The organism is Sphingobacterium sp. ML3W (assembly GCF_029542085.1).
Taxonomy (GTDB): Bacteria; Bacteroidota; Bacteroidia; order Sphingobacteriales; family Sphingobacteriaceae; genus Sphingobacterium.
The window spans coordinates 2,651,812-2,767,154 of record NZ_CP107036.1; the positions used below are offsets into that span (position 1 = coordinate 2,651,812).

General features: G+C 40.1%; 79 protein-coding genes (2 of these 79 only partly in view). 16 read left to right on the forward strand and 63 right to left on the reverse strand.

Annotated elements, in window-relative coordinates; genetic code table 11:
- The 4 genes in view from OGI71_RS11510 to OGI71_RS11525 are tightly spaced (at most 40 nt apart) and all read right to left on the reverse strand, a layout consistent with a single transcriptional unit that may run on beyond the window.
- Positions 1-11 carry the beginning of an FAD:protein FMN transferase gene (locus OGI71_RS11510; RefSeq protein ID WP_282255595.1) on the reverse strand. It extends 970 nt beyond the left edge of the window, so 11 of the gene's 981 nt are visible here — the first part of the coding sequence; its start codon is at positions 9-11; its stop codon lies beyond the left edge, outside the window.
- 40 nt (positions 12-51) lie between these two features.
- Positions 52-2,250 (reverse strand): PepSY domain-containing protein, encoded by a 2,199-nt coding sequence (locus tag OGI71_RS11515; RefSeq protein ID WP_282255596.1) that lies wholly within the window; start codon positions 2,248-2,250, stop codon positions 52-54.
- 6 nt (positions 2,251-2,256) lie between these two features.
- Positions 2,257-2,742: a DUF2271 domain-containing protein gene (locus OGI71_RS11520; RefSeq protein ID WP_104382750.1), complete on the reverse strand. Its 486-nt coding sequence runs from the start codon at positions 2,740-2,742 to the stop codon at positions 2,257-2,259.
- Positions 2,743-2,746: 4 nt separating this feature from the next.
- Positions 2,747-4,258, reverse strand: coding sequence for an ankyrin repeat domain-containing protein (locus tag OGI71_RS11525; protein ID WP_282255597.1), 1,512 nt, complete (start codon positions 4,256-4,258; stop codon positions 2,747-2,749).
- A gap of 312 nt (positions 4,259-4,570) precedes the next feature.
- Here OGI71_RS11525 and OGI71_RS11530 point away from each other — a divergent pair, with 312 nt between their 5' ends.
- Positions 4,571-5,518, forward strand: a complete 948-nt coding sequence (locus OGI71_RS11530; protein ID WP_282255598.1) for an alpha/beta fold hydrolase — start codon at positions 4,571-4,573, stop codon at positions 5,516-5,518.
- 113 nt (positions 5,519-5,631) lie between these two features.
- On the opposite strand, the gene OGI71_RS11535 is transcribed toward OGI71_RS11530, so the two are convergent.
- The 4 genes from OGI71_RS11535 to OGI71_RS11550 all read right to left on the reverse strand — a co-directional run bounded on the left by OGI71_RS11535 (position 5,632) and on the right by OGI71_RS11550 (position 12,072).
- A complete protein-coding gene (locus tag OGI71_RS11535; RefSeq protein ID WP_282255599.1) occupies positions 5,632-6,714 on the reverse strand; it encodes a family 43 glycosylhydrolase in 1,083 nt (360 codons plus the stop codon).
- Between the two features lie 116 nt (positions 6,715-6,830).
- The gene (locus OGI71_RS11540; RefSeq protein WP_282255600.1) at positions 6,831-8,675 is read right to left on the reverse strand and encodes a sugar-binding domain-containing protein; all 1,845 of its coding nucleotides are present in this window, start codon (positions 8,673-8,675) and stop codon (positions 6,831-6,833) included.
- A 29-nt stretch (positions 8,676-8,704) separates the two neighbouring features.
- A complete protein-coding gene (locus OGI71_RS11545; RefSeq protein WP_282255601.1) occupies positions 8,705-10,750 on the reverse strand; it encodes a beta-L-arabinofuranosidase domain-containing protein in 2,046 nt (681 codons plus the stop codon).
- A gap of 158 nt (positions 10,751-10,908) precedes the next feature.
- A complete protein-coding gene (locus OGI71_RS11550; RefSeq protein ID WP_282255602.1) occupies positions 10,909-12,072 on the reverse strand; it encodes an aldose epimerase family protein in 1,164 nt (387 codons plus the stop codon).
- Between the two features lie 172 nt (positions 12,073-12,244).
- On the opposite strand from OGI71_RS11550, the gene OGI71_RS11555 reads away from it, so the two are divergent.
- Together OGI71_RS11555 and OGI71_RS11560 are read left to right on the forward strand one after the other, a co-directional pair.
- Positions 12,245-15,400, forward strand: a complete 3,156-nt coding sequence (locus OGI71_RS11555; protein WP_282255603.1) for a sensor histidine kinase — start codon at positions 12,245-12,247, stop codon at positions 15,398-15,400.
- A 2-nt stretch (positions 15,401-15,402) separates the two neighbouring features.
- Positions 15,403-16,170, forward strand: coding sequence for a response regulator (locus tag OGI71_RS11560; RefSeq protein WP_282255604.1), 768 nt, complete (start codon positions 15,403-15,405; stop codon positions 16,168-16,170).
- Positions 16,171-16,492: 322 nt separating this feature from the next.
- Here OGI71_RS11560 and OGI71_RS11565 read toward each other — a convergent pair whose 3' ends face one another.
- The 5 genes from OGI71_RS11565 to OGI71_RS11585 form a co-directional block, all read right to left on the reverse strand.
- Positions 16,493-18,670: a hypothetical protein gene (locus tag OGI71_RS11565; RefSeq protein ID WP_282255605.1), complete on the reverse strand. Its 2,178-nt coding sequence runs from the start codon at positions 18,668-18,670 to the stop codon at positions 16,493-16,495.
- 170 nt (positions 18,671-18,840) lie between these two features.
- Positions 18,841-19,653 (reverse strand): DUF3823 domain-containing protein, encoded by an 813-nt coding sequence (locus OGI71_RS11570; RefSeq protein WP_282255606.1) that lies wholly within the window; start codon positions 19,651-19,653, stop codon positions 18,841-18,843.
- 127 nt (positions 19,654-19,780) lie between these two features.
- Entirely contained in the window at positions 19,781-21,841 is a 2,061-nt protein-coding gene (locus OGI71_RS11575; RefSeq protein ID WP_282255607.1) for a RagB/SusD family nutrient uptake outer membrane protein, read from the reverse strand.
- 20 nt (positions 21,842-21,861) lie between these two features.
- Positions 21,862-25,041 (reverse strand): TonB-dependent receptor, encoded by a 3,180-nt coding sequence (locus OGI71_RS11580; RefSeq protein WP_282255608.1) that lies wholly within the window; start codon positions 25,039-25,041, stop codon positions 21,862-21,864.
- Between the two features lie 127 nt (positions 25,042-25,168).
- The gene (locus OGI71_RS11585) at positions 25,169-26,626 is read right to left on the reverse strand and encodes a glycoside hydrolase family 76 protein (protein WP_282255609.1); all 1,458 of its coding nucleotides are present in this window, start codon (positions 26,624-26,626) and stop codon (positions 25,169-25,171) included.
- Between the two features lie 391 nt (positions 26,627-27,017).
- Between OGI71_RS11585 and OGI71_RS11590 the strand changes: the two genes are divergently transcribed.
- Positions 27,018-29,504 carry a kelch repeat-containing protein gene (locus tag OGI71_RS11590; protein WP_282255610.1) on the forward strand — a complete coding sequence of 829 codons (2,487 nt, stop codon included), beginning with the start codon at positions 27,018-27,020 and terminating at the stop codon, positions 29,502-29,504.
- A gap of 59 nt (positions 29,505-29,563) precedes the next feature.
- Here OGI71_RS11590 and OGI71_RS11595 read toward each other — a convergent pair whose 3' ends face one another.
- From OGI71_RS11595 to OGI71_RS11625, 7 genes are all read right to left on the reverse strand, one after another.
- On the reverse strand, positions 29,564-30,313 hold the full coding sequence (locus OGI71_RS11595; protein ID WP_282255611.1) for a YoaK family protein: 750 nt from the start codon (positions 30,311-30,313) through the stop codon (positions 29,564-29,566).
- A complete protein-coding gene (locus OGI71_RS11600; RefSeq protein ID WP_282255612.1) occupies positions 30,297-30,797 on the reverse strand; it encodes a hypothetical protein in 501 nt (166 codons plus the stop codon). Before OGI71_RS11600 ends, OGI71_RS11595 begins: the two co-directional genes overlap by 17 nt.
- Positions 30,784-31,302 carry a hypothetical protein gene (locus OGI71_RS11605; protein ID WP_282255613.1) on the reverse strand — a complete coding sequence of 173 codons (519 nt, stop codon included), beginning with the start codon at positions 31,300-31,302 and terminating at the stop codon, positions 30,784-30,786. The genes OGI71_RS11600 and OGI71_RS11605 overlap by 14 nt, the downstream gene beginning before the upstream one ends.
- A 130-nt stretch (positions 31,303-31,432) precedes the next feature.
- A complete protein-coding gene (locus OGI71_RS11610; RefSeq protein WP_120258530.1) occupies positions 31,433-32,791 on the reverse strand; it encodes a HAMP domain-containing sensor histidine kinase in 1,359 nt (452 codons plus the stop codon).
- Between the two features lie 28 nt (positions 32,792-32,819).
- Positions 32,820-33,536 carry a response regulator transcription factor gene (locus OGI71_RS11615; protein ID WP_282255615.1) on the reverse strand — a complete coding sequence of 239 codons (717 nt, stop codon included), beginning with the start codon at positions 33,534-33,536 and terminating at the stop codon, positions 32,820-32,822.
- Between the two features lie 228 nt (positions 33,537-33,764).
- Positions 33,765-34,589: a siderophore-interacting protein gene (locus OGI71_RS11620; protein ID WP_282255616.1), complete on the reverse strand. Its 825-nt coding sequence runs from the start codon at positions 34,587-34,589 to the stop codon at positions 33,765-33,767.
- A 78-nt stretch (positions 34,590-34,667) separates the two neighbouring features.
- Positions 34,668-35,657: an AraC family transcriptional regulator gene (locus OGI71_RS11625; protein WP_282255617.1), complete on the reverse strand. Its 990-nt coding sequence runs from the start codon at positions 35,655-35,657 to the stop codon at positions 34,668-34,670.
- A gap of 145 nt (positions 35,658-35,802) precedes the next feature.
- Between OGI71_RS11625 and OGI71_RS11630 the strand changes: the two genes are divergently transcribed.
- On the forward strand, positions 35,803-36,120 hold the full coding sequence (locus OGI71_RS11630) for a hypothetical protein (RefSeq protein WP_282255618.1): 318 nt from the start codon (positions 35,803-35,805) through the stop codon (positions 36,118-36,120).
- A gap of 96 nt (positions 36,121-36,216) precedes the next feature.
- Here OGI71_RS11630 and OGI71_RS11635 read toward each other — a convergent pair whose 3' ends face one another.
- From OGI71_RS11635 to OGI71_RS11680, 10 genes are all read right to left on the reverse strand, one after another.
- Positions 36,217-37,053 (reverse strand): glycine betaine ABC transporter substrate-binding protein, encoded by an 837-nt coding sequence (locus OGI71_RS11635; protein WP_282255619.1) that lies wholly within the window; start codon positions 37,051-37,053, stop codon positions 36,217-36,219.
- A gap of 3 nt (positions 37,054-37,056) precedes the next feature.
- Positions 37,057-37,881, reverse strand: a complete 825-nt coding sequence (locus OGI71_RS11640) for a proline/glycine betaine ABC transporter permease (RefSeq protein WP_282255620.1) — start codon at positions 37,879-37,881, stop codon at positions 37,057-37,059.
- 2 nt (positions 37,882-37,883) lie between these two features.
- Positions 37,884-39,125: a glycine betaine/L-proline ABC transporter ATP-binding protein gene (locus tag OGI71_RS11645; protein WP_282255621.1), complete on the reverse strand. Its 1,242-nt coding sequence runs from the start codon at positions 39,123-39,125 to the stop codon at positions 37,884-37,886.
- 441 nt (positions 39,126-39,566) lie between these two features.
- The gene (locus OGI71_RS11650; RefSeq protein WP_282255622.1) at positions 39,567-40,697 is read right to left on the reverse strand and encodes a cytochrome c peroxidase; all 1,131 of its coding nucleotides are present in this window, start codon (positions 40,695-40,697) and stop codon (positions 39,567-39,569) included.
- Between the two features lie 35 nt (positions 40,698-40,732).
- The gene (locus tag OGI71_RS11655; RefSeq protein WP_282255623.1) at positions 40,733-42,283 is read right to left on the reverse strand and encodes a DUF6850 family outer membrane beta-barrel protein; all 1,551 of its coding nucleotides are present in this window, start codon (positions 42,281-42,283) and stop codon (positions 40,733-40,735) included.
- Positions 42,284-42,290: 7 nt separating this feature from the next.
- Positions 42,291-43,655, reverse strand: coding sequence for a DUF4876 domain-containing protein (locus OGI71_RS11660; RefSeq protein ID WP_282255625.1), 1,365 nt, complete (start codon positions 43,653-43,655; stop codon positions 42,291-42,293).
- Between the two features lie 15 nt (positions 43,656-43,670).
- Positions 43,671-46,382, reverse strand: coding sequence for a carboxypeptidase-like regulatory domain-containing protein (locus OGI71_RS11665; protein ID WP_282255626.1), 2,712 nt, complete (start codon positions 46,380-46,382; stop codon positions 43,671-43,673).
- Between the two features lie 376 nt (positions 46,383-46,758).
- Complete coding sequence (locus OGI71_RS11670) at positions 46,759-47,937, reverse strand: FN3 domain-containing metallophosphoesterase family protein (RefSeq protein ID WP_282255627.1); 1,179 nt, start codon at positions 47,935-47,937, stop codon at positions 46,759-46,761.
- 68 nt (positions 47,938-48,005) lie between these two features.
- Positions 48,006-49,748, reverse strand: a complete 1,743-nt coding sequence (locus OGI71_RS11675; RefSeq protein WP_282255628.1) for a RagB/SusD family nutrient uptake outer membrane protein — start codon at positions 49,746-49,748, stop codon at positions 48,006-48,008.
- 4 nt (positions 49,749-49,752) lie between these two features.
- On the reverse strand, positions 49,753-53,019 hold the full coding sequence (locus OGI71_RS11680; protein WP_282255629.1) for a TonB-dependent receptor: 3,267 nt from the start codon (positions 53,017-53,019) through the stop codon (positions 49,753-49,755).
- Between the two features lie 392 nt (positions 53,020-53,411).
- Between OGI71_RS11680 and OGI71_RS11685 the strand changes: the two genes are divergently transcribed.
- On the forward strand, positions 53,412-54,554 hold the full coding sequence (locus OGI71_RS11685) for a TlpA disulfide reductase family protein (RefSeq protein WP_282255630.1): 1,143 nt from the start codon (positions 53,412-53,414) through the stop codon (positions 54,552-54,554).
- A gap of 49 nt (positions 54,555-54,603) precedes the next feature.
- Here OGI71_RS11685 and OGI71_RS11690 read toward each other — a convergent pair whose 3' ends face one another.
- Both OGI71_RS11690 and OGI71_RS11695 read right to left on the reverse strand, forming a co-directional pair.
- Complete coding sequence (locus OGI71_RS11690) at positions 54,604-55,491, reverse strand: radical SAM protein (RefSeq protein ID WP_282255631.1); 888 nt, start codon at positions 55,489-55,491, stop codon at positions 54,604-54,606.
- Between the two features lie 15 nt (positions 55,492-55,506).
- Positions 55,507-55,920, reverse strand: coding sequence for a GNAT family N-acetyltransferase (locus OGI71_RS11695; protein ID WP_282255632.1), 414 nt, complete (start codon positions 55,918-55,920; stop codon positions 55,507-55,509).
- 300 nt (positions 55,921-56,220) lie between these two features.
- On the opposite strand from OGI71_RS11695, the gene OGI71_RS11700 reads away from it, so the two are divergent.
- Together OGI71_RS11700 and OGI71_RS11705 are read left to right on the forward strand one after the other, a co-directional pair.
- The gene (locus OGI71_RS11700) at positions 56,221-57,057 is read left to right on the forward strand and encodes a cold shock domain-containing protein (protein ID WP_282255633.1); all 837 of its coding nucleotides are present in this window, start codon (positions 56,221-56,223) and stop codon (positions 57,055-57,057) included.
- 170 nt (positions 57,058-57,227) lie between these two features.
- Complete coding sequence (locus OGI71_RS11705; RefSeq protein WP_282255634.1) at positions 57,228-57,698, forward strand: hypothetical protein; 471 nt, start codon at positions 57,228-57,230, stop codon at positions 57,696-57,698.
- Between the two features lie 27 nt (positions 57,699-57,725).
- Here the strand turns inward: OGI71_RS11705 and OGI71_RS11710 are convergent, their stop codons facing one another.
- The 3 genes from OGI71_RS11710 to OGI71_RS11720 all read right to left on the reverse strand — a co-directional run bounded on the left by OGI71_RS11710 (position 57,726) and on the right by OGI71_RS11720 (position 62,666).
- Positions 57,726-59,492, reverse strand: a complete 1,767-nt coding sequence (locus tag OGI71_RS11710) for an alpha-L-fucosidase (RefSeq protein WP_282255635.1) — start codon at positions 59,490-59,492, stop codon at positions 57,726-57,728.
- 33 nt (positions 59,493-59,525) lie between these two features.
- Positions 59,526-60,809, reverse strand: coding sequence for a Gfo/Idh/MocA family oxidoreductase (locus tag OGI71_RS11715; protein WP_282255637.1), 1,284 nt, complete (start codon positions 60,807-60,809; stop codon positions 59,526-59,528).
- A gap of 180 nt (positions 60,810-60,989) precedes the next feature.
- A complete protein-coding gene (locus tag OGI71_RS11720; RefSeq protein ID WP_282255638.1) occupies positions 60,990-62,666 on the reverse strand; it encodes an FAD-binding dehydrogenase in 1,677 nt (558 codons plus the stop codon).
- 300 nt (positions 62,667-62,966) lie between these two features.
- On the opposite strand from OGI71_RS11720, the gene OGI71_RS11725 reads away from it, so the two are divergent.
- Positions 62,967-63,950, forward strand: a complete 984-nt coding sequence (locus OGI71_RS11725; protein ID WP_282255639.1) for an aldo/keto reductase — start codon at positions 62,967-62,969, stop codon at positions 63,948-63,950.
- Positions 63,951-64,047: 97 nt separating this feature from the next.
- Here the strand turns inward: OGI71_RS11725 and OGI71_RS11730 are convergent, their stop codons facing one another.
- From OGI71_RS11730 to OGI71_RS11740, 3 genes are read right to left on the reverse strand one after another with little or no spacing between them, the layout of a single operon-like run.
- Positions 64,048-65,031 (reverse strand): Gfo/Idh/MocA family oxidoreductase, encoded by a 984-nt coding sequence (locus tag OGI71_RS11730; RefSeq protein ID WP_282255640.1) that lies wholly within the window; start codon positions 65,029-65,031, stop codon positions 64,048-64,050.
- 40 nt (positions 65,032-65,071) lie between these two features.
- Positions 65,072-65,554, reverse strand: coding sequence for a YdeI/OmpD-associated family protein (locus OGI71_RS11735; RefSeq protein ID WP_282255641.1), 483 nt, complete (start codon positions 65,552-65,554; stop codon positions 65,072-65,074).
- Between the two features lie 30 nt (positions 65,555-65,584).
- The gene (locus OGI71_RS11740; protein WP_282255642.1) at positions 65,585-66,544 is read right to left on the reverse strand and encodes an aldo/keto reductase; all 960 of its coding nucleotides are present in this window, start codon (positions 66,542-66,544) and stop codon (positions 65,585-65,587) included.
- 235 nt (positions 66,545-66,779) lie between these two features.
- Here OGI71_RS11740 and OGI71_RS11745 point away from each other — a divergent pair, with 235 nt between their 5' ends.
- From OGI71_RS11745 to OGI71_RS11755, 3 genes are all read left to right on the forward strand, one after another.
- On the forward strand, positions 66,780-67,820 hold the full coding sequence (locus OGI71_RS11745; RefSeq protein WP_282255643.1) for a histidine kinase: 1,041 nt from the start codon (positions 66,780-66,782) through the stop codon (positions 67,818-67,820).
- Positions 67,810-68,535, forward strand: coding sequence for a LytTR family DNA-binding domain-containing protein (locus OGI71_RS11750; RefSeq protein ID WP_282255644.1), 726 nt, complete (start codon positions 67,810-67,812; stop codon positions 68,533-68,535). The genes OGI71_RS11745 and OGI71_RS11750 overlap by 11 nt, the downstream gene beginning before the upstream one ends.
- Before the next feature lie 125 nt (positions 68,536-68,660).
- The gene (locus tag OGI71_RS11755; RefSeq protein WP_282255645.1) at positions 68,661-71,186 is read left to right on the forward strand and encodes a TonB-dependent receptor; all 2,526 of its coding nucleotides are present in this window, start codon (positions 68,661-68,663) and stop codon (positions 71,184-71,186) included.
- A 92-nt stretch (positions 71,187-71,278) separates the two neighbouring features.
- Here OGI71_RS11755 and OGI71_RS11760 read toward each other — a convergent pair whose 3' ends face one another.
- The 3 genes from OGI71_RS11760 to OGI71_RS11770 all read right to left on the reverse strand — a co-directional run bounded on the left by OGI71_RS11760 (position 71,279) and on the right by OGI71_RS11770 (position 73,161).
- Entirely contained in the window at positions 71,279-71,989 is a 711-nt protein-coding gene (locus OGI71_RS11760) for an HAD family hydrolase (RefSeq protein ID WP_282255646.1), read from the reverse strand.
- Positions 71,990-72,090: 101 nt separating this feature from the next.
- A complete protein-coding gene (locus OGI71_RS11765) occupies positions 72,091-72,540 on the reverse strand; it encodes a hypothetical protein (RefSeq protein ID WP_282255647.1) in 450 nt (149 codons plus the stop codon).
- 54 nt (positions 72,541-72,594) lie between these two features.
- Entirely contained in the window at positions 72,595-73,161 is a 567-nt protein-coding gene (locus OGI71_RS11770; protein ID WP_282255648.1) for a cyclic nucleotide-binding domain-containing protein, read from the reverse strand.
- A gap of 131 nt (positions 73,162-73,292) precedes the next feature.
- On the opposite strand from OGI71_RS11770, the gene OGI71_RS11775 reads away from it, so the two are divergent.
- Positions 73,293-74,549: a hypothetical protein gene (locus tag OGI71_RS11775; protein ID WP_282255649.1), complete on the forward strand. Its 1,257-nt coding sequence runs from the start codon at positions 73,293-73,295 to the stop codon at positions 74,547-74,549.
- A gap of 185 nt (positions 74,550-74,734) precedes the next feature.
- Here the strand turns inward: OGI71_RS11775 and OGI71_RS11780 are convergent, their stop codons facing one another.
- From OGI71_RS11780 to OGI71_RS11820, 9 genes are all read right to left on the reverse strand, one after another.
- Positions 74,735-76,321, reverse strand: a complete 1,587-nt coding sequence (locus OGI71_RS11780; protein ID WP_282255650.1) for a family 16 glycosylhydrolase — start codon at positions 76,319-76,321, stop codon at positions 74,735-74,737.
- Positions 76,322-76,596: 275 nt separating this feature from the next.
- Positions 76,597-78,588: a hypothetical protein gene (locus OGI71_RS11785; RefSeq protein ID WP_282255651.1), complete on the reverse strand. Its 1,992-nt coding sequence runs from the start codon at positions 78,586-78,588 to the stop codon at positions 76,597-76,599.
- Positions 78,589-78,595: 7 nt separating this feature from the next.
- Positions 78,596-80,119: a hypothetical protein gene (locus OGI71_RS11790; protein WP_282255652.1), complete on the reverse strand. Its 1,524-nt coding sequence runs from the start codon at positions 80,117-80,119 to the stop codon at positions 78,596-78,598.
- A 60-nt stretch (positions 80,120-80,179) separates the two neighbouring features.
- Entirely contained in the window at positions 80,180-81,808 is a 1,629-nt protein-coding gene (locus OGI71_RS11795) for a RagB/SusD family nutrient uptake outer membrane protein (RefSeq protein ID WP_282255653.1), read from the reverse strand.
- A gap of 12 nt (positions 81,809-81,820) precedes the next feature.
- Positions 81,821-85,156 carry a TonB-dependent receptor gene (locus tag OGI71_RS11800; RefSeq protein WP_282255654.1) on the reverse strand — a complete coding sequence of 1,112 codons (3,336 nt, stop codon included), beginning with the start codon at positions 85,154-85,156 and terminating at the stop codon, positions 81,821-81,823.
- 109 nt (positions 85,157-85,265) lie between these two features.
- Entirely contained in the window at positions 85,266-86,321 is a 1,056-nt protein-coding gene (locus OGI71_RS11805; RefSeq protein WP_282255655.1) for a FecR domain-containing protein, read from the reverse strand.
- A 60-nt stretch (positions 86,322-86,381) separates the two neighbouring features.
- Positions 86,382-86,930, reverse strand: coding sequence for a sigma-70 family RNA polymerase sigma factor (locus tag OGI71_RS11810; protein ID WP_282255656.1), 549 nt, complete (start codon positions 86,928-86,930; stop codon positions 86,382-86,384).
- Positions 86,931-87,160: 230 nt separating this feature from the next.
- Positions 87,161-88,360 carry a transglutaminase-like domain-containing protein gene (locus OGI71_RS11815; RefSeq protein ID WP_282255657.1) on the reverse strand — a complete coding sequence of 400 codons (1,200 nt, stop codon included), beginning with the start codon at positions 88,358-88,360 and terminating at the stop codon, positions 87,161-87,163.
- 198 nt (positions 88,361-88,558) lie between these two features.
- A complete protein-coding gene (locus tag OGI71_RS11820) occupies positions 88,559-89,557 on the reverse strand; it encodes a hypothetical protein (protein WP_282255658.1) in 999 nt (332 codons plus the stop codon).
- Between the two features lie 592 nt (positions 89,558-90,149).
- Between OGI71_RS11820 and OGI71_RS11825 the strand changes: the two genes are divergently transcribed.
- Complete coding sequence (locus OGI71_RS11825) at positions 90,150-92,687, forward strand: TonB-dependent receptor (RefSeq protein ID WP_282255659.1); 2,538 nt, start codon at positions 90,150-90,152, stop codon at positions 92,685-92,687.
- An 88-nt stretch (positions 92,688-92,775) separates the two neighbouring features.
- On the opposite strand, the gene OGI71_RS11830 is transcribed toward OGI71_RS11825, so the two are convergent.
- Positions 92,776-92,964, reverse strand: coding sequence for a hypothetical protein (locus tag OGI71_RS11830; protein WP_282255660.1), 189 nt, complete (start codon positions 92,962-92,964; stop codon positions 92,776-92,778).
- A gap of 203 nt (positions 92,965-93,167) precedes the next feature.
- Here OGI71_RS11830 and OGI71_RS11835 point away from each other — a divergent pair, with 203 nt between their 5' ends.
- Positions 93,168-94,214, forward strand: a complete 1,047-nt coding sequence (locus OGI71_RS11835) for a hypothetical protein (RefSeq protein ID WP_282255661.1) — start codon at positions 93,168-93,170, stop codon at positions 94,212-94,214.
- 419 nt (positions 94,215-94,633) lie between these two features.
- Here OGI71_RS11835 and OGI71_RS11840 read toward each other — a convergent pair whose 3' ends face one another.
- The 4 genes from OGI71_RS11840 to OGI71_RS11855 all read right to left on the reverse strand — a co-directional run bounded on the left by OGI71_RS11840 (position 94,634) and on the right by OGI71_RS11855 (position 103,908).
- Positions 94,634-96,865 (reverse strand): glycoside hydrolase family 3 C-terminal domain-containing protein, encoded by a 2,232-nt coding sequence (locus OGI71_RS11840; protein ID WP_282255662.1) that lies wholly within the window; start codon positions 96,863-96,865, stop codon positions 94,634-94,636.
- A gap of 463 nt (positions 96,866-97,328) precedes the next feature.
- Positions 97,329-99,275 carry a right-handed parallel beta-helix repeat-containing protein gene (locus tag OGI71_RS11845; protein ID WP_282255663.1) on the reverse strand — a complete coding sequence of 649 codons (1,947 nt, stop codon included), beginning with the start codon at positions 99,273-99,275 and terminating at the stop codon, positions 97,329-97,331.
- Positions 99,276-99,337: 62 nt separating this feature from the next.
- Complete coding sequence (locus tag OGI71_RS11850; RefSeq protein ID WP_282255664.1) at positions 99,338-101,617, reverse strand: hypothetical protein; 2,280 nt, start codon at positions 101,615-101,617, stop codon at positions 99,338-99,340.
- A gap of 38 nt (positions 101,618-101,655) precedes the next feature.
- The gene (locus OGI71_RS11855; RefSeq protein WP_282255665.1) at positions 101,656-103,908 is read right to left on the reverse strand and encodes a hypothetical protein; all 2,253 of its coding nucleotides are present in this window, start codon (positions 103,906-103,908) and stop codon (positions 101,656-101,658) included.
- 562 nt (positions 103,909-104,470) lie between these two features.
- On the opposite strand from OGI71_RS11855, the gene OGI71_RS11860 reads away from it, so the two are divergent.
- A complete protein-coding gene (locus OGI71_RS11860; protein WP_282255666.1) occupies positions 104,471-105,352 on the forward strand; it encodes an AraC family transcriptional regulator in 882 nt (293 codons plus the stop codon).
- Here the strand turns inward: OGI71_RS11860 and OGI71_RS11865 are convergent.
- From OGI71_RS11865 to OGI71_RS11900, 8 genes are all read right to left on the reverse strand, one after another.
- Positions 105,339-105,770, reverse strand: coding sequence for an L-rhamnose mutarotase (locus tag OGI71_RS11865; protein ID WP_282255667.1), 432 nt, complete (start codon positions 105,768-105,770; stop codon positions 105,339-105,341). The genes OGI71_RS11860 and OGI71_RS11865 overlap by 14 nt on opposite strands.
- A gap of 79 nt (positions 105,771-105,849) precedes the next feature.
- Positions 105,850-107,409: a sodium/solute symporter gene (locus OGI71_RS11870; RefSeq protein WP_282255668.1), complete on the reverse strand. Its 1,560-nt coding sequence runs from the start codon at positions 107,407-107,409 to the stop codon at positions 105,850-105,852.
- Between the two features lie 20 nt (positions 107,410-107,429).
- The gene (locus tag OGI71_RS11875; RefSeq protein WP_282255669.1) at positions 107,430-108,602 is read right to left on the reverse strand and encodes an enolase C-terminal domain-like protein; all 1,173 of its coding nucleotides are present in this window, start codon (positions 108,600-108,602) and stop codon (positions 107,430-107,432) included.
- A complete protein-coding gene (locus OGI71_RS11880) occupies positions 108,599-109,495 on the reverse strand; it encodes an aldo/keto reductase (RefSeq protein WP_282255670.1) in 897 nt (298 codons plus the stop codon). The genes OGI71_RS11875 and OGI71_RS11880 overlap by 4 nt, the downstream gene beginning before the upstream one ends.
- A 32-nt stretch (positions 109,496-109,527) precedes the next feature.
- Positions 109,528-110,064 carry an RNA polymerase sigma-70 factor gene (locus tag OGI71_RS11885; RefSeq protein ID WP_282255672.1) on the reverse strand — a complete coding sequence of 179 codons (537 nt, stop codon included), beginning with the start codon at positions 110,062-110,064 and terminating at the stop codon, positions 109,528-109,530.
- 269 nt (positions 110,065-110,333) lie between these two features.
- Positions 110,334-111,677 (reverse strand): DNA mismatch repair protein MutS, encoded by a 1,344-nt coding sequence (locus tag OGI71_RS11890; RefSeq protein WP_282255673.1) that lies wholly within the window; start codon positions 111,675-111,677, stop codon positions 110,334-110,336.
- A gap of 207 nt (positions 111,678-111,884) precedes the next feature.
- Positions 111,885-113,498: a glycoside hydrolase 43 family protein gene (locus OGI71_RS11895; protein WP_282255674.1), complete on the reverse strand. Its 1,614-nt coding sequence runs from the start codon at positions 113,496-113,498 to the stop codon at positions 111,885-111,887.
- A 134-nt stretch (positions 113,499-113,632) separates the two neighbouring features.
- Positions 113,633-115,343: the 3' portion of a hypothetical protein gene (locus OGI71_RS11900; RefSeq protein WP_282255675.1), read on the reverse strand. 701 nt of this gene lie beyond the right edge of the window; only the last 1,711 of its 2,412 coding nucleotides appear in the window; its start codon lies off the right edge, out of view; the stop codon is at positions 113,633-113,635.

Below are 115,343 nucleotides of genomic sequence, written 5' to 3' on the forward strand. Positions count from 1 at the left end.
TAATAATTCATTACACATTGTCAAAATAAATGATGGCATAAGATTGTTTGTTTAATAACAATCTGTCAGAATCTGACCTTTTTCTTTGTAGATGTTGATCGATTTGCCTGTACTTACCAGCAGTATCTCGTTTAAAGTTACTTCGACATCCTGTTGCATACGAAGTGAACCACACAATAAGATACAGCCCTGCTGTTCCAGCAATTCAACAAAGTACGTACCGTCCTGACGGATCAGATCCATCACATACTGCCCCTGCTGTTCCCGTGAAAAAGCCAGCTGTACATCGTTCAGCTGTCCCAGTTTTTTTTGTTCATCGGTAAATTCCAGATATTGTGCTGTGATCTCATTGTTCTTGCGGAAGCCTGCATAGAGTTTGACGGGTATTTTATGCTGATTTTCCGCAATCATACCTAAAAACGGTGCAATACCGGTTCCATTTGCAATCAACGCCACAGCAGGTGCTGTCTTGGGAAAATGAAAACTTGGATTGGCCATGACACGCGCTTCCAGAACCTGATCAGCTTTTAGTTGGTATAGAAATCCCGAGCCAAAACCATCAGGAAATAGCTTGACGACCAATTGAACCATTCCATCCTTGCATCCAATGGAATAAAAACGTTCCCGTTGATCCTGTGCCGGATAGATGGCCAACAAATCTCCGGACTGTACTTTCATTTTTCCAAGTGGCTTTAATAAAAGTGTAAAGGTACTGTTGCTCTCCGAAACAGTTGATCGGGCAATCACTTTAAATTTCTTCAATCCAACAACTTTGGAGCTGTATATCGCTGGAGCAGAAGCTAAGGCAATATTGGTATGTTCACTCCAATGATGTACCCATGAAATCAGTTCATCAACACTTTTGTCATTGACGGTATGTGGGTCTATCAATCGGGAGGCCCATGCTTGCTGACTGAGCAACTTGTCTATCGCATACGCATAGGCACAAAAATCAGGGTACGCTTTCGATCCAAAACCGAGAACAGAGAAATTAATCGACTGCTGCTGTGGATAGGCCAATAGCTTTTTCTCAAACTGAGTCGCATTGGAAGGCGCTGTTCCTAGACCATAGGTGGACGTAAACAGCAAAAGATGCTTTGCTTTTGAAAAATACTGATAGTGGTTCATGCCAAGCAAAAGTGATTTTTTACCATCAGCCAACAGCTGTTTGTGAATCTGATTGGCAAAAAACAAGGTACTCCCATTTTCAGTACCTACCAGAATAACAATTTCGGCATCGGCTGCCTTATACTTATTCTTAATCTTTGTACGCGTACGTTTGAAGGTAATGACAAAACCCGTATAAATAAAAAACACAATATTCAGTGATGCAAGGCCCAAAATGATAGCCCATATCATATTGGTTTTACCGGTGTGAAGATCGAGCGAGAATTGTTCTGCAAGTGCAGTAAAGGGATACTTGACTTCTTTATGTACGGCACCATTCAATTGATTTACTGTCAACTCCCGGTCTTTCAGTTTGAGGATATAATATTCGTCAGGATCTCCTTCCATAAAAGGAAACTCCACCTTCACGACATCGTTAAGCTTCGTTTTTTTAAAGATCGAAAAATCTGCTATCGCCAGCTCCTCAGTCTCATTTTCCTGCACTGGATATTCAACCGTTTGGTTTGTCTTCTTTAACAGTTCAATCCGGACCATAAATAAATAAGTCCCCGTCAAAGCCAAAATTAAAATGGGTATCAAAAACAACCGTCCTGAAACAACATGAAAATATTGTGCGAAGAAATCCCGATTGATCTTGGCAAAGAAATGTCGAACGCCCTGTTGACGTTTGATAATCAATACTAAACCAGAGATTGTAATCAAAAATAGTAGAAAAGAAGCGATGCCGATAATGATTCGGCCTGTTATCTTTAAGAATAAGGAACGATGCAGTGCTGTAGTCCATTGAACAAACTGTGTTTTGTTCTTTTGTGCACCCAGATATTTGCCGGTTTGCGGGTCAATATACCCTTTTACAGTATTTCCCTCAGCATCTATGGCGTCAATGCTCACAAATTGATTGTGGTCGACCGAAATTTCAATAATTTCGGGATAAACCTTTCGCAAACCGGTAATGGTCTGCGAAAGATCCAAAGAATCTATATTTTCTATTCGATAGGGTGGTATTTTTTCATTGACAGCGTCAATTGCCAAAATTACTCCCGTGACCGATAATAATAGTAAAAAAACAGAAGAAACAAGAGCTAAGGCTAAATGTGCATACCTCCAAACAGATACCAACATTTTTTCCTATTGTACTTTATTTAATTTGACAAGCTTAATGTATCCCTTACCATTTGCTTTTTCAGTAATAGCTTCTTTTGTTAATGGGATTTCTACATCTGCAGTATGATATTTCTGTTCTTCTACAGCGGATTCAAAGCGAAGTTTATACCCTTTGTTGAATTTAGACTCATCAATTTCCAATGTACGCATCGCACGGTCACCACCACCAACAGAAGCACCGGTCACTGCACTCAGCTTTTCTTTGGTTTTCGCCTGAAATTTATACCATTCTTTCAATGTGTTATACCATTGTTTATCTGGTCCCAATACGGAAAGTGTTTTTTCGTATGCTCCCTTCGGGTTTATGAGTGAAATAACGACATAAGCTCCTTCTCCTTGATAGGCGTTCATTTGGATCATACATTTATACTTACCCGTTTGGGCAAATGTGCTGACAGAAACTGCAGAAAACAAAAGTGTGATTAGCGCGATTTTAATTATAGTATTCATCTTATTATTTTAAAAAGTCCAACTGTACATTTCCTTTTGACAAAAAGTCATTTTCTTTGGCCAAATCGTATGCGGTTTCATCAAATTCGGTTTTCAGTTCTTTTTTTGCTCCTAAAGCGACCAATCTCTTCAATAATGAATCGTCTTTGGCAATCAAAGCAGCTTTATGTAGTGCAGTGGTTCCTTCTTTATCCTGTGCATTGATGTCTACCCCCAATTCACTGGCTTTCTGGATCAAGTTTGCATTTTCCCGGGCAACAGCCAAATGATAGAGCGTACTACCATTTTTCTGTGGTGCGACAACATCCAATCCGCCAGCTTTAAGCACGCCGAATTTTTCTTTAAAATCATCTACCTGTGGACTATTGGCTTGCCCCCCCTGTTGTGGCCGTCCACCTTGCGGTACATCTTTAAAAGAATTGAACCAATAAACAGCTAAGTTATTACCGTCTTTATCCAATAATTTGGTATCAGCACCGTTTTTAATTAAGAGTGCTGCGACCTCAGCTGTACCATTACCCACTGCTTTGGTCAATGCAGATTCACCTTTTTCATTCACCGCATTCACGTTCTTCGCTTTGGAAAGCAGCAGTTCCACTAATTTTGCGTCCTTGCCATTCGCCGCAACCATAAGGGCTGTATTGCCCTCGTTATCTGCTTTTGCAACATCAACCCCTTTTTCTAAAAAGTAATTGATCACCGTCATATCTGGGCGACGCACCAAGGCATGCAATAAAGTCGCACCGTCTTTATTAATGGCTTTAGGATCCAATTTTAGTTTCTCTACCAAATAGGTATAGGTCTCCAGTCCATTCGATGCTTGTCTGGATCCTTGCGTAGCAAAAAACAGTGCATTGTTTGTCGGTTTTACACCACGGGCAATAAACTTTTCGACCAACGGCATGTTACCCAATTTCGCTGCATAATCCGTGACAACGCGGCCGTACTCATCTTTATCTTGTATAGAAAGCCCTTTCTTGATAAAGTAATCTGTCAATGCAAGATCTCTATCAGCAGAAGCCGCCAGCATCATTAACGTGGCTCCACCTTCATATTTTTGTTTCGGATTTACTCCTGCTTTAAACAAAGCGTCATAAACAGCGGTATTGGTGTTTCCTGTCGACGCAGCATAGGCAATGATTGGGTAGCCATGGCTATCCTGATAGTTCACATCGGAACCTTTTGCAATGAGATAGTCCACCAATTCAGCATTCCCACTTGAAGCAGCCCAATGTAAATAACTTCGACTATGGTGTGTTTTCTTAGTCACACTATTTCCTTCTTGTTCGATCATGAATTTGACAAGATCAGTCGGGGCTCCATTTAGGATTGCCATCGTTACAGGATCAAAAGATGCCGCATTTGGTTGTGAAGGACTATTTCCTTTTGTAATCTCTTCCTTAACGGTAGCCAAAGTAGGTTTACCTTTCCAAAACTCACCATTCATCAATGAATTTGTCTGTGCCTGGGCATAAGATGCCGCTAAAAGTAAAGCTGCTAAAAGTGTCTTTTTCATTAGAACGTATTTTTTATGGATAATGAAGTTATCATAAGTAATCGCTATTTCGCGCTATCTATTTGTGAATATCGTGTAGTCTTATGCTAACCTCAGTTGAATACTGATTATTAAGCCGAAGAATCAATTGCTTATTTAAATTAATTCTAAATTATTGCAAATCTAAAAAATATTCTGATACTAAAAAATTAATACGGGCTAAATTTGCTCTTTAAGCCCCTCTTTCGTTTTTTTTTATCCAAAGCAGACAAGCCCAACTTGCAAATCCAACAAAATTATCTTAGTTTACTTTAACACTAAGGAAGCAACATCATGAATATGGTATCGTCCAATCTTTTTCCGACAAGTTCTTTTGAAGGTAAACCGGGTCATAAACTCTTCTATCGTATATTTGAACCTGTGGACCAAAAGGCAATCGCGACAATATTGATTGTCCATGGCATGCAGGAACATAGTGGCCGATATCAAATGCTTACCAATCATCTGACTGACCGTGGTTTTGCTATACTCACCTATGATCAGTTGGGTCATGGGAAAACGGCCGATAATACGGGTGAATTAGGGTATTTCCAACGATCCAGTCCAGTGGAACAACTTGTCCAGGATGCGTTAACAATGAGCACTGTATTGCAACGAAGCTATCCCGATCAACCGCATTTTATCTTGGGGCATTCCATGGGATCATTTGTTACCCGTTGTGCCTTACAACAAGCTGGAGATCGTTTTAAAGGGGCAATAATCGTTGGAACGGGCGCGCGGCAAAAGGGATCCACAGCTTTTCGTATGCTATTGGCTGTTCTCAATTCCTTTGCACCTAAAAAACGAAGCCGATTGATTAACAGCATATTTGATCAGCGTAATAATGCCGGATTTAAAAATGAGCCCAATCAAAATAACAGCAACTGGCTGAGTGTCAACAAAGCGAATCGCCTTGCTTTTATCGAGGACCCACTCTGTGGTGGTTTATTTACGAACAATGGATTTTATACCGTATTGACTTTATCGCTACGCGCGACAGATAAAGAACTGACCAAACGCATCCCGAAAAATTTACCGCTATTATTTATTAGTGGACAGGATGACCCTATTGGTGACTTTGGGAAGGGAGTGGAACAAACCGCCGCACAATTACGCCTGCAAGGACAGACCGATGTTACCGTAAAACTGTACGAAGGAATGCGTCATGAAATACTCAACGAAGACTGCAGGGAAGATGTCTTTCAATTCATTGATCAATGGTTGGGCCAGCATTTAAGCTAATTGTAGCCAAGTATTTGGGCTAAACAATTGCTGTGACTCAAGCATCTCATCTAGTAGAGATAAAATAGCCCTTAGCAGTAGTAATCCAATTTCCGTCAAAATGTTAATCAAAACTATTTAAAGACAGGTGCGACCTTTTCCACAACGCTACTTGTCTCCCCATCAATCGTAGGCCAATCTTCTTTCCAGATTACCCTATCCAATAATAGCATGCGGCGATTACCCCCTGTAGAAACGCGTGGCCGTTTTGGGTCCATGGCGTGATAAAGCAACCAATCATTGCCCTGATCATCGGTTATAATCCGCGAGGTATGCCCAGTTCCGACAAATTTATCATTACCCTTCAGCAATAAGGTTCCATTACCCCTTTGGGCTAAATCACGGCCTTTCTGATCCAGATAAGGGCCTTTCAAATTTTTCGAACGCCCTACAAGTACGTGATATGTACTTTTCTCGCCTTCGCAACAGGATCCCTTTGAGCCGATAAAGTAATAATAGTCTTTTCTTTTATGGATCACCACAGCTTCAAAATCACCAGCCGCAACTTTAAATTTCTTATTCAAATCTGGTACTTGCGTTCCATCGTTATCCAAAGGTACTCCATAAGTCCCTTGCGTCGCGGCATCGCTAAAACTTCCCCAGAAGAGGTAGTTATGGTCCTTTTCCCTGAAAAAATAGGGATCTATTGAATTGGGTACATCGATTGATTTACTATCGAACAGTTTACCCCGATCTTTAAATGGCCCTTCGGGTTTGTCCGCTACTGCCACTCCAATACCGGGATTAGGATCTCCCCAGGTGGAATATGCATAGTACATCAGGTATTTTCCATTCAATAAAACCACATCAGGTGCCCAAATCCCACCTGCTGGCTTCCAGTTTGGTTTGGTTGAAAATGCTGCCCCGATCCAGGTCCAATGCACGAGATCTCTTGACTGCAAAATTGAAACTAGACGCTGCCCTTTGCCGTCGCCCCAGTTGTCCGCCGTTCCGTAAGCATAAAATAATTTATCCTGCGGATTACGTACCACCGTAGGGTCCGCAAGTATCGGTTCAAAAACAGGATTTATATAGCTTGTCTTCTTTACGGACGCCCCCGTAGTCTGTACAGTTTGTGCACCTAAACCTGAAGAACTCCCACACGAATTCAACAGGCTCAGGATTACAGCTATTCCAATCCAATATTTTAGCAACATTGACAGTAACATTTTATTATTTTTATTTTATCCCGATACTACCCACCCCATTGTATCCGGAAAACTATTTATAAGCCGCTATAATCTCCATGAATGGATTCTAAGCATTGACTGATTTACTTTGTTGGTGCTTGATATAAGGCCTGATGGGCAGTATTTAATTCCGCTTCGGGCATTTTTACTACTTTACGATCATAGGTCATTAAACCGTTGGTTTCTACCTCCACATCTGTTGTCTGTGTATAAACTGCAGCCGACAATCCCATTGGAATAAGTCGCGTCAGATCACGGATCAGTTGCTTATATCGTTCGAGAAGTTCTGTTTTATTTTTAAAGCTCTGGTATCCCCAGTTATCCTTTTGCTGCCAGGAATGACCATCTATCGGCAGTCCCAGTCCTCCAAATTCACCAAGTGCGAGTACCTGTTTCGCTCCAAATAATTTGGGATCCGGCATGGCTGCATCCGGATAATTGTGTATATCCAGTATATGACCTGTTTCCATAAAATTACCACCACTGGCACTGTTTACCAATCGGGAAGGATCATTGGCCATTGTCCATTCGGTAATCTCCTTTGTCTTAAACTGACCCCAGGCTTCGTTAAAAGGTACCCAGATCACGATGCTCGGGTAATTGTGCAGCACGTCCATTATGGTCTTCCATTCTTTTCTGTAGTATCCTTCCGACTCCTGCGAACGGACTTTATCCCGATTTCCACCTGATATTTTTCCAGGTTGCATATCCCAATGATTTCCCCCCAGGTCACCGCTTGGCATATCCTGCCACACAAGCATACCAATGCTATCACAATAGCGATACCAGCGTGCAGGTTCAACTTTAATATGCTTACGGATCATATTGAAACCCATTTCTTTTGTCTTGATCACATCAAATTTTAAAGCTTCATCCGTAGGAGCCGTATGCAAGCCATCAGGCCACCAGCCCTGATCAAGTGGTCCATATTGAAAGGTAAACTTGTTGTTCAACAGCATGCGTTGTATCCCATTTTCGTCTTTTTCCATTGAAATTTTACGCATGGCAAAATAGCTTTTTGCCTGATCAATGACCTTACCTTTGCGAAGTAACTGAATTTCCAGGTCATAAAGTTTTGGATTACTCGGTGACCAGGCTTCCAAATTTGGAACAGAAAGATCAAAGTCTGCATTTGGTTGCCCCACCTGCTCTTTAATCACTTGCGTTCCATTTAATGCGCGAACTTTAATTTCATCACCCGCTTGACTACCTGCTACTGTGGCCTGGAAGGCAAGCACACCTTCATCTAATCTTGGTGTCTGTTTTATTTTCACAATGTAAGACTTTGGTACACTCTCTAACCATACCGTTTGCCATATTCCTGTAACCGGTGTATACCAGATACCATTGGGATGGTTAACCTGCTTCCCTCTAGGTTGTGGTCCATCATCCGTAGGGTCCCATACGCGAAGGGCAATCTCTTGCTTAGCTCCTTTCTTGAGATAAGAGGTCACATCCATCGTAAAAGGGTCGAAACCACCTTCATGTCTCCCGACCAATTGATTATTTACATATACATCACATTGCCAGTCCACCGCGCCAAAATGGAGCAACACATTATTTTTGTTGACAGACTTGTCCAAAGTAACCGTATTGGTATACCACAGGGCTTTATCCTTGCCAACTTCCTTCCCTACTCCAGAAAGTGCAGATTCTATGGCATAAGGAACCAAGATACTTCCATCCCACTGCTGCGGAATTTCTTTTGTATTTACTGGGGTAATGGCATATTTCCATAAGCCGTTTAAATTTTGCCAGTTATTGGTTCTCACCAGTTGCGGTCTTGGGTATTCTGGATGAGGCTTTTGTGCTGTTACTTTTTCACCCCAAGGAGTCAGAATGTGCGAACCAACAGGTTTCCACTCCTGCGCAAAATTCAGTTGAGCAGCCATCATCAGACTGGCAAAAAACAAGGTTTTCTTCATCATAAAAATCGTTATGTCATTTATATCTTTAATTACTTTACGGTTGGAAACGCCGCGATACGTAGACGGGCGGCACCCATCGGAATCAACTCCACCTCCTGCACTTGCGCCTGACTTTCTACAGGACTCAATGGCAATACCCCTGTCAATCCATTTTCATCTATTTTCCAACCATCTACTTTTTTTGCTTTGACCATAATAGAGATCGGTACTGCATCCGCTTCAAATGGAAAAGCGTCTTTTGGCCAATCCCGCTTGACGACCTTCAATTGATCCGGTGCTGTCAACTGATTTTGAACAAGACCATAATTCCAATCACTTGCTGGAAGGATCTCATAGGAAGGCCATTTGGTTGGATCGGCGGTTTCCTGCCATTTTGAGTCACCAATAGCTGAAGCTTTGCTGTCCTTCTGCACATAATTCTCTTTGATCTTCAAGGCATAGGTCAATGGTCCCCGTTGAATACTCACAGCATTTTTATTCGCTGTCCAAGTATTCAATACAATGGACATCGGCAGCGAAAGTTCGACCTGATCACCATCTTTCCATTTTCGGTCAATCCGAATATACTTTGCCCCCGATTCTACATTTTCTGTCTTTCCATTAATTTTGATCTGTGCCTGTTTTGTCCAAGCCGGAATCCGCAGGTAAAATGGAAAATCAATTGTCTTTCCATTTGTTCCGATGACAAAGCGAATAGATTCTTCAAATGGGTAATTAGAGCTTTGTTGAATTCGAATCTTTTGATTATTTCCGACCTTAACATCCGCATTGGATGCAGCGTATAATACCGCGGCAACACCATTATCGTTAGTCGCCATATAGAGATGCTCCGCATAATACGGCCATCCCTGACTATGATTGTGCTGGCAGCAACGTGAACTAAAGGGATTCATCATCAAAAATGGGCCATTGTTGTCAATGCCCGGGGCATGATTGTGGCTATCGCTAATGCTCATATTGGGGCTTGTGATATAACGTAGTGCCTTAAAATCAGCGGTTACCGCCGCTGGATAAGTATTGAAGGCCACATCTTCGGCGTGATCCGCCCAAAAAGGATCACCTGTTATCCCCAGCAGAATCTCATTGGAAGCCATCTGTTCAACCATACCACAGGTTTCGACGCCCTGTCGAGGGTCAGTATACCCTGGACGAGCATTTTCATCTGCACCAAACATGCCGCCCGGGACCTGACCGAATACCTGCCGGACAAAGTGAAAATTAGCGTAGGTCGCCTTGAGGTCGTCGCCGGACTGGCTCTTAAGATAGTAGGTAGCCGGTTCCCTGAAACATTGTGCGATATTGACATTGTGCCAATTGGGTAAATCATTCTTTTGTCGCCAATTTGCTGTATTGCGATGGATTTTATCGGCCAAATCCATCAGCCATTCATTCCCTTGCGTCCGATTATAAAGCCAATAAACTGACAATAAATTGTCTCCACCACGACTGTTCTCCCAGTAATCTTTTAGGAAAAAACTATCAGGTAGATTCGCCTGCCACTTAAAGTAATTGGTCATCAAGGTCAGAACACGTTGATCTCCGCTATATTCGTAATAGGACTGCAGGCACCAAAGCATAATCATATTACCCCATAAGTCCGGTTTATTGTTGCGCAGGATCAGGGGGCCAAAGTAACCGTCCGGTCTTTGGCTCTTTATAGCTGCTTCCAACCATATTTTTGATTCTGCTATTATTTTGGGGTCTTTCAGAATATAGCCCAGGTTTGCATAACCTTTTAACCAATAAGGAACTTCTTCCCAACCGTATTCCCCTTTCCCATCTGTACTCAACCAGGCATTATTTTTCTTGGATAACCAAGCACTAATTTCTCCCAGGTGCCCTGTAAGACCGTCCTTCTGTAATTCCAAATACTTTCCTAACCAACCTTGAGGAACAATGCTACCTACAGGCAGTTTCAGCAGCGCATTCTGTTTTAATGGTAAACGGTTATTAATATAGTTTAAATTCTTCCCTTCAACCGGTAGCTGATCAATAGCGATTACGGTATTGTTTTGCGCTGAACTTAGAAAACAAATTCCAATTAAATAAGATAATAGGCCTATTTTTTTTGTCATTATTGGCTTGATTAGTTTTATAACTGATTACCCAAAATTAAACTTTAATCAATGAGTTGGATGATTGATTTTTCTCAAAAAACTGCCTATTTGTATCAATAGAAGAAAGCACATCTCTATCGAGATGTACTTCCAAAACCAATCATTATTAATATGTATTATTTTACCGAAAAACGGTACAGGGATTTCGTTTGATAGACTTGTCCAGGACTTACAACTGTCGTTGGAAACTTGGGTTGATTTGGTGCATCTGGAAAATGCTGTGGTTCGAGACAGAAAGCTGTTCGGAATGCATCCTTTTCCCCGTTTTTTAACTGCACTTGCTCATTCATAAAATTGCCGCTATAGAATTGGATCCCCGGTTCATTCGTCAAAATATCCATGACAATACCTGACTTATCGCCTACGACATGTGCGGCTTTATACCATTCTCCTTCCTTGTCTTTGTTCAAAACAAAGTTATGGTCATAACCTTTTCCATAACTGAGTTGCTGATCATTTGTATTAATATCTTTTCCGATCGCTTTGGGCGCAGTAAAATCGAAAGGAGTTCCTTTCACCGCTATCAATTGGCCGGTAGGTATCAATGTACTGTCAACAGGCGTATATTGATTGGCAAACAATTGAAGTTGATGATCCAGTATTGTACCACTCCCCTCACCATTCAGATTAAAGTAAGCGTGATTTGTTAAGTTAATGACTGTTTTTTTATCGGTTTCGGCACGGTAAGCAATCATCAATTCATTATTGTCATTCAGCGAATAGGTAACTTCCATCCGAATATTACCCGGAAACCCTTCCTGTCCATCCGGCAATGTATACGCGAAAGTAAGGGATGACTGATCGGCCTTCTTTAAGATCCAATGTGCAAAATGTACGCCCTTAAAACCGCCATGCAATGTATTTGGACCATTATTCACCGCCAATGTATAGCTCTTATCATCCAATTTAAATTTCCCTTTTGCGATCCGATTGCCAAAAGGCCCTACAATTGTTCCAAAAAATGGTTCTTTGGGATTATTGTAATCACTTGCCTTCGCGAATCCTAAAACCACATCACGCAATTTCCCCTTGTTATCGGGCACCCAAAGGCCTACCAGGCGTGCGCCATAATTTGTAAAATAGGCCTGTACACCATTCTTATTGGTTAATTCGTATAAATAGACTTTTTTCGTATCAATCGTTGTGCTAAATGATGAAGTGTCCATTAAGGCTGCGACAGTGTCGTTTGGGCTGGTTTTTGAACTATTCGTTTGCTGACAAGACAGGCAACAATAACTAAGTATACCAGAAATACCCAGCAACATCAATTTTCCTTTCATTTGTTATGATTTAATGGTTTATAATCTTTATTGAATGACAAATGTGTTGTTTTCTATATTTTTTATAATTTTATTGGTTACAATACAAATACTAAAATCCTAATTTTTTTTATTTTTTTTTGGATTAAATTGTTTCAATTTTGAGCTATTTTGTATCAATAACCAAATGATCATGATCAACCTAAAGCCAGTCCGTTTTCTATCTTTCTTGTTGCTGTTTCCTTTTCTGATCCAGGCACAACCCTATTACTTCAACCATTATCAGATTAATGAGGGGCTTTCAAACAATGCCGTGATCTGTAGTATGCAAGATAGCTATGGGTTTCTCTGGTTTGGCACGAAGGATGGTTTAAATCGCTTTGATGGAAATAGTTTCAAACATTTTGATGCCTCGGCTTCTGACAAGAATAGTTTAGGAGGCAATAATATCATCTCCCTGAAAGAGGACTTCAAAAAAAGAATCTGGATTGGTACCGATCAGGGGATCTATTGTTACAATCCCATCGACGAACAGTTTAAGTTATTAAGCAAACAGTTTGAGCATGCAGATGTACCCGTTATCATTACGGACCAAAGAAAAAGGATCTGGTTTATATCCAATGGGATGCTCTACTACCACAATCTGATCAGCAACGAAATCAAACAGATTACCACATCTGATCTTTATATTACCGCTGTGAGCTGCACAAAAAATGGAACCATCTTCTATGGTACTCCAGAGGGTAAAATCTTCCAGATCAATAGTTCAGATAAACCCTCACTCCTATTGGATTTTCAGGTAAAATATGGTTCAAAAGATTGGTTCAGCATAGAAAAAATCACGGAGAACCGTAAGGGGGAACTCATGATCGGCACCTCTAAATCTGGCGTTTATACTTACGATTTTAAGGAAAAAACTTTAAAATCTATGCTAGGTCCGGACCGACTCAGGCAATTTCTTTATGTCAGGGATATCCTCCAACCGAATGATACTGAATATTGGTTTGCGACCGAATCAGGGTTATTTATTTATCAAATTGCTGACCAGAGCTTTATCAATATTCAAAAAGAACAGGAAAATCCATGGGGTATTTCCGACAACGCGGTTTACAATATCCTGCAGGATAAAGATGAAGGAATCTGGATCGGTACTTACTTTGGTGGAGTCAACTACTATCACAAGAACAATAGTATTATCGAAAAGTTTTTACCTCAGGACAAACCAGGTAGCTTAAAAGGTTCTGTCGTACGTATCATTACCAAAGACCCGACAGACAAGGTCTGGATCGGAACCGAAAATGGTGGTTTATCGAAACTAGATCCCAGTTCAGGACAGATTCAAAATTTCTCTGAGAAAAAGGGAAATCTGGCGAACAATAATATTCATGGAATCCTGCCCTTTGACAATAAATTATTAGTCGGAACTTTCGTCAATGGCTTAGATATTTTCGATCCCATACAAGAAAAAGTTGTTTACCATATCGATCGAAATAGTTCGCCGAATCCCGATCTACAGAGTAATTTTCTCTTTTACCTGTATAAAACTAAGAAGGGAGAAATTTTGGCAGCCTCCACCCGAGGTTTGTATCGTTTTGATTTCGTCAATAAATCCTTTCATTTGATACGCAGCGTTCCGGAATATATGTTTTATACGACCGTGCTTGAAGATAAACAGGGAAATATCTGGTTAGGTACCTGGCGAGATGGCTTGTATTGTTATAATCCCAATAATGGAGAACTCAAGCATTATACGCATCAAAAGGACAATCCAAGCTCTCTTCCAAACAACCGCATCAATAGTCTATTTGAAGATTCTAAAAAACAGATCTGGATAGCAACAGAAGGTGGAATGGCGAAAAAAATCCCCACAGGTGAAGGCTTTGAAAAGATTGGTATAAAAGAAGGAATGCCCAGTAATGTGATCTTGGCCATTCTTGAAGACCAGCAAAACAATCTTTGGGTAAGTACTTCTAAAGGGCTTGTCCGTTATCACTTATCGAATGGGAAAAAAAGGATTTTCAACCTGGAATCTGGTCTACCTTCCATTCAGTTTAATTACAATTCTGCATTTGATGATGGCTATGGTCGTTTTTACTTTGGCACTATCAATGGTTTGATCCGTTTCGATCCAAAAAAACTCAATCAGATCAATTATAATACCCGGATCCCAATCTATGTCACCAACCTTTATATCAATAACAAAGCAATCAATCAGTATACAGATGGGCATATCCTTTCGAAATCCATTTTATTCACGGATAAGATTCAATTGAAACATGATGAATCATCGTTTAGTCTCGATGTGGCGGCGCTTCATTATCAGGCCCCCCATTCTGTCCATTACAGCTATAAGATGGAAGGTCTTGATAACAATTGGGTCGATATCACCGGCAATCAACGGGTGTATTTCACTAAACTCGCACCGGGAAGTTATGTTTTTACTGTCAAAGCTGAAGATCCCAATGGAAATGTCATCCCCACTGCTGCAAGTCTTAAAATTGTTATTCTGCCGCCTATTTGGGCAAGCATACCAGCCTACATCTGTTATGCGCTCATTCTTATTGGCCTGATTATATTTATTATTTATCATTTTAATGAAAAGATAAAACAACGTAACCGCCAACATTTGCTGACGGTGCAGAATCTTCGGGAACAGGAGCTCTATCGGGCGAAAATCAATTTTTATACGGATGTAGTCCATGAAATACGTACACCATTAACATTGATTAAGGCGCCTTTGGAAAAACTCATGGACAAAGTCGAACACAACCCAGTAACAGATAAACTGCTTTCAACCATGCAGAACAATACGGAAAAACTAATTGCACTCAGTAATGAGTTGCTGGATTTTAGACAGGTCGAAACTGAAGGTTTTAAATTACATTTTGAGCTGGCAAATATTAGTCAGACAGTGCAAAAAATCAGCAACGATTTTGGTGTCACTATCCAAGCACAAGGAAAGAGTATGCAGGTTTTAATCACTCCTGACATCATTGGCTCCGTTGCGACAGACGCTTTTGATAAGATCTGTTATAACTTGTTTAATAATGCTCTAAAATACTCATCAGAGTTCATTGAAGTGAATTTAGAGGCGGATAAACAGAAAAATATTGCTATATTGACGGTGAAAAACGACGGTGCATTAATTCCTTCGGAGGAAAGGGAAAGAATTTTCGAACCATTCAATCGCTTAAAACAAAATAAGAACATTCCAGGCAGTGGTTTAGGCTTGGCGTTAACAAGATCTTTGGTTTTAAAACATCAGGGCAGTTTAGTGTATGATGTTGAAAATTTTCAATGGAATGTATTCCGTCTAACTTTACCACTAAACCACAACTCAAACCAATAATTATGAATGCAAAAGCCAATTTATTAGTGGTAGATGACCATGCTGAATTACTTGAATTTATTGCAGATGACCTCAATGAGGATTACCATATCACCACAAGTACAAATGGAAATGAGGCCTTGGATCTACTTGCATCTGAATACTTTGATTTGATCATCAGCGACGTGATGATGCCCGAAATGGATGGCTATGAACTCTGCCAAAAAATTAAAGAAAACATCGCTTACGCACATATTCCTGTTATTCTATTAACAGCAAAAAATAGCATAGAATCAAAGATTCAAGGCCTGGAATATGGTGCTGATGCCTATATCGAAAAACCCTTTTCGCCCGCATTTTTACGGGCACAAATTGCCAGCTTGCTAAAAAACAGGATTAAAGTCAAGGAATTTTTCATCAAGAATCCGATGTCTCAAATCCAGCAAATCGGACAGAACCAAAACGATCAGGATTTCCTACTCAGGATAGAGGAAATCATTATGCAACATTTGGATGACCCGCAATTTAATGTCGATCGGATGGCGGATATACTTTGCATGAGCAGACCAACCTTGTATCGAAAAATCAATCTGGTATCGAGCCTGTCGCCAAATGAGCTAATCAATCTGACCAGGCTACGAAAAGCGGCAGAACTACTTAGTTTACGGCAATATAAAGTCTACGAAATTTCCAATTTGTTAGGCTATAGTTCGGCGACGCATTTTTCCAGAAATTTCCAAAAACAATTTGGACTCAGCCCGACGGAATTCCAGGAATCGCAGTCGAAATAATATTTTTCTCGGATGGTAGCTTCGGTTAAAATCGCGATTTGCGTTAAAGATGCACTCACCTTCAAACTGAAAATTTAACGACGGATTGTAGGTATCTGATTGAAAAGATCGCAAAGAACCTGTCTTGAAACACGTTCAGGCGGGCATTCTGAATTCAGTTATTCACAAAAAAACCAGATTCACTAGGATCTGGTTTTTTGCTATCCAATAAGGCAACTAAGACCTATTCTGTCCCAAGTTTACCTCATCTTGTTTGATATCCATTTTTTATATGGATGATACCCTTTCCTTCATTATGCTAAAATTTAAGGGATCTACCATCCTACCATTTGATATCCACGTATACACCCTCGGGACTATTTTCAAATTCCAGCAGATAGGTTTTTGTTTTCGTATCCCAATTTGCTTCTGCAAAAACTTCCTTTTTATCAACGACGAGACTCTTTGGTTTGCCAGGTAATAATATCCGCGAAATGCTGGTGGTATTGATCGGGCTTTTAGCCGTAAATGAGTATTGATGGCCAGTCGATTTTTCATCGTAAATACGACTTGCCGATGCCAATACCTGAGGCTTTTGTTTATTTGCAACATGATCTATATTGACAAACAGGCACTGTTCATTTGGCTGGATATTTTTAGAGGTAACAATTGGTAGAGCCGGATCAAAAAGATCGATTAAATTTCCCTTAACCTGATAAGGCTGATTACTCACACTCTCATCCAATACAGCGATCAGGTCATAAATACCCCTTGTCAATGTAAAATAGTTTTTAAATTGAAGTTTCCCGGATTTGCCCTTAGCTTCATAAAGACTTTTAGTCAGGTCCAACAGTTTCTGACTGTTGTTCGGCTTGACAACAAATTCTTTGGGATCTGAACGCAAAACATAAAAAGTACCTTTCCCGTAGCTATATTGTCCCTCCTTTGGCATTCCGCCACGCACGCCCATTTTTTCAAATAAATGATCTGATGGTCTTTGATATTGGTTGCCATTTGTGTTCCACCATTCCTGTACGGATTGAAAGGGATCGAGATCCGTTGCACAATAAATAAGTACGCCCCCATTTTTTACCCAGTCCGCAAGATACTGATGGGCCTCGGGAGCCAAGGGTTTCATATTGGAATAAGACATCAACAGCACCTTTGTCTCAGCTAGGGCATTCTTAACCCCTAAATTCTCCAGGTGAACTGTTTTAACGGGAACACCACGTTTTAAGAAAGGAAGAGCAAGTCCGTAAAAGTTGGCCAATTGTGGATCGTCATATCCGGCATGTGTCGGGAAACGTTGGAACATCAGTGAATTTGCCAGCAGGATGCTGATCCCTGTTGATCCGGACACTTTACTGGTCGTTTTGGGCATGCTATTCAGACTATTAATCATCACCTGCATCTGGGTCGAATAATGGCGTGGTATTTTTTCTTTTTGGTCACTCTTGGCACTTGTCTTATACAATCCTTCATAGATACGTTCAGGCCAGGGCATCACTTCATAGTCTGCAATATTGGGATACAAAAGTTGTGCAGTGAAAGTAGCCTGATAATTTTTCTTGTAATCAGCCCAGTCACGAGGCCAATCTTCGATCGGGTCCGTCAGGAAAAACATCTTTCGCCCAGTCGGTGCTGTCATAGATTCCATTGCACCGTACTCTAAAAATGCCGTTTCGAAAACACGTTCTTTCGCCACACCATTAAAATAATTAGGTTCACGTGAAGTCCCCGTCCATACCTGTGCGATATATCCATCGACACAGGGTAGCGAGGCCAAGCTTGCCTCAGGACTGACAATCATCCATTGTGAATAATTGATCAACGAGTGTGTGGGCACATAACATTTTACATCCATCCCTTTGGTTTTTCCATAAGATTTGGCATAAGTAAAGACTTCATTCAGTGCATTGAGGTACAAAGCGTACTTTAATTTATTGGATAAATAGGTATTCTCAGGCGATTCGTGCTGTGGGCGCCAATCAAAACCGTAATACTTTTTCCATTCCTTCTTAAATGATTCGCTATAACCTGCCCTTGCCCAGAATTCGGGTTCCTCCATGAAAATGGCATCAATCCCCGCATCAATAACACGTTTGACATGCATCTCCTTGATGTATTTCAAATAATTTTCAGTAGGAACAATATAAGGAACCATGTGACCATGCCAGATAGTATCACCTTTTACATCAACTTGTCCCTCATCGAGGTGCATTTTCCCATCCCATTTTCCCGTAAAATAATCCTGATATTCCCCCCAGGCAATACCCGTCATAAAATGCGTAATATATCCCCTATCACGCCAGGATTTTACCCGTTCTTCAAACGGAATTTTTCGGGATTTGTCGGAAGGATTTCCCCCGGTTCCATATATCATGACAGCATCTGCACGGTTGTCAATTGTAGGACGCCATTCTCGGGAGCTCTGAAAGGTCGTCTTTACAGGATCTCCTTTTTGAGCGGTCGCTGTGAACGTTGCCAGCAACAATAAAGCGAGTATATTCGTTTTTACCATAGTTTATCTTTTTTTTACCTACGAATAGTTATTGATTGAGCAGCCGCAATTGTTATTTTAAATAATCAGGTTGGCTCCTTTTTTATTGTCCCAATGGAACCGTCCTTTTTAAGATTCATTTTCATCCAAGAAACCTTAAAAAGGACGGTTCAACATGTGTATTGATTCTCTTATGGGATATCCACTCGTTTGGCTTCGTTGTAGTTCCACCTACGATTGCCCGTTCCACGGGGAGTATCATAGTTGATACGAGAGGCTGCACGAACAAAGACCGTACGACCCTTCGGAATTTCGCCAGTAGACACTATATCAATAACCTGCCCTAACTTTGTCTTGAAGCTGTCGCCATTGTATTCGATTTTGCTCGACCAGCGTTCATCTCGTGCACGATATCCAACCGTAGCGGAATAGCTAACAAAGAGCTGTATATCTGTAACATTTAAAAAATCTGCGTTATAATTTCCTAGTGGCTCGATCTTATCGCGAAAAAGCTGTTCAGTTACAGCACGGGTGACCTTGACTTTCGCTTTTATCTTTCCATTTTCAACAACTGGATCGCCAACCCATTCCACTTTAAGAAAGGGGTGAACTTCCATTTTTATTTCATGTGAACCATTCAGCTCCATATTTTTGCTATCGTCTGACAGTACCTTACCATCTCCGTCTGTACGTACTAAAGGAATAAATGGGCCATCAACGGTGATATTATAATTTCCCTTAAACAGTTTTGTATTTTGAAATGTTCCGTCAGCCATGCAATAGAAGTCAGGATTGTGTTCCACATTATCTCCCCAACTAAGCTCGGTCAATCGAACGCGGATACCTTCACTACCCTGATCGGTCAATACCGGTGCACCCGTTTGTGCGTCGACGACTATGCCCTTCAGTTCCACGGAGGGGGCCTCGTAGTTATCTGCCTCAAAAAGACTACACGAACTCAACATACATAGTATGCCCAGTGCGCTTAAAATGCTATTTTTCATTTGTTATACGTTTAGTGGTGGCTTGGACTTTTATAATTTAGTTCCACCAGTTATTGTTTTATTAAAAGTTCACTCCTTCCAAACAAGCAGTGTGCTGCGCATGTTAATGGCAGGACACTTTTGCTGTCTATCGATTAGGCTGTTGATCGATTTTCGGACTTTTAGCCACCTCGTCACCCGGTATTTCAAAATAATAATCTACAGGTGTGTACCGAAACGTTTTGGTGCTTACCCATTGGAAGCGTGCATCAAAGAAGTACTTCCCTGCTGCTGTGGAAAAAAACGGATACAATCCTCTGAATCTAAAATTCTCGTTGTTACTGTATAGATTCTTATCCTTTTGTGTTCCCCAGAAACCGTCCCGGCCTTCAAAATGCAGTACGCGCCAGCGACGTAAATCCCATTTCGCCTTATGTTCAAATGCAAGTTCCTTTCGACGCTCTCTTCGAATGATATTTCGGCCTGTATTATCTCCTGAAATTGTGCCGGCCAAAAGATCTGCTCCCGCACGAGTACGAATCTCATTGACGGCAGTCGTCGCTGTTTGCAGCAGGTCGCTTCCATCTGCCGGACTAGCGCCCAACATTTTGAGTTCAACGGCTGCTTCGGCGGCATTCAATAATACCTCCGCGTAACGCATCAAAATAAAAGGTTGGTCAGATTTCCCTTCTCCAACTTCTTTTGCTGGATTTGTATTGAGCCATTTACGTACATAAAAGCCTGTTAAGGTTGCTTCACCATTATCAAAGAATGGACCTTCGTTGCCAGCGGCATTCATTTTTTGCCCATTGTAATCAACTGTTTGTTGTCCACTACCATCTCTTGGACTCAGATACAAGGTTTTTGGTGATCCTGTGTAGGCACCCAACTGTTGATAGCGCGTGTCAGCTGTTGCATAGGAATAATCTGTAAACAGAGGTTTTACAGGAGTTTGACCAGTATAGACCCCTGCTCGTATATCCATTTTTCTTTGCTTGAAGATATCATCCGGAAAAATAACATAGGCACGTAATCTAGGCTCCGCATTTTTAAAGAAATCCATTGGTTTGTCGTACAACTTATATTCCCCTTCCCTGTTGCTTTGTCCAGTAGTCACTTTGACTGTTCCATCGGGATACTTGTCAAATCCATCAAACAATTCCATAAAATCTACTGTAGGACATGTTCCGGCAGAAAGTGGAGATCTAAATGTGAAGGGCGAGCTAAAGGCATCAAAACTATGTGTCAACGTTGGATAGACATATTCTTTGACGTAGATATTTTCAGGACTACTGAGGTCACTAAACATATCCACCATATTTTGATATTGTGCCTCTTTATCGTTCGCTGCCCATTTCTTTTTATAAAGTGAATAGCCACCTGCTGTCATCACCTGACGTGCAGCCGAATAAGCTTCTGCAAAATACCTTTGTGATGCTGCCTTTGCAGTGCTGGCGTCAAATCCGATGACACGGACACCCGTTTTTCGGCCTAACCCCGTCAGGCGCCCAGAAACCGTTTCGTTGTATTTGGCCACACTACCTGCATAGAGCATCGCCTCTGATTTAAAAGAAAGCGCGACATATTTATTGGAATAGCCAGATTTAGGACCTTTTGGAAGCATTAATTTGATTGCTTCATCATAATCTTTCAAGATCTGGTTCCAGGTCTCTTCTTCACTCGAGCGGGGTATCTCCAAGTTCTCCAAAGTATTCGGGTATTGTAGTTCCTTGGTCACCAAAGGAATTCCTCCAAAACGTCTTGCCATCGCATAAAACACGGTCGCCCGGACATAATATCCTTCCCCCAAGTAATGATTATAAAGTTCTTCTGAGAATTTGTCCCGGTAATTGGGCAAGGTTTCAATCAGATGGTTTGCATCGCGGAGCAATTCAAATGCTCTTCCCCAATAAGCGGTCCTTTCACCGGTAAAAGAGGTGCTGATACCATCTCGAGTCACAGCTTCACCGGTTCCTTCAATGCCTATGGCTGCTAACCAGCCATTGAATTCAATCCCCCATTGTGCCATGTATTTGAAATCTTCAAAAGGCATCAGACTGTACATCCTGGCCATATAAATATCCATACCGGCTGGTGTGTTCAATAGGTCTTGATCCGTTACAATATTTTTAGGTGTAATATCTAGATCAGCACAACCTGTAAGTCCGATTGAGCCAGCTAGTGATAGTATAATGAGTATTTTTTTCATTGTAATATTTTTTGTGGGTGCTAAAAAGTAAGCGATAAACCTAACGTATAGGTTTTATTCAATGGATACATACGACCTAGGTTATCATCAGGATGCTCGGGGTCAACAAACCGTACGCCTGTCATCGTAAATAAGTTATAGGCATTGGCGTAAACACGTAATCGCATCGATGAGGAAGGTTTTAAATTCGAAATGGTATAGCCCAATTCGATACTCTTTAAGCGTAAGTAGGCTGTGCTAACCCGATTGAATTCAGAATTTGATTTCGGGTATCTACCTGTAAAACCATAGTAGCCTTTCACCCATTCTGTCGCTGGATCATAAGGATCCGCCATGGGATTGACAGGATGCCAACGATCAAGGTACTGCTCCAACGTTCCGCCACCATTCGATCCCCAGATTGCATAAAGTGGTTCTTTGTATTCCATAGAGCCCAAAGCCGATCCCTGAAACAATATATTCATATCGAAATTCTTGTAAGCTGTTTCGAGATTCATACTATAATTAAGCCACGGAGTCTGGTCGAATGCAAAAGGATGTTCGTCCTGACCGTTAATTTCGCCATCACCATTCCAGTCCAGGTATTTATAGTCTCCGGGTAAGACATCACGTTCCTTATAAATCGGGTAACTCCAAATATCTCCCCAATTCTCAAATCTTCCAGCCGATTCATAACCAAATTGAATCCCTTGATATCTATTGTTGAAGTTGTCATTGCGCCAACGGTCATACGAGTTTTTATAGGGACCATTTTGGACAGCGGTCAGGTACTTATTTCTAGTTACAGTCGCTATAGCCCGAACATTGTATGAGAAATCATTGATTTTATTGTGATGCTTCAGTTCCAATTCCAATCCCATATGGCGATCGCTATTGGCATTTTCCATCGGGGCCGTTGCACCGATTACGGTTGGAAATTCACTCGTGCGGCGTTGAAATAGCCCCGACCGTGTGCGTTCAAAATAGTCCAATGTAAAACCAAACAGCCCATTCCATCCCTCGAAATCTAAACCAACATTGAATGTTTTGGCTTTATACCAAGTAATTGATTCGTTGGCGATAGCTTTCCGACTTACACCGGTGATATATTTATCACCAAAAATATATCCTGGAGCATATTGATTATTATAGCCATTTTCAGCATTTCCACTCGTCGCTGGATAAACATAGCCGGGTACCCAGCCAAAATCCCAGGACGAGGATAAGTCATCCCCTAGCACGCCATAGCTACCGCGGAATTTTAGTTGATTGACAAAGGAAAGCGCGTCAATAGATTTGAAAAATGGTTCCTCGGATATCCGCCATCCCAAGGAAGCCGAGGGAAAAAATCCCCATTGATGTCCTTTGGCAAAACGGGAGGATCCGTCATATCTAAATTGAAATTCGGCAATATATCTACCCGCAAAATCGTAATTAACCCGTCCGAGCAGGGCCGACTTTGCTTCATTATAATAATCACTGATACCACCATACATGGAGGTCATTTGACCATCTTCTACACCTGCAAGCAATTGGTCGGAACCAAAAGCAAGATTTTTCAGTCCATAGAAGTTATCGCCATCGTTCTTTTGTGATTCCCAGCCAACAAGTCCGGATACTTTATGTTGATCGCCAAATGTACGATCGTAATTCAATATCAACTGGCCTAAGACCTGTTGTTTATCAAAAAACTCCCGTTTCATTTGATTTGGGCTACTTAAGTTATAGAGTTTCTGATCATATTTACCCGTTGTTTTATTCAAGGCATACTGATAATACTCCTTTCTGAATAGGGAATTGTTATCTGCACGGTAATCATAGCCAATCAATGCCTTTGCCGAAAACCCCTGAAGCGCGGAGGATAAATTACTTAGGTCATAATTCAATGCCGCTGAAGTCTGGAAAGTTTTCTTTTTGAATTTTCGATAGCCTGAGATGTCCGCGTCCATCATGGCTACGGTATTTTGTTCCAAATCCAGCCCTTCATAATTTAACAAGGTATTTTCGGGATCTGCATACGCAGCAAACAACATCCCCTGTTTCCAATAGTTTCGAATAATGTCAACCGAACTTGTATAAGGATTATTTTGCTGATCAGCCATCCCACTGATGTTCAAATCCAATTTCAATCCCTTGGCCAATTCTGCCGAGATATTCGAACGCAAATTGTATTTATTGTAGTTGAGATCACCCGATTTAAAGAAGCCTTGCTGATAGGAATATCCACCACCAATATAGTACTGCACCTTATTGCTTCCGCCCGAAAAACTAATGTCGTGCTGCGTCTGTGGTGCATATTTTGAAAAGATCAATGAAGTCCAATCCGATGAGCGGCGTGTTCCATTTCTGAAATCTTCAAAATCTTTTTCGGTATACACAGGACTTCCACCATTGATGTTGTTCATGGATTTCTCATTGTAGATCGTCATTGCACTGATTGCATCGGCCAATACGGGCATACCAGAAGGTTTTTGAAAAGTATAGGAGCCATTATAACTGACTGTGGTCTTTCCTTCTTTTCCCTTTTTTGTTGTGACCAACACCACACCATTTGCTGATCGTACACCATAAATGGCTGCGGATGCATCTTTTAGAACCGAAACCTCTTCAATATCGCTCGGGTTCAGGCGCTGAAAATCTTCGCTTGTACGTGGTACCCCATCGATCACGACTAGCGGAGCTCCGAGACCACGTATATCGAAATTGGCACTATAGGCTCCCGGTTCCGCACTTTTCTGCCATACGCGAACCCCGGGAATGCGTCCTGCCAACATATTTTGTGGATTTTCATTCTTCGTCTGCCTCATTTCCGTCCCCTTCACGGACGCGATAGCACCAGTCAGTGATTGCTTCCGCTGCGTACCATAACCGACGACAACAACGGTCTCCAATTGCGTATCATCGTTTTCCAGGACAACATTAATGGTGGATTTCCCATCCGTAATCTCTTCCTTCGCGCTAAAACCCAGCGATTTAAACAAAAGCTTCTTTCCTTCCGGAACTACGATCGTATAACTACCATCTGCATTGGTAGTAGTTTCCACACGTGTACCCGCATGCTGAACAGAAACCGTTACCCCAGCGATAGGCTTATTATTACTATCAAGCACTTTTCCACTGACATTTTTCTGCTGCGCCCAACTCATGGACGGAATACCCAGCGCCATCAGCACAAGCAGTGTGCTAAGTCGCCGCCTTGATTTCCCTAAATCCTTTTTCATATTTATAATTTGGTTTTAAATAGTGATTAAGCTATCTGATGTATTTTCATAGGCTCGCAAGCCCGGTTTTATTGGTATTCGTTTTTAGTATCACAATTGTTTACCTCGATCTTTTTACTTTATCTTGCTATTTTTCGATCTGGTATTGGGACAACATGGCATACTGTGCCGCATAAGTGAACATGAACATTCCCTCCAGGTTATTTTTGTCTTTGTCTGTATGCCACCCACCAAGAAGATCTGGTGGCAATAAACCGGAACGCAAAAAATGGGCATATCCATAGTCCAAATTCTGCTGGAAGGAGTCCATATAACTTTTGGCTTTTTCGAAGACAGGAGAAATCTGAAAAAATCCTCTTAGTAATACGCCGTTAAACCAATTGTTGAACCCATCGGAAGCATAGGTATAATACGCAGGTACCTGTGATCCTAGTTTGGCAAAGTATTGAAAACTGGCATCGCTCAGCTTCTTTCCATCCTCCAAATAGACCTTAGATCGGGTCGCACGGTACAGATCAGCGGCCCCAGAAATCATGGTTCCACTGTTATAGGAAAATGAGGTTCCAACAGCTTTCCGTAATTGGGTATTTTTGCGATACTTTATGCCATTGACGATTTCGTAGACAATACTGCAATCTGGATAGCAGTCTCCCATCATATCATCGTAAACACCTTTACTATTTAATAAATGATCTTTTTGCCAAGCATAAATCCTTTTAGCAAAATCCAAATAAAAATCAGCCTTTCGCAGCATTTTAGAACGACGCGACTGCCTATCTCCGGCATCGATATAGTTGTATGTGATCTGATCGTTCTTTTTCTTATAGATTTCATGTAGCCAAACCAATGGACTGATCATAGGCGCGTTGCTACAAGCATGTTTGGTCACGTAGCCCGGTCCCCAGGGAATTCCACCATTTTCATTGCCCTTATCATCTAGGGTGCAGTCCCATCCATCCAATACATAGGTTGTTAGGTATTCTGCCTCCTTTAAATAGCGCTCTTTTCCTGTCAGGTGATAGGCTTCAATCAGTTCCCGAATCAACCACATTTGATCGTCATAGACATTTAATACCCCAGTTACATTTGCTGCCCCCTTTGCCTTTGCACGATCCACAGCATACACTGTCCAGTCTCTGCTCTGTGTAAAAGAAATAAGATTAAATGTTCCTAAATAATAAGCGGCATTTTCGTGAAGCTGGACCAATAAATCCACATAACGCTTGTAATGTTTGTCAAATAGGTTATGATTCCCTCTTTCTTTTTGAGCTTTAAGTCCATGTAAAATTGCATTGACAGCCTCTATCGAAGCGGAGTACATCCATACACTTGCCTTTTCCTCCGGACGCACCTTCGTATCGGGATTATAGAAACGATGCATAGACTGTCCATCTGCGGAGAAATAAACTTCCATTGACCGGTCCAAGAGCGCCATCGCCCGTACTAAGTTCTGATCTTGCCGAGCCTGATCACTTTTGATATTGTCAACGGAAAAAGAAATTCGGATTTCAGCTTGAACCTGCCGCACCATCACCATGGATACGGAAGCAACAAAAATAAATTGCAGCTTTTTAAAGACTTTCATAAGTAAGATTTCGATTTATAATTAGTTCGAATTTCTACCGAAAATATAGGCAGGAATTCTAACGCAAGGTAAAGCTGACTGATTAATTTTTGGGTTAAAATTGGGTTAAAAGGCAAAAATAAAACGATAACCCTCTATTTTATTTCCTTATATCCTATGATTGGGAAGACTAATACAAACAGCAATTGTAACACAGCTTTTATTTTATTCAGCGCATTTTTTTGCATACTTTTAAGTCCTGTAAGATATTGATAAGGGATATACTAACCGTTACTATATTTCATAAAAAGCCGACAGCAGACAAATTATTTTAAACAGGTCTTTGTCGATAACTATTGGTTTAAGTTTTTTTGATTGCACTATGCGACCCTGTATATTATATATTATTTTTTTGCTCTTAACTCCCCTACTTTCCCGATCGCAGGGGCTCAAATTTAGAGGTGGGCATGAGCCTATAGACAAACGTACCTCCTACGAGTTATTTGACAAAAGGGCGATTTCATTTGAACAGGAGTTTACGCTAAAGTTTCAACTTTCCATTTATTCATCCAATTCATTGGGAAATATCTTCCGTGTTAAGAATAAAGACAATAACACGGTTTACAATTTATTTTATGATGAGGAGGCCGGTAATTGTATTTTCCGTCTGAACGAAGAAGGTAAAAGCAGTCTAATCATCGCAAAAATAAATCAGCAACAATTATTCAAGGAGGAATGGATCACGATTCAGTTGACCTTCGACCTGCATAAGCAATTATTTAAGCTTCAGATACAAAATCAGATTTTTCAATCACCAAAAGTGAAATTACCCTCTCAGTATAGTCCTCAAGTGATTTTTGGAAAAAGTGACTATCTGATCGATGTTCCGGCCATGTCTATCAAAAATGTGCAGATTGGAAATACGGCCAAAAGCTATCTATTCCCATTAAAAGAAAGCACAGGTACTGTTGTACAGGATGAAAATGGGGTTGCTTATGGCTCCACTACAAACCCAACCTGGCTCATTGTGGATTCTTACAAATGGAAAAATCTCTTTGCAAGCAGTTCCTTCTCACAAGCTGGTTCCAACTACAATCAACGGACCAAAGAGATTTATTATTTCAATCAGGATTCTATCACCATATACAACATAAAGACCAATCAGACGAAAAAACGGACCTTTCAGAAACCATGTCCCGTAAAATTGGTTTTAGCAAACAATTTTATAGACGTTACGACAAATAAACTGTATGTCTATGAACTTTTCTATACCCAGCCCTATCAAGGCCCTACGGTAGCCAGCCTTGATCTGGAAACTTTCGAATGGAAGGTCGAAAGTGACGACCTGATGAGGAAAGAATTAAATCATCACGGTTCTTTTTATGATGCACAACAGCGACAATTCTATCTTTTCGGTGGTTATGGAAATATGGCTTACAGTGGCGAATTTAGGCGCTACGACTTGGACTCCAGCAAATGGCAAACTGTTGACGGATGGACAGGCGATAAAATTTTCCCACGCTATTTTCTTTCGGCTGGCCAAGGGAGTAATAATCGAATCGCTTATATCTTTGGAGGTATGGGAAATGAATCCGGGGAGCATATTGTAGGTCGAAAATATCTCTATGATTTCTATCAAATAAATTTGGACACCAAGGAAATTACAAAAAAATGGGATGTCCTTTGGAAAGATAAGCATATCGTGCCTGCCCGTGGTTTGGTGTTCCCCGATAGCAGCCATTTTTACGCCTTATGTTATCCGGAATATCTAACGAAGTCCAATATCCAATTGTATCGCTTTTCCGTCAAAGATGGAAGTTTTGATATCCTAGGGGACTCTGTTCCGATCTATTCAGATAAAATAAGTACACATGCCCAACTTTATTATGATCAACAATTAGGTAGGCTTCTGGTACTGGTCCAAGAATCAAAAGATGATATACAGTCAACCTTAAAAGTCTATTCCTTGAATATGACGCCGATAACTCCTAACGAATTAAATGGAGTTCCACTGGCTGGATCCAACCGCAAAGTATTCTTACTATTGTTGTTATCTACGATTTGCGGAGTTGGCCTCTATTTCTTTTGGCAGCGAGGTAGGCAAAAGCGAAAAATAGCAAGCGTAGCTGAAAAAAGAATCCTGCAGGTTCCACGGATTGCAGATACTGGAATCCCACAAACAATACAAAAAGACGAGTTTATACGGGCAAATGCAATTTTCCTGTTTGGTGAGTTCCGTGCTTTTGACCGCAACAAACGTGATATCTCTCATTTGTTCAGTACAAAGCTGAAACAGGCATTTTGTCTTATCCTGTCTAACAGTGCTGGTATTAGTTCACCATATTTCAGTCAGATCATGTGGCCCGACAAATCAGAAGACAAGGTAAAGAACTCAAGAGGAGTCACGATCAATCATTTACGAAAAGTGCTGAGTGAGTTTGCTGGGATTGAACTCGTATACAAGCAGGGAAGATTCCTTATTGAACATAGCGCTGAATTTTATTGTGATTACGTAGATTACATCCAGTTGCTGGCAAACCCTTCGGCTGCTTATGAAAGTAGATTAATTCAGATCATTCAAAGGGGAAAATTCTTACAGGGGTTGGATCTGCCTGTGTTTGATGCATTGAAGACCGAGGTTGAACAAAATTTATTACCCATTTTACTGACGGAACTTCATAAAGCTGACATTGCTCATCTGCATAAAAAAAGCATTGAGATTGCGCATACGATATTCTTATTGGATCCGCTAAATGAACAAGCATTATTTTCCGAAATGAAAGCGATGTTTGCTTTAAATCAGCACAATGAAGCCCGCATTAAATTTCAGCAGTTTTGTCTCAACTATAGACAGCTAATGAACGAAGACTTCCCTTACAACCTGGATAAAATGATATAAATAAGCCCCACCATATACTGCTGTATGGTGGGGCTTATTTATTATTATCACCAAGAGATTTAGGCAACCAATTCCTCGCGATGACGTTTTACAAATTGTTTTTTAAGCAGGTATAGTTTATAATAATCATATAAACCTATGATAAGCAAAACAAAACAAACCACATAAAATGTTTTATTAGACAAGTAATTAAAGGAGATTCCACTGAGTAGTCCTCCCATTACATAACTTGTGACAATGGTCAGTAACAAATGAAACTTATCCACCAAATCTTTATTGCTTCTATTGGCTTCTTTGGTGAACATGGATATTAGTATCGCTAGATCGGTCGTCAATCCGGTCAAATGTGTTGTCTTTACAACTGAATTGGATATACTCGCTGTCAATCCATTTTGCAGTCCCATCGCAAACAATAAGGCCCCAACCAATATCTCGGTTTCCTTGAGTGAATCTTCGTAGAAAACATCGAGATATATCCCTACAAACAAAATACTTAATATCTCCAGCACCAGGGGTATCGAATGTGTCAGGTATGCACTGAACTTTCCTTTACCATGGATGATAATTAAGTTGGAAAGCATGCTTCCTGTTAAAAACAAAAGGATCCAAAACAAAACGACAGCACCTTGATACCAGTTTCCTTTTGCTATCTCCTGTGCAAAAACAGCATAATATCCTGTTACATTTGATGTAAAGGAAAAAAACACAATCACTGAAGCGACGTTAACCATACCAGCAGAAAATGCCGTTAGTCCACCCAGCTTAATGTTATCTTGAATGGTCCTATGATTGCTATATTTTCTTAGCATATTTTTCCTTTCCTCCTTTTTTCAGCACGATACGCGCTATTCCCTTGGTCTGCATATCCAAATTGAGATGCAATACCAGCTGATTTTTGTTCAGTTTCTGTATAACAAAACTCTCCACAAGCTCGTTATTTTTTCGAAGTTCAAGGATATGGCCCCTTCCTTTCAAAAACCAGTTATACTGTTTGTCCTTATGATGGGCGACAAAATTCTTTTCACCCATTTTTTCAAAATGCCATAAACCGTCCTGTAAGGGCGGCAGATGGGCAATAGCAGCATCTTTGATACCTTCATGAATAACCGTCTGTTTTTTGAATATTGGCGATTTCTCCACTTTTTCAAAGTACCATCCCTGTTCTTCCCACTCGCCTTCTAAAAGCCTTTCAGGATTTTCGTAAAGCATAACCATCGATGATGCCCCCAGAAGCAACAATGCCAAAAAGACAAAATTGAATCTTGCTAGTATTTTTCTTTTAGTAGTTAACATCCCATTTTTTATTAAAAAATAAATCCCCCAAGACACTTCCTCCAGTTTTATGCATTGCTGGTTTTTCGACAATGGCTACACGTTTACGCTTACTTTCGTTGAGGTGCAACAAAGCCTGTCCAACATCAAAGAAATGTCTCGTTCTTTTTTCAAATTGATAATCTGTTGGAATCTTGACCTCGTCAATCCGGGCTCCATTCAGATAATGATGTAAATAATTGGGATTGTCCGTACCGATAATATCTGCGTAGATATTAAGTTTACGATTTTCGTATCGGTGGCAGATCATTTGACAGGCTTTCAAAAAATCCTCTGACTGAAGGTCGTTGAGTTGATCCTCTAGTTTGATTCCTAATAATTCGCTGATTGAGGTGCTACTTTTATTTCCATAAACCAAAATAACGTCAAGCTGTTCAGCCTTCGACTGCTCAATACTATGGATTACAAAAAAAAGTGAATCAATTGTAAAATCACTTGGAATCAATACGCGTGTCGCTTTTGCCATACCCAATTATTTTTTTAACAAAGTTAATGGGTGCACATGGCAACGGAATGAAGCTAGAATTAGCTTTCCATTAGAATTTTAAGAGACTTATTAAAATGAGATTAAAAATAATAAGGAAATTAAAATGGGATTAAAACCGAATGTAAGTTGGCAATTCAATCTCTACAGTCGTGCCTTCCCCAACGACGGAATTGACCTTTAATGTCCCACCGTGGAGCTTTATTATATTTCTTGCTAAGGGCAGGCCAATGCCGTATCCATCTATTCCATTGGTATTGGATGCCCTAAAATAAGGATCATAAATATATCCCAATTCTTTTGACGGGATCCCGATACCCTTATCTTTTATCAGGATAAACACTTTATTGTTTAATGCGCCCAAGGCGATATAAGCAGTCCTATTGGAGGAATACTTACAGGCATTACTAATGATATTGGATAATGCAAGCTGGAGTAAAATAGCATTTCCATTGACTTTGAGTCGCATACTGTCATCGGGCAGCAAACTAAAATCTGTCGTAATTTTAAATTTATCATTGATGGCTTTAACAGTCAACTCGGCATCCATAACAATCTGGTCTATACGAACAGGATTAAATGTTGTTGAATTGCTTACAAAACCAGTGCGGGCCAACATCAAAAGCGCCTTGGTCTTTTTTTCTAAATGCTCTGCAGATTCTATAATTTTACATAAGGTACGTTGATATTCCTCAACTGTTCTTTCTTTGGACAGTGCTAAGTCAGCCTGTCCTATAATCGAAGTCAGGGGTGTATTCAATTCGTGTGAAGCATTACTGATAAAATTTTTCTGGGTTTCAAAAGAGGTTTCCAAACGTGTCAGCATGCTGTTGAATGTAAACGCCAGATCATGGAGCTCCCCCTTATATTTTTCTTCATCCAGGCGCTTATCCAGATTCTCAGAGCCAATCTGCTGGACTTCCTTCATCATGGTCAGGATAGGTTTTAGAAATGAACGTTTCATGAAGACAGAAACCACCAAAATAAAAAGAATACCCAAAATCAGACTAATAATAAGCAGATTACGTAGATAGGCCAGGTGATGCGTGTAGAAGTAATTTTCCGCCGATGCGCCGACAATATAATGCTTATTGTTTTTTGAAAAGTACTTTGTCGAATAGAATTGGTGCCCTGCTTTAAAATTTGATGTTCCGGTCTTGTTGATTTTATCCCACAATTCAGAATAGAATCCCTGGCTTTGAACAATTTTTCCATTCTTATCAAATTCAACCAAAAATTCATGCTGATTGTTCAGACTTTCTATAAAGTCCAGACTCCATTGATCTGTTTGCGAAGCGGATTTACTATTGAGGAACTTTTCTGCTGCAATATTTCTTCGCAGATCCAGGCGTTTATAAAAATCGGTGAAAGCAAAGTTTGTGATGGAGTAAAAGATAAAGCCAACGAAACAGCTGACATATATAACTAATATTGCTATGAGATAGATGAGTTTCCTATTGTAATTATTCATTTTAACCTATTCAGTCTTCTTAATCTATTCAGTCTTCGATTTTTAACACATAGCCCATTCCGATAACGGTATGAATGGCCTTTTTGCTCGTTACCTTCTCGATCTTCTTCCGCAGGTAATTAACATATACATCAACGACATTTGATCCGATGTCAAAATTAATTCCCCATATTTTATCCAATAACTCACTGCGCTCAAATACTTTCTTTGGGCTTTGGATAAATAATAAAAGTAAACGATACTCTGTACTGGTCAGGTTAAGTTCTTGACCTTCACAATAGGCAACTTTCTTATAATCATCAATCGTTAGAAATCCATAACTGAATGTATCTTTTGGAGGCTGTGCTTCGCGTTGGGTCGCCTGAACAATGGATTGCTGTCTACGGATCAATGAACGTATTCTGGCTTTAAGTTCGATTAACTTAAATGGTTTAGAAAGATAATCATCAGCGCCATTATCAAGACCAAGCACAACGTTTTCAGGGGTTCCTAGTGCCGTAAGCATCATAACAGGCAAATCGGTATAGCCCCAATGTCTGATCTGTTTGCAAATATCAAGTCCGTTGGTGCCAGGCAAAAGAATGTCCAAAAGAACAAGGGCTACATCTTGTTTGGCCAATAGTTGCTCAAGCCCTTCGGCACGCCCCAAATGAATGACCTTATAACCTTCTTCGCCCAATCCCTGTACGATCAAATCCGCAACGTCTTGCTCATCTTCAACCAGAATAATTTTTTGCTCCTCCATATGCATCATAATGTGTCTTTCCCGTTATCGCTCATCGCCAAACCATAAAAATACTGTTTTGATCCTACAGACACAAATCTCTTGCCCAAGATAAACTCGGAGGTCACAATAGATACATCAAAAAAATGATGCTTTTACCATTATCTCATAATAAACAGAAGTAAAAAACTGAAAAACTAGATTAGCTCAAGCAATGAAGCGATAGCAGTGGTCTTGTGGTTGTCTTATTTATGAATTGACCTCCTCGTTCTCTTTGTGTCGTTCACTGGCAGATTTATCTTCTGAAACACCGCTTTTCCAATAAGAATAGGCATAAAGTTCCTCCCTTTTCCATGCAAGATCCTTACGCAGGTAATTGCGTATCTCCCGAACGGTAGAATACTCGGCAGCAATGTAAGCAAAGCGATCTGTCTGAGGAAGAGATTTTATCTTCACCAGATCCGCCAACAGACTACCTTCTTGTGGAGCATCATTATGCAACCAGATAAATTCTATATTCGCTTTCGTATATAATTTTTGTACGTCCTCCCGACCATGCACCTCAATGATGCAGGTTCCTTTTGCTGATGCTGGTAAATTTTCCAATATTGCACCTAATACCGGAAGTGCCGTTGCATCCCCCGCTAATAGATAGTTTTCTGTCAGTGGAAATAATTCGGTCTTACCAGCTCTCATAAGGACACCCAATACATCCCCTGGCTTAGATCCTATTGCCCAGGCAGATGCTGGTCCTTCATCCCCATGTGCAACGAAATCTATCCAAATTTCATTACGTCGAAGATCTATCCCCCGATGCGTATATGTACGTACTGTTGGCCGAATACTGTCGTCCATTGGTTTCCATTGTCCCTTTTCAAAATCAAATTCCGGAAAATAGACTTTATTCAATCCCAAAGGGGGAATCAGAATCTTATTGTTAACACCGATAGTTGTGTCCGCGATTTCTGGGACAGCTTCTCCTGTCAGATAAATCCGGATATAATGTGGGGTCACATATTCTTTTCGACTAACAGTCAATTCAGCTTGTATAATTTTCGCTTCAGCTCTACCCATGGTTTTATAAAATTTAAGGATAAATGATCTATCAATTTTTTAATAGCTATTCTTAGCCCGCATTGTAGGTCGGGTAAACTATCTGTATGTCTTTTTTAATTTACTTGGTGGAAATCCAAATTTCCGTCTAAAAGCATCTGAAAAATGACGCTGATTTTTATACCCAATGGCATCAGATACTTCACCTATGGTCATGTTTTTGTCTAAAATGAGCTTTTTGGCATGTTCCATTTTTGCATCATTCCAAAAACCGAAAACTGTCGTACCAAACAACTCCTTAAACCCCTTCTTTAATGTAAACTCATTTGTCCCGACCAGATGGGCCAGGTTGACAAGTGTATTGTTTGAATCCATATTATCCAGTAAAAATTCACGGACCGCATAGATTTTATCAACATCAGGCTTTCTGAGGGTCGTGTTCGAAACGTTGTTGTCGGCTAACTGCTCCAACTGAAGCAGCAATAACTCCATGATCTTGGCTTCGAGAAATATTTTTTTAAACACCCCCTTACGTTCACAATTTATGATACTATCAATAAGAGTATGCATTTCATGGGTAATTCTTCTATTAATATCTGTCAATAAGCCAGATTTTCCCTTTTCAATAATATTTCTGAAGTCATTAAATAAGATGGAATTATCGGGTAGGAATTTCTTAAAAAAATCTGGAGACAAATTTATCTCACATAACTGGAATTCTTCACATTCCCATTGCATCTGACCACAGATCGAATTGCCGTAAAGGATATTGTGCTGGCAAGTTTCAAAATCTATGGTAGCGGCTAATGTCTCCCCAGCTGCCCGACTTCTACCCTTCAATGCAAAATGCATTTCGACCGTCTCAAAGTCACTTTCAAAACGAAATAGTATCCGTTCATACAGATTTGCATGACCAAAGCCAATATGAATTCCATCAAAAAAGATCTCTTTGTAATAGCCATCACCAAATGGAGCGCCCAGCTGTGTGACGCATTCCTGGATACCGGCATCCATTGAAAAGAAAGTCTGTGGATAGTTTTTTTCCAATAATAAACTAGCCGAATCAATATCATAAAGTCTTAATCCCATTCCATATTTCATTAAGGTTCAACTATTCCTTTTCACGGACTTTTTACTCCTCATTACATACCCAACAATGGCACTATACCTAGTATCTTTGGCTAAATTACAATTTATTTAGAATGATTCTTAATTATTTAATACAAATAAGTACATGCAAAAGAAAAAAATTGAAACTAAGCTGTCATTAATTCAGGATATAGACAGCCTGCTACGCCCAGATAGCATTTATAATAATATCAAAATGGGCAATCCGCTAGCTAGTAAGTTGGACGTTATTCTTGCAGCGGAGAAAGCCATGGTACTGGACTTCGCCTGGGAGTTTCCGAATGGTCTGGACACCTTTGTTGATGATGAACGCTATCCACTTTCGGCCGATCAAAAGCAACGTATCAATTTGGCCCGTATATTTTTAAAAAATGTGCGAAATACGACATCTGAGGCTAATATTTCGAGTTCTGATGTATTTTAGTGATTTATCTGCTGGGAGTAGAAAAAGGATGATAAGCAAAATTTAACCCCATTTGAAGAGTCAAATGGGGTTAAGCAAAGCATGTAAACTTAGGGTCTATTCGGTGATTTTTAGCTGGCCACGGTGCTCTGTCAACCAATTTTTGGCAGTAGCTGCTTTATCTCGCGTTCCCTCCATTTGTGCCAAGAGATCTGCCATTGTTGCATCATCAAAATGGATCTGTGAAAAGAGGCTTGCCAATTCTGGTTGATCTTTGCGGAAGTCTCTGCGTGCAAAGATTTTAATCTCTTCAGTGCTACCCAATGTTTTTTTTGGATCATTTAAAAACTTCAATTTCATCTTAGCAAACATCCAATGGGGCTGCCAACCCGCCACAACAATCCATCTATGGGCTTTAATTGCATTCTGTAGCTCAGTAATCATCGCTACCGTGGATGAATTTACGTGTTTATAGTTCAGGTTATAGTCTTTGATAACCTGATCCACAGCCCTTGTGATCCCCGCACCTTTTTCGATCCCAATAATTCTATTATCGAACTGCGCTTCGTGTGCTTTCAATTGCTCGATATCATCAATGGATACATAATCGGGCACAACAAGACCATTGCGGGCGGAAGCATAACTCGTACCGATTTCCTGTAGCTTTGGGAACTTCGCTACCTTAGCGCCATGTGTTAATGGCAGCCAAACATCCATATACAGATCTGTATCGCCATTATTCATCGAAGCCAAGATCATATCTGGGGTAGCACGCTGTATCACAACATGGTAACCTTTCTCCTCCATGATCACTTTGGCAATATAGGTCATTGCGACACCCTCTGCCCAACCGTCAACCATACCGATATGAATGATATTCTTATTCCTGCTACTGTTACAACCTGAAAACAAAAATACCAGTATCCAGATTCCTATTAACTTAATTTTCACCATTATTTATTTCTTATTTACAAAACCTTGTGTTATTCGGTCGAGTATAATTGCCAAAATCACGACAGACAGACCGCTTTCAAATCCAAGGCCAATATCCAGGTTGTTTATTCCTTCGAGAACCCTTTCACCCAAGCCTCCTGCAGCAATCATCCCAGCGATAACAACCATTGACAACGATAACAATATCGTTTGATTGATCCCCGCAAGAATTGTTTTGGTCGCCAAAGGCAACTCCACCTTAAATAAAATCTGCCGATTGGTTGCTCCAAATGAACGGGCAGCCTCAACAATATCCTTCGGTACCCCATCAATACCCAGCGTGGTCAGGCGAACCGCCGGGGGCATTGCAAAAATGATCGTAGCAAAGGCACCGGGTACTTTTCCGATACTAAAAAACAGTACTGCTGGTATCAGATAGACAAAAGCAGGCATCGTCTGCATTAAATCCAATAAAGGCCGAATGATCTTTGCTGCAAATTTATTTTTGGCCGCCCATATCCCTAGCGGTACAGAAATAAGTAATGCTGTCACCGTCGCGACCAGCACCAAAGCCAATGTCTCCATTGTTTCCGTCCAAAATCCCATCAGATAGATCAATGTCAATCCCAGGAATGTGGTCAGCGCAACGCCTTTACCGGATTTCCACCAGGCCAATGCTGTAAAAAGTGCGATCATCACGAAAAACGGAGTCGCGATCAATAACCATTCAAGACCAAGAATAGACGTATTTCCGGTATTTTTGATCAGGTCAAAAAATGGTTTCAGATTGTCTGTCAACCAATTGACAGCGATGGTTATATATTGTCCTATGTCGATTACTTTATTCATACCTATTGATTATTTGCTTGCTCTTTTAATTCTATGATTTCCTCTTCGTTGTATTTGGTCGCCTCAATAATTAATGAAGTCTGGGTTACGATTCCCAGTAAACGGTTGTGTTCATTGACCACAGCAATGGGCGATCGTACTTCTGATATCAGAGGTAACATTTCTTCCACAGTCACTTCTTTTGATACGGTAGGAACATTTGCGTGAATGATGGCCTCAACGGTCGGTTCTTTGCGTTTGGCCGACTGGATCACTTCATTAATATGGACAAAACCAAAAAAATGATCATGCACATCCACGACAGGTAATATATCTATACCTGAAGCACGCATTTTGCGCAGAGCACCCTCGGGACCATCTTTTTTGAATCGTACAACAGTCGGTTTTTCAAACATCAGGGAGCCTGCGGTAATAATTGCTTTCCGATCCACTTTTTCGACAAAAGCTTTTACATAATCACTTGCTGGGTTCGTCAGAATATCCTCTGCAGTACCAATCTGTTCAATTACTCCGTCTTTCATAATGACGATACGATCACCCAATTTGATGGCTTCATCAAGGTCATGTGTAATAAAGACAATAGTTTTCTGTAGCGTGTCCTGCAGTTCAAGCAGCTGATCCTGCATTTCAGCTTTGATTAGCGGGTCCAGTGCCGAAAACGCTTCATCCATCAGTAACACTTCAGGATCATTGGCCAAAGCCCGAGCCAATCCTACGCGTTGCTGCATCCCGCCGGAAAGTTGAGCTGGCAGCTGCTGTTCAAAGCCGTTCAATCCAACAATATCAAGAGCCTTTTGTGCTTTTGCCTCACGTGATTCTTTGTCCTCACCTCTTATTTCCAATCCAAATGCAGCATTACTCAGTACAGTGTGGTGTGGCAGCAAGCCGAATTTTTGAAAGACCATACTCATTTCTGTCCTGCGCACTTCCAAAAGCTCTTTATTATTTTTCCCGGTAATATCTTCGTCATTGACAAATACCTTTCCTGAGGTAGGCTCATTCAATCGGTTTAAACAACGAAGTAAGGTCGATTTGCCGCTTCCCGAAAGCCCCATAATCACAAAAAACTCACCCTCATAGATTTCGAAATTTGCTTTGTTAATTCCTATTGTACAAGCCGTCTTTTCCAATATTTCTTTCTTCGAAAACCCCTCGTCCAATAATTTCAAAGCTTGTTTTTTTTGTTTACCAAAAACAATGGTTAAATCTTCAACTTTTACCTTTACCTTTCTAGTTTTATCCATTCTTTAATTTTTTTAAACATAAATAAAACAAAAGAGCATGAGTAAACCACTAAGGCTGCACACCTACGTAGTTTTCATTCACATAAAATATCCCTACAGTTGAATTCGTTTGATCGAAATTTTAAACTTCAGTTCAATCCACTTATTAACTAACACGCTTTACTCTCGGTTCGATAAGAGCAACGATGAAAAAGAAACTAATCTTTTAAAGATGAGATGTGCTAAACACAGCTCCAAAATATACTTCAACAAGTACAACGAACAACTTCGACTGTGCCTCAAAAAGGTTCCAGTCCTAGCGGAATAAACTCACGCCATTCTGTCTTTTGACAGCACAAAGGTACGAAAAATAAATTAAATGCCTTTTTAACCACATAGACAACTCACTGTAAGCATGTTACAAAAAACACCAAACAAAGTAAAAATAGGTGCTTGTAGACACTACCGCGGCAAACTTTCAGGACGTCGCATCCGATAGGAAGTTGCTGTGATGGCATGTAAAAATGCCTCGATATCTTTTATTTCCTCTTTACTAAGATTCAAAGGTTGCATTAAAGGGTCTGTAACCGGATAAAATGCATCTTTGGCCTTCTGTTCTGGCTTCGCGGAGTTCATCTGCATCCCACTGTTATACATGTTCAGCAATCCTGTCATATTCCAGAATAATCCATTGTGCATCCACGGATCGGTATTCATCACGTCCCGCAGCGAAGGTGTCCTAAAACGACCTACATCCGCAGGATCTTTGGTAATCTCATACCTACCCAGGTCTTGATATTTACGCTTGTAATAAGTCAGTCCGATGTTATGATAAGCGTCATCCGTAAAAAACTGACCATTGTGACAATTCATACATCTCGCTTTTGTACGGAAGAGATGTAATCCACGTACCTCTTGCTCGGACAACACCTTATAATTACCATCCAAAAACTCGTCAAAGCGACTACGTCTACTTGTTAAAGTCCGTTGAAAAGCACCTAAGGCCTTTAAAACCTCTGGCATGGAATAATCGTCCTCTCCAAATGCTGCTAGAAACAGCTTGTTATAGGCCGGGATAGCTTTCAATTTTGGAATCAATTTGGTTAGATCCATGTCCATTTCATGATGTGCTTCAATAGGCCCCAAAGCCTGTTCTTCCAGCGACTTGGATCTTCCATCCCAGAACAATTCTTTCCGCGCGTACACATTCAGTAGTGATGGTGTGTTACGTGTCCCCTCCAGATGATCATTGCCAACCGGGACCGTCAATTTATCAGCCCATGATGTCTGGGGATTGTGACAGCTGCTACAGGAGATCTGATTGCTACCAGACAGAATCGGATCAAAGAAAAGATATTTTCCCAGCTTGACATCCGGCTTTTCCATCAAAGAAAAATAACTTGTATCAACCTTAGGCAATGATGAAAATTCCTTCCAGCTGACACCAGTATCAATCGTCGGCTTAGGCCACTCGCTTATTGGTCTTCGATAAAGCAACTGCAGTTCTTCAAACAATGCTTTTTGTTGATCTTTCATGGAAAGTAAACCAACAAGTCCAATGATACTGACAAATACTGCAAAATGTTTTTTCATTACCAGTTTTTTATTACGATTATTATCAAAAAAATTTATAAAGAAAGCCGAATTCCAATTTCCATATTTATCCTATTTCCAGTCGAAAGAAATTTAGGTTTTATATCATCTTTTAATTCAACAGTACCTGAAGATTTTCGGAGGTCTAACTTTGCATAAAAGGCAAGGTTGTTTCCCCAAAAGCGGTCCTTATATTCTACACCAAATTTTGTACCTAAGTATTGGGTCCTATAATAGTAATAATCTCCAAAAACAACGTTTTGAATAAAGGTGTTTATAGATAAGGGACTATATTCAAATGCGGTTTCTGTCGGAATGGTCGCATAAGCCGCAAATGCAAACTGTATAAGTTTCGTGCTGCTTTTTTGCAAATATAATCTTAGAGAGGGCTCAACACGCATTTGTCCTACTTCAAAGTCGATCGCCTGCAAGAGATCTTTTCTATTTTCTGTATAGTAGGTAACAAGAAAACCTAATTCCTTGGCTAACTGATGATGTCGATCCCAAAGCTTAACATATTGTCCTGTAAGGAAAAGAGTGCTAACTTTATAATTGACTTTATTTAGGCTACCCGTAGTCAATTTGTTTCCATCAACACCTTTATTATATTCGCCATCGAAAATCAATAATTGCTGCCCCTGATCACCATTATATTTGATTGCATCTACAAAAAATTTAATAGTATTTTGATCATAAATAGCCAAAGGGCTGCTATAAAGAACAGACTTCTTAGAATAATTTTGGTTTGTATTGTGATATTGTTGATATTCTATTTCTGTTCTGGTATGCCAGCCATAAAGCTTTTTAAGGTACTGAATCCCTACCCCTTTATAGTTATCGTATTTAAAATTAATTCTTGTCGTATCTTTTTGACGTGCCGTCCCGTATCCATAATTCATATAATACATTCGATCTGGATACAGATTTGAAGATTGAAAATCCATGTTTTTGTATAATAAGGAAACATTTTCATCTGCACGCCCAATTATTCCATATACCCCAAATGTGCTTTTCGAAAAATTTAAGGTAACACCAGGTTTGACTTTCAAGGTAAATCTATTAGATTTTAAGCGCGGATCCACTGTACCTGCACTCCAATGCCGATGGTAATCCACTTGGAGAAATGGCTGTACTGAATGAGCTAATTCATATCCGAGTGAAGCGTTTAGCTGATAATTTTGACGCTGATAGTCTCCACTTTTATTCGCGTAAGGATAATAGGGGCTTAAATCTTCTAATCCGGAACGAAGGCTATTTGCCAAACTATCTTCGCGTATGGAGTTGAACGTAAATTTTGCTCCCAATAAGAACTTTCCCAAACGATTGAATCCGTTGGCTTGAAAACTTGTTGTCCCACCGTTGTAGGCTTGTTGGGCCTTTCGAAATCCTCCCTTATTCATTTGATAAGCAACTCGAACATCACCATAAGACTTCAATGAATCTCTTTGAAGAAAAGCGGGTCTCAAAAGACTACGTTCAACTAAATGATGATCAATGGTATAACTATAAACAGAATCCTTTTTACTTTGAGCTCTGCTCAATGTAAAAAGGGAAACCAAAAATATCACAGAAAAAATGTTCCGCATATGGATTCTAATCTATAAATGATGCGTCTGTTTTGGTTGGATTGGCACGTTGTAGCACACCAAAATCATTTGACGAATTGTTTGTATCTTTAAGAATACGTCTATTCCCAATTTTCCTTTCGGTCTTACGGACGACGGACTGACTAGAGTAAGCTCCTCCAGGTACAGATATTGCTCCTGCATCAAACTTTTGTGGTAAACGACGTGGAATTTGATCGGCTACAACGGGATCCTGAATTTCAACAGCATCCAAGATAAACCTTGTCGGCATTTGAGCATAACGCACAGTACTCGTTGTAACAGTTCTTACAGTTGGAATCGCAAATGACGGAATATTATTTAAATCAAAGGTTCCATCGACTTTCATCAATACAAAAGACTCTCTAGCCTGCGGTGGAAAATACATATCACGCATACTTAGGGCGAGAAAAACCTCTAAGTTTGTAACGGATGGATTATCTACGTCATTCGAAAATATCGTTCGCCCTGGCTGAATTTTCTGTTCATAAGGATACAACCAGACTTCAAAATCAGCTTTACTCAAATCCACTGTAAGTTCAGGTCGCTGAGCACCAATTATTTTCCCGTTGTTGTCGGTATACGAACCAGCGTGATTTAAGGCCGAACCAGCGATAATTATACTTTTTCCCGATTCGACAGGATATTTTTTACCCGTCCCATCACTTGGAATCATAAATATTCCTTTGGCATAGACATAATCTTCATTGGCATTATTAGACACTGTCATATTGATAGACTTGCTCCAATCATACTGATTGTTGCTTAGTGAATATTCATCTGTTTTATTATTCGGTTTTCCATATGCTAATACCACAAGTAAGCTATCCGCATACAACATTTCATCCGAGTTATTATAAATTTCAATAAAATTATCCCGGTTAAGAGCTGCATCCTTAGTATCTGATCCTGCATAATAGATCTGTTTAATAACAAAACCACCCACAGGTTCACTGGTCACTAAGCTAATATTAAAGTCCTCATTAGCAAACAATGCCTTATCAGCCAAAGCATAGTTTAGATAAAAAATAGATGTGCGATTTACCCCCGTCAATTTGGTATATTCTTCTGCTGAGATTGCCAGAGAGACATTGATACTATAATTACCTGGAGCAATATTATTCAATGCAATTTTACCTTTTGCATCTGCTTGAATTTTGTAGGAACTGCTATTACCTTTATTTATCAACGTAATTTCGGCCTTGTCGTAAGGTACCTCAAACCAAACCTCCTCAGGGTTTACCGTTAGCTGTACGTTCACGTTTATGGGTTGTACTTCGTCAATATCTTTTTTACAGCCTCCAAAGAGGGCTAGTATTAAGTAGAAAAATAGTAGAATATAATTCTGTTTCATAGTATATAGTATTTGTTAAAGTTTAATTGATATTCCGCCTGTAATACTTAAAGGACTATTGTAAGTGACAATTACGTCCTGGTTTGTATAGGAATCCCGATACGAACTAGTGGGTTGCACATTAAAGGTATTGTAGGCTGTCACAGCAATGCGGATCCTTTTACTGATTTCCTTGGCGACTGACATTGAGAAATTCATATAAATAATACGTTGCTGGCCATCGAACAAATCTAGCCCCCGAATGGGAAGAGATGACGCCAAATCGTTGTTTATTAACACTTGTTTCATGTTAGCATCCAAATAACCTACCGGTTTTTGAAAATTGTCATTATAGTTTCGTTTATAGCGATTCTTCCAAAAAATATCTGTATTCGTCATGATGACAAATCCAATGGTGGGAATGTGCGTGGTAGTGTTTAACTTACTTGTCAGTACATAACGTTTCCCTTGGTTGCTGGGTTGATACAGCAGATAAGAAATTGGTTGTCCATTGATTTGAACTGGGGAGGATAAATCTATTGCCTCCAGGATCTTATCATTTTGTTCAGATAAAATATACGAAGTGCTGGTGGAAAAGCTCGTACGGATAGGTTTGATTTCCCTAAAGGCTAGGGACCAATCAAAACCGTAGGTATAAGAGTTTTTAAAATTTTCAATCCTATTGTACGACTTGTCATAATAATCAATGTATCTCCCCGTCTCCTGATATACAATTTGATTTAGGCTCTCGTCATAATGGTAATCAAATACGGGCAAATGAAATGGTTTATAGACCTTGACAGAATTGAAACCATTGCTGTTTTTTTTATAATAAGAATTGATACGGGATGTAATCCCGTGATTTTTAAATTCTATATTAAATTCAGCACTTTCAGATTTACTAGACTTTAAGTTTTCATTCTTAGTAATAAATTTCTCGGTATACACTAAATATAAGGAACTTTGGGAGTTCTGCGCTATAATCAGTGGAACATCTATCCAAGAGGGAGATGGATAGCGGTGCGCTAAAGTTGGAGATTTGGTTGCAACTCCAAAGGCAGTACTTAAAGCCCACCTCTTATCTAAAACAATCCTTGTATTTAATCGTGGCTGAAAGCTGGTGCTTCCATTTTGATTATCAAAACGAACACCAAAATTGCTATTAACTTTTTTACCAAACAGCTTATAATGAAAGTTATCTGTAATGTATAAGCCCGTATTGATTAAAGCAGGATTAAGCTCAAAAGAATAAGGTCTAATATTTTGGTTGTTAAAATTGATAAAACGGGGTCTATCTGGGTCAGAAATAATCCCTCGCCCGCCATTGTTCGCATAACTCCCATTAAACCCATACAATAGACTGTGAAAAGTCTTACCTATTTGAAATCTTTTTGTAAATTTTAAACTTGTGCTTGCTGTTATAGGTTTTCCGATAATCTCTTCCTCAGCAAGATATTGCGAATTAAGTAATATTCCCTCATATATGCCTGTGGTATCTTTTGCTGTATAAGGTTTGTTGCCCTGATTTAATAGCCATTGCGCAAAGCTCTCTTGCTTGCGGATAGAATAGGAAAGCATGAAGTTGATTTCGTCAAAAAATCGTGTACTATAGTTCAGTTGAGTTGTGTTTGAAAAGCGGAAACCGATTTCTTTCGAATAATATTTTCTTCTTGAGTTATCATCCGGATCCTGTCTTGCGTCATCAATTCTCATGTTAAAATCTAAGCTTAACTTATTGCGAAGCTTACGTGACGCCACCGTGTTCCAACGCAATGAACCACCATAGCGTTTATATTCCTGCACCTTATCTTGAGGGTTAGAATTCGAAATAGCGTAGTTTAGATCCGTAGTTATCCCCCCAAAATTTTTAGGAAGACTAAACCCTTTATTGAGTGAATAATTGCGAGAGCCATCATTTATATTTGTTGAAAAGTGTAGTGGTGAATTTCCTGCTTTTCTTTCGATTAAAATTGCACCATCAGTCAATTCGCCGTATTCTGCAGAAGCTACACCTTGAATTACCTCAATTTTTTCAATAGATTCTACAGGTATTTCTCTTAAATCCACTCCTCTAAATGGTACATCTGCAGCGTTTCCGCTGGTTACGGCAGGAAGCACAGACCCTGCCATTCCCCGTTGTCCTACGGGCCGCGATTGCATATTAGCATCATTTGAAATCCGCACCCCGTCTATTATTATAGGTATTCCTAGTGAATTATTAAGACTATTGCTCTCATCAAGGGTATTTCTCAGATTCAAAGTCTGCGGTGCATTGATATTGGGCGCTGCCATTTGCTTGCCTGGTAAAGTGTTCAACACATCCATCAGACTAAATGCCTGAACCCTTTCTATGGCCTCTTCATCAAACACAATGGAAGAAATGGAATTTTTATTTTGCTTAAATATCTGGTTTACATTAATCTCATCTAAGGTTAAACTATTGTCCCGAAGTATAAAATCTAAATTCTCTTTTCTTTTTCTTACATCAACCCACAGCTCAATCGTTTTTTTCCCTACATAGCTTACGGATAATAAAACACTGTCACTATAATTTTTGACTGGAATAACCAAATTAAAATCACCATTTACATTCGTCTCACTAGTGAGATCAAATGAATTAATGGAGACGGTTGCGCCGCTTAGAGGTCTTCTCTTTTCATCTAACACTTTTCCCCCAATAGCTATATGCTGAGCATGAACTATAATGCTACAGAAAACAAGAATTAATACAAAGAAAGTCTTTTTCATAAGTACGGACAAAAACGCACCCAGAAGTGCGCTTGTTTAAAATCGTTCTAAACAATTGCAAATATAGACTATTCGAAGGTATTTATTCAAATTATTTTTAATAAATCTAAATTAGATAGCGCAATATAACTCAACAAATAAATAAAAAACGCACAAAAACGAACACAAATATTACCTAAACAACCTAATAGTAGGTTATAAATGGGGAATCTAAGGACAGGTAAAAAACGGAAAAACCGCTGTTTCGATGACGGACGCTTCGTCGACGAAAACAATCCGAGAGCAGTTAATTAAGAAAAATTACTATTAAAACTAGGGGTCCATTAGTAAAAAAGGTCTGCCTTAGGAGTAAGAACAGACCTGGAATGCACAGCAATTAGCGTAGGGGCGTTATAGTTACTTCATCAATAAGTTTCCCCTGTTGGTCAATAATTTTAAAAGACCCTTTAGCAGCTAAATCTACTTTAAGCAAATTATTATTGGAGTTCACGATAACAGGAAACTTGACCTTATCAGACACCTGTTTAATGATATGTCTATGCAAATGTCCACACAACATAATTTGTGCCCCCGATCTATTTAGAATAGGAACAAATTTATCCAGGATCTCCTGTTCGCCATGCCAACCGCCAAATGGTGGCATATGACATATGATTATCTTATATTTCGCATCTTTATAATCCGGTTTTTCCACGGCTTCCTCTAACCATTTAGCTTGTTCTGTACGGTAATTATCCATCTCTACAATGCCACTGTATTCCATATCAGAATCTGGCTTATCCTCCCCACAATCCAACACGATAAAAGCAGTTTCACCGTGTTTAAATTGATAATAGAGTTTTCCTGTCGGTGTCGGGAAGTATTGTGGATAATCGGTAGCGAAAGGTCCTCGAGTTTCATGGTTTCCTCTTGCATAGAACATAGGTTTCTCACTTGCAAATCGTTTGATTGCTGTATCCATAAAACCGTCAAATAGCTGTTGTTCACTCAATAAATTATCGACCATATCACCGTTAAAAACAATAAAGTCCTGCTTAGGAAGATCAGAGAGATCAAGTAATTTATTCAACACCTCGTTACGGCCATGAATATCATTAACCACGGCAAAGCGGGTTACTTTAGCCGGTCCGAGCGTCCTGAATATCAGCGGTTCCTGTCGATATACATTGGTTGCTACAATTTTGCCGTATTCCACGTTGACCCCGACATGTTTAGTTACCTCTTGGCTGTATACTCGGTAACGGTATTTTGTCCCTGGTTTTAACCCGTGTAAATTCACTTGGTGAACAGTCCCGACTTTTTTAAAACCATAGGCTGCAGCATAATGTCTGGGCCGTTCAATATGATAAAAATGGCTCGAATCATCTGGCGCCAATTCTACCCAACCCGTTGCTGGACGATCAGTCGTCCATATAATGGATACCGAATGATCGGTCAATCCTTGTATATAAGGCAAATGTGTCAAGTTAATTTTTTCATCCTGCTGTGCATTACAGTGCAAGGTTACAAACTGTAGTGAGAAGATCACTGCAATACATTGGAGGTACTTATACATAAGATTTAAATTAGGTTTAAAAACTAAGGTCACTCATCGGTGATGAGCGACCTAAAATACGAAAATTCTTAATTTCCCCAACCGGGGTTTTGCTTTAAGTTTCTATTTAACTGCAGTTCTTGCACTGGTATCGGATACAAATAGTCTTTATTTTCATCGAATGCTTTTTTAATATGCGAATTGATGATCACATTTCCTTTATTTCCATTTTCCAACAAAATTTCTGACCCAAGTTTCAGCAACTGTATTCCTGAAGCAGTAGGCTTGTCCCCTTCATAGATCCAGATATCATCTTTACCATCATTATCCAAATCAAATTTTCCTGTACCTGGAAAATACATCCCTTTAAACTGCCTTGTCACTAACTTTCCACTTTTCCATCGTAGAATATCATCCCAACGAAAAGATTCCATCACTAGTTCAATACGGCGTTCTCTTCGTATTTCAAGTATCCCCCCTTTCATATCACCATTGACATTTGTATAATCTTTTGTAAGAAATGCATCTGGACTGGCTTTAACCTGTTCCAAATTTAAATTAGGCATCCCCACGCGATCGCGAAGTAATTTGATCGATTTATCTATATCAGCTTGACTTAATATTCCCAATTCCGCTTTGGCTTCAGCATAGTTTAGCAGCACTTCTGCATATCTAAATATTGGCATATCGTTTTCAGACCGGTTGAAATTATCATATTTTACATCGCCTACAAATTTAATTAATTGATAGCCGGTTACTGAATTTCCAAAATTGGGCGGAATAGTTGCAGCGCCACCGATACGTTTATATCCCGGTGTCCGTATAGTCTGACTCAAACGAGGATCACGATTTAGTATTTCTTCCTTAAACGTCATTGTTTGATAGTTTGCTTTATCCGTAAATCTGGTTCCATCTTTCATCAAATAAGAATCCACCAAATTTTTATCCAGCCCCGGCTTACCATAGGAAGCTGTAATCGTATAATAATTAACATTATGCCAGATCTGCAGTGCATCCGAGAATTTTCGAGCTAATATAACCTCTTGAGGTAGACTATTGACACTATAGAACAATGCAGCATATGAATTTACACCTGCGGCATTATATATGCTATACTGCCCTCCTTCAATAACCTTATTGGCAGCATCCGCAGCTTTCTCCAGTAACTCATTCGCCCCTGAAAAATTAAATTCAGTATGATATTTTCTAAAGGTTCCCTCAAAAAGAGCCACTCGGGATTTTAATGCCAAGGCAGTCCATTTAGTCACCTTTTCATCACTTTTTACTGAAGAGAGATGTTCAATTGCATAATCCAAATCAGCCAGGATGTTCGTTACAACAAGCGTCCGAGGGTCACGGGCCTTTGTTAATTGCTCCTCATTATTTTGGTCTATTACTTTATCATACCAAGGCACATCACCAAAACGCTTTAATTTATCGAAATAGAAATAGGCGCGGAAGAATCTAGCCTCCGCTGCATAGGGTGCTGCAGCCGCCTCGGGAACTGTATTAAAACAGTTTTCCAAAAAATAATTAATGTTCCGTAGATTAGCCCAGCTCCATCCGCCCCCGCTGATAGGCACCTGTCTTTTCCCAGTCAGTTCATCATCTAATGTTGTTTTAACAATATTATCAACCGACTCATTATAGACACCTTCGGCCGAAGGCAGGGCCGCATCGTAAAATGATTTTGTAAATAATCCAAGATCTTTTTCTGTTTTAAACGAATCTTCAGGTCTAACGGCAGACTCAGGGAAACGTTCCAGGTAATCTTTCTTACAGGCTGTCAAACCTGTACTCAACAAGATGTATATAAAAAATATTTTTTTCATGATATTAAAAAGTTAAATCTAGACCAAAAGAAAATGTTTTAGAGACAGGATAGGATCTTCCATTTGCTTCCTGTGCAGATTGTTCAGGATCTATATATTTGGAACGGAGCTTCGTTGCAGTCCAGATATTTTCCCCTGAGACATAGATTCGTGCATTGGCCAATTTCACACGCTTCAACCAAGCCTGAGGCATCGTATACCCTACCGTTAAATTCTTTAGGCGTATATAAGCTAAATCCTGCAAATAACGATCTGATTTTACATTTAGAGACCCGCGATCATTCAAAGCGATATAGCCTCTCAACAATGGGAAGTAAGCATCCGTGTTCTCAGGCGTCCATACATCATTTTCAAAGTCTTTAGGTACAAAAGAGTAATATGGTCTGGAATAAGGGCCCCAGAATTTGTCCGCATTCGCGCCAGGCCACCAATGTTGTCTGCCAATCCCCTGAAAGAATGCCGACACATCAAAACCTTGCCAATTTGCACCGAGGTTAAAACCAAAATTATAGCGCGCTCTACTATTCCCTATAACCACCTGATCTCCAGGATTCATCAGGGTATTATCGCCCGCATCAACTTTTCCATCCGGAACACCGTCTTTACCTCCAATATCAACGAACCTTAGATCTCCAGGACGTAATTTTGACCAGTCTCCAGGAGCTGCTAGCCGTTGTTTATCAACATAATCCTGATTAACCTTCCAATTATCAATTTCTGATTGGGACTGGAAGAGGCCATCTGTTTGATACCCCCAAATTTCACCCAATGTCTGACCTACATAATAATTACTCAACAGCATTTCCTTGTTATCAAAACGCGTGATCTTTGCTTTGGAATCCGACAGACCAATCCCAATATTATATCCAAAAGGTTTTCCATTCAATTCAAGTTGATCTCGCCAGGCCACAGCAAGTTCCCAGCCTTTATTCCTTAAGTCTCCCGCATTGGTCTTTGGTGAAGCTGAACCATATACAGCTGGCAATGTTTTGCCAGGAATTAACATGTCCAACGTATTTCGGATAAAATAGTCTGCGGAGACCGTTAATTTACTTTTAAAAAACTCCAGATCCGTACCGAAATTCAATGTATTTGTTCGCTCCCATGTCAAATCTGACGAAATCGGAGTAGGTGCACTTAAATACTGGGTCTTTGCACCATTGGTTATATAGTTGGACAATCCTGCATTTAGCAATTGGATATAACCATATTCCGTTGCTTCCTGCGCATTTCCAAGCGCGCCATAAGACCCCCTAAATTTTGCTTCGTTTAAAACCGGTTTCAGACGCTCCATAAACGCCTCTTCCGATAAACGCCAGCCACCGGAAAAAGATGGAAAGAATCCGTAACGCTGATTCGAGGGAAACTTAGAGGTTCCATCGTAACGACCATTAACTTCCAGTAGATACTTCCCTTTATAATTATAATTCAACCTTCCGAAAAAACCGCGCAATGCCCAAGTATTTGCATTTCCAAGCAATTGCATTTGCCCTGTTCCTAAAGCAAAATCATTCAGATCTTCTGACAACAAGTTGTTGTGTGTCCCGCCAATACGTTTATAACCGGTAGTTTCCTGGTTAAAGCCTACTGTAGCACCAATCTGATGATCCCCCAATTGCTTATTGTAATTTGCAAAAAGATTCAGTGAATGCTTAGGCTTGTTGATAACGGTTTCGGTATAGGTATCGTTGCCTAGATAATTGATTACACCAGGAAAAACCGACCAGGGAGCCGTAGTTCTTCTATTCCAATTATGAATCGGATTATAAGTGAAGGTATAGTTCCCCGTAACTGTTAAATCCCTTGTCAACTGAAATATAGCTTCAAACATATTGATAAATTCATATTTATCCTCCCCTCCTTTTGATTTCCCATGTAATAAGTCTGCGTATATTCCATCGCCAATGTTGTAATTATTAAGTTCCGTTCTATACGTTGCAGTACCATCTGGGTTCATTGGCACATAAGACGGTAATGCATGTACGGTAGTCGAAATAAAGTTGTTATTGTTGTCCGGATTGGTAGCCCAACCTGGATAGGTATAGTTTTGATAATTAAGCTGTGTATTAGCTCCAACTTTTAACCAGGGCGTAACCTGCGCATTTATCCGTGATCTTACGTTGTAGCCATCAAATTTATCCTGATTGATTTTCATCAATCCACCTTTCTCGTAAAGACGCCCCGAGATATAGTAATCAATTTTTTCGGTCCCTCCAGAAAAGTTTAAAGAATGTTCCATCGACGCCTGCGTCTTACGGTACATTTCGTTCCACCAGTCTGTATTTCCATAGTACACATATTGATCCTTTCCATTTCTATTTTGGATCACGACTGAAGGTAAGGAAGGGTCTGTTTTTCTTTTCAATAATTCCGCATAATCCTCTTCAGTATAGCCGGTATAGCTATTACCGGTAGCCCGGATGAAAGCCTCATCATTCAATCTAGCGGCATCGTATCCACTTGTCATAAAATCGGTTCTGACCGTGAGTCCAGACCAACCGAAATTATTACTATAATTGATATTCATTTTACCGGCCTTTCCTCTTTTGGTTGTCACCAACATTACGCCGAAAGCCCCTCTTGCACCATAAATAGCTGCAGCGGACGCATCTTTTAGGACAGAAATTGATTCGATGTCTCTGGGATTGATGGTATTAATACTACCTGGCACCCCATCAATAAGAATAAGTGGCTGTGCATTAGCAGAATTGATCGAAGCGAAACCACGGATATTTACATTTCCTTCACCACCGGGTCTTCCATTTGTAAACGTAATGTTTAAATTGGGGATTGCTCCCTGCAAGGCTTGCGTAGCATTGGCAACAGGTCGATTTTCAAGTACCTTTGAGTCAATTTGTGTTACCGCTCCGGTCAGATTAACTTTCTTTTGTTTACCATAGCCCACAACAATAACTTCATCGAGTGATTGATCCGTAGATACCATTTTAATCGTCAATGCTGTTGATTCGATTTTTAATTGCTGCGTTTCAAATCCAACTATTGATATTTTCAACAGTTGTCCAATTTTCCCTTGAATAATAAAAGCACCACTGGCGTCTGTTTGGGTAGATTTCCCGGTGGATGTGTTTAATATTGAAGCTCCAGCAATCGGCTCACCAGCAACATTCTTCACAAGCCCCTGGATAGATTCTTGTAATTTAGAGGGAATTTCAACGTCAGGTGTTGCTGTCAGAAAGACGGGATATCCCTTCGCCCAGCCGCTCAGGGACATCCCGAGCATTACCGGAAGTAATACGTGTTTCGTTTTCATGGTTTTGGTTTTGTTTTTCTTCGGTTACAAAGAAAGGTTATTTAATATTTGTAAATTATTAATAAAGTATTACTAAACAATTAAACTATAACTGGTTAAGTCAATGTTAAGATAATGCATTTTTAACACAAATAAACTCCACTGTTTTTATTTTCTTGTATAAAATTTACCTAATAATGCTCGTTAAAAATCATAACAAACTGAAAAACAACACTATAAACTATATCAACAAAAACAATAGATCAACTCATGATACCCAAAACAAAATGTAACATATTTAACACAAAAAGAAGCAAATACAAATGAAAAACAAATAAAGATGAAACAATTAAAAAGATTAACCATAGGTAGTTAATCAAATATTTTTATTAATTTAGAATAAACATTTAATTATGAGCAGGCCTATTTTCGTTTTCATCCTCACCTTTTTGGCAATCAGCAATGGCTATAGCCAAAACATCCGGTTAAAATTTAAAGTCTATACTGATACCTTACCAGTATATGGCTACGTATTGATGGATGAACATGTCTTCAAAACGGAAATTAAAAATGGAACTGGTGAGTTTGTCATAAACAAGATTCTTGATAAAGGGCATTTCAATTTTGCGCAATTAGCTCTATCAGACAGCGCATTCACAAACCGAGAGGATTTCTCCGGTTTTTTCCGTAGACATCAAATTTTTCCACCAAACTTTTTTTATTCTCTTATTATAGATTCTAGTGATCTAACGATGGATATAGATATAAAGACACATCACTTAAAAGTATATGGAAGCGATTTGAACAAGCAATTTATTGAATTTGAAACCATCGCAAAGAGTCTCGATTTAACCCATATTCCAGCTATGAGCGAACAGGTCGTAAGTGACAACAATAGAATAATACAATTCTTACAAGTTTTCGCAAGCTATCCGGCAAATAAGCTCAGTGAAGAGCATCTCATATTTCTCCTAGAAAACCCTGGCTTCTCTTTTTACAACTCTAGTACTGTATTCCAAAATAAAGATTCGATTTATCAGCTTATTCAGTTATTGAAGAAAGAAAACTCACCATATTTCGATAGCGAACGAGTCCTAAAAAAATATCAGGGTATGGTTGCATTATATGAACCGAAAGAAAATGTGATTGTCCCTAGTTTTCTCATAACAAATGCAAGCGGACAATCAAAATATATTAAGGAGCTTTACAACAGTACCGATTACCTAATCATTGATTTTTGGGGCACATGGTGCGGCCCATGTATAGCTCAGCACCCTGAGCTACAGCGTATCGTTAATGCGTATAAAGATAACGGAAAATTTAAATTTGTAGGTATAGCTGTTAATGACAAATTTGCAAGCTGGAAGCAGTATTTAGAAAAACATGTGTATACCTATGAAAACTACATATTCCAAGATAGGGATTACACCAACCTTCGAAAGGAATTGGGTATATATTCATTTCCACGCTATGTTATTGTCAATACAAAGGAAAACAAGGTTGTCCGATCCAATTTTCAGATCAATCAACTTCGTGACATATTAAATACATTGTAACTATAATAATGGGACTCAGCAAAATGGGGAGCAAACTGTAATAAAGCGATCAACACAAAAGACTATCCCGCAACCCATATTGTGAACACAACGTTTTAGCCTTATCTGTAAAAGCGTGACGATAGTAAACTGGTAATTTACCATCTGCGCCAAATAAACGCTGATACTTTTGTATTAGATGCGGATAATGCTTTTCAATAGCACGCATGACCAAGGCTCTATTATCCGCTGGATCACTCCCATATAAAGCAAGGGTGGCAGGAAAAATATAGCTGGCACCAATAGCCTGAAAAGTCTGAAATAGCAGTTCCAGGCTCGCTCCAGTATCCGATATATAGGGCAACAGTGGCATCAGACTGACTCCACTATGGAGTCCGTGTTCACGCGCTTGCCTTAATGCTTCCAATCGTAGTGAGGGCAATGGGGCTCCGGGCTCAAAAATCTGGGCGACACGATCATCTATAGTCGAAAATGAAAAGGTAACAAAAGCCTTATGTTCTAATCTCGACTGAAGATCTTTAGGAAGTATTGCTTCTGCATCAATCCGTTTCAACAAATCAAAATCTCGGGTAACTAAGTCCGACTTCGTAATAATATGCACCGGAAAACGATAGTGCAGGATGACTTCCAATGACTGTCTGGTAAGCAATTCGGTCTGTTCCATTTGCAGATAAGGATCCGTTACAGAAGAAAGGACAATAATTCCATATTGTTTTTTACGCGCACGTAATGCCAACTGCTTTTCCAGCAATTCGACAGCATTGCCCTTCATACTCAGCTTTTCAGCCATGTTGATTCCGTACTTACTTCCCCGGATATAACAATACAAACAATTAAAAGAGCAACCACTGTAGGGATTCAACGTATAATCATCAAGAAACCAAGGATCTCTTCGTTTTGTCTTATTGAGGATAGATTTCGCAATTATACGATGCATAATAGCCTATTCATTTTAAAACTTTCTACCCATACCTCTTGATGCAGGCCACACTTCCTTAAAACCATATTGCGCATAGAGCTGGAAAGCAGAACCATCAGCGATCAGACTGACATAGCAGCTATCTGGCAGGTTCGAATCCATGTATTCATCAAGTTTCTGCATAATCAGTTTTCCAAGCCCTTTTTTCTGATGTTCGGGGAGCACACAGATGTCAACGACCTGGCAATGGCAAGCACCATCGCCAACGATCCTACCCATACCTACTATTTCATTGTCGTTGTCCCCATCCAAAATAGCCACACAGCATAAGGAATTTTCCATTCCTAGACGTGCAGCTTCGTCCGTTTTTGGAGATAACCCGGACTGTTGTCTTAAAAATTGATAGCGTTTATAATCTATCTTCTGATATACGGCTTGATAATGCATAGTAAAATGATGAGTTTATTATTTATGAAATTATTCATAATAATACATTTTTCAAAACCGCATTAATTATACACTAAAGAAAAATACATAAATAATTATTGGCAAATATGAATTTCAGTCATGGATCAATGGGCTATATATCTATAAATTACTTCAACTGACTTGTTTTCGTTGTATCTTAACAACCAGAAAAATCATCTCAAAAGAACTAATGCATTAAAAAAATCTCTTTATTCATCGGATAATCGCAAATATTTAATTTTCAATGCATAATAAATATTTTTCATTACCTTTATAGCATTGAAACAAAACTCAACACCAGCCATGTTTATCGGCGCTGTCAAATGGTTCGACAATAACAAAGGATTTGGTACCCTTGCGTTACCTTCCGGAGAAGAACTCTTTGTGCATATACGCAGGTTTAAAATCCCTCCAGAGCATATTATCCAGCCTGGTGAGGTAATTGTCGGAGACAAGAAATCGGATCCCAAGCGGAACGGTTACTTAGCCCACAACTGTAAAATCCTCAAAAGGCCTGAAGATTGGAAATTCGTTATCTCCCTTCTGGACAAGGATCATACCGTACTCATCCCCGATAACCACGGCCACGAGCAAAAGCACAACCTCACCTCATTAGCAGCAAGACAATTACTACGAACCCAGGGCAAAGACAATGTAGTTTCTATGTTGACTTCTCACTTTGATTTCCGGTTCGACTGTTCCATTTTCTTGGCTTATGCCGAACTACTTGACAAAAGCATTTCGGGCACCTTCGAAAAAGAAACGGCAACTGAGCTTCTCTCTCAGGTATTTAAATACTTCGGAAACCATGTCTCACATCAGATTCTATTTCGGGTATGGAAAGAAAGAATGTTCAGATATATCGGCTATCCAGCTGATGGTGACTATGAGATTCCTGAAGAAGTGCTGAATCTAAACGCAACGGAGATCAATTATGATGATTTAGCAAGAATCAGAGACTACAGTTTTGGTAAATCCTTCTGTAACGAATTTGTAGAGGCTTTATTTGATGATATAGAAACAATGGACAAAGGGGATATCGAGCCTCTGATCCCCTATATTGATTTCCTTGAAAACGAAGACTCTATTGAGAAAATTAATCTGATTATGCAGTAAGATAAATTAGAGCAGCATAGCGGGCTCGATAATAGAAGAAATCCTTGAAAACTTACAGAAGAATTAAATCAAGAAGAAAATAAATAAAACAACAGGCTTTCAAATATTAAGATAAACAGGTAATTTGGTTAAAACACGAATAAAGCCACAAGATTAACTAAATTATTATAATGCAAGAATTGTTTTATACATTACTATTTCAACAGCTATCCGATTATTTCTATTTAATAGACTCTTTCCGTAACGACGATGATTTTATAGCAACCTTGCTCCTCATGGGCTCACTTGTCTTTCTGGCACTCGCGGTGATAAGCATCCTTCTTGGCTTACTTTTTATCATAACAATCGTCCTACTCATTAGTGCCGGCATTATTTCAACATCTGTTATCGTCGGATTACAACAGCGGTCAATAACCAAAGGTTTCAAAACCCTATTTCTTTCCTCAGCCATATTGGGCAGCAGTATTGTTTCCGTTATATTTTGCATTTTCCTAAATGCAGTTTATGACTGGAGCAGCAATAACATGGCTATGCTAATCGGCCTCGTCCTAGGGATTATTTTGGGTACAGGCCTAGGCTTACTTGCCTTTAAAGCGATGGCCGGACTAATCCGGTTTTTGACGAGTAAGTACCGAAAGTAATACCCATCTTCGCAAATCCCCCCTTTCCTATTCCACATATTTAAACCGAAGCGCAGTCAGACTCGCTTTATCACCATCACCTTCGATCAACGAAACAGTTATTTTATATCGTCCGGCATTTTCAAATTTCATCCAGCCCCAGGGATACCAGTTATAGACATGCGCCGACTCTTGTTGGTTTTGAACAACCTCGCCCGCTGAGTTTTCAATACGCCATACCATCCTTCCTTCGCCTGCATAATTCATATCTACCTGATAATAACCAGGCTTTTTGACAGCTATTTCATAGGAGAACTTACTTTTTTCTGTCCATTTACTGACCTGAACAACATGCTTCCATTCGCCAAATTTCTCCACCCAGGATTTCCCTTCTTTAGTACAGCTCTCCACCTCTCCAAAATCAACTGGGATAACGGTTTCCAGTGCTGGATCAACCCCCAGCATTTTTTCGACCTGAGGTGTACCGTTTAACTTAACTTCGATGACAGATACCATCTTTTCGGGAGCAACTTTCGGAATATCAATTTTAAGCCAATCCTTTTCAAGTGTATAATTCAATTTTTCTTGATCTTTCGAACCCCGGAGTTTAACGGACTGAACACCCTTGGTCAAACCCGGAACGTATAAGGTTCCATCTGCAGGCCAATGATAAACCAGTAAGGAAATACGATCTCCCTGTACGGTGGCATCGCCCCAAGGTAGCGCATGTCCCCAGGGTGATGCTTGCGCACCATAAACCGTTTCGGGATAACGCTTGATCCAAGCACCTGCATTGCGCAGAGCCAAAGCCGCCTGATCCGGAATAGAACCATCCGGTTTTGGACCTACATTCAGCATGTATGTCCCCCCACGTGCGACAGTTGATAGTGTACGCTGTAATATCTCCTGGCTACTCTTCCAATTATTGTCATACCAAGCATAACCCCAGGAATCGTTGGTCACATCAACCGTTTCCCAAATGCCATCCACATTTTCCCTAGGTACTTCCATATCACCAAGAGTAGAATAATCTCCCAGCCCATGCCCTACCCTTCCTGACACATAGGCTCCCGGTTGATTCTTGTGTACCAGTTCAACAAGCTTCTGTGCGTATTTTTTATCCATTCCACCCGGCGTATCAAACCATACCAGTTCAATAGGACCATAACCTGTTGTAATTTGCTGCACTTCGGGATAGCATTTCTCCCAAAAGTAATCGTCAAAAGATTTCACTTTCCCCTGTGCATCCATCTTGGGTCCACCGTTTCCACCGGGATATGTCCAATCCTGATTTTGAGAATAATAAAATCCAAAACCGATGCCGCCTTCTTTACAAGCTTTAGCTAACTCAATCATAGGATCTCGTTTAAAATCCGTCGCATCGACAATATTGAATGGATTCACTTTCGAATGAAACATCGAAAATCCGTCATGGTGTTTACTGGTAATAACGATATAACGCATTCCAGCATCTTTTGCCAGCTTTACGATCGCTTTGGCATCAAAGTGATCCGGATGAAAGGAAGATGCTGCCAACTGATATTCCGCAGGTGAAATATTCGCCATACTCTTGTTCATAAGCCATTCTCCGATTCCATAATAGGTTTTTCCCTGCCATTTATTTGCTAATTGGGAATAGATACCCCAATGAACAAATAAGGCATATTTTCCTTCTCGAAACAGCTTTCCCCTATCTTTTGAAACAGTATTTTTCCCGCCAGCACCATCCCACATCTCTTCCATTCGTTGCGCAAGGGCCCCTTGTGTGCACAATATGCTGATCACTGTCCCCCATACGATCTTTTTAAAACTCATCTATAAAAACTTTTGATACATCTGGGTACAACATTATACCTTAGGCATACTATACCCATTTTGATAACTTTTAGCTAGATAGCGATCTGCCTCCCTATCATTGAACGTTCGCTTATTTTTATCCCAAAACAATTTTTTCTTGCTGCGATAAGCAATGTTTCCCATTTGAGAGAAAATGGCAATATGGGCACCCGCTTCGATCGGTGCATGAAGTCCTTCACTGGATTTATTCCGAACTGCCGTTATAAAATTGACCATATGTTTGTCTAGCCCATTATCTTTTGAAGGTTGAAAAGCAACAGCTTCCATACGTCCTTTTTCAGGTATAACCTCCCAGCCTTCACGATTGACAACCAACGTACCATTATTACCGATAAAAGCGACACCATGTGTTTTTTGATAAGGACCAAGATCTATTCCTGTTGCCTGTTCCCATTGCACATTGAATCCATCAAACTCATACACTGTGGTTAAACTATCCGGTGTTTCGGCTGCATCATCGGGATAAGCAAACTTTCCTCCGGCAGCCATAATCGATACCGGATCAGAAACCTTCATCCCGATCAAGGCATAATCCAACATATGGACTCCCCAATCTGTCATCAAGCCACCCGCATAGTCCCAGTACCACCTAAAGTTGAAATGGAAACGATTGGAATTGAAAGCCCTTTTTGGAGCTGGTCCCAGCCACTTGTCATAATGAACACCTGCAGGAACGGCAGCATCTGCCAACACAGGAATACTCTTCATCCAACCTTGATAAGCCCAAGCCTTGACCAAACGGATTTTACCCAGTTTTCCACCATGTACAAATGCCATGGCATCTCTGAAATGCTGTTGACTACGTTGCCATTGCCCCACCTGTACAACACGATTATATTTTTTCGCAGCGGCAACCATGACTTCACATTCCCGAATGGAATTTCCAATAGGCTTTTCAACATATACATCCTTGCCTGCTGCAACAGCATCTATCATCTGTAGGCAATGCCAATGGTCTGGTGTGGCTATGATAACAACATCCACATCAGTTGCTTTGAGCAAATCTTTATAATCAATATAGGTTTTGACTGTAATATTCCGTTTTTTTAATTCCCCCACTCGGCTGCTGAGTATATTTTCATCTACATCGCAAAGTGCTGTACATTGGACACCGGGGACTTTCAATATCGCATTTAGATTGGACCAGCCCATACCGTTTACACCAATCAGTCCAACACGGATAAGTTCTGATTGAAAACCGAAAACACGCGTATTGGCAAATAGTGTTAAGGCAGTAAGAATCCCTGCATTACGGATAAAATCTTTTCTTTTCATTGCTTAGTTTAGTTTGGTTTATTTTGATTTTGCTCTACTATCTTTTTAGTAAAGACGATTCATGCAGCACTTTCCCTAGAAATAACTAATATAAGATTTAATCTTGAAGATTAGGCAAAATAAGGATAATCCCTATTTCATCTTTTAAGGTTTTGGTAGCATTAACGAGAAATTATTGGGTTATGGGCGATGGGCTTTACCTGCAATATGTTTTCCCGCTTTCATCCCAGAAAAAATACAACCACCCAAAAATGTCCCTTCCAGGGCTCTGTATCCGTGCATACCACCGCCTCCAAAACCTGCCACCTCACCAACGGCATACAATCCTTCGATAGTATCATCGTTTATCGTCAAGACCTGTGCGTCAAGATTGGTTTTAAGCCCACCCAATGTCTTACGCGTCAATACATGGAGCCGTACGGCAATCAAAGGTCCATTCTTTGGGTCCAATATCTTATGCGGAGGTGAAACCCGGCCTAATCTATCGCCAAGATATTTCCGCGTACTACGGATATAATTTACCTGCGTATCTTTGGAGAATTTGTTATCCAATTCCCGATCTCTTGCTACGATCAGTGATTCAATAGATTCATAATTTAACAGCTCATCTCCAGACAGGAGGTTCATCTTACGTATCAATTCCGATAATGTATCTGAAACGATAAAATCTACTCCATTCTCCTTAAATGCTTCAACTGGGCCGGGGGCCTTTTTACCAAAAATTCGTTTGAGGAAGAGTTTATAATCCCTGTTGGTGATATCTGGGTTTTGTTCGGATCCAGAAAGTGCAAATTCTTTTTTTATGATCTTTTGTGTGAGAATAAACCAGGAATATGAATAGCCACTATCTTGTATATGTTTTAGGGTACCCAAGGTATCAAATCCCGGTAAGAATGGTGCTGGAAGTCTATTTCCTTTTGCATCAAACCAAAGTGAGGAGGGCCCCGGAAGGATACGGATACCATGATTGGGCCAAATCGGATTCCAGTTCTGAATACCCTCTGTATAATGCCACATACGGTCTTTATTGATCGTGTGTGCTCCGACTTCTTCGGCTATACCGATCATCTGTCCATCTACATAGGCCGGAACCCCTGAGATCATATGTATCGGCGCTTTTCCCAATCGTTCAGGCCAATTCTTCCGGACTAGCTCGTGGTTGGCTCCAAGCCCCCCTGAAGCAATGATAACATCTGGAGCATAGTATTCAAATGTATCGATGACGTTTCTATTGGTCGCTACCCCTCTTTGCTTATCATCAGCTTCTAAAATATCGCCGGATACTCCAGTTACAGTGTTATTTTCCGTTAGTAGCTTCGTCACGCGATGCCTAAATTTAAATTGCAATAGTCCGCTTTTTTCGGCAGCATAAGCTTTTTCTACAAATGGCCTGACCACCCCTGTTCCAGTTCCCCAACTCACATGGAATCTGGGAACCGAATTGCCATGACCAGAAGCACTGCCATCTCCGCGCTCGGCCCAGCCTACCATAAACATGAATTTAATCCCCAGCTTGGTTACATAGGCGTATTTCTCACTGGCAGCAAATTTCAAATAGGCCTCTGCCCATTGACGGGGCCAATAATCTTCGGTTCGATCAAAACCTGCGGTACCAAACCAGTCTTGCTGCGCCAGCTCCAGGGAGTCTTTGATTCCCATGCGGCGTTGTTGTGGTGAATTGATAAGAAATAGACCTCCAAATGACCAAAAGGCCTGCCCACCAATATTTTCTTCGGTTTCCTGATCCAGTAAAAGCACCTTCTTTCCAGCATTGGTAATTTCCATAGCCGCAGTTAATCCCGCTAGACCAGTCCCGATAATGATGGCATCAGGTTTAAATTGTTGTTCTATCCGCATACTGTTTATATCAATGGATTCGATTTTCTTTACGGCTTCTTGTACCTAAGTTCATTTTTGGTTCCCTTAAATTTACTAGTTTCTGTTCTGATGTACAAAGAGAAATAAAATTCAACCTGTGAAAAAGGAATACAAACTATAATTAAAATTATACACAAATACAATTTAACTTATTTTAATGATAGAAAATACTATTCTACCTTTGTTGCATCACAAACTCAAATAATAATATTGAGTAATTCACTCCTTTTTGATTTGATGAAAATATGCAGCGGGTAACAAAGGTTAAAATAACAAAATATGGAATACAGAAAATTAGGAAAAACAGATTTAGAACTTTCAGCAATTACCTATGGTGCTTTCGCTATTGGTGGAAACATGTGGGGTGGTAATGAGAAAAAAGACTCCATCGAGTCTGTTAAGGCTTCCATCGATCATGGTGTTACCACCTTAGATACAGCTCCTTTCTACGGCTTCGGTTTAAGTGAGGAGATGATAGGCGAAGCGATAAAGGGTTACGATAGGTCTAAAATTCAGTTGTTGACCAAATTTGGGTTGGTATGGGACGGAAGTAATCAAGGTAAAGGTGAATTTTTCTTTGATGCTGAGGAAAAGGGCAAAACTATCCCAGTTTACAAGTATGCCTCCAAAGCTAGTGTGCTCAAAGAAGTCGAAGACAGCCTAAGACGCCTGCAAACGGACTATATAGACTTATTGCAAATCCATTGGCCAGACAGTACCACAGCCATTGCTGAAACAATGGAAGCCTTAGATCTGCTTTTGCAGCAGGGAAAAATCCGTGCAGCGGGTGTAAGCAACTATAGTGTCGAACAAGTCTCGGAAGCTCAGAATTCAATCCAAATCGCGAGCAATCAGGTCGGTTACAGTATGCTAAACCGAGGTATTGAGCAAGATCTGGTACCTTATGCACAACAACATGATTTGGGCATTATTGTTTACAGCCCGATGGAACGTGGCCTGCTTACAGGCAAATACTTTAATGAAGGTAAATTGAAAGACAATGATCACCGCAACGGCTACTTTCAGCAATTTGATCTCAAAAAGGTAAAAACCTTCTTAGATACCATTACTCCAGTGGCAGCTGACAAGGGCGTCAGTGTTTCACAACTCGTGTTACGCTGGACCAGTCTACAACCGGCAATCACTGTTGTATTGGCAGGCGCCAGAAATGCTGAACAGGCTATTGCAAATGCAGAAGCTACAGCAATCAATCTCACTAGAGATGAACTATCATTTATCGATACAGCCTTGTCTAAGATTTAAAATTTAGGCACCTAAAAAGAACTCTTATAACAGTACGTCTCTTCAGAATTGTCCTGTTATAAGAGTTAAAATCTATTGCTGGCCTACCCCTAGTCACTTATTTTGTCTTAGCAAAACAATCAATGATTTTCATTAGAGTCAGCGCTTCCTCGATCGGAGCAGGATTTGGCCCATTACCTTCAAAAAAGGCAACTGTACTCGCGATCATTGGATATTGTATATGCTCAGGATGCTCAAATACGAATTCTTTTTCTCCCTGATCAGATCTTAATAAGATGGAATTGCCAAATATTGAAAAGGTGATTTTTCCCTGGCTACCTACAATTTCACAGCTATCTATATTATCTTCTGATCGGATATTAAAACACCAGCTCCCGTTAAAGATGATCTGATTCTCAAACACTATGGTACCAGTTGTTTGATCAGCAACATCACTTGCAGCATCCTGAATTTGGCTAAATCCATTATAAGAAATAGGCGCACCAAAGAAATAAAGCATTAGATCCAATTGATGTGGTGCAAGATCAAAAAAATATCCACCACCCGATATCGCAGGATCTGTACGCCAGTCTGCTGCACCTTTAGTCACCAATTCCGGCGCCCGGCTCTGCCATAATCGAAGTTGAACGGTTCGGATAGCTCCTATCTGTCCTGCCTCTAGCAATTCTTTTACTTTGAGAAACAAGGGTAATTGTCTTCGGTAATGCGCAACGACGAGCTTGCCACTTGTTTTTCTAACAGCCGCTAACAACAATGCGGCTTCATCCGCATTTAATGTAACAGGTTTCTCCACATAAACATTCTTTCCGGCTTCTAGCGCCTTCAATGCATAGTCATAATGCGAAGATGGTGGAGTCGCAATATAAATAGCATTCAATGCCGGATTGTCCAACAAGTCCTCGACCTTCGAATACCAATTGGCAACTTGGTGTCTCCGAGCATAATCGGCGGCTTTTGTAGCGTCTCTGCGCATCACAGCAAGTAATTGACTATCTTTAACCTTATTGAATGCCGGTCCGCTCTTTTTCTCTGTCACATCACCGCAGCCAATGATCCCCCATCTTACCTTTGTATTTTCCATGCTATTTTTTATGATCTAATCCTTCAATAAATCTTTTTTATCAGGGTTTTTCACGCCCAATAAATCGATTGTTACCAAGCAAAAATCCGATTGCTTTTTCAATATTTTTATGCCGGCTGTCCTCGGTCTTTAAAAAAGAAATATAACGGATAATCTCTTTTCTTTTTGATGGTGCTAAACGATCAAAGACTGTTTTGGCGGCTTCATTTTCCGCCAATGCCTGCTCAAGTTCGGGGTGCGGAACCAAGCTTCGGTCCGTCGGATCAAAAACAACGGATAATTCCAAGATTTCACCAATTCGTTTAGGTGAATTTGGCAAGATCTCCGTATTGATATACAATCGCCATGCTCCCTGATAACGCAACAAAGTCTGTTTGTAATCTTTCCCATTTACCATTCCTTTAATAGGTATATATCCCTTGTTGACCCCAGCTTCTTCAAAGAGTCGGTGTAATACATCATCGGGAACAAAAACAAAAGGATTGATTCCTATGAGTTCCAGTTTGGCTTTAAAGACCGACATAGGCGTTGAAATTTACCATCCAGCAAAAAATTAAGTTGTAGCAAGAATATGTGCTATCTGATTGAGTTCCGAAGTACTAAAGCTCAAATTGTCGAGCGATCTTAACGAATCAGTCAACTGTTCGCTGTTTCGTGCTCCGACCAAAACCGAGGTCAGGCGTTCGTCTTTCAATAACCATGCAATTGCCATTTGGGCCAGCGATTGTCCGCGTTGCAATGCCAGTTCGTTCAAAGCAGACAATTTTGTTATCAGATCGGGTGTAATTGCAGTACTCTTTAAAAAATGTTCTTTTGCGGCCCGAGACTCTGTTGGAATATTACCTTGTAAATATTTATTGGTCAGTAATCCCTGCGCCAACGGGGAGAAAGCAATCATGCCCACCCCTTCCTCGTCCAGCACTTCCAATAACCCATCCTCTGGGGTACGTACCAACATCGAGTACTTCGGTTGATGGATCAGACAAGGGCATCTAAGATCCTGTAATATAGCAATTGCCTTCTTTGCTAAATCCGCGGGGTAGTTTGATAAACCGACATAGAGGGCTTTCCCCTGTCGTACAATATCACTCAATGCACCCATCGTTTCTTCGAGTGGTGTCTGCGGGTCAGGCCTGTGATGATAGAAAATATCAATATAGTCAAGTTTTAGACGTTTTAAGCTCTGATGAAGGCTTGCCATCAAATATTTACGGCTCCCCCAATCGCCATAGGGTCCATCCCACATGGTGTATCCCGCTTTGGTAGACAGCAAAAGTTCGTCCCGATGTCCATCAAAATCTGAGCTCAGTATAGCGCCAAAATTTCGCTCCGCGCTACCGGGAGGTGGGCCATAATTATTGGCGAGGTCAAAATGTGTGATACCATTGTCAAAAGCCGTACGTAGGGTCTGCCTAAACACTTCTTTCTGATCGATATCACCAAAATTTTGCCACAGGCCAAGGGAAATTGCCGGAAGCTGGATACCACTTTTTCCACATCGCCTGTAAGGCATTATAGTATATCGGTTTGGATTGAATGTCACGTTATCAAGTTTATGTATGCAAAATACAAAACTATTTTGAAGAGTCTATGCAATTGCAACAGTCAATCTAATCGAAATATTTCGATACACAACAATTTGAATTAAAATTTATACCATTCCTCTCAACAGATACCATGCTAGTATCACAAATATTTTTATATTTTTGACTATAGTCCAATAATAGCACAACTTTAAGAACGTCCCCATGATCAGTAGATTCTTTAGAAAATTCTATTTACATATTGCGATATGGATCATTCTGCTCTTACTGCCTTTTATTACTTATCTTTATCAACCCGATAAAATCGCTGATTTTAAAATCTATTCGGCACTATCCCATCTGGCCAATATCATCTTTCTGGCAAGCAATTTTTATCTTCTTTGTTACCTCGTCGCACCGAAATATTTCTTTGGTCGCCGAAAGATGCTCATCCTATTGATTGCATTAGGCTTCGCCACATATGTCATGCTCAATTATGCAATCGTCTATTTCAATCCCAATGGGGAATTAGCTCATTTTAAAAAGGAGAATATACTATTTGTGCGACTCGTTGTAGGCCCAGGGATTATCTACTCACTTTGTATGATCACCTCGTCCATGATTTTTCTTTATAATGAACAGGCCAGACAAAAGGAACTTAATAAACAAATTGCATTAGAAAAGACAACTGCCGAACTGACTATTTTGAAACTTCAGATCAGTCCACATTTTTTATTTAATACGCTCAACAATATTCGTTGGCTGATCCGCAAACAGTCACCCGATTCCGAGGGGACAATAGTCAAGCTCTCCGAAATGCTACGCTACATCCTTTATGAAGTTGATGGGCCAAAGGTCGAACTTTTCAAAGAAATTGATCATATGCGCAATTTCATTGCTTTACAGACATTAAGGCTTCCCATTGCGGGTGAAGTTGATCTAAAAATAGAAAGCACCCTCAAGAATAGAATGATCCCACCGCTATTATTTATTCATTTTGTAGAAAATGCTTTCAAATACGGAGTAGATAGTAAAAATAGCCCATACATCCAGTTTCAATTCGTAGATATTCCGGGAGGGCTTATTTTTAAATCGGTCAATAAAATATTACAATATACTGAGCACCGGCCAAATGAAGGGATCGGATTGGCGAATGTGAAACGACGATTACAGTTGCTTTATCCCAACCGCCATGACCTCAAGATCAAAAGGACAGCAGACGACTATTTTGAAGTTGCACTCAGATTAATGACAGATGAAGATTAAATGTATACTCATTGACGACGAACCATTCGCTCTTAATTTGCTGGAGGACGATCTGTTGAGTTTTGACCAAATTGAAATTCTACAAAAATTTCATGCCCCTGTAGATGTTGTTGACTACCTGAAGAACCATTCGGTCGATCTCATTTTTCTGGACATCCAGATGCCGGAACAACTAGGAACACAATTTGTCAGGGATCTCGAAGATCCACCGTTAATCATATTTACAACAGCCTATCATCAATATGCTGTTGAGGGATTTGAGTTAAATGCAGTAGATTATCTTTTGAAGCCTATTTCAAAAGAACGGCTCACGGCTGCGATTCGAAAAGTAGCAGATATTATGACACTACGCAACAAACATGTTGTTGAAAAAGACCATATTGTTGTGCATGTAGAATATAAAAAAACCAAGATCTTTCTCCACGAAATCAGTTATATCGAAGGTTTAAAAGACTATGTAAAAATCTATTTGGTTGACCGGCCGGTTCCACTGCTAACCCGGAGCAATTTACGTGGTATGGAAAAATTATTGCCAACGGGGAACTTCCTCCGAATACATAATTCCTTTATCGTCAACAAAAATAGGATCGAACATTGCACAGTTGCAAAACTTACATTACCTGAAGTGGAACTGCCGATTGGCAAAAAATATGTCAAAAATATGGAGCAGTTTCAGACAAAAGGGCCAGCGAGCAAAGATAACAGCATTCGATAATGGCCATTCGTCTACACATTAGGCCCGTCGGTCTACAGATGATTGTGTAGAATAAAAATCATTTACAAATTTGCTTGGGGTCAATTTGTCCAACGCCGGCTATTGATCCGTATAGCAAAGAAAAAATGAAAAAAATTATAGCAGCACTCTTATTGGCAACCGCCGTTGCCTCATTACATGCCCAAACAGCTCCCAGTGGTCGTCCCAGCAGTTTAGCTGTCGCTGAAGGCAAACTTTCCGGTCAACTGATAGACCTTCAGGGTAAACCAATCGCACAGGCTTCTGTCAATCTACTGCGGGTGATTCATGATCAGTCTACAGGCAAAGAGCGGGAAATCTTATTCAAAAGCACGAGTTCGCTTGAAAATGGAAAATTTAGCTTTACGGCACTATCCACCAAAGACAAATGGAAGTTAAAAATAAGCTCAGTAGGTTACACCGCTAAAGATATTGCGGTCGAGTATGGATCTGATAGCAAAGTTTTGGATAAAGATCTTGGTGCTATCACATTGGAAAATGATAATCGAAAGCTAGACGAGGTAACGGTTACTGGTCGTAAAGCTTTACTTGAAATGGATATCGACAAAAAAGTATACAATGTAGAAAAGAATATTGTAGCAGCGGGTGGTACTGCCATCGATGTTATGCGCAATATGCCTTCTGTGCAAGTTGATATTGATGGAAATGTCAAGCTCCGAAATGCTGCACCGACTATTTTTGTAGATGGCAAACCGACAACACTAACGCCAGACCAAATACCTGCTGACGTGATCGAAAAGATCGAAATCATCACCAACCCTTCTGCTAAATACGATGCTTCGGGGAGTATGGCCGGAATTTTAAATATTATCCTGAAAAAGAATAAAAAAACAGGTTACAATGGTATGCTTACCCTTGGAGCAGATCGCTTTGGCGGAACCAATTTTATGGGAAGTCTCAATTTGCGTCAAAACAAATTCAATATATCCCTTACGGGAATGAATATGCGCATGCGGACGAATACCGAAGGTGATAGCTATCGGGAAAGCACAATTGATGGCGTTAAATCTACCGTTAACCAGGATATCGAAGGTAAAACCAAGGGAACGATCAGCTTTGGAAGACTCGGATTAGACTATGACCTTAGTCCGCGCACGACCGTATCTGTTGCCGGAATCTTTGTCGAAGGCAAATTTCGCCCCAATGAAAACACGATGATAACGACGGAAACGCAAGGCAATAGCAATAGAATTTCAGCGTCCGAACGTAGTTTCAAACCTAGAGGTTTACAGGCGGGCCTTGTTCAGAAATTCAAAACCGAGGGCGAGGAATTGACCGCGGACTTCAATTATTTCGGCGGAACAAACAAATCTAATGGCACTTACACCACCAATTATTTAGATAACAGTGGAATCATTGGTTCACAGATCCAAAAGAACGTTGGATCTGGCGACAATAAATTTATGACTGTACAGGCAGATTATGTTAAACCATTCAAAAATGGGATGAAACTTGAAACGGGAGTTCGCGCACAGATCAACAAGCTCAAAAACCTGAATAGCAACAGTCTTAAAGCCCGCGATAAAGATGATTATGAGGATATCAGTGCTGCGTCAGCCAATTACGACAATAAGAATACAGTCTATGCGGCTTATGCTTCACTTGGAGGCAACCTTAAAGATTGGGTATCTTATAAAGTCGGTTTACGTGTCGAGAATTCCACCTATGACGGTGAACTAATCAATACAAACCAAAAATTCCACAATAAATACCCGCTTAGTCTCTTCCCCTCCCTATTTCTGAGTAAGAAACTGACGGAGAAAGATCAACTACAGATGAGTGTCACGCGTCGTGTTAATCGTCCTAACTTCTTTCAGTTAATTCCATTTGTTGATTATACGGACAGCTTAAATATTACACGTGGTAATCCGGACCTCGTCCCAGAGTTTACAACCTCGGGCGAATTGTCTTATAGCCGAACACATGGTAAAGGGACTTTCCTGGCTTCAGTTTATTACAAATATACCACGAACCTGATCACCCGATACCTGACACAGGAGCTCAATCCCATTACGGACAAAATGGATTTCATCAACACCTATATTAATGCGAATTCCAGCAAAAACTATGGTGCAGAGTTCACCTACACCAATAATTTAAAAACATGGTGGGATCTGACAGCAGACCTAAATTTCTACAATTCAAAAATTGAAATCGATGACAAGACACCATCAGAAGGTATGTGGACCGTATTTGGAAAATTGAATAATACGTTCAATTTGAAAAAGAACTGGAACCTTCAGCTCGCATTTGAATATCAAGGAAAAACAAATATGCCGGTCACACAAAATCAAACCTTTGGTCCACCGATGAATCAGGCCCAAAGCTCCTCTCAAGGATACATTAAGCCTTTTTATGGGATCGATTTTGCCATCAAGAAGAGTTTCTTGAAAAACCAGGCCGCTTCCGTGACATTGGCGGTAAACGATATCTTTAGAACCCGCGGAAATACCATAGTATCTTCGGGTGATGGTTTCTACCAAGAGTATTATCGTCTCTCCAATCCACAGCTTGTCAAATTGAACCTATCTTATCGTTTTGGCAAAATGGACATGAACATGTTCAAGAAAAACAAAAACCAAAATTCCATGGAAGGTATGCAGATGCAATAGACACTTGCATTAAGCTTGACATATTAAAGCAGAAAGAGACCGATTGGATGGTCTCTTTCTGCTTTATTTCATTTTATACGATCTTCATTTCATTAAACCAGCTGACTTGGGATATTGTATTTTTCTATAATTGGTACAATTTCCAGTAGATCATCAATCACATAATCCGGATTAGCTGACTTTAGCTGTTCAGCATGATGCGCACCTGTCGTAATGCCAATGCTTAAAGCACAACCAGCGTTCTGACCTTCCTTTATATCAATAACCGAGTCCCCTATTTTCACCACACCTGTGGGATCTGTTATTGCAAAATTTGCTCTTGCAAGATCAATCATATCTGGATATGGTCTATTCTTAGGCACATCGGATGCCGTAATCAATGCATCAATATCTCGTCCCACAACCCAATTAAGCTTTTTCAAAAGGGATTCCGCTGTTTTGCGATCATATCCCGTGTTTAATACCCGAAGTATATTCATCTCTTTCAAAATCGAAAAAAGTTTATTGGCATTCGAATTCGGATAAATGTCTGCTACTTCATAGGCATTTTCAAGTGCTTGCAAAAATGATTGGAACATCTGCTCAGCTAATTGATCGTCAACTATATTGAGGCAATTTTTTAGTACAGTCTTAATGGCCTGTAACTTTTCCTTGCCAGCTCCGTGCTCCAACACTTCTGTCAATGTAAGTTGATGCCCCCCAATTTGATTTATCACCTGTTGAAGTGTCTTATAAACTATATTATTCTCATTTACAGTAGTACCTGCCATGTCAAATACCACCATCTTGATCGCTTCTCTCATCTATTCACTATTAAATGTTTAGCAAAAATAAAATATTGTTAAATAAAACTAAACTTTTCAATATTAACTTATTGCTATCTTTAAGTTAAGAGGAGCGTAAATTAACGTAGCACAAAATAATAAGTCCAGCCGATCAGCAACAGTTGAAATGGAATTCTAAACCACAAATAGCCTGGGCCTTTTCCATCAAAAGTCGCAGTTTCATAGTTCAGGTGCCTCATACTCGCATATATATTTGTCGGTAGTATCAGTATAAAAAAGACAATTAAAAGCATCCCTGTAAGACGGCTTAAAGATGGTATAAATAAACCGAAGGCTCCCATGACCTCCAATAGTCCGGTCACATAAATCATTTCTTTTTTTAATGGGATAAAACCAGGGAGCATCAACAGCATGCCTTTTGTGTAGATGAGGTGTCCAAGGGAGGTAAACAATAATGTGGCAGCAAGGGCTATTTTTCCAGCTAAATGGTAATCCATATCGTCCTTATACTGTCGTATAACTAAATTGCTGATGAGAAATACTGTAAGTAAAACAAAAAGTGGTTTCATAATTTTTTTTATTCAAAGTTATGAGCCTTTCTACTCCTTATCAATGAACAATTGTTAAGAAATTTCCTTCCGGATTCTGCTTAACGATTGTGGTCTAATCCCAATATAAGATGCCAGGTATTTGAGGGGGATATTTTTAATTAACTCAGGCTGTTCCCGCATCAGATTAACATACCTCGTTTTGGCTGAATCTTCGAGTAAGGTAAATTCACGTTTCATTTTCTTCAAAAAGATATCTTCGATAGCCTTTCGTCCGATAAAATTCCCCACCTGTGTCGTTTTATACACGATATTCAGATCATCATAAGATATCTGCCACAAGACACAATCTGTAATCGCTTCAAGATTATAGGACGATGCATTTTGGGTCAGGAATGAATCATAGGCGCTCACAAAGGAGTTTTCAAAGGCAAACCCAAATGTAAAATCATAATCTAATTTTGGAATATTGAACCGAACAATCCCCTTTTCAATAAAAGATAAATAGCGCTCCGTCTTGCCCATTTCCAGGATCAATGATTTTTTCGGAAAAACTGCTTTGGAAAGCATTGAAGAAAAAATATTCCAGTCCTCGATCTCCATCGCAATGAGCGAGTCAAAATAATTCTTGATTTTATCCATGCTATCCATATTTTAAAACAAGATAAAAACTTCTGGACAAACAAGAGAAAACCTGATCCTATTATCTATTTAATTATTTAAGCATTTAATCTCATGAATAAATATTAAATTAATCAATATAAACGTTTATTATGACTCCTATTGCAGAAAACAGTCTCAAAGTATGGTCCCCATCAAAGAAATTCTTCTTCCGATTTTCTTTTGTTTTCATCTTTTCATTCATACTAGTTTTCAATAATGGTGCTTTTCCACTTTTCGGATACATCGGCAAGCCATTAACTGATCTTATGCATTGGATCATACCTTGGTTTGCGAAAACTATTTTACAATATCAGTATGATTATACTATTTTTATCAATGGAAGTGGGGATACTTCCTATGCCTGGGTATCGTTACTTTTTCTTCTCATAATTACTGCGGTAACTACAATTAGCTGGTCTTTGTTTGATTTGAAGTGTCAAAACTATGAAACCTTGTATTATTGGTTGACAACAGCAATACGTTATTATATTGCATTCATGTTGATAAACTACGGTGTAATTAAAGTGATGCATTTCCAGATGCAACCGCCCTCACTGGCACAGTTGATACAACCATTGGGAGAATACACTCCGATGGGATTGGCATGGACATTTATTGGTTTTTCCAAAGGCTACAATATTCTCATAGGAATAGCTGAAATATTGTCGGGATTCCTTCTATTCCGAAAAACCGTTGTGTTGGGGGCTTTAGTAACCATTGTCACTAGCATTAACATCATGTCCATCAACTATTTTTACGATGTCCCAGTGAAGATGGTTTCGACCGCCTTGTTTTTGCTTTCACTGTTTTTGTTGCTACCTTCCGCGAATGCACTGGTTTCCCTATTTATTAAAGGGCAACCAACACAGTTATTTACCATTCAAAAACCATTATTTAATAAAGTATGGAAGAGAAAAGGGCTTATCGTCTTTAAAATATTAATACTTATCATCTTTGGAGTACAGCAGGTAATTGGGATTTTTAACACCAAGAAGATGATCGACGCCTATTTTAAAAAATCACCACTCTATGGAATCTACCATTTTGAAAAAACCGATGAGAATATCAAAACCATTCCAAAAGAATGGCGGCAGATCATTTTTCAGCAGGATAACGATCGTGCCTTTGTCCGTGATATAGACTACAATCCACTGTCCCTAAATATCTTAATTGATTCCCAACAACAAAAACTCACCTTAAACAATTATCGATACGATTATGAAATCGATCAAAATGGAAATATCTTATTGACGAAAGCTGTTGACAACCGTATCGAGAAAATTAAACTTATCAAACAGGATCCTCAAAAACCAGAATTAATGAAACGCTCTTTTCATTGGATACAGGAGTATCCAAGTAGCCGTTAGACAATTCGTCAATCGAAAATAGAATACCATCTGTTTTATTTGGCTTTTTGCAGCTTTTAAAACTCCATTACGACAAAGAGTATTCGGTTACTTTCTATGCAAAAAACAGGCTCCATGTATTGATTTTTATTCAACTACATGGAGCCATATTTCCATTATTATAGTAGGATAAGTCTCAGTTGTTCTTATTTCTTCTTTACTGTGATATTATCTAAAGATATGGTCTCTTTACCTGTGTTTGTAAAGGTTATTCGCACTATTTTTTTATTTGGCTTGATTTCCTGACCAGTCACAAAATTAATTTCGTGCTTTTTACCTTTCTTACCCAACTCCAGCGTCTTTTGCTTTAGGTTCGACAGTTCTCCGGTCACAACCTTCACATCGTCTGCTGCTACGGTTATACTGCCACCTCTACCCCAATACGTAAGGTTAAATTGTTGCTCCGGGTCCAGATAAATGTATTGTTCTATCTTTTTCCCTTGAGCAAGTACAAGAGCCTTACTACCCTTTTCACCTAAACCTTGCTCGATCGTCCCCTCACCTTCCCAGGGCTGAAGACCAGCTTTTCCCTCAAAATCGGGATTAGGGAGCTCATTTCCATCACGCAAAGGCCAGTTATAGGCACGGATATAATCGACCTCCATATTCACCCCACCTTCGGAACCGTATGCGCCCAAAAACACATTCATAAAATGGTTGGGTGAATAGATTTGATTCTTATTGTTGTATTCTTTAATTAAATCACCATTGATATAATGCTTAATACTTGTTGGAGCCCACAACACACCATGGGTAACCCACTGGCCTACATGCTCATAGCCTTCGGCAATATGTGTAGCAAGATTACGTTGAAATACACCTTTCGCATCAACATGTCCGTGGATGACAAATTGAGCCGTGATATATTCAAACACATCTATTTCAAACAATTGGCCTTTTGGGCGTATTCCTTTTATTCCATCAACCTCTGCCCCCTCTTGAAGATAGTAACGAATATCTGGCCCTGGTGAATCGAACCAAAATGCAGTATTTGTTCCTTTCGGGTTACCTTGACGATTGCGGCGTACTTTTACCTCAAAATAACCACCTTTACTATTGTCCAATAGGTTTTCATTCGTTTTCCAGTCATAGGTCTGAATGGACGAAATCTTTTGGTTTCCACCTTCTGTAAAGATTCGCTTTGGGATGCTATCGTTCACATAGAGGTTTATTGCGGATCCGTCGAGCGTATAGGCCGGCTGGGGTAATTGATCCTGCAACATTTCCTGCTTTGATTTTTCATTTAGATAATTCAATGAGGAGAAATAATTGCTGGTCCATTTATTCCGGTTTAAAAGTTGATCATTAAACTCGTCCTGCCAAAAAATTTCCATACCGACAGGAACAACAGCTGAACTTGGATTTCTTTTCTCTTCCTCGAGTTCGGCGTCATCCAACGTCCAACTTTTAGCGGTATAGGATTTCCCTTGCGCCAAAGGCTTGCCAGCTGCAGATTCCACCCAAACATAATACGTTGTCTCTGGATCAACCTGCTGGATATAATAGCGTTTGGTGCCCTCCGCCAGTACCGCATTGGCAACAGCAGGCTTCCTATGCGTCTTTGACCAGAACAGCTTGGTACCCGAAAGATCGTTCTTTCCATCTTTCATATCAAGTCGTATCCAACTTCTTGTTCCCAACAATCGTAATAGTGCATCTGACTTGGCCGTTTGCGCTGACAATAATAGAACCGACAACATTTGAGCTGCCGCCAGTGATATATATTTTTTCACTTTATCTTATTTTAAGTACTCATTTACTATAGCAATACGATAATAATGAGAATTATTAGCATTGACAACTCCGATCAAAACGCAACCGTTTGTTTAATTTAGCAATACAAAGACGTAAATTCCATTGTACTTTTCTACAAAAGTATCAATGGCTCGCTATCCGCAGAGTACATGGAACTAGAGGGACATGGAAAGATATGCAGAATTTCTGCCCATTATAAGGACATATAATTAAAAATAAATCGCTACTGGTCGCCCTGTAGCGATTTATTCGCTTAATTTAACGTGATACTGATAGCTTGGTTCTTTAAAATCATTTTTTGAATTGTCGTTCCATCTTGTTGTTTCACAACAAGGAACTCTTGTTTGCCTCTCCGAACTACTTCAAGATCAAACACACGGTCAAAGGCTCTTATGCGCCTAAGTCGCATATACTTCCATTCCTTTGGTAAACTGGGATTTATGCTGAACTTACGTAACCCGGTGGGTACAATATGAAATAAACCCTCAGTTATGACACGACAATAAAGGGCACTCTCTGCACTTAAATGTCTTTGTCCACCTTCGGGCCACGCCTCTACTGGATAAGGGACGTGATCGCCCAAAAGGCGCATCGAAGAGTAATATTTAAAATAGGGAAGCGCTCTTTCTGTCGCACCTGTCATAAAAAATCCCTTAAAGGCATACAATGTTGCCCTATCCCAGAATACCTTATCTCCGGATTGTGTCAGGATACCATTATTGGTCCAAAGATATTTTGACAACAATGCGTCGATTGTTCCTGCGCTCCGCTCGGTAATGCCCATCGTCATGGGCAAACATATCCAAGCCCTTAAGATGTTATTTCCATCATAATAACGATACGTGGAGTATCCCTGCACGTCGGTTCCAAAGTACTTAACAATCGCGCTCCGAAGTTCTCCAGCACGCTGTAGATATAGTTCTGAAAGTTCATCCTTCCCCAACTCACGGGCCAGATCCGCAGCACTTCGATAAGCACCATACGCAATACTATTCGTCGACAGATTAATCTTTCCTGCAGGAGCTCTGCCTTCCAATTCGTCGCTGTCTGAGCGGTATACGCCCTCATCTGTCTTCTGCTGTTCAAGATACTCAAAACACCAATGAATCAATGGCCACAGCTCAGTAGCGATATCTTTCTTACCCAATGCCAGGGCATAACGCGATGCCCCATAGGCAATCATCGCCATATCCCCCCTATCTTTGGCTCCATTCCAATAACTGTCACCTTCAGCAACTATTGAACTGGGAATCGGTTTATAATCCGAATTCATAAAACGGGCAAAATGACGGAAGGAATTAATCGCACTTTCATTGCCGTTGCGATTGCCTAAAAATGGAAAGAAAGGATTGGCATATTCCGCCTGATCATTTGCCCATATCGCGGCATAGTAGCTTAAGCCCCCAGGACCATGCATTAATCCGCCCTTTGTATCATAGATACTTTCTGTTGCACGAATCTTCGCAAAGGCAAATGCTGTATTGATTGTATCATTGGGTGTTTCCAGAATAAGATCACCAGCTAAACTTTTCACAAAGTCCTCCCTTTTCCCTAATTCATAGGAAGGCGAATATTGATAAGCTGGTTCGGTGATTTTCTTCCCCTCATACACAATATTGAATTGATAAGACTGCAGTGGTTCAAGTTTTGGGACGAGGCTATCTCTTAGTAAAGCCTGCACGACATATTGCCCATATACACTTTTTTCAGGGTCGGAATAGAATTTTGAATACTTGTTAGTCAGATCAATCTGTAAGGGTTTACTCCCCGTATTAACCAACTTAACTTGTTCAATCAAAACAGGTTTATCAACTGCGGGAAATAAGGTCCGCTGTATTTCCAGCGGAGAATTCGTTTTTGAATAAACACATAATTTTCCATCGAGCCCAAAGCTCAGCGGATATTCATCGACCTCTACACCATCTACTTTTATTAATAAAGACTTATTATCTTGAAAGGGTACGGTTAGGCTTGCATGTGTATTGTTGGGAATTGTTCGCAACATGGGAAATACGATCTTTTTGTCCAATAAGAGACGACCGTTGCGAACACCATAGTAAACCACAGCAGCGGTTTGTAAACCTGCCATTTCAATATGGTCTTCGTGATTCTCTCCTTCTCTGACCTTCCATTCAATCCTATTCCCTTTCAATAACGTCCATTTTTTTGAATTTTGAGCTAACGATGAACTCCACTGCAGTAGGCCAATGGCAACAAGACTCCAATAGTATAATTTAGTTTTCATGATTTATCTATAATTGAGTCGTTACACGATATTGCTTATCTCCTGTGATCTTCACATCGATATAACTGTAGGTAATGCCATTTTTCTCGCCGATGCTACTTTTAGTCTTTTTACCATTACAGTAGAGATAAGGATGACTTCCCGGAAAACCAGCCTGCCAATACTGTACCGCTTCTCCTCCTGTATAAGACAAGATCGTTTCCGATACAGCACGCTGCTCCACAGTGTACAGTACCTGACCAATCTTGACATTTGACACTTTCACTCGGCCAAGTTCTTTTGGAAGATGGGAGCAGGTTTCTATAGCTTTACCTTTTTCCCCGGGATTAACGCCCATCATATCCTGTACAACATTACTGATCAGTACAAAAGAAACCTCTGGGTAATCGCCATTGTTACCAGTCAATGTTGCCATGGCATGCACTGTATTAATTTTTGAAATAATGTATTTCAACCATTTCCAGCCACGCTCATTCTGTCCATATTTAAAAAATAACTCCGGCACATAGGTAATTGCTTCTATATTTTCGGGTAATCCTTCTTTGGAGCCAAGCTGTTCATCGATATAATCCAAATACTTCAGATGTCTGTCCGATCGTGGGTCTGTAATTTCTTTCAAGGGAAGAAACCAAGAGTTCTCTTTTCCCCAACCAGCAACAGGGAGATTATTCTTATCGTAGCCCCGATTATACAGTTCTTTATTATCGACTATCCCCCATTCCTTGTTAAAATAGTTCCGCAATGCGCTAGCCTTTTCGTTATAGATCCTGGCCTGGGAGTTCTTGCCACTTAATTCTGACAGCTCGGCAAAAGCCATATAAGCTTGATATTGACTGCCGATACCATCGCCTGCTTCGATCAAAGTCTGGTCACGATGTTCATTATAGGTGACGGTGCCTTTGAAGATATTGCCAGAGCCATCACTCTCAGCAACACCGTTCGGATTTTTAAGATCATGTGCTAGCACGAAGTCACTGACCGCTTTGGCATTGAATTGCCTTAATGCGGAATCAGTCAGATAACGTTGATCTTTGGTCCAGTCATAGAGCTGAGCATTCTTTTCAACGAGTTCAAAAACAGCTGGAATTTCGCGCACAAAGTTATCGTCATTTTTATAATCTAAGGTGTAAGGTGTCCCATCAAAATTAATAGCCCATAAAGGGAACCATTTTCGGCTAGGGGTAGCACTCGCGGCAAAAGCACGGAGCATGGTGAAATTTTCAGCTTCCAGTCCTAATAAATGAGCTCCAATCGCTTGATGACAAAAATCACGTGAATAGAATGCTGTGCGCAAAGGATAGCCTGCCCAGTAGCTAGGTAAATAAGAAACGGTAGCTGACTCTTGGTTTTTCTGATGAATATTGACTGGGCCTCTCTTGCCTGTAACAACAAAAGACCGCGCTTTCTGCTTTGCCCACACAAAGATATCGTTTAGCTCTTTATGATCTGTATCAATGGAAATATCATTTTTTTGCGCGAATAAACTTACAAAAAATAGTGCCTGCAGCACGAGTAATAAGATCGTTTTCATAAGGATTAGCTTTTAATGAACCCAGGATCTGTACATGACAGATCCTGGGCGGTAGGTTGATTAGTCGTAACTTGGATTCTGTTTCAACAGTGCATTTCGTTGAATCTCACTGCGCGGAATCGGAAGCAGATAATGCTGTGGAAAGAACTTCCGTTCCTGCAACAGCTCGATTTTATAATTTTTCTTTTTCGTTTGGTCATCCCGCACAATCGTGATTTTTCGTGCTGGTTTGTTTTCGGTCTGTTCAGCGATTTTCCAACGTCTTACATCAAAAAAACGATGATCTTCAAAAGCAAGTTCTATGCGGCGTTCCTGTTGTATTTTTCCCAAAAGTGCTGCCCCGGTGCTTGTAATAGCAGGAAGTATACCAGCCTTCCCTCCGCGTGCCCGCTCTCTAATCTTATTGATGTAAGTACGGGCGGCCTCCTCGTTCCCCAACTGATATTGGCTTTCCGCATAATTTAGGTAAATCTCACCCAGACGCATGTAAATCCAAGGTTGTGCGCTTTTATCGTTCCAAGGATTGCGCAAACTTTCGTCCATAAACTTGCGGATCGTGTAATGGGTCTTTGAAGCATTCCAATCATCAATACCGAATTCGCTGTCTTTACCACTATTGGCTCTGTTTCCGGTAGAAGATACATAGAACTCAATCTCTCTTCCTCTAAATTGCTGACCATCGCAGACAACAGAAGCATAGAATCGAGGCTCACGCCCTTCCCAGGGTTTACCATCCACGTACTGTTGTGCTGAAGGTATTGAACCGTCCTCCATCTCATAAGCATCCACCATGTCTTGGAGTACACAGGTTCTTGACCAGCCTGTAAAACCGTTCGGAGAATCAGTCCAGTCGAAGGAGTGCCCAAATTCCGTATTGAACTGCTTCATGAAAATAATCTCTTTGCTCTTGTTGCTCGTAAAAAGCTGTTTGTAATTCGGATCGAGCTGGTATTGATTGAGATCCAGCACAGCCTTCGCTGCATCCGCAGCTTTTTGCCATTTGGACTTATCATTAGATGGGTTCCAGTAAACGCTAGCGGCATATAATGTTACCCGTGACTTCAGTGCCAATGCAGCTCCCTTAGTCGCGCGACCAAAATCCTTTCCCTCATAACTGAGGGGAAGTAAGTCTGCTGCTTTATCTAATTCTTTTACAATAAAATCGATACATTCGTCATAGGTATTCCGGGGCACCATCATATCACTGTTCAGATCGAAGGTTTTTGTAATCAGAGGGACACCGCCAAATCGTGCAACGAGATCCGCATAAAAAAATGCTCTCAGAAAAGTCATCTCCCCAATCAACCGATCTACCTTCGCTTTGTCTGCTTTGAGCTGAGCAATATTATCAAAGAAAATATTACAGTTCTTGATTCCTTCATAATACGCGTTCCAGGTCGAGTGATCACCAAATTGATCTGCTGTTACCTCGCCCCGATTGTATAAGTAAGGATTACCCGAGTTGAAGTTGTGATATGCCTCATCGGAAATGTAACGTAAACCGAAATTTCCAAACCCATCCCGTAGTTCCGTATATCGCTTGTTCACATAAGCTTCCGTTAAACTGACATCCGAAAATATAGCCTCTCCGGTAAAAGAATCCAAAGGCTTGACATCTAGATAATCAGCGCATGATGTAAAACAAGCTGTAAAAAAAATTGCTATATATAGTTTTATCGTTGTTTTCATGTAATCTATCAATTAAAAACTTAAATTCATCCCCACACTATAAATCCGCTGCTGTGGATAATACATGCCACCAGCTTGTATCCCTTCAGGATCCTGGATTTTGATCTGGTCGATGGAAAAGAGATTGAAACCGCTAATAAAGACGCGCAGATTTTTCATCTTGATCTTTTCGAGCATGGCTGGTGATAGTGAGTAAGCCAGTTCTACATTTTTCAGTCTTAAGAAAGAGGCATTTTTTAACCAGAATGTCGAGTTCATGGAATTAAACGTATCATCGCGATCAAAAGCTCTGGGATATAGTGCATTCGGCGTTTCCGCTTCTGAGGTCCATCTATTTTCAAAATATGTCACATCTCTATTGTAGCTCCCTGGTTTGATGATCTGTTTCGCCCTGCCCTGCCCCGACCATAGGATATTCAAATCGAAATTTTTCCATTTCGTCCCCATGGTAATGCCGTAGGTAATTTCGGGTATCGGACTTTCGTAAATCCGGACCATATCATTACTTGTAATTTTTTTATCGTCGTCAACATCAACATACTTGATATCACCAGGTTTGGTATTCAATAAATGTGGAGAAGCATCTATTTCGGCCTGATTCTGGTAGATACCATCGGTTTTGTAAACCAACCAGGAATCTATGCTGTGGTTTGTTCTACGCTGCCATTCCGGTGTATTTTGTGCCTCATCAAAGAAATGAATCTTATTGCGTACAAAAGTGAAATTTCCGCCAATAGAATAACTAAAATCATCAACCTTATTACGATATAGCAGGCTACTCTCAATCCCTCTGTTTGAAATCTCGCCGATATTCTGATCGGGCAAAGTCAATCCTGTATATTTGGGTACTGAGGCCTGCTTTGGTGTTAAAATATCAGTCCGCATCGAATAGAAATACTGTAGATCAAAAGTCAACGTGTTTTTAAAGAAAACAGACTCAAAACCTATATTTTTCGTATCCACTTTTTCCCAGGTAATATTAGGGTTGGCCAATCTTCCTACCGTAAAACCTTTCCCTCTTTTAGGGTCAACACCAAACATCGCTCCATCCCCGAGTACATAGGTACTGATATACTGAAAAGGACTTACGCGATCATTTCCCAATTTACCCCAAGAAGCTTTAATCTTCAATTCATTAATGAAAGGAACATTTTCTTTAAAAAAATCTTCCTGGGAGATACGCCAACCTGCTGAGACACCGGGAAACCAACCCCAACGTGCATCGCTGCTGAAGTTTTGCGAACCATCTCTCCTCAACGTGAAATCGGCGAGATACTTATCTTTAAATCCATAACTTACCCGGCCAAAGTAATTCTGGCGAGCTGAGATTGTTGCCTTCCCATCGTTATTTTTTTGATTATCACTTCCTGCGAAAAGATAATCTACGGCATCACTTAAGAAATCACGGCGATAAGCTGAAAACCAATCTCCTCTGTTCTTGCTTTGCTCATACGCAAGAAAGGCATTAATACTATGCGCATCAAATTTCTTATCATAGCCAATTTTAAAATTCCAGGTTTCGATGCGATCGTTATCGTTTCTCTCCGAAAGGTTTATATTAACATCACCTGTTGTTTCCCGAATATTGTCATATTCTTTGGTTGCGGGATTATAACGATAGGCATCCCACATATTGTTGAGCTTCTTTTCATGCCGATATCTCGAATCAAATGCGGCATATCCTGAAAAACTTAATCCATCCAACAACCAAGGAGTTTTGAGGTCGAAGCCAGCTTTTGTATTTATAAAATTATCTTTTATATGCTGATAACCTGTTTTCCCTGCAGCGAGGATTGTCAGGTTATTACCCCAGGAAAGTCCCGGGCCTGGTAGCCCGTTGGGATAGTAATCTGGTAAGAACGGATAAGCATGGAACGCTTCCCAAAAGAAGGTCCCCATATCATAATTGGAATTGTTGCGATTTTCCTGTCTTGTAGCGACCTCAATCAATACCGACAGATCTTTGGTGATCTTTGCATCGAGGTTGGAGCGAAACTGCACCGTTCTGAAATTCAGGTCAGTATTTTTAAAGCCTGGTTTCTGATATAAGTATCCACCCGATACATAATAACGTACCTTTTCATCACCACCGCGCAACGAGAGCGAATGCTGTGTTTGCGGGGCTGATTTAAATACCGCCTTCATCCAGTCTGTATTTGCATATAGCAGTGGATCGATACTTCCATCCAAATACTTTCCTTTAATATCCTTATACTTTTCAACTCGACCAAAATGAGCATTGATTTCATCATCATATACCATAAACTGATAAGAATCCATCAACTTAGGTGTACGTGTATGCTCGGAGAGCCCATAACTTCCATCGTAAGAAATCGTTGGTTTATCACCGTTTCCACGTTTGGTCGTCACCAAAATCACACCATTAGCAGCCTGTGCACCATAGATTGCAGCAGAAGCATCCTTTAATACGGAAATAGTTTCGATATCGCTCGGATTCAATCGCTCGATGCCACCACGGTTGGCAACCCCGTCGATCACATACAATGGACTATTGTCTCCCAAGGAACCTTTACCGCGAATAAATATTTCAGAATTATCGCTCCCGGGCTGACCTGAACGATTGTTGGCCACTACACCCGGCATTCTCCCGGCAAGGGAATTGGACAAGTTAGGTGCTGGCGACCGTTGCAGCTCGCTCCCGGAAACCTGACTGACCGAACCCGTCAACGTTGCTTTCTTCTGGGTTCCGTATCCAATGACAACAACTTCTTCCAGTTGGGCGAGATCTTCCTGTAACACCACTGACATCCCTTGTCGTTGATAAGGAAGCTCCTGCGTGAGATAACCCAGGTAGGAAAACAACAGTATGTTGTTTTCGTTATCGACCACAAGTGAGAATTGTCCATCACTATTGGACTGTGTCATCTTGTCTGTTCCTTTTACTTTCACCGATACCCCAGCCAACGGTTTTCCATGGCTATCTTTGATTGTACCCGATGCTATTTTATCCTGCGATCTGGTCATCGAACGGATGATAATACGATTTTCACTTACTATATCCATCTCCAAAGATTCCTTCGCTAAGATTGGCAACAATAGATCAGTCCATTTTTTATTGCGTACATCAACACGCTTTACTTTAATATCATGAATACTATTATCGTTATAGATGAAATTAATCTTGGTTTGCTCCTCGATTGAAGTCAAGAGATTTTTGAGCCGAACCTCTTCAAATCGTAAAGAAACCGTTTTCTGCGCTTTAGATTCTTTCGCTAGACCAGTTGCAACACATGCGAATAAGAAAATGATTAAAAATTTGGCCATTAACAACCATTTTAGGTAATACGAGATAGGCACATGATAAAGTACATGTGATTTTTTTTTCATAATTTTGGTATTTAATAATAATCGATTGGCATCCTACTTTCCTAGGGTCCGATGCCATTGGTTAAAACGTATGGGTATTGCTCACTATGAGGGATACCCTTTTTTAATTTTACTTTACATAAAGTGTATCATTTAGGGTATAGTAATTTAGTTTTATGCCGGTTCGCTTGATCATATCCAAGAATTCCTCGCTCGTTGTTTCTTCGAATATACCAGTGACATGCTGTTCCGCCAATCGCTCTGTTTTGATAACAACAGGTTTTCCAAACCAACGTTCCATCTTTCGGGCAACGGTATTAAAATCATCACCTTTAAGCACCAGACGGTTCTTCATCCAGAGTGTTTCCGTAGCTTCAGTCTCGACTATATCAAGTTTTTCAAAAGCTACCTGCTGCTGTATAACAGCATGCTTGCTTTTATTATGGCTTGGTTCCAGCACCGAATTAATCACAGAGATTTTGTTTCCCGGCAGGAGTTCATAGGTTTTTGTTTGCTTATTCTCCACGACTTTCAGTTGTACCTTACCTTCAATTAGCGAAGTCGTTGTTATATTTTCATCTGGAATTGCACGGAGATTAAATTTAGTACCCAGTACGAGTACCTCTGCGTGCGCTGTCTTAATGGTCAAAGGCAAATTTGGATTCTTGGCAATCGAGAAGTAGCCCTCCCCTATTAATTGCAATACCCTGTCAGTTTTCCCAAATCCACTTTTCAGTCGCAGGGTGCTTTCATTATTAAGCCAGACCTCAGATCCATCACTTAATTTGATCGATTTACGTTCTCCCTTTCCTGTAGCAATTGTTTGCCATTCTGAATCAATATTTACCTCTTTGTCTCTTTTTATAGACCAAAAAGTCAACAATCCAAATACCATCAAAACACTAGCTGCAATGGATATTATTTTTATTTTTTTGTAATTTAAAAAGGGGTGGACATTAGAATCCCTATCGGCAACCAATTCTATAGGTTTTGACTTTTCATAGATAATCTCGGCCTCGATATTTTGCCGTTCCTCCTGCTCACTTTCCAAGAAGGCAATTAGTTGTCTTTTATTTTCATCTGCTCGCAGTAAATCATCCAAAACACTCCTTTCCTCTGCTGTGAGAGTTCCTTCAAGCAATCGATTGGCTAAAAATAAAAAGTATTCTTCTTCAGATGAAAACATACGCATTCGGTGTATTTGTGATAGAGACACCGAAGCAATACAAAATCCCCAATAAAAAAATTATTTTTTTTCTTTCATGCAGGCCCATAGTTTTCCAAGGGCTATTTGAATATGTCTATCTACAGTTTTTTTAGATATTCCCATCGTTTCCGCAGTCTCCAAATACGTCTTCTTTTCTTCCTTCACCAATTTAAACGCTTCTTTTGTTTTTGGCGGCAAACATTCTACAGCCTGTTGGATGCGTTGGATGCTTTCGGTAGATATCAATATATCTTCAGGTGTATTGCGATCGATTAATGTATCTTGATATTCAATGCCATCTGTTAGTACGAGCTGACGAACCCGGAGCAGGTTCAGGCATTTATTTTTGATCGCCCGAAGGAGGTAGCTTTCGAGACTCACGATATTCATAAGATCCGGTCCTAAGTACCAGATTTTCCAAAGTACTTCAGAAACTACATCTTCAGCCAATTGTTTATCTTTTATAAAAGAAAATGCATTACTTTTTAGCACCCCATAATTAGCCAAAAAATAGGCCTTAAAAGAGTTCTCATCTCGATGAATAGCAATATTCCTCTTATTTTCTTCGGATAAAGGTTTCAAATACATTGGTTGTGTCACAATTCGATTGGCAATTTAAACAAATTCGGTTTAAGATTGCAAAAAAAAAGTTACATAACCTGGTTTTCTCAGCTTTAATCGCAATTAGACAGCTGTTTTTCTCCGACAGGAAATACCAATAAAAAATCTTAGATAAAAAAACTCGCTCTATTATCAGATTCTAAAGGGCCATCTGACAAGAGAGCGAGTACAATTTATAATTAAAAAGATTTTGTCTTCTAATCAAGGAAAATGGTTACTGTCATAGGATCATTCTCTACCTTCACCTGCTTTTCCACTGTACCTTGTTTATTATTATATTTAAGCGTATAAATTTTGTTTTTTTCTACTGCAAACTGCAACCTGTCGTTTGCATCTTGTCTTGCATCTTTGGTAGAACCTCCGCCTACTTGATCCTTCCCTTGAAAGATATCGATATTACACTTTTTCCGATCTTCGGGTGTGGTCTTGTCCTTACTTTCGTAAGCAATAACATAAATTGCCGTATGCTTATTGTCTATGTTAATTTGTTGCTGCTGCTCGTTATATAAAGCTTTATAAGTAGGCGTTACATTCACCCCATTCACATATTTCAAGTTTGTATCCCAAGCTAAAGGAAAGTATGTTTCTGCCGCTTTGAAAGAAGAAGCATAAATGGCATGCTCCCGGTTACTTGCATCCGCTTTGCCCGCATCCGCTAAGAACCAAGAACGATTCAGCTCTTTATCGGGGTAATATTCTGTAAAATACCATTTTCCATCTATCCAGACCTCACACCAGTTGTGATTTCCACGATTGTCAAACCAGTTTAAGGTTCCCGCTACCCTGGATGGAATACCCACTGCACGAAATGCATCAGTCAACAAGATTGACAGCCCACTACAGGAAGCCATCCCTTGATCAATGGATTCCGCGGGAGATTGATCCGGCCGTTTTCTTTTTGTGTTATAATCAACCATAACTTCGTCCCGAATATTTTTATTGACAGCGGCTATAGCTTCACGGAGCGTCTTACAAGACTCCACATACTTTGAAAACCTATTAAAGAGTTCTTCACGCCATTCGTCCCGATTTTCATTGAGCACGGCATAAGGCAATACCTCATTTAAAAAAATAGAATCAGGGAGCTGCTTTGTCCAGGGGAACTTCTCTTTTGCCCGATAGGCCAATTCAATATTGCGTAATAAAAAATCACTGCTTAAGGATTCCAGATCCCGTTGTGGCATATAGGAAATTAAGAAGACTGCACCTTCCTTCATATTTTTGGGCACGTCTTTGAGCACTTTTTCCAATGAAGCCCTATTTTTCCCTGCTTTGGAAAGGGCTATTTCAAGAGGTTTGTCATCCTGTTTAGCATTGGTGCGCGTATCTGCTGGCTGCGCTAGACATAAGTTAAAAAGTGATACCGATAGGGCAAAAAATAAAGAGCGTAGTTTCATAGTAATTCAAAAAAATAAAGCTACTAATTTTTGCTGAGCTATTCCAGGCCATCAACACAATAAAAATGGCATGAAATTCGATAGACAAATCAATAATTAACTGTATAAATAAAAATGAAAAGAACTAAAATTACTTTTAGCCTTGGTAGCGAGGATACTATTGATTACATCATACGGAAATAGTACGGTATAAAAACTTTAATTACCTTTTTCCTCACGGACAAGAAAATCATAGGAATACCAAAACTTCAAAGGTGAAAAATTGTCTAAACTTCTGAGCGAATAACTGATAGGGAAATCAAATGAATTACTTTGTTTTTCAAACTCTTTTTTAAATTCTATTATCAGCTTAGTTATTTCTTGCAGACCGCTTTCGCGCTTGATAAAGCTTTCTCTTTTACCACCACGTAAATAAATTAGCAGATCCGAAGCGTTCAAGATTGTTTCCTCCTTCTCCGTCAGTGGTTGCCCTTCCAATAATTTATCAAGTACATTTTTGAAATCAATCCGAGGATAATCGCTTTCTCCCATCATAATCAAATGCGTACCGTAATTCACAATATTTGTATAATAGGGATTAAAACCAGCTTGTTTTAGCTGAGCAACATCTTTACGGCCAAAAGCTGAAGAAAACTCATTGAATTGTGCCATTAATGAAAATGCAATATTTTCACTGCGCATCAAACAGCTATAAGCTCTTTTGATTGTTGTTGAATCATGGTGTTCGACAAGCTTTAAAACACTATCTACGTCAGGGCTATTATTGAGATGATAACGGATTGATTCGTAATCAAAGAAATCTGTTATGGAAAAACCTGACATCGTCAGCTCAGTGCTTTTATTTTTACGGGCATAGGAACGAATTCCGTCGAAGGTTGGAACGATCTTCGCATTTGAAATAGCGGAAGTGGTAGGCACAACTGTAATTTTAAAAGGCTTATAATGACTACGAAGGGAAGTTAGCTTCACAGTCGGTATAGTATCTTTCAATCCCCATACTGTTCCCAGGTAGAAATTTTTGTCTATGGTTTGATCTACATAAATCTGGTTTACTGAAAAACCAACAGAACGACCTATAAATTGAAACTTTTTGGCTAATGCAGCACCGTCGATCTCCATGGAGTCTGGATCACCTTCTTCCTTGTCACAACTGGACAATAGGAATAAACCGAGCAATAGTACAAAAAGATATTTCATAATTCAAAAATTACTCGTTCCCCAAAAGTCGAAATATCTCCATGTTAACAACGGAAAGGCTAAAGGCTTTTGGTTCTTTATCAAAGATATATAAAAATACCTATCCAACCTATATAAAAATCAGAATAACAAAGGAATAAGATAAAATGATCTTTATCGCAGGATAGCATTAGTGTCTTGAACAGAAAATTCAGTGATGGAAAGGATTATGACGATACAAATTTATAAAAAGTGAAAGCCGCTGGAATGGGGAATTCCTAACGGCTTTCTTCTAACCTAATGAAAAACATCGATACCGTGATCGGTACGGTGTTGATCTCCTAGTTCCAAATATATCAAGTCTATTTTTCCTGTGTATCATTCATTTACAATCCGCGCTTGTGATTTACGATTCGTAGTGGTTAATAAAAATATCGTATACATGTTAATATCAACACATTAAACACCAAAACAAGCAAATATTCCAGTATTATTACCTACAATAGTACTGCATAAAAGGTCTGTTATTTTTTTTTATTTTAAATCAGTCTAAATAACCAAATTAATTGTATGTTTGCGCCGATAAATAATTTAGACTAATTCAATATTAACAATGAAAAGATCTCTTCTGGGGCTTATCTTAAGTCTGGGATTGGTAGGTGCGACACAATTGGATGTGTCGGCGCAAAGCAAGGGGGTACATGGACGCGTCAAAACCAAAGATGGCGCAGCGATCGAGTCAGCTACAGTAACCATTACAACACTTGGTAGATCAACTTCCACCGCCCGTGATGGCAGTTTTCATTTCCCCGATCTTCCGGATGGGACCTATACCATTCGAATCAAGAGCATAGGCAACGCTGTGGAAGAACAAACAATAACTGTTAAAGATGGTAAAGCGCAGGCAGTTCATGTAGCGATGAATATTTCTGAGTCGCAATTAGAGCAGGTTGAAGTATTTGGGTATAATTCCCATAATAATAAAACGGTCAATGTTGGAAAAGCTGGTATTATTGATAAAGACTTGCCGCAAAGTGTGCAGATTATTAATAAGCAGATCATTACCGATCAACAAGTCAACAGATTGAGCGATGCGCTCAAAAATGCGAATGGTGTAGCCATGGGTGCAAATCGTGGTGGTGTAAATGAAAACTTCTATGCGAGAGGTTACAGCTTGGGAGCAAACAATATCTTTAAAAATGGCGCGCGTACAAATAATGGTGGTTCAATAGAAGCCAGTACATTAGAGTCCGTTGAAATCCTTAAAGGAAGTGCTGCTTTACTATATGGTGGTGTATCCGGCGGTGCGGTCGTTAATCTGGTTACCAAAAAGCCTAAGTTCTTCTATGGCGGAGAAGCTTCAATGCGTGTAGGTAGTTATGACTTTTATAAACCTACAGTCGATGTTTATGGCCCAATTTCAAATAAAGTCGCATTTCGCATGATAGGCACCTATGAAAAGGCTGGAAGCTTTAGAGATCAGGTAAAGTCAAAACGAACTTATGTAAACCCATCCGTATTGTATAAGATCTCCGAGCAAACGGATCTAAACTTTACATTTGATTACTTGAAAAGTGATTTCACACCCGACTTTGGAATAGGGAGTGTAGACGGCAAATTAAATCAATCTGTCGGAAGAAATACATTCTTAAATGTACCTTGGGCTTATAACAATACAAATACCTCAAACGGTCAGATCAATTTTAATCATAGATTTAACGAATCTTGGAATTTAAATGCGATCGCAAGCTATCAAACCTATGATCGTGACTATTATGGTTCTGATCGCATCCAAGCGGATAAAAATGGGATTGCTCCCAGAAATTTGACAAGATCCAAATCAAACGAATTTACAGCCAACCAGCAGTTAAATTTAACCGGTATTGTAAAAACAGGTTCTATTAAGCATAAAATTCTAGTCGGTGCCGATGCAGATCAATCGCATTCAAATGTATATGCGTTTTTTATGGAGGGGATTAATTATTATGATGACAAAAAAGTATTAAAGGCGAATGCTTACGATTCGATTTATGTTTTCAATCCGAGTCAAACAGCCCAGCATATGGCTTCAGGCCGTGGATTGAGATCCGATATCCCCGGGGCTGATTTGTTGACAAAAACCACAACAGATATCTATCGATACGGTGTATTTCTACAGGATTTAATCGAACTGAATGAGAAGTTTAAAGTTTTGGCCGGAATACGCTATTCGTATCAGCGTACGCCTAATTCTGAGCGATTTACTTACAAAGAAAATAAAACAGAAGACGTTATTACGAAAGATGGACAAGGGAATCCAATGGGAGCCAAAGTTGATAAAGCATGGTCACCTAAATTCGGCTTGATTTATCAGCCAATACCTTCATCAAGTATATATATCACTTATGCAAATAATTTCACCTCAAACTCCGGCTACGATATCAACTATCAACCTCTGGCACCATCAATAATTGATCAATATGAAGCCGGTATCAAGAATGATTTTTTCAATGGTCGTTTATCTGCGAATCTTGCCTGGTATAGAATCAATAACAACAAATTCGCTCAGCAGCTGCTACTGAAACCGGATGGCTCTGAAAACGGCGATGCCAACATGAAGGAATTTTCCGGAAAAACAGCTTCGGAGGGTCTAGAAGCTGAAGTAACGGGAACATTATTACCAGGTCTAAATGTGACAGCAGGTTATTCCTATAACTATATGCGTTATACCCATACAAATCCAATTTCAAGCTATACAACAACAGTCGGAAATGACACAAAAACTGTAGAAATTTCTGGAAGTGAGGAAAACGTACGTTTAGTGGGTACCACTGCTCATACCGCAAATGGAACAGTATTTTATACTTTTCAACAAGGAACTGTCAAAGGATTAAAACTGGGCTTCTCTTCTTTTTATACTGGGAGACGTAATGCCGGATGGAACAATACGAAAGTAAATATCCGAGATGGTGTAAATCGTCTAATTTCTGTCAGTCCCTTTACCACAATTGACTTTTCCGCCGGATACAGTTATAAAAATTGGAGTATTCTTGGAAAATTGTCCAATATCAACAATGCATTTAATTATTACATCCACGAAAACTATAGTGTAAACCCTATCCCACCACGTAGTTTTATGGCAACGCTTTCGTATAAATTCGAGAAAAGATAGCGATTATTTTTTCGATCTAAAAGAGGGGTGTTTTTACATAAAAAAGCGCCCTCTTTTTTCTATTTTGCGGATTTCAAACAATAGGACCTTATGCTTCGTTTTTATTTCTTTTTAAAAAATCAGTTGACAATAAAGCAGTAATGGATGCCGCCGCCAACGCAGAGATTCCAATATTTAGCGTACTGACCAAAAAGTGATCGGAAAGTGAATACTTAATACCATAATAAGTGATGACGTAAGTAACCAGATAAGTGATAAATGCTTTAATAATTTCCATAAACTAATAATAGGATACAGCTAAAATAATTTCCCCATACAAATATAAAGCGCCATTTACAGTTGTTTTTCCTGCTCTTACAATTCGCCGCAGATGATTTATGATTCGTAGTTCTGACAGTGATTTTTGCACAGAATTTTAACTTTATGAGTAAATAATATAAAATATAATACCTATTTTCAAATCAAATTAAAAGTAAATCGATGAAGTCATTCAAACATCAATATCCACTATTGTTGCTGATGCTATCATTTGGTATGACAGCATTTTCTCAAACCAAAGAAGAACTCAAAAAAAAGTACGAGAACAGCAGTATAGATCAAGAGCTCAAGAAAAAGATGGCTACGGAATTCGTCTTTCCTGACAGCTTAATATTGCCTCCTTTACACTATACCAATTCCTATTATGTGTTGGATTCGGCAATCAATGATTTCCAATCTATTTCCATCGATATTATAGTGCAGGACGATATACCAGATCACTATTCATTTTATATTTCCCCTTTTAATATTGCGCTGAACGATATTCCTTTGTATTGTGGTATTCAATCCGCTGGTGGTGGTATCAGTATGAAGACAGGCAAGGAGCAAGAAATCAAATTTAATGGTATCTTTTCACGCTGGTTTGAACGGACAAAAAAAGCATTGAAAACAACAGGATATTATGCCAGTTCGGACGCCGAAGGAGACTTTATCAGTGTCCGCAATACAGTAGGCTGGCATAAGGGGGCTTATCGGATAACGCTAAAAAAAGATGGTTATATCCCGGGCAAGGCGGTACCTGATTCGATCAATCACAAGGAAACCTATTTCAGTTGGGGAGATTATGAGCACTCCTGGATCAGCATGTATGTCGAAGATTTAAGCAGCAAAAAGATCACCAACGTGGGGTCTTTGGCATTCCCGGGTAAAAAGATTAAAATGGAGAAACAAATCATCTCGTTCTTAGAACAATACAAATACTTTATAGATTTTGCGCAAAGACCGAGAAATCTGGAAGGGATGAATGTGATCCGTTATGACAAATTACCTAAAGTAACCATTATACAGAAAAATTTACGGATCAATGGCAAAACGGTCCATCTTGAGAAGGTGCCCACATCCCACAACCGTACACATAATCCCGAACAAAGTAAGGTAGCCGGAGAAATGCCCATCTTATCAAAAGACAGTTATAATCCTTCCACTGGTGAGTTAACATTAGAGACGGGTCTATTTGTTGGATGGCCAAAGAAACGAGAAACAGAATAGATGGAAAAATTGCTAAAATCCAAAACCAACAAAACCATCTTACAGAACGGTTTTGTTGGTTCACCTTAAACTTAGAACAGGTTATTTGACCATTATTTTTTTCAAGATTCATTTTGCCACTCGCATTGGCATGAAGGTTTACAAATCCACAGGTAGTCGCCACCTGTTTTCCAGGTTTATCTTGCGCATCCAACTCGAAATAAGTGGCTTTTACCTCAGCATGTACTGGAAAAAAACGGAAGTTATCCAATGTTACTTCGTTCTTTATCGTGGCGTATTGATCGTTGATAACCGGTGTTGTCCAAATACGGAGAAGGATAACAGTACTGGGATCATTCCGAAAATTGCTTTCATTTATTATTATTTATTCGTTCATTATTTAAAGACATGGATCTATACAAGTCTTCTTCTATATTGCCTTAATAAGGTCGATACGCTGTTCCTTGCATTGTGATTTCACGCTCCACTCCAACAGATTTCCCCGGTTGACCGCCTCCGATATATATTTTCACAGATCCCATTTTTTGTATCAATTCACCTTTTTCGTTTACCAAGGCCAAGTCTTCTGGTGTCAGTGTGAAAGTTATTTTTTGAGAACGTCCTTTTTTGACGAACACGCGCTGAAATCCCTTTAAAGCACTGTTTGGAACCTTATCGTTCCCTTCTTTCGGATGAACAACATATAATTGTACAACCTCATCTCCATCACGCTCACCCGTATTTGTAACTTGTACCGTGACTTGAATATCTGTTCCCGTTTCCACCATCGCCGGAGCATTTAGCTGATCGTATTCAAAATTAGTATAGCTCAGGCCGTAACCGAACGGATAACGTACTTCACCTTTAAAGTAACGGTAAGTTCGGTTTGCCATCGAATAATCCTCAAAACCAGGTAAATCGGCATCACTCTTATAGGTTGTTAAAGGCATACGGCCCGCGGGATTATACCGACCAAAAAGCACATCGGTAATGGCATCCCCAGCAGCCTGTCCACCATACCATGCCTGCAATATAGCATCGACATGTTGCGATTCCCAGTCAAAACTCATCACAGACCCCGACATATTAACCAAAATAAGAGGTTTTCCTGCCTTCCTCAGTTCTTTCAAAAGCGTAGTTTGTACCTCAGGAGAAGCCATAGTAGAACGGTCGCCGTTCACAAAAGCACCATAGCCCGCTGCGCCTGCATCGCCTGCTTCACCTTCATAATCTGCAGTTATACCACCAACAAAGACAATAACGTCTGCTGCACTAGCATTTTTAACAATTTCTTCAAAAGAAGGACCGCCATCTATTTTTTTCATGATTTCAGTTCCTGCGAAATAGTCAATGGCGATTTGCTTACCATAACGTTTTTGTAAACTGCTCAATGGGGTTATGATTTCTGAGGGGGTACCAAAATAATTGGCTAACTGCGCATGTCCATTATTGGCATTGGGGCCGATCAAAGCAATTCTTTTTATTTTATTGGGGTCAAGGGGTAGAATACTGTGCTCATTTTTCAATAGCACCATAGACTCCTGTGCCATTTTATAAGCATGTGCTTTATGTGATTTACTTTCGATAACCTCACGACCGATCTTCGCATAAGGCACGAGCTCCTGTGGATCAAACACGCCCAATTGAAACCAGATCTGTAAAAGTCGGGTCAAGGATACATCGATATCTTTTTCAGATAAAGCACCTTGCTTTACCCCCTGTTCCAGCAATTGATATAAATTGCCACATTCAAGATCTGTTCCCGCTAATACGGCAGCACTAACGGCCGCTGTATTATCCGGATGTGTATTATGCCCACTGGCAAAATCATTAATACCGCCGCAATCCGATGTCACATAACCTTTAAAACCCCATTGCTGACGTAAAATATTATTGAGCAACACATTATTTCCGCAACAAGGCATTCCATCCAAACGATTATAGGCGCACATGATACCATGTACCTTAGCTTTTACGACCAATTGGCGAAACGCAGGAAGGTAAGTATCCCAAAGATCATAAGGTGTTACTTCGGCATTAAAAGAATGTCTGTTATGCTCAGGTCCGCTATGCACAGCATAATGCTTGGCCGCAGCAACTGCCTTTAGATAATGCGGATCATACCCCTCCAGTCCCTGAACAATTGCTGTTCCGATCTGTCCAGTTAAATAAGGATCCTCACCATAAGTTTCCTGTCCCCTTCCCCACCGTGGATCGCGAAAGATATTGATATTAGGTGTCCAATAGGTCAAACCCCGGTAACGTTTACCTGTCTTTCCGGTCTTTAAATCCTCATTGAAAAGCGCCCGTCCCTCAGTCGACGTATAATCGCCCATCTGTCTGACCGCTACCGTATTGAAGGTTGCAGCCATCCCTATTGCCTGTGGATATACAGTTACCTTTTCTGCTGTACGGGCGACACCGTGCAGTGCCTCATTCCACCAATCGTATGCTGGAATGTCCAATCGTGGAATTCCTTTAAACTCATGTTTCATCATCTGCACTTTCTCGGATAAAGTCAGTCGTGCAATCAGATCTTGTATACGTTCTTCGCGGCTCTTTTTCATATCTAGGAAAGCATAATTTTTGCTTTGTGCCATAGCCTGCTTTCCTCCACATACAAGCAATAGAAAAAGTATAGTCAATTGCGAAAAACAACAGTTAAATTTCATCGTTATATTTATTAATCAGTAATGATTTTCTCTTTTCAATTGTTCCAAAACAGATTATCTTTATATCCACCATTGCAAAGTCGAATCGGCTAGCGCTCTGTTGATCAAATCAAATTGTTTCGTTCCAGAGACCAACTACAGGACAATGTATTCTAGCGAACAGACGCCAGATAAAAGCGGTCTCCTTTTTTCCTATCTATTTGTAGCCGGTTTCCTTTCATTAACAATGTCTTTTTCCCATTTTTTTGACAGGAAACCTGTTTACCCGGCCAGGGGTTATCCAAGATCAGCGGCAGTCTCTGTTCACTTGAAATTTCGACATAAACGACGGGCCCATTTTAGCGCCAGCCGGTGATCCATATTTAGATAGGTACTTAAATCCATCGCAAGCTATAATGACCTCAAAGAAAACAATCTTAAGATCTGACGATTTTATCATAACACTTTGTTGGGAAATTATCGGTTAACGTCGTAATTTTTTGGATTCAGACCATATCAATTGCGGTTTATCCCCTTTACTGATATATTCAAAAGGTCCGGGAAATGGGTTAGACGGCTTTCTTTTTTTGCCAAAATAGTCGCGATCAATCTGAAGTGTTGATCCATCATGATTCTCGAAAGGCAATTGCGAAATTACCGTTGGCAACAATGAATTAGAAGTCACCAGGTTCCTTTTTTGTTTTAACCATTTTTCGGAGAATGGAAATAATAGATAAACCTTGCCATCTTTTTCCATCACCTTAACTTCAGCTACTTCATTGGTATCAATTAATGCTCCCCTTTCCACCGCGGCATGAAGCGTATAGGATTTCATTCGCTGCCCGGCATCTGCGTGCACCTCGCCCATACGCGTATTTATCTTATCTGTGGTGAGCCCAATACTCCCTTCTGTGTACACATTTCCCTCAAGTAATACCGGAAGATAAGCTTTTGCATAATCGCTAATATCTGCACCTTTTGCGAAAATATTATTGATAAATTGTACATCGCCGCCTGGATTATCTTTTAGTGCTGTAAGTATTGTTGCATGAGGTCTTTGATAGGGTGTCAACCGGCTATCGTAAGCAATAACATCTATTTTTCCCGCAAAAAAATTATGGGCAAATGCTGTCCCCTGTGCATTCATCAACAGGCTTTTTGGCGATAGCATGATATTATTGGCTACGACAGTCGGGCCGTGTGTCACCTCTAAAAATAGATCAAGATCATTTTGGTACAATAGATTATTGCTGACCTGGGCCCCTTGGGCCATCCAATCTAGCCAGATTGCCTTATCAGTCCGAAAGATGCGATTATTACGAATATTCACATCCACTGCACCATGAAATTTTATTCCGGCCATCTCGGCTCCAGTAAATAAGCGTTCGATATGGATATCATGGATGGTATTGCCTTCGACTGTACTAAATGCACAGCCCATGCTCCCCACAACAGCAGCCTGTTCACAGTATGCAATCCTGTTATTACCTACATAATGACCACCAACACTGTCTTTGTTCCAACCAAAAGCAAGTGCTCTTTTTATTGTGCCGACATAGCCTTCGGCAGACTCCGTATCTTTATTATCGTAGTCATCGCCATATTTTCCCAATGCAATTCCAACACATTTAGAGTACTGTATGGTATTGTTTACGATGCGCCAGCCCTTGCTCCAATGTGTACCCAAAAGTCCCTCCTGCTCGGCTGTTGGCGGAGCCCAGTTGGTGGCTGCCTGTTCCAGTACAAAACCGTCCACGGTAATGAAATTGACAAAGGGTTGGTCGGGGTAGAAAACCCGACGGCGCACATTAATCTCTACTTGTTGCTGATTAGGATCTGCATGTGGAAATCGAGCCCATATTGATGTCTTCTCCTGATCTACCGAAGCCCACCATCCCTCCTTGAATGAATGATCTTTCAAGAGCTGTTCTTTAGAAGCGGCTTCCATCAGCCAATGTCCATTGAGATAAACTGCTCCGCGATGATATTTACGTTCTTTGGGTGTGGGCCAAAACCAGTCCCCCCGAATCTCCTCCTGATAGGGATTGAAAGCACCAAAGAATGAATTGGGTAATTCCAATTGCCAGATATCGTCTTGTAATAATTTCCAACCTTTCACTTCTTCCGACCCCTTGATGACTACCTTTGCGCCCTTCGCCGCACGGTAAGTAATCCGTTTTGTCTCCGAAAGCCCACCTCGTGGTGGAACAATATGCTCTCGATAGACTCCTTCATGGACTGTGATGATATCACCGGGCATAGCGAGCTTCGCAGCCGCCATGATGGTTCGAAGCGGCTTTTCCCGCGTACCATCCTGTCCATCTTTACCCCCGGTAGCAACATGATATTCCTTAGATTTCGATTCCGTTTGAGCGACCAAAGAACCGAAACTTAAGAAGAAACAACATACGATCAACAACTTTACTTTCATTCGCATCATTTAAGTTTTAGTAAAAGCCTGTATTCTGTATAAACGGAACTCAGGCTTTCTTTTTAATAACCTTTTGCTCGTGTCAATTTTGACAGGAGTTTTTTACCTGAACCATCTTTATTCACACGATAAATATTCCAATGATCTTTATCCAGTTCCTCCAGTCTAAAGCTCTGGCTTGGATCCACTAGATTCTTTTTCACCCATCTCGGAAAGGCATTTGCAGCACGTGCATTTTCCCAAGTACGGATTGTCTTGAAAATAGCATCCTTCTGTAGACAACTTTCCACCTGTTGCTGATTCAATTTCAGGCTATAAGTTGAACCCGTGCCTACAGACATCGCCTGGATATGTTCGTACTCTTCGACAGTGGATTTTTCTGTAATTGGGAAATTCCCACCCATACCTACCGGAAAGAAATTGGCATAGCAAACGTCACGTAAATCTTTACCCTGACTTGTCGCGCTCCCCCATTCCCGCGTCTGCGCATCGTACAGGTTCTTTCCTCCGCCAACATTCCATATACTTTGGTAATGCCAAGATCCCTCTGATAAAGTAGCACCAGTAAAGCGAATATCTGCTAGGCCATGTTGTTTCGCCCGTTCAAACATTTTACGGAAAAAACGTTTTGCGGAATAATAGCCATGACCATTGTTAAATAGAAATTCCTGACCGTCAAAATCATAATAGCCCAGACCATTGATCGCACATACATCGGCATAATATTCGGCTATTTTATCCTGTAATTGTATATTCGGGATCAGGCCATCATAACCATAATCAATGGTAACCTGTAGTTTATATAAAGTATCTTGCGCCTGATGAGCACTAGCCGTTGTTTTCCAATATCCTCTTTTTACATTCAATAGTCTATATGGTTTGGTGTCGCTTACACCCAAATAATGGATAAGCTCTTTTCCGATTTTAATCATATTCAAGCTTTTGACGTGCCCTTCCCAGCTTCCGATCTCCTCCAAATGCGTAGGGTCGTCTACATAGATTAAGGTATCAGTGCTACTGATATCTTTTGCTAGAAGTCTTTTTTGCTGATACCAGATGCTGTCGCTTGGAACGGGGCTCGCATCTTTTGTTCCCGGAGCCAGGGAATTTGTAATCGGTGTACGACCGATCACGATATTATGTTTAGCTGCTAATGCAGCATATTCCTTATGAGAAAGCGCATTCCCCTTCGAGAATTTCAACGGCTTATGTTCAAAGTTTTTACCATCAATATACCCCTCATTACCACGGTCTGGACGTAGAAATCCTTGGTCATACAAACTGATTGCCTTAAATCCCAAACGATCTGTATAATTGATCATATTATCGTAATGGCCGCCTTCAGTCAATATATCTGGTACATAGGCCGCGGGATCTTTCACCCACTTGCCATTTACTGTAGGGTATGGCAGACCTTCTTTACGCACAATATCTTGCACGACATCCATTAAAGCAGTACTATCAGGGCTACCCCAAAACGCGACCGTGGACCCGATAAAGTCTACTCCGGAAATAGGCTGCACCTGCAAATGGTTCGGCTTATTGGAAGGCATGTTCGGGATCAGCGAATAATAGACTTCGCGTGGACTTCTACGATCACGGGATTGGTAAGAAATTGAAATCCGTCCATTCTTATCAACCTCAGCCGCATTTCCATACATAATCCGATAATAGGGTTCTTTATGTGCATAAAAGGCGACATCACTGATACCGTTCCCCCCTAAAGTAAACACTTGTCCTTCGTGTAAATTATTTGGCAATGGAAAGCGTGAAGCATCCGGTGAATGGATAATATACTGAAACGGAGCCGCATCACCCTGAATATCTGCCGTTCCGCCCAAAGTATTATCATTTAAGGCCAGCATACCGATGGCATAATTAACGGATTCACTTGTATCCCTACTTACACCGATAATCTCCCCCAATAAATTGGTAATGTTTGTATGATAAGAACCCCATTGAATCGCCTCAATTTCCTCCGAATTGGTCAACGAGAGTAATTTCATCTTGAAATATTTCGCTTGGGGTAATATGCTGATTCGTGCTGTAGAACCGTTCGGATAGCGTAAAGTCATAATCTTATCACTTGCAGAATAACTAGCTTGTTCCGGATAGTTGTATAGTCGTTTCTTGGCATTATAAATCACCATTAAGGGCGAAGGTTTGTCTGCTGGGCTAAACTCACGGTTCGGTTTCTTTGTCATGTTCTGCATGCTCGTGATATAGCCCTTCTGGTCTATCACAATCTTAAAATAATCGGTTTTTAATGTTGTCTGACTATATCCTGCAGCTGATAGTGCCATCAACCCGAGACATAGTATTTTAGTTTTCAAAAATTTCATTAGCTTTATTTTTAAACATCTTATATGTACAGCCTTACTTATATCGTTATCTGAACCGTATCTCCGGCTTTTATCTTAATTTTTTTATTCCAGTCCAAAAAAGCATTTTCTCCCAAAGGTTTCGTTGCTTGGACGGCATCTTCTACCAGCACCGAGACATTCGCTTCATAGATTGTAGGATTGTACAATGTCACAGACACACCCTGACTTGTTTTCTTGATCGCTTTCACGATAATATGATCAAAGGCGTAAGCTGTTCCTTTGTCCTTGCGGACATAAATACCAGGGATTTCCAGAGCCATCAGTGCACCATTGGTTTCATTCCAACCTGTTTTACCACCATCACCGCGTGAACCCCGACTATCTGCATCACAATACGTCAGGCGTTCGGTAATCTTTCCATTTGGTTGGATACCTTCTGCATGAGCATGGATAACATCACGGATCAGGTCAGCGTACAAGCTTATTCCGGTTTCCCGGAAAAGTTTAAATAGCACATCACCGGACTGTGTACAGAAGCCTGGAGCACCATGCTTATTCTGCGTGCTGGCCCACACAGCTCCTGTTAGATTAGCTGCTAGCTTAGCCAGAGCTGTATTTTCGGGTAGCTGATAGGGGAAAGATACCGTCCACGATGCTGTATAATTTGCTAGATTTTTTGCCTGTTCCAGATACATCCGGTTTCCGGTCTGTTCAAAAAGTGTCATCAACGAAGTAGTCAAAGCGATTGCAGTTTCGGAGTCCGCATTTTGGAGTATATCGCCACAGGCTCCCGAAGTAAAACCAACAAGCGCAAAATCATCATAATATTTTTTTGCAGCCTCTTTTGCAATCAGCAGATAATTGTCATTTTTAAAATAGGAAGCCGCCAATGTGAGTCCCGCGACAGCCATCGCTCCTCCCGTGGTATTATAAGCTGCAACTTTACCAGATTCAACGGCTAAATAATTACCCCAGGTTCCTTCCTCATGCCAAGTTTTCACAAATGCATCCGCAAGTTGCCGAGTTGAGCTTTCCCACTCTTTGACAATCAAAGAAGATTTACCCTGTTTTTTCAATAACATAAACTGCTTCACCATCCAGTACAGGATATCGGCATTTTTACGCGTCAATCCAATACCTGGATTTAGTTTGGCGCCGTCCCGATAAATAACCTGTCCGTCTGAACCAAGCACATCATAGTAATAACCACTAGCTCCACGCCCCTGAGGAAGTGCAAAATTGAATGTGCTGTTCACTCGTCCAAAATGTACACTATCGCCCAGCGCAAGCATAGGATAGGTATTGATCAATCCACCAACCCAGCCATAGGACATCCAATCTGCGTTTTCAGGGCAGTAAAATCCTACCTTATCTTTTGAATAATAACGTTCATCAATATTTTTTGCCATGCGGGACAGGACTTCACTCATCGGCATTAAATTACGAGGAGTCGTTTCGCGGAGATGCAATTTTCGCTCCTGCATAAAACGATCGTAGAGGCTAGCGACATTCTCGGCTTGAAATTCTATCCTAGTGACCCGAATCTCAAGTTCATCACCTGGGGCTACAGTTATCCCACGATCGGGGCTATCGCTAAAACCGATAAACTCGGGTTTACGTGATCTTACTCCAGGAGCACTGACAACAAAGCTAGCCATGCTCCGATCTGAGCTTTCTTCAACAATTAATGCATGGTCTTTCACCTCACTTTTCCATGTGATACCTTGGTCTGTAAAAAGAAAAACTCCTCTTTTTTTCTTACGGTCCAGATAAGCCATCACGGGCGTGCTGGTATTACTTATATTGACCTCCAATTGGGAGCGTGCGCCAAATTCAGGTGAAAGTTGCGGAATCGGATTGGACGTCAATGCCAGATCCTTTCGATAATAATCCGTTTTGTCTAGACCCGTCGCATATTCGCGGTTAACAATCCGTTGTCTATTGCCATTATAGACAACAGCAGGAATCATGACAAAATTGTCACTAGACCAATCATATGCATCAAAAGCTACGGCTACCCCCACATCTTTCATCGCTTTTTTTGCTTTGAAGATAAAACGGTAGGTAACTTGATCACTATTCTTTTTTCTCAGAACTTCCTGCTTCACATGCCAATTGTCGGAATGAATGCCTATCACAGTACTTTCCTTTAATTTTGCACCCTCATAATGGCAGTCCAATAAACGGAATACCACATTTTTATCCTGTTGTCGGGGTAACCAGTCCTGCGAAAAACTACTGAATGTAGTCACACAGAACAACAGGCTTCCAACTATTTTCTTTAACAATATATTGTGTTTGTTTCTCATCTATTAGATTTATTATTCTGCTCATTAGTCGCTGGATAACATAATAATCGGTCCGTAATAACAGCCCAACTCCCACACAGGCCAAAAGATACCCTAAATTGTATCGCGACTTTTTCCATTTCTATACCATACAGTTTATGCAAATTACTTCTAGATCTTTTCATAGATTTGCTTTATCACTTGATCCACAACAGCATCGATTACTACTGATTATTTCTACCACAACATTGCAAAACTTATGAAATTCACATCAAGATCATCACTGTATTTCAATTTTATTCCCTGTTACGCTGAATTTATACTTTCCAGGCCATAAATAAACGCAGTCTATTGAATCTGGTTATTTATATCATTTACATAGCTCAGGTTATCCGTAAATTTCGCGATTATATAAAAACCGAACCACCAATAAATTGCTCTTTTATTATGTTATTTTGCACAGGACTTTTAATACATGAGCATCTCAAATGCTATAAATTAACAAAAATTTTCTCTACCTTTAACTAAATTATGCAACCGGTTGCTATAACGCTAGGATTTTTAACAATTTAAAGCTTTTATTATGATGCAGCATATTTATGAAAACTTTACATTTCCACCGGATCAATCATTTACCGTCCGTAGTGAAGAACTCGAAATCAAGAAATACACTTCTTTAAAGTCGCACTTGAATTTTGAAATTGCACTCTTGGAAAATTGTATGGGAAAGCGATTTATTGGGGATCACATTGAAGATTTTGAGGGTGATGAATTGGTACTATTGGGCAGTTATCTACCACATTGTTGGCAATATTATAATACCGTTGATACAAACAAACCAGCAAGTGCTACTATCATACATTTCTACCCTGATTTTCTGGGAAAAGATTTATTGACTAAGCCAGAGGCTATCCTCCTCAACCAATTGTTTATCAATGCTGCAAAAGGGGTTATATTTTCCGGCCCTATCGTCAGACAGGCCAAAGAAATCCTCAAAGAAATGTTGAACACAACGGGATTATCCCGTGCTGTATTGATGCTGCAGCTTCTAGACAAATTAGCCTTATCTAGATCTTATAAAACTTTATCTTCTCCTTCATTTAATATCATTGAAAATTCCAGTGATGCAAATCGGATCAATCGAGTTTTTGACTATATATTCCAGCATTTTAGGGAAGATATCACTTTACAGGATGTGGCTTCTGTTGTTCCCATGTCTTCCTCGGCCTTTTGTCGTTTTTTCAAAATGCAGACCAATCGGACTTTAGTAGATTTTATAAAAGAAATACGCATTGGTCATGCAGCCAAACTATTGATGGAAGGAAGGTACAATATTACAGAGACCTGCTATAAAAGCGGTTACAATAATATTTCAAACTTCAACAAGCACTTTAAGGATGTCAAAGGTAGCTCACCTCGTGAATTCCTAAAGCAATACCGTACGCCAGAAGCTATTTGTTTTTAAATTCGTAAAAAAGATCTGTTTCCACCCATGTCTGCTCTTGGCTGGTTCCACGAATACCTTGCTGGTATGAATTCATGAGGAGGTTCCATTCGGCACATTTCGGGCTGTAGGATTCGGCTATCTTACCCATCTTTGCCAGATCGGCACCCGAAGGTACACGAATTGTCATAACAATCAGTTTATCGAAACGGTAAAGTGCAATCCGCTGGTAGCCTGCCTTTTTAAAACCAGCTTCCACTTCAGGCCATACCTGCTTGTGATAAGTCAAGTATTTCTTTAATTTCTTGGCATCGTCTACAATATTGACAACAAAGACATGCTCTTCATAGTTTGACAACGGAAATTTTGACACCTCTCCTTTGCACATTACAAATAAAATAGCGCTACATAGCCCTAATAACCGAATAAGGATTTTCATTTCCAATTTGTTTATTCCATCAGTAAATGGTGCGATGTGTTGAAACCAGATTAGATCGGATACCAATTCACGAATAATGTCAATTAAAATAAATATAAATCATAATCATAACAATCGCTAAACCAGCCCAGCTCAGCCAGACAGATTTAGACTGCCCTTTTGTCTCTCTTTCTTTTCGTTCAAACAAAGTTGGTATTTCCATATTATCTTTGGATTTGGTCAAGAGTGACACCGTAACAATAACTAGGCTCAATGCGACAAAAATATAAAAAGAAAGCATTAAAAAATGCGGCCAGTAGCCCTGATAGGGATAATTTAAGACGTGGCAGACACCAAGCACCAAACAGGCCAGACCACCTCCATAGAGTACAACTTCAGCAGCAATACCATTGACACCACGCCAGATAATTCCCCAAAGAAAGACTACTGCCAGTGGCGGAGCCAGAATGGACACCAAGCCTTGTGTCAGATCAAAAAAACCCTTTCCGGAATAGGAAAATAACATCGCTATTCCAATCCCTACCAATGCGGCCAGCACCGTTACCCACTTCCCCATACGTGTTTGCTGATTACTGTTCAGCACTTTAAATTGTTGGACCACATCTAATGTAAACACCGTACAGAACGAATTTAAGCTGGACGACACCGTATCTACCAATGAAGCGATCAACGCCGCGATACTCAAACCCAATAAACCGTGTGGCATCAATTGCTTAATCATCGTAATATAAGCATTGTCTGGCGTGGTATCCCTAAATAACACAAAGCACATGATACCCGGCATAATAAATATAATCGGCATAATAATCTTAAGTGCACCGATAAATAAAGCTCCATATTGTCCTTCTTTTAGGTCTTTCGCTGCAAGCACTTTTTGTACAATCGTCTGATCCGCACACCAATAATAGATGGCCACCACAGGGTAGCCCAATACGATACCTATCCATGAATATTCCGGATTAGAGGCTGGCAGAAATAATTTCCAATAAGATTCTGGGGTTTGACTGGCCAGTGCATCAATAGAACCAATCTTTTGAAAGCCAAGGAAGGTTAAAATAACAGAGGATATGATAATGATCACAGACTGAAAAACTCCGGTACGAACGACAGCCTTCAATCCTCCTATTGCGGTAAAACTTGTAGCTACTACGGCAATGATTACGATGGCTGTAAATAGCTGGCAACCGAAAATACCGGAGATTAATAATCCCCCCGCATACAGAGCACTCCCCAACCATACGACCAATATGGAGATCAAACTGTATACAATAAGGAAGTTATAAGATCTTTTGCCAAAACGAATTAATAGAAACTGTGGGATCGTACTTATTTTGGCCTTCAGGTAGTAAGGTAAGAAAATCATCGCCAGCAACATCAGAAAAACCCAGGCAAGCAGCTCGAAATTACTAGCTACAATGCCATGAGAAAATCCAATACTCGCAAATCCGATCAACATCATTGGTCCTGCATTGGCGCCAAAGATAGAGAAACCGATCTGCCACCACTTCAGCGACCGTCCACCCAAAAATATATCTTGTTGATTTTTTTCCTTCTTACTGAAGCGAAAACCGATATAAAACAGAGCTATTGCATATAATACTAAAACCAGATAATCAATACTATTAAATGTTAGGCTCATTAGATTCTATTTTTATGGTGCTACATGCTAACTAGCGGGTTATATCCAGGCACGTCCTGCTTTAACCAGACCTGCTCCCGTACGATTTTATTTTCCTTAAAACAATATTCCCAATCAATCCTTACAGGCAATCCTGCTGAATCTGGCAAATGAAAATGCCCCTTTTCCAATGTCGGTCGAATCATAAAATACTTTTCTAAACCATACATCAGGGAATACAAATATTCGATTGTACTGTTTTCGCTTGCTGTTGTCATTAAAAAGGTCGAATATAAGGAATACCCACCAGAAGAGAGCTGCAAATTACGTTTAGCACATAAATCCCGGACTTCCATCCATTCTCTTATGCCACCAAACTGGGTTGGTACTGGTTGTAAATGCTTGACACCACAATTAGCCAACATGGGAAAGATCTTCGACGTACGCTCAGATTCACCATAGGCCACAGCTACCGATGTACGCTTGCAGAGCTCTTCAATCTGATCGTATGCCGCAGAATGTAAAGGTTCCTCAAGCCAACATAATTCATCTTCACCAATGGCATCTATAAATCTAAATACATCTGCTGAAGACCAGATCTGATTAACATCCACAGCCACTTGCATCTGATCCCCCGCCAATTTACGTACATGTTTTACCCGATCAATATCATCGGCCATATTCGTTCCGAAATCCTTACCGATCTTCATTTTATAACAATCTACTCCAGCATCCAAAAATAATGCAACCTCATTTTCTAACTCCTGCAATGTATAATTGGTTCCCCCTCCACTGCCGTAGATCTTTACCTGATTTCGTTCCCCACCGATATAACGATACAGGGGTATACCTTGCCGTCTGGCCGCCAAATCGTGTAGGGCCATGTCGACCTGTCCCAATAAAGCAGAGGCTGCACCTTTAAATCCTTCATTTCGAATAGACCAATACAACTTTGGAAAAAACTCCTGGTAGGACATGCCTTCACAATGAAATAATATCGGAAATAGGCAGGTTTCTAATATATTGTTGTAACTGTTATATACAGGAGCTTCACCAACATAACCCTCAGCATCCTCAATACGGATGATCGATAGACCGAAGCTCGGGAAAGGTCCCATTGTTGCATCTTGAAAAGGAGTTATCGTCGCGACTGGTTCTAAGACTCGAATACTGATTTTTTGGATATTAAAAATCTCCTGTTCTATTCTATTCATTTATTCTCGTTAAACGTTTGAAGTATTTCATTATAAATCGCGACCGGCAGAGCACCGTGGCTAATCGCATTAAGGGAACTATTTAGTTGATATTGATTTGCAGCTCCTATTACAATTTTGAAAGATGCGGGTATTGTGTATAAAAATCGTAATACCATTACATCCATCTGCATACCATACCGTTCCGCAATTGCATGCACCCGCCTGGCCTGTTCCACCGCTTTGGGATCAAGCCAGTCGGGTATTGACCGAGAGAATTTCCTAAAATTACATCCCAACAATCCCATATTCAGCGGGCTCGCAGCATAGTACTCTTTTTGAGCTTGCACACATACCGGAATAGTGCTATAAAGTGCATCTAGATTACAGGCGTTCAACCTATTATACTCCATTAAAACATCAAATTGCCCCTCTACCAAAAATGGCGCGAACCATTCTGGTAGGTTACCACCCAGGCCGATCTGCTTCGCTAGGCCCTGTTCTTTAAACCGTAACATCTGACGTACGACCCCTTCGGCCATTTCTGGTGCTACAACCGCAGGCTCATGTAAAAAAAGTACATCAACCTGTAGTATTCCGAGTCTAGCTAGACTATCCTCTAGACTCCTTTCCATACCCGTTGTCGAATAGTCATAACGAGCCTCGGTAGCAGTATCCCCCTTTAATCGGCCTACTTTGGTACTAATTGCAGGCTTCGCTCCTGTCCATTGTTTTAAGGCTATTCCAACAAAACGTTCTGCGCTCCCATAAGCCGGGGCTGTATCCAATACCATAATTCCTTGGGACAAAGCGTCAAATATGGTTTGAACAGACTCTTCCTCGTCCACAGCTCCCCAGGCACCTCCCAATCCAGCTGTCCCCAATACTACCCTATCTATTCCCTGATTGTACATGTTATTTAATCAAAAATCCAGCATCTAAAATACTAAGAAGCCACCATATAATCTTTTAAGCTAACGGTCAACACTTTAAGTGCTTTGGTGATATGATATTCTACCCCTTTAAGTGATATACCCATCTGCAGCGCAATTTCTTTACCGCTAACGTCGTGTTGCCGGCTCAACTCGAAAACCGCTTTTGTCTTTAAGGGCATCGTAGCCAATGTCTGTTGCGTTATTTCCTTAATCTCTTTCAAAAAAATTTGTTCCTCATTTACTTTATTTGGATAGTCAATTCGCAGCTGCATTTCACGTTCATCCCAATTATCCAAGGGTTCAATCAATTGCCGATGGATTCGCTGATGCTTCAGATAATCCAGTGCTTTATTTCTAATCACCCTTAGCAGAAAGCTTTTGGGTGACGACAGCATCTCTTCTTGCATGCGTAACCATGTTACCATGAGTGCATCAGCAGTGATGTCCTCAGCTACTGCATCAATATGGACAAAAGACTTAGCGAATAAAAAAGACCGGTAGTGATACTCCTTAAATAATTGATCAAAATGCTGTACTATCTGCTTCATGACATAACTGAAGATGGCGAATTGTTCTAATCGTTGATGTAAAGTTTCAAATATGTCGACACTACAACTAGTTCAAATTTGACCATTATTAGTGTTTTCTTTGCAAAAGCCTACAGCATATATTTGACCAAGAACTTGTCTTATAAAAAATGACAGATAAGCGAAACTCTTCGTTATCCATTATCTGCAGCTTCAATCTATTTAAACAGTAATGAGTTAGTGAAATAAAAAAGGGCAAAATAGATAAGCTATAGCATCAAATAAAACGATCAGTGACCCCTCTTAGCTTCCCGCAAAATATCAAATACATGTTCTCGCCGCAGAAGCCACATGCCTAGTTTATCTTCGGCCACACCTTCGGAAAGCTGGTAGGTAAATAGGAGTCCTTTATCCTCATCTAGCCTGACACCCAAATGTTTCATTACGGTGGTTCCTCCAGCTAGCGAAGATGAGATTTCAGTGATATGGGAAGATAATAAGAATACACTATTGTCAAATTTGTGAAGACAATTGATGAGTTCTAATATTGCCTCACTGGCATCATTGTGATTTGTGCCCTTAAATAACTCATCCATCAGCACAAACATCTTTTTACCCGCAGCAAGTAATTCAGCTAAGTGTTTTACACGAAGTACCTCATTAAAAAAATGGCTCGCACCGGCATTGATATTATCGCCTAGATTTATTGTCGCTGATATCCCATCAAACAGCACAGTCTCCATAACATCCGCAGGGACAGGAAAGCCAAGATGCGCCAAATACACACAGGTTCCAATGGTTTTCAATAAGGTAGACTTGCCCGTCATATTCGCGCCCGTGAGATACCATAAGTTACCACCTCTTTTTATTTCAATATCATTCTTGACCGGATCTTCTAGAAAAAGATTATACGCTGCAGCTATTTTTATCATATCGGAACCTAAATTTCGGTCGTCAATACTAGGGAAATTAAGAGGCTTACCCTTGGTAGCTTGAGCCACACCATACAAGGCGTCCAGCTGATATAAAACTTCGAATACTTCCCGTATGGCATTTCGCTTTATATTCCTAAACTGATAATCATATTTAATCATCAGTTCCAGGGACAGTTTATTTTCCAACAGTTTTTCAAACTCAGTCTGATCGATACCTTCAAGTACACAGTCAATTTTATCGCAGTAATTAGCTATAATATTTCTTGTGGGATGCTGAGACCTAATGGATCCGAGAAATACGTTGATATAATCTATGATTTTCGCTATTTCATAAATAGAGCGTCTGATTAATAGATCGCGTTTTTTGAAGTCTAGTGAAAGAAAATTTGTCGATACCAGTTCCAAGTAATAGGATGTTTTGGTTGCTGAATAGGGCTCCAATGGTAACGATAAATATTGTTCCAGATCTTGCATCATATATTTATCCAGAATATCCGTAATATCCACATCCTGCATAAAACGAATAATCCACTGTCTATCTTCTATTTCAGATTTGGCGGAAAGCGGTTCAAGAAAATACGTATACAGAGTATCTCGACCACCCAATGTAATTGTACGGTCGAAAAAATCAACCATATCTCTATACTGACTGTTCGTAACATTTAAATCTGCTAAGGTCTGTTTGTCAACAATATTCATATTTTCTCACGGTACTGCTTCTTTTCTCACGGTACTGCTTCATGGGTGGTTCTTGGTACTCTTTTCTAAACTTACTTAAAATCACTGTCATTGCCAATACTGTATCAGAATAGTTATGCGTTTTGTAAAAAGCAACAAAAAAGCCTAGCATCGTCAAATGATACTAGGCTTTCGTGTAAATATCAGCTATTATTTTTAAACGTTATTTTACTTATTGGTAAACCTAAACCAATTAAAGTCGGCATAGCCGTCCACCCCTTCAGCACTTTTACTATAGTTGAACAGTGCAAAACGGTTTGCTGTCCAAGGTAAGCCGAGTTGCATGGTTAAATCATTTCCAATGACATAAAAATTTTCACCATCGGTGCTATAATAAAATTTCGCAACAAATCCCTTATCGGTCACACGCGCTCTCACCCATAGTTTGTCACCTTCAAAATTCTCTTTGCTCTCAATAATCTTATCATCATTGCTCATGATAATTTTTCGTTTGCCATTGACCTGTTCCACAGCGACGAAAGCATAAGGAAATTCAAATACCCCAAAACCGGCAACATTTCCATTTTTTAGTCCTTTTAGATCGATTTCAACAGTACCTTCCGAACTCGGTCCCTGCACACGTTGTGTCAAGGTATTACGGGCCGTTTTTAAAGAATCTGCACGTGAAGCATGTAAACGCATATAGCCTTTACGTTCTTGAAGTGACCATTTGCTATTATCAGGGTTATGATTCCATTGCCATTGTAAGCCCAGTTTACTTCCATTGAATTCATCTGTCGTCGCTGGAGTTTTTATCGGATAGGTCTTTCCGACATTGGGTTTCTTATACGTAATGACATCCTTGTTACCTGTTCCGAGCATCGGCCATCCATCTTCCCATTTGACAGGCAAAAGATGAGGGACCCGACCTATGGCACCACGATCCTGCATGATAACAAACCACCAGTCCCCGTTTTTCAACTGTACCATACCACCCTGATGTAAACCGTTTTCGGGATAAGAACTATTATCATTGAGAATCAATTTGTGTTCATAAGGACCATAAATATTATCGGAACGCAAACAGATCTGCCAGCCCTGTGTTCCACCTGCCGGACAGGTGATATAATACTTGCCATTGATCTTGTACATATGTGCTCCTTCCATTCCAAAATGTCCACCAAGCTCGTTGGCATTCTTGAAACTCCCTTGCCAAATTTTAACTTTATCGCTCTTCACAGATTTAACATCTGCATTTAGTTCTGTTAGGTATAATGTACCTTGACCATGAACGACATAAACTTTACCATTATCATCAAAGAACAATCCCGGATCATAAAGGTATTCAGGAAAGATTGTCCGTTTCCAGGGACCTTCAGCTTTATCTGCCTCACAGATGGAAAAATTGCCTTTTTCTCGCCCCCAACCATATGGTGTACAGAATCCAGCGTAGAATTTTCCATTATGATACTTCAAGGTCGCCGCCCACGAACCATTCAAGTACAAAGTTCCTCCTTCCATATTATAACGGGGATCTTCTTCATAACGATCTACTGCATAACCCACCATTTCCCAATTCACCAAGTCTTTAGACTTCACAATCGGTGCCCCCGGTACATAGTGCATACTCGTCGAAATCATATAAAAGTCATCACCAACACGGATAACATCTGGATCGGGCCAATCACCCCAAAACAAGGGGTTGGTAAACGTTCCATTGCCATTGTCAGGGCTCCAAACCTGTTGTGCCGACACCCGGCCAAAAATTGATAGTGTCAAAGCCAGCGCAAATCCCAGTTTTGTGAATGACTTACAGTAGCGCTTCATTATAATTGTATTCATATTTATTTAATTCGTTGTTATTATTTATTGAAACAGGGACATTTCGGCCAATCCGGCCCTCCCCTCGGATACCTCCAAAATATTGACCGGGATAAATTTACTTTCGATACTCACCTATGTCTTAACGCAATGTGCTACCTTTTCGTTAAACTTACCGATTCACCTTTCATACGTGTATTGTATCTGATGATAACCTCTGGCTTTTCATCCCCATTATTGTCACAAGAAAATGCGATAGCAGAACCACCCTTTGGCAACACGGCGGTCCCCTCCACAGATAAATCAGTAATAAGACGATAATTCTTGTCTGTCAATATCGCTTTTCCTTTATGATCCAATAGGATATACTGATCTTTTTCTAGTTTCCCAAAGATTTTGACAATCCCTTTATCTGTTTTAATAGAAGGGTTTTCGATCGAACCATCGCCCTCTACCTTAATTCGTAAGGCGAATGTGCTTTCCTCTGGCGACTCCCATGACCAATCTGCTCCCCCTGGTTGTCCCGGTTGCATCGAAGAGAGGTCACAATGGAATCTTTTGGAGACAAATAATGGATAAAGCATAAATTTAGTATCATCAATCTTTTCCAAATGCCATTCGGTCTTTGGATCCTTCAGCCTGAGTTTTTGTTCGGCCGTAAAAACATCGGCCAATCGCAGTTGATCCCAATTTTTCATGCTTTCCAATAACAAGTCTATCTGTCCATGTTGCTGTAAAGTTTTCATATCGATACTCATGGCATATCCTGAGTCAAAACCTGCGGATTCGGAGAGTGCCCATTCCAGATCTTCCAAAGAGGTGGCTTCAAACTTTCTATCCGCAAGCCGTACCAAAAACCAACCCAACATTCGTGGGAACAAGTTGCGATAAAAATAAGCTTGGTTCTTGATCCGATTTTCGACCTGCCCCGTGCGCATTTCTTCGCCCCAAGGCTCACCCCAGTTCATCCGCGTATGAACATGCCACAGATAATGATCTAGACGACTGGCATCATTGATGATACCAGTTTTATTTTCAAGACCTTGATAGAAATCAGCCACAAATTTGCCTGTTGCATAATAATCCTGTCCGGTATACATGCAGCCCTCCAGACCATCAAATGAAATCTGTTTCACACCTGTTTTATTAAAAATTGTAGTCAGTCTTTTAGCGTATTCATCCTGAAGCGTTAAATCCGGGAATAAAGTCTTATAAGGATAATCCCATAATTTATAGACACTTTTCTCTACCCCATGGCTTGCTTTTTGGGTACCAAAAGCTCCCCGCACACAATTGGTCAATATCCATTGATCCCCCTTCTTTTCGGCTTTGCCATAAGTAATCAGTTCGTCCTCTATCTGTAGCGTATTGAGTGTCAGCGGTAAGGAAAAAAGCTCACTATTCTGAACAGTGATCTCTTGCTGATTAGCATCCAATGCCGCAATGAGTTTCAATTCGCCTTGTTTGAGTAGATGCTTGCTAGGGATGGGTGTAACATAAGGATCATTCGTTGTCGTAAAGTTAGACAAGGTATGAATACCAATATCGATTCCCCACTGTGCAGCCCTATCAACCAATTTTTTCATGCCAGCATCAGCTTCTGTACTCAATTCTTTGCGCCACTCGAAATGTCCCCAATTAAGAAAAGGATCGGGATGGTAAAGATTTTTAAATCCCGCGAGTTTTGTCTTTTCTAACGCAAAATCCAAATTGGTAGCGGAAAAGTTTGTAATCAAGTATGAACGCATCGCCTCACGTGAGAGCTTAGCCCATTCCCCTTCGATCATCGGATGGGGTAAGCCCTGCTCCAGCTCCACTCTTCCGATCCGCTTTAATATCTGGCTTCGTTTATCACCGAAGAGTGCT

What these genes read in the sequence shown, in the direction of transcription:
- OGI71_RS11515 (WP_282255596.1), bottom strand. Translation starts at nt 2,250, where the DNA reads ATGTTGGTATCTGTTTGGAGGTATGCACATTTAGCCTTAGCTCTTGTT.
- OGI71_RS11520 (WP_104382750.1), bottom strand. Translation starts at nt 2,742, where the DNA reads ATGAATACTATAATTAAAATCGCGCTAATCACACTTTTGTTTTCTGCA.
- OGI71_RS11525 (WP_282255597.1), bottom strand. Translation starts at nt 4,258, where the DNA reads ATGAAAAAGACACTTTTAGCAGCTTTACTTTTAGCGGCATCTTATGCC.
- OGI71_RS11530 (WP_282255598.1), top strand. Translation starts at nt 4,571, where the DNA reads ATGAATATGGTATCGTCCAATCTTTTTCCGACAAGTTCTTTTGAAGGT.
- OGI71_RS11535 (WP_282255599.1), bottom strand. Translation starts at nt 6,714, where the DNA reads ATGTTGCTAAAATATTGGATTGGAATAGCTGTAATCCTGAGCCTGTTG.
- OGI71_RS11540 (WP_282255600.1), bottom strand. Translation starts at nt 8,675, where the DNA reads ATGATGAAGAAAACCTTGTTTTTTGCCAGTCTGATGATGGCTGCTCAA.
- OGI71_RS11545 (WP_282255601.1), bottom strand. Translation starts at nt 10,750, where the DNA reads ATGACAAAAAAAATAGGCCTATTATCTTATTTAATTGGAATTTGTTTT.
- OGI71_RS11550 (WP_282255602.1), bottom strand. Translation starts at nt 12,072, where the DNA reads ATGAAAGGAAAATTGATGTTGCTGGGTATTTCTGGTATACTTAGTTAT.
- OGI71_RS11555 (WP_282255603.1), top strand. Translation starts at nt 12,245, where the DNA reads ATGATCAACCTAAAGCCAGTCCGTTTTCTATCTTTCTTGTTGCTGTTT.
- OGI71_RS11560 (WP_282255604.1), top strand. Translation starts at nt 15,403, where the DNA reads ATGAATGCAAAAGCCAATTTATTAGTGGTAGATGACCATGCTGAATTA.
- OGI71_RS11565 (WP_282255605.1), bottom strand. Translation starts at nt 18,670, where the DNA reads ATGGTAAAAACGAATATACTCGCTTTATTGTTGCTGGCAACGTTCACA.
- OGI71_RS11570 (WP_282255606.1), bottom strand. Translation starts at nt 19,653, where the DNA reads ATGAAAAATAGCATTTTAAGCGCACTGGGCATACTATGTATGTTGAGT.
- OGI71_RS11575 (WP_282255607.1), bottom strand. Translation starts at nt 21,841, where the DNA reads ATGAAAAAAATACTCATTATACTATCACTAGCTGGCTCAATCGGACTT.
- OGI71_RS11580 (WP_282255608.1), bottom strand. Translation starts at nt 25,041, where the DNA reads ATGAAAAAGGATTTAGGGAAATCAAGGCGGCGACTTAGCACACTGCTT.
- OGI71_RS11585 (WP_282255609.1), bottom strand. Translation starts at nt 26,626, where the DNA reads ATGAAAGTCTTTAAAAAGCTGCAATTTATTTTTGTTGCTTCCGTATCC.
- OGI71_RS11595 (WP_282255611.1), bottom strand. Translation starts at nt 30,313, where the DNA reads ATGCTAAGAAAATATAGCAATCATAGGACCATTCAAGATAACATTAAG.
- OGI71_RS11600 (WP_282255612.1), bottom strand. Translation starts at nt 30,797, where the DNA reads ATGTTAACTACTAAAAGAAAAATACTAGCAAGATTCAATTTTGTCTTT.
- OGI71_RS11605 (WP_282255613.1), bottom strand. Translation starts at nt 31,302, where the DNA reads ATGGCAAAAGCGACACGCGTATTGATTCCAAGTGATTTTACAATTGAT.
- OGI71_RS11610 (WP_120258530.1), bottom strand. Translation starts at nt 32,791, where the DNA reads ATGAATAATTACAATAGGAAACTCATCTATCTCATAGCAATATTAGTT.
- OGI71_RS11615 (WP_282255615.1), bottom strand. Translation starts at nt 33,536, where the DNA reads ATGGAGGAGCAAAAAATTATTCTGGTTGAAGATGAGCAAGACGTTGCG.
- OGI71_RS11620 (WP_282255616.1), bottom strand. Translation starts at nt 34,589, where the DNA reads ATGGGTAGAGCTGAAGCGAAAATTATACAAGCTGAATTGACTGTTAGT.
- OGI71_RS11625 (WP_282255617.1), bottom strand. Translation starts at nt 35,657, where the DNA reads ATGGGATTAAGACTTTATGATATTGATTCGGCTAGTTTATTATTGGAA.
- OGI71_RS11630 (WP_282255618.1), top strand. Translation starts at nt 35,803, where the DNA reads ATGCAAAAGAAAAAAATTGAAACTAAGCTGTCATTAATTCAGGATATA.
- OGI71_RS11635 (WP_282255619.1), bottom strand. Translation starts at nt 37,053, where the DNA reads ATGGTGAAAATTAAGTTAATAGGAATCTGGATACTGGTATTTTTGTTT.
- OGI71_RS11640 (WP_282255620.1), bottom strand. Translation starts at nt 37,881, where the DNA reads ATGAATAAAGTAATCGACATAGGACAATATATAACCATCGCTGTCAAT.
- OGI71_RS11645 (WP_282255621.1), bottom strand. Translation starts at nt 39,125, where the DNA reads ATGGATAAAACTAGAAAGGTAAAGGTAAAAGTTGAAGATTTAACCATT.
- OGI71_RS11650 (WP_282255622.1), bottom strand. Translation starts at nt 40,697, where the DNA reads ATGAAAAAACATTTTGCAGTATTTGTCAGTATCATTGGACTTGTTGGT.
- OGI71_RS11655 (WP_282255623.1), bottom strand. Translation starts at nt 42,283, where the DNA reads ATGCGGAACATTTTTTCTGTGATATTTTTGGTTTCCCTTTTTACATTG.
- OGI71_RS11660 (WP_282255625.1), bottom strand. Translation starts at nt 43,655, where the DNA reads ATGAAACAGAATTATATTCTACTATTTTTCTACTTAATACTAGCCCTC.
- OGI71_RS11665 (WP_282255626.1), bottom strand. Translation starts at nt 46,382, where the DNA reads ATGAAAAAGACTTTCTTTGTATTAATTCTTGTTTTCTGTAGCATTATA.
- OGI71_RS11670 (WP_282255627.1), bottom strand. Translation starts at nt 47,937, where the DNA reads ATGTATAAGTACCTCCAATGTATTGCAGTGATCTTCTCACTACAGTTT.
- OGI71_RS11675 (WP_282255628.1), bottom strand. Translation starts at nt 49,748, where the DNA reads ATGAAAAAAATATTTTTTATATACATCTTGTTGAGTACAGGTTTGACA.
- OGI71_RS11680 (WP_282255629.1), bottom strand. Translation starts at nt 53,019, where the DNA reads ATGAAAACGAAACACGTATTACTTCCGGTAATGCTCGGGATGTCCCTG.
- OGI71_RS11685 (WP_282255630.1), top strand. Translation starts at nt 53,412, where the DNA reads ATGAGCAGGCCTATTTTCGTTTTCATCCTCACCTTTTTGGCAATCAGC.
- OGI71_RS11690 (WP_282255631.1), bottom strand. Translation starts at nt 55,491, where the DNA reads ATGCATCGTATAATTGCGAAATCTATCCTCAATAAGACAAAACGAAGA.
- OGI71_RS11695 (WP_282255632.1), bottom strand. Translation starts at nt 55,920, where the DNA reads ATGCATTATCAAGCCGTATATCAGAAGATAGATTATAAACGCTATCAA.
- OGI71_RS11705 (WP_282255634.1), top strand. Translation starts at nt 57,228, where the DNA reads ATGCAAGAATTGTTTTATACATTACTATTTCAACAGCTATCCGATTAT.
- OGI71_RS11710 (WP_282255635.1), bottom strand. Translation starts at nt 59,492, where the DNA reads ATGAGTTTTAAAAAGATCGTATGGGGGACAGTGATCAGCATATTGTGC.
- OGI71_RS11715 (WP_282255637.1), bottom strand. Translation starts at nt 60,809, where the DNA reads ATGAAAAGAAAAGATTTTATCCGTAATGCAGGGATTCTTACTGCCTTA.
- OGI71_RS11720 (WP_282255638.1), bottom strand. Translation starts at nt 62,666, where the DNA reads ATGCGGATAGAACAACAATTTAAACCTGATGCCATCATTATCGGGACT.
- OGI71_RS11725 (WP_282255639.1), top strand. Translation starts at nt 62,967, where the DNA reads ATGGAATACAGAAAATTAGGAAAAACAGATTTAGAACTTTCAGCAATT.
- OGI71_RS11730 (WP_282255640.1), bottom strand. Translation starts at nt 65,031, where the DNA reads ATGGAAAATACAAAGGTAAGATGGGGGATCATTGGCTGCGGTGATGTG.
- OGI71_RS11735 (WP_282255641.1), bottom strand. Translation starts at nt 65,554, where the DNA reads ATGTCGGTCTTTAAAGCCAAACTGGAACTCATAGGAATCAATCCTTTT.
- OGI71_RS11740 (WP_282255642.1), bottom strand. Translation starts at nt 66,544, where the DNA reads ATGCCTTACAGGCGATGTGGAAAAAGTGGTATCCAGCTTCCGGCAATT.
- OGI71_RS11745 (WP_282255643.1), top strand. Translation starts at nt 66,780, where the DNA reads ATGATCAGTAGATTCTTTAGAAAATTCTATTTACATATTGCGATATGG.
- OGI71_RS11750 (WP_282255644.1), top strand. Translation starts at nt 67,810, where the DNA reads ATGAAGATTAAATGTATACTCATTGACGACGAACCATTCGCTCTTAAT.
- OGI71_RS11755 (WP_282255645.1), top strand. Translation starts at nt 68,661, where the DNA reads ATGAAAAAAATTATAGCAGCACTCTTATTGGCAACCGCCGTTGCCTCA.
- OGI71_RS11760 (WP_282255646.1), bottom strand. Translation starts at nt 71,989, where the DNA reads ATGAGAGAAGCGATCAAGATGGTGGTATTTGACATGGCAGGTACTACT.
- OGI71_RS11765 (WP_282255647.1), bottom strand. Translation starts at nt 72,540, where the DNA reads ATGAAACCACTTTTTGTTTTACTTACAGTATTTCTCATCAGCAATTTA.
- OGI71_RS11770 (WP_282255648.1), bottom strand. Translation starts at nt 73,161, where the DNA reads ATGGATAAAATCAAGAATTATTTTGACTCGCTCATTGCGATGGAGATC.
- OGI71_RS11775 (WP_282255649.1), top strand. Translation starts at nt 73,293, where the DNA reads ATGACTCCTATTGCAGAAAACAGTCTCAAAGTATGGTCCCCATCAAAG.
- OGI71_RS11785 (WP_282255651.1), bottom strand. Translation starts at nt 78,588, where the DNA reads ATGAAAACTAAATTATACTATTGGAGTCTTGTTGCCATTGGCCTACTG.
- OGI71_RS11790 (WP_282255652.1), bottom strand. Translation starts at nt 80,119, where the DNA reads ATGAAAACGATCTTATTACTCGTGCTGCAGGCACTATTTTTTGTAAGT.
- OGI71_RS11795 (WP_282255653.1), bottom strand. Translation starts at nt 81,808, where the DNA reads ATGAAAACAACGATAAAACTATATATAGCAATTTTTTTTACAGCTTGT.
- OGI71_RS11800 (WP_282255654.1), bottom strand. Translation starts at nt 85,156, where the DNA reads ATGAAAAAAAAATCACATGTACTTTATCATGTGCCTATCTCGTATTAC.
- OGI71_RS11805 (WP_282255655.1), bottom strand. Translation starts at nt 86,321, where the DNA reads ATGTTTTCATCTGAAGAAGAATACTTTTTATTTTTAGCCAATCGATTG.
- OGI71_RS11810 (WP_282255656.1), bottom strand. Translation starts at nt 86,930, where the DNA reads ATGTATTTGAAACCTTTATCCGAAGAAAATAAGAGGAATATTGCTATT.
- OGI71_RS11815 (WP_282255657.1), bottom strand. Translation starts at nt 88,360, where the DNA reads ATGAAACTACGCTCTTTATTTTTTGCCCTATCGGTATCACTTTTTAAC.
- OGI71_RS11820 (WP_282255658.1), bottom strand. Translation starts at nt 89,557, where the DNA reads ATGAAATATCTTTTTGTACTATTGCTCGGTTTATTCCTATTGTCCAGT.
- OGI71_RS11825 (WP_282255659.1), top strand. Translation starts at nt 90,150, where the DNA reads ATGAAAAGATCTCTTCTGGGGCTTATCTTAAGTCTGGGATTGGTAGGT.
- OGI71_RS11830 (WP_282255660.1), bottom strand. Translation starts at nt 92,964, where the DNA reads ATGGAAATTATTAAAGCATTTATCACTTATCTGGTTACTTACGTCATC.
- OGI71_RS11835 (WP_282255661.1), top strand. Translation starts at nt 93,168, where the DNA reads ATGAAGTCATTCAAACATCAATATCCACTATTGTTGCTGATGCTATCA.
- OGI71_RS11840 (WP_282255662.1), bottom strand. Translation starts at nt 96,865, where the DNA reads ATGAAATTTAACTGTTGTTTTTCGCAATTGACTATACTTTTTCTATTG.
- OGI71_RS11845 (WP_282255663.1), bottom strand. Translation starts at nt 99,275, where the DNA reads ATGAAAGTAAAGTTGTTGATCGTATGTTGTTTCTTCTTAAGTTTCGGT.
- OGI71_RS11850 (WP_282255664.1), bottom strand. Translation starts at nt 101,617, where the DNA reads ATGAAATTTTTGAAAACTAAAATACTATGTCTCGGGTTGATGGCACTA.
- OGI71_RS11855 (WP_282255665.1), bottom strand. Translation starts at nt 103,908, where the DNA reads ATGAGAAACAAACACAATATATTGTTAAAGAAAATAGTTGGAAGCCTG.
- OGI71_RS11860 (WP_282255666.1), top strand. Translation starts at nt 104,471, where the DNA reads ATGATGCAGCATATTTATGAAAACTTTACATTTCCACCGGATCAATCA.
- OGI71_RS11865 (WP_282255667.1), bottom strand. Translation starts at nt 105,770, where the DNA reads ATGAAAATCCTTATTCGGTTATTAGGGCTATGTAGCGCTATTTTATTT.
- OGI71_RS11870 (WP_282255668.1), bottom strand. Translation starts at nt 107,409, where the DNA reads ATGAGCCTAACATTTAATAGTATTGATTATCTGGTTTTAGTATTATAT.
- OGI71_RS11875 (WP_282255669.1), bottom strand. Translation starts at nt 108,602, where the DNA reads ATGAATAGAATAGAACAGGAGATTTTTAATATCCAAAAAATCAGTATT.
- OGI71_RS11880 (WP_282255670.1), bottom strand. Translation starts at nt 109,495, where the DNA reads ATGTACAATCAGGGAATAGATAGGGTAGTATTGGGGACAGCTGGATTG.
- OGI71_RS11885 (WP_282255672.1), bottom strand. Translation starts at nt 110,064, where the DNA reads ATGAAGCAGATAGTACAGCATTTTGATCAATTATTTAAGGAGTATCAC.
- OGI71_RS11890 (WP_282255673.1), bottom strand. Translation starts at nt 111,677, where the DNA reads ATGAATATTGTTGACAAACAGACCTTAGCAGATTTAAATGTTACGAAC.
- OGI71_RS11895 (WP_282255674.1), bottom strand. Translation starts at nt 113,498, where the DNA reads ATGAATACAATTATAATGAAGCGCTACTGTAAGTCATTCACAAAACTG.